The 115343-nt window shown below is 66.6% G+C and carries 110 protein-coding genes, 6 pseudogenes and 1 riboswitch; of the genes and pseudogenes, 65 read left to right on the top strand and 51 right to left on the bottom strand.

Annotated features, from left to right (window positions below):
* Window positions 1–1582: 1582 nt before the first annotated feature.
* Together OG225_RS11815 and OG225_RS11810 are read right to left on the bottom strand one after the other, a co-directional pair.
* Window positions 1583–2839 (bottom strand): cytochrome P450, encoded by a 1257-nt coding sequence (locus OG225_RS11815; RefSeq protein ID WP_405181710.1) that lies wholly within the window; start codon window positions 2837–2839, stop codon window positions 1583–1585.
* Window positions 2840–3110: 271 nt separating this feature from the next.
* On the bottom strand, window positions 3111–3254 hold the full coding sequence (locus OG225_RS11810) for a hypothetical protein (protein ID WP_405181709.1): 144 nt from the start codon (window positions 3252–3254) through the stop codon (window positions 3111–3113).
* Window positions 3255–3513: 259 nt separating this feature from the next.
* Here OG225_RS11810 and OG225_RS11805 point away from each other — a divergent pair, with 259 nt between their 5' ends.
* Entirely contained in the window at window positions 3514–3777 is a 264-nt protein-coding gene (locus OG225_RS11805; protein WP_405181708.1) for a hypothetical protein, read from the top strand.
* A gap of 687 nt (window positions 3778–4464) precedes the next feature.
* On the opposite strand, the gene OG225_RS11800 is transcribed toward OG225_RS11805, so the two are convergent.
* A complete protein-coding gene (locus tag OG225_RS11800; RefSeq protein ID WP_405181707.1) occupies window positions 4465–4710 on the bottom strand; it encodes a hypothetical protein in 246 nt (81 codons plus the stop codon).
* Here OG225_RS11800 and OG225_RS11795 point away from each other — a divergent pair.
* The 4 genes from OG225_RS11795 (at window position 4709) to OG225_RS11780 (ending at window position 9763) form a co-directional block, all read left to right on the top strand.
* Window positions 4709–5299, top strand: a complete 591-nt coding sequence (locus tag OG225_RS11795; protein ID WP_405181706.1) for a hypothetical protein — start codon at window positions 4709–4711, stop codon at window positions 5297–5299. The genes OG225_RS11800 and OG225_RS11795 overlap by 2 nt on opposite strands.
* Before the next feature lie 118 nt (window positions 5300–5417).
* The gene (locus OG225_RS11790) at window positions 5418–5708 is read left to right on the top strand and encodes a hypothetical protein (protein WP_405181705.1); all 291 of its coding nucleotides are present in this window, start codon (window positions 5418–5420) and stop codon (window positions 5706–5708) included.
* Between the two features lie 145 nt (window positions 5709–5853).
* A riboswitch (cobalamin riboswitch) is annotated at window positions 5854–6086 on the top strand.
* 137 nt (window positions 6087–6223) lie between these two features.
* Window positions 6224–8488 (top strand): 5-methyltetrahydropteroyltriglutamate--homocysteine S-methyltransferase, encoded by a 2265-nt coding sequence (metE, locus tag OG225_RS11785; protein WP_405181704.1) that lies wholly within the window; start codon window positions 6224–6226, stop codon window positions 8486–8488.
* Window positions 8489–9037: 549 nt separating this feature from the next.
* Window positions 9038–9763, top strand: coding sequence for a helix-turn-helix transcriptional regulator (locus OG225_RS11780; RefSeq protein ID WP_405181703.1), 726 nt, complete (start codon window positions 9038–9040; stop codon window positions 9761–9763).
* Between the two features lie 166 nt (window positions 9764–9929).
* On the opposite strand, the gene OG225_RS11775 is transcribed toward OG225_RS11780, so the two are convergent.
* Window positions 9930–10358, bottom strand: a complete 429-nt coding sequence (locus OG225_RS11775; protein ID WP_405181702.1) for a pyridoxamine 5'-phosphate oxidase family protein — start codon at window positions 10356–10358, stop codon at window positions 9930–9932.
* A 362-nt stretch (window positions 10359–10720) separates the two neighbouring features.
* On the opposite strand from OG225_RS11775, the gene OG225_RS11770 reads away from it, so the two are divergent.
* Window positions 10721–11395: a nitroreductase family protein gene (locus tag OG225_RS11770; protein ID WP_405183239.1), complete on the top strand. Its 675-nt coding sequence runs from the start codon at window positions 10721–10723 to the stop codon at window positions 11393–11395.
* A gap of 95 nt (window positions 11396–11490) precedes the next feature.
* Here OG225_RS11770 and OG225_RS11765 read toward each other — a convergent pair whose 3' ends face one another.
* The 4 genes from OG225_RS11765 to OG225_RS11750 form a co-directional block, all read right to left on the bottom strand.
* Window positions 11491–12750 (bottom strand): acyl-CoA dehydrogenase family protein, encoded by a 1260-nt coding sequence (locus OG225_RS11765; RefSeq protein WP_405181701.1) that lies wholly within the window; start codon window positions 12748–12750, stop codon window positions 11491–11493.
* On the bottom strand, window positions 12747–13874 hold the full coding sequence (locus OG225_RS11760; RefSeq protein WP_405181700.1) for an acyl-CoA dehydrogenase family protein: 1128 nt from the start codon (window positions 13872–13874) through the stop codon (window positions 12747–12749). Before OG225_RS11760 ends, OG225_RS11765 begins: the two co-directional genes overlap by 4 nt.
* A gap of 493 nt (window positions 13875–14367) precedes the next feature.
* A complete protein-coding gene (locus tag OG225_RS11755; RefSeq protein WP_405181699.1) occupies window positions 14368–14970 on the bottom strand; it encodes a hypothetical protein in 603 nt (200 codons plus the stop codon).
* Between the two features lie 243 nt (window positions 14971–15213).
* Entirely contained in the window at window positions 15214–15417 is a 204-nt protein-coding gene (locus OG225_RS11750; protein ID WP_405181698.1) for a zinc-ribbon domain-containing protein, read from the bottom strand.
* A gap of 777 nt (window positions 15418–16194) precedes the next feature.
* Here OG225_RS11750 and OG225_RS11745 point away from each other — a divergent pair.
* From OG225_RS11745 to OG225_RS11705, 9 genes and pseudogenes are all read left to right on the top strand, one after another.
* Complete coding sequence (locus OG225_RS11745) at window positions 16195–16404, top strand: hypothetical protein (RefSeq protein WP_405181697.1); 210 nt, start codon at window positions 16195–16197, stop codon at window positions 16402–16404.
* A 174-nt stretch (window positions 16405–16578) separates the two neighbouring features.
* Window positions 16579–16761, top strand: a pseudogene (locus tag OG225_RS11740) (carotenoid oxygenase family protein); the annotation flags it as partial.
* A gap of 466 nt (window positions 16762–17227) precedes the next feature.
* Window positions 17228–18091: a class I SAM-dependent methyltransferase gene (locus OG225_RS11735; RefSeq protein WP_405181696.1), complete on the top strand. Its 864-nt coding sequence runs from the start codon at window positions 17228–17230 to the stop codon at window positions 18089–18091.
* A 3-nt stretch (window positions 18092–18094) separates the two neighbouring features.
* A complete protein-coding gene (locus tag OG225_RS11730; protein WP_405181695.1) occupies window positions 18095–18439 on the top strand; it encodes a hypothetical protein in 345 nt (114 codons plus the stop codon).
* Window positions 18436–18876, top strand: coding sequence for a hypothetical protein (locus OG225_RS11725; RefSeq protein WP_405181694.1), 441 nt, complete (start codon window positions 18436–18438; stop codon window positions 18874–18876). Before OG225_RS11730 ends, OG225_RS11725 begins: the two co-directional genes overlap by 4 nt.
* Window positions 18877–18894: 18 nt before the next feature.
* Entirely contained in the window at window positions 18895–19812 is a 918-nt protein-coding gene (locus OG225_RS11720) for a transposase (protein ID WP_405181693.1), read from the top strand.
* Window positions 19813–19953: 141 nt separating this feature from the next.
* Window positions 19954–20082: a hypothetical protein gene (locus tag OG225_RS11715; protein WP_405181692.1), complete on the top strand. Its 129-nt coding sequence runs from the start codon at window positions 19954–19956 to the stop codon at window positions 20080–20082.
* 130 nt (window positions 20083–20212) lie between these two features.
* Window positions 20213–21352 carry a hypothetical protein gene (locus tag OG225_RS11710; protein ID WP_405181691.1) on the top strand — a complete coding sequence of 380 codons (1140 nt, stop codon included), beginning with the start codon at window positions 20213–20215 and terminating at the stop codon, window positions 21350–21352.
* Window positions 21353–21655: 303 nt separating this feature from the next.
* A pseudogene (locus OG225_RS11705) lies at window positions 21656–22122 on the top strand (IS701 family transposase); the annotation flags it as partial.
* A 154-nt stretch (window positions 22123–22276) separates the two neighbouring features.
* Here OG225_RS11705 and OG225_RS11700 read toward each other — a convergent pair.
* Entirely contained in the window at window positions 22277–23569 is a 1293-nt protein-coding gene (locus OG225_RS11700; protein ID WP_331758251.1) for an IS4 family transposase, read from the bottom strand.
* Window positions 23570–24529: 960 nt separating this feature from the next.
* Here OG225_RS11700 and OG225_RS11695 point away from each other — a divergent pair.
* Complete coding sequence (locus OG225_RS11695) at window positions 24530–25183, top strand: nitroreductase family protein (RefSeq protein ID WP_405181690.1); 654 nt, start codon at window positions 24530–24532, stop codon at window positions 25181–25183.
* Here OG225_RS11695 and OG225_RS11690 read toward each other — a convergent pair.
* Window positions 25108–26535 (bottom strand): cytochrome P450, encoded by a 1428-nt coding sequence (locus OG225_RS11690; protein WP_405181689.1) that lies wholly within the window; start codon window positions 26533–26535, stop codon window positions 25108–25110. The genes OG225_RS11695 and OG225_RS11690 overlap by 76 nt on opposite strands.
* A gap of 129 nt (window positions 26536–26664) precedes the next feature.
* Here OG225_RS11690 and OG225_RS11685 point away from each other — a divergent pair, with 129 nt between their 5' ends.
* The gene (locus OG225_RS11685) at window positions 26665–27027 is read left to right on the top strand and encodes a hypothetical protein (RefSeq protein WP_405181688.1); all 363 of its coding nucleotides are present in this window, start codon (window positions 26665–26667) and stop codon (window positions 27025–27027) included.
* Window positions 27028–27278: 251 nt separating this feature from the next.
* On the opposite strand, the gene OG225_RS11680 is transcribed toward OG225_RS11685, so the two are convergent.
* Window positions 27279–28460, bottom strand: a complete 1182-nt coding sequence (locus OG225_RS11680; RefSeq protein ID WP_405181687.1) for a PucR family transcriptional regulator — start codon at window positions 28458–28460, stop codon at window positions 27279–27281.
* Window positions 28461–28546: 86 nt separating this feature from the next.
* Here OG225_RS11680 and OG225_RS11675 point away from each other — a divergent pair, with 86 nt between their 5' ends.
* The 3 genes from OG225_RS11675 (at window position 28547) to OG225_RS11665 (ending at window position 31037) form a co-directional block, all read left to right on the top strand.
* Window positions 28547–29641: a ferredoxin reductase gene (locus OG225_RS11675; RefSeq protein ID WP_405181686.1), complete on the top strand. Its 1095-nt coding sequence runs from the start codon at window positions 28547–28549 to the stop codon at window positions 29639–29641.
* 27 nt (window positions 29642–29668) lie between these two features.
* Window positions 29669–30823, top strand: coding sequence for a fatty acid desaturase family protein (locus OG225_RS11670; protein WP_405181685.1), 1155 nt, complete (start codon window positions 29669–29671; stop codon window positions 30821–30823).
* Between the two features lie 67 nt (window positions 30824–30890).
* A complete protein-coding gene (locus OG225_RS11665) occupies window positions 30891–31037 on the top strand; it encodes a hypothetical protein (protein WP_405181684.1) in 147 nt (48 codons plus the stop codon).
* Here OG225_RS11665 and OG225_RS11660 read toward each other — a convergent pair.
* From OG225_RS11660 to OG225_RS11650, 3 genes are all read right to left on the bottom strand, one after another.
* Entirely contained in the window at window positions 31027–31575 is a 549-nt protein-coding gene (locus tag OG225_RS11660; protein WP_405181683.1) for a hypothetical protein, read from the bottom strand. The genes OG225_RS11665 and OG225_RS11660 overlap by 11 nt on opposite strands.
* 312 nt (window positions 31576–31887) lie before the next feature.
* On the bottom strand, window positions 31888–32922 hold the full coding sequence (locus OG225_RS11655; protein WP_405181682.1) for a PucR family transcriptional regulator: 1035 nt from the start codon (window positions 32920–32922) through the stop codon (window positions 31888–31890).
* Window positions 32862–33236, bottom strand: coding sequence for a hypothetical protein (locus OG225_RS11650; protein ID WP_405181681.1), 375 nt, complete (start codon window positions 33234–33236; stop codon window positions 32862–32864). The genes OG225_RS11655 and OG225_RS11650 overlap by 61 nt, the downstream gene beginning before the upstream one ends.
* Window positions 33237–33563: 327 nt before the next feature.
* Here OG225_RS11650 and OG225_RS11645 point away from each other — a divergent pair, with 327 nt between their 5' ends.
* The gene (locus OG225_RS11645; RefSeq protein ID WP_405181680.1) at window positions 33564–34172 is read left to right on the top strand and encodes a TetR/AcrR family transcriptional regulator; all 609 of its coding nucleotides are present in this window, start codon (window positions 33564–33566) and stop codon (window positions 34170–34172) included.
* A 59-nt stretch (window positions 34173–34231) separates the two neighbouring features.
* Here OG225_RS11645 and OG225_RS11640 read toward each other — a convergent pair whose 3' ends face one another.
* Window positions 34232–35653 (bottom strand): NF041680 family putative transposase, encoded by a 1422-nt coding sequence (locus tag OG225_RS11640; protein WP_331758060.1) that lies wholly within the window; start codon window positions 35651–35653, stop codon window positions 34232–34234.
* Window positions 35654–35781: 128 nt separating this feature from the next.
* Between OG225_RS11640 and OG225_RS11635 the strand changes: the two genes are divergently transcribed.
* Complete coding sequence (locus OG225_RS11635) at window positions 35782–36825, top strand: alpha/beta hydrolase family esterase (RefSeq protein ID WP_405181679.1); 1044 nt, start codon at window positions 35782–35784, stop codon at window positions 36823–36825.
* A 6-nt stretch (window positions 36826–36831) separates the two neighbouring features.
* On the opposite strand, the gene OG225_RS11630 is transcribed toward OG225_RS11635, so the two are convergent.
* From OG225_RS11630 to OG225_RS11620, 3 genes are all read right to left on the bottom strand, one after another.
* Entirely contained in the window at window positions 36832–37905 is a 1074-nt protein-coding gene (locus tag OG225_RS11630; RefSeq protein ID WP_405181678.1) for an LLM class flavin-dependent oxidoreductase, read from the bottom strand.
* Complete coding sequence (locus OG225_RS11625) at window positions 37902–38726, bottom strand: DUF1684 domain-containing protein (RefSeq protein WP_405181677.1); 825 nt, start codon at window positions 38724–38726, stop codon at window positions 37902–37904. The genes OG225_RS11630 and OG225_RS11625 overlap by 4 nt, the downstream gene beginning before the upstream one ends.
* A 211-nt stretch (window positions 38727–38937) precedes the next feature.
* The gene (locus OG225_RS11620) at window positions 38938–39360 is read right to left on the bottom strand and encodes a MarR family winged helix-turn-helix transcriptional regulator (RefSeq protein ID WP_405181676.1); all 423 of its coding nucleotides are present in this window, start codon (window positions 39358–39360) and stop codon (window positions 38938–38940) included.
* A gap of 89 nt (window positions 39361–39449) precedes the next feature.
* Here OG225_RS11620 and OG225_RS11615 point away from each other — a divergent pair, with 89 nt between their 5' ends.
* Entirely contained in the window at window positions 39450–40175 is a 726-nt protein-coding gene (locus OG225_RS11615; protein WP_405181675.1) for an SDR family oxidoreductase, read from the top strand.
* 15 nt (window positions 40176–40190) lie between these two features.
* Here OG225_RS11615 and OG225_RS11610 read toward each other — a convergent pair whose 3' ends face one another.
* Window positions 40191–40649: a nuclear transport factor 2 family protein gene (locus OG225_RS11610; RefSeq protein WP_405181674.1), complete on the bottom strand. Its 459-nt coding sequence runs from the start codon at window positions 40647–40649 to the stop codon at window positions 40191–40193.
* A 79-nt stretch (window positions 40650–40728) separates the two neighbouring features.
* Window positions 40729–41697: an NADP-dependent oxidoreductase gene (locus OG225_RS11605; RefSeq protein WP_405181673.1), complete on the bottom strand. Its 969-nt coding sequence runs from the start codon at window positions 41695–41697 to the stop codon at window positions 40729–40731.
* A gap of 93 nt (window positions 41698–41790) precedes the next feature.
* Between OG225_RS11605 and OG225_RS11600 the strand changes: the two genes are divergently transcribed.
* Both OG225_RS11600 and OG225_RS11595 read left to right on the top strand, forming a co-directional pair.
* Window positions 41791–42384, top strand: coding sequence for a TetR/AcrR family transcriptional regulator (locus tag OG225_RS11600; protein WP_405181672.1), 594 nt, complete (start codon window positions 41791–41793; stop codon window positions 42382–42384).
* Window positions 42385–42465: 81 nt separating this feature from the next.
* Window positions 42466–42600, top strand: a complete 135-nt coding sequence (locus tag OG225_RS11595) for a hypothetical protein (RefSeq protein ID WP_405181671.1) — start codon at window positions 42466–42468, stop codon at window positions 42598–42600.
* A 47-nt stretch (window positions 42601–42647) separates the two neighbouring features.
* Here OG225_RS11595 and OG225_RS11590 read toward each other — a convergent pair whose 3' ends face one another.
* A complete protein-coding gene (locus tag OG225_RS11590) occupies window positions 42648–43610 on the bottom strand; it encodes an aldo/keto reductase (RefSeq protein ID WP_405181670.1) in 963 nt (320 codons plus the stop codon).
* A gap of 198 nt (window positions 43611–43808) precedes the next feature.
* On the opposite strand from OG225_RS11590, the gene OG225_RS11585 reads away from it, so the two are divergent.
* The 9 genes from OG225_RS11585 to OG225_RS11545 all read left to right on the top strand — a co-directional run bounded on the left by OG225_RS11585 (window position 43809) and on the right by OG225_RS11545 (window position 52651).
* A complete protein-coding gene (locus OG225_RS11585; protein WP_405181669.1) occupies window positions 43809–44366 on the top strand; it encodes a hypothetical protein in 558 nt (185 codons plus the stop codon).
* A gap of 123 nt (window positions 44367–44489) precedes the next feature.
* Entirely contained in the window at window positions 44490–45335 is an 846-nt protein-coding gene (locus OG225_RS11580) for a transposase family protein (RefSeq protein ID WP_331758801.1), read from the top strand.
* 48 nt (window positions 45336–45383) lie between these two features.
* Window positions 45384–46424 carry an ABC transporter substrate-binding protein gene (locus OG225_RS11575; RefSeq protein ID WP_405181668.1) on the top strand — a complete coding sequence of 347 codons (1041 nt, stop codon included), beginning with the start codon at window positions 45384–45386 and terminating at the stop codon, window positions 46422–46424.
* A gap of 101 nt (window positions 46425–46525) precedes the next feature.
* A complete protein-coding gene (locus OG225_RS11570) occupies window positions 46526–47398 on the top strand; it encodes an ABC transporter ATP-binding protein (protein ID WP_405181667.1) in 873 nt (290 codons plus the stop codon).
* A complete protein-coding gene (locus OG225_RS11565; RefSeq protein WP_405181666.1) occupies window positions 47379–48236 on the top strand; it encodes an ABC transporter permease in 858 nt (285 codons plus the stop codon). The genes OG225_RS11570 and OG225_RS11565 overlap by 20 nt, the downstream gene beginning before the upstream one ends.
* A complete protein-coding gene (locus tag OG225_RS11560; RefSeq protein ID WP_405181665.1) occupies window positions 48233–49174 on the top strand; it encodes a MetQ/NlpA family ABC transporter substrate-binding protein in 942 nt (313 codons plus the stop codon). Before OG225_RS11565 ends, OG225_RS11560 begins: the two co-directional genes overlap by 4 nt.
* A 125-nt stretch (window positions 49175–49299) precedes the next feature.
* On the top strand, window positions 49300–49992 hold the full coding sequence (locus tag OG225_RS11555) for a DUF1775 domain-containing protein (protein ID WP_405181664.1): 693 nt from the start codon (window positions 49300–49302) through the stop codon (window positions 49990–49992).
* Window positions 49976–51556, top strand: coding sequence for a copper resistance CopC/CopD family protein (locus OG225_RS11550; protein WP_405181663.1), 1581 nt, complete (start codon window positions 49976–49978; stop codon window positions 51554–51556). Before OG225_RS11555 ends, OG225_RS11550 begins: the two co-directional genes overlap by 17 nt.
* A 150-nt stretch (window positions 51557–51706) precedes the next feature.
* Entirely contained in the window at window positions 51707–52651 is a 945-nt protein-coding gene (locus tag OG225_RS11545; protein WP_405183238.1) for an undecaprenyl-diphosphate phosphatase, read from the top strand.
* Here the strand turns inward: OG225_RS11545 and OG225_RS11540 are convergent.
* The 3 genes from OG225_RS11540 to OG225_RS11530 form a co-directional block, all read right to left on the bottom strand.
* The gene (locus OG225_RS11540; protein WP_405183237.1) at window positions 52635–52820 is read right to left on the bottom strand and encodes an FCD domain-containing protein; all 186 of its coding nucleotides are present in this window, start codon (window positions 52818–52820) and stop codon (window positions 52635–52637) included. The two genes, OG225_RS11545 and OG225_RS11540, sit on opposite strands and share 17 nt — an antisense overlap.
* A gap of 26 nt (window positions 52821–52846) precedes the next feature.
* Window positions 52847–53269, bottom strand: coding sequence for a GntR family transcriptional regulator (locus OG225_RS11535; RefSeq protein ID WP_405181662.1), 423 nt, complete (start codon window positions 53267–53269; stop codon window positions 52847–52849).
* 71 nt (window positions 53270–53340) lie between these two features.
* A complete protein-coding gene (locus tag OG225_RS11530; RefSeq protein ID WP_405181661.1) occupies window positions 53341–54252 on the bottom strand; it encodes an NADP-dependent oxidoreductase in 912 nt (303 codons plus the stop codon).
* 114 nt (window positions 54253–54366) lie between these two features.
* Between OG225_RS11530 and OG225_RS11525 the strand changes: the two genes are divergently transcribed.
* The gene (locus OG225_RS11525) at window positions 54367–54807 is read left to right on the top strand and encodes a helix-turn-helix domain-containing protein (protein WP_216905846.1); all 441 of its coding nucleotides are present in this window, start codon (window positions 54367–54369) and stop codon (window positions 54805–54807) included.
* Between the two features lie 81 nt (window positions 54808–54888).
* Complete coding sequence (locus OG225_RS11520; protein WP_405181660.1) at window positions 54889–55914, top strand: Acg family FMN-binding oxidoreductase; 1026 nt, start codon at window positions 54889–54891, stop codon at window positions 55912–55914.
* A 1-nt stretch (window position 55915) separates the two neighbouring features.
* Here OG225_RS11520 and OG225_RS11515 read toward each other — a convergent pair whose 3' ends face one another.
* The gene (locus tag OG225_RS11515; RefSeq protein ID WP_405181659.1) at window positions 55916–56347 is read right to left on the bottom strand and encodes a hypothetical protein; all 432 of its coding nucleotides are present in this window, start codon (window positions 56345–56347) and stop codon (window positions 55916–55918) included.
* Window positions 56348–56853: 506 nt separating this feature from the next.
* On the opposite strand from OG225_RS11515, the gene OG225_RS11510 reads away from it, so the two are divergent.
* Window positions 56854–57021 (top strand): hypothetical protein, encoded by a 168-nt coding sequence (locus tag OG225_RS11510; protein ID WP_405181658.1) that lies wholly within the window; start codon window positions 56854–56856, stop codon window positions 57019–57021.
* Window positions 57022–57038: 17 nt separating this feature from the next.
* Here OG225_RS11510 and OG225_RS11505 read toward each other — a convergent pair whose 3' ends face one another.
* The 5 genes from OG225_RS11505 to OG225_RS11485 form a co-directional block, all read right to left on the bottom strand.
* Window positions 57039–58022 carry an Acg family FMN-binding oxidoreductase gene (locus OG225_RS11505; protein WP_405181657.1) on the bottom strand — a complete coding sequence of 328 codons (984 nt, stop codon included), beginning with the start codon at window positions 58020–58022 and terminating at the stop codon, window positions 57039–57041.
* Window positions 58023–58179: 157 nt separating this feature from the next.
* A complete protein-coding gene (locus tag OG225_RS11500; RefSeq protein WP_405181656.1) occupies window positions 58180–59406 on the bottom strand; it encodes a cytochrome P450 in 1227 nt (408 codons plus the stop codon).
* A 59-nt stretch (window positions 59407–59465) separates the two neighbouring features.
* Complete coding sequence (locus OG225_RS11495) at window positions 59466–60119, bottom strand: TetR family transcriptional regulator (protein WP_405181655.1); 654 nt, start codon at window positions 60117–60119, stop codon at window positions 59466–59468.
* 87 nt (window positions 60120–60206) lie between these two features.
* Window positions 60207–61874: a leucine-rich repeat domain-containing protein gene (locus OG225_RS11490; protein WP_405181654.1), complete on the bottom strand. Its 1668-nt coding sequence runs from the start codon at window positions 61872–61874 to the stop codon at window positions 60207–60209.
* A 47-nt stretch (window positions 61875–61921) separates the two neighbouring features.
* A complete protein-coding gene (locus tag OG225_RS11485) occupies window positions 61922–62095 on the bottom strand; it encodes a hypothetical protein (protein WP_405181653.1) in 174 nt (57 codons plus the stop codon).
* 592 nt (window positions 62096–62687) lie between these two features.
* Between OG225_RS11485 and OG225_RS11480 the strand changes: the two genes are divergently transcribed.
* Window positions 62688–63908, top strand: a complete 1221-nt coding sequence (locus OG225_RS11480; protein WP_405181652.1) for a PucR family transcriptional regulator — start codon at window positions 62688–62690, stop codon at window positions 63906–63908.
* Between the two features lie 2 nt (window positions 63909–63910).
* On the opposite strand, the gene OG225_RS11475 is transcribed toward OG225_RS11480, so the two are convergent.
* From OG225_RS11475 to OG225_RS11465, 3 genes are all read right to left on the bottom strand, one after another.
* Window positions 63911–64297 (bottom strand): hypothetical protein, encoded by a 387-nt coding sequence (locus OG225_RS11475; protein WP_405181651.1) that lies wholly within the window; start codon window positions 64295–64297, stop codon window positions 63911–63913.
* Between the two features lie 134 nt (window positions 64298–64431).
* Window positions 64432–64770 carry an Lsr2 family protein gene (locus OG225_RS11470; RefSeq protein ID WP_405181650.1) on the bottom strand — a complete coding sequence of 113 codons (339 nt, stop codon included), beginning with the start codon at window positions 64768–64770 and terminating at the stop codon, window positions 64432–64434.
* Between the two features lie 214 nt (window positions 64771–64984).
* Window positions 64985–66349: a flavin monoamine oxidase family protein gene (locus tag OG225_RS11465; RefSeq protein ID WP_405181649.1), complete on the bottom strand. Its 1365-nt coding sequence runs from the start codon at window positions 66347–66349 to the stop codon at window positions 64985–64987.
* 146 nt (window positions 66350–66495) lie between these two features.
* On the opposite strand from OG225_RS11465, the gene OG225_RS11460 reads away from it, so the two are divergent.
* Entirely contained in the window at window positions 66496–67227 is a 732-nt protein-coding gene (locus OG225_RS11460) for a TetR/AcrR family transcriptional regulator (protein ID WP_405181648.1), read from the top strand.
* A 7-nt stretch (window positions 67228–67234) separates the two neighbouring features.
* Here OG225_RS11460 and OG225_RS11455 read toward each other — a convergent pair whose 3' ends face one another.
* The 3 genes from OG225_RS11455 to OG225_RS11445 form a co-directional block, all read right to left on the bottom strand.
* Window positions 67235–68233: a diiron oxygenase gene (locus OG225_RS11455; RefSeq protein ID WP_405181647.1), complete on the bottom strand. Its 999-nt coding sequence runs from the start codon at window positions 68231–68233 to the stop codon at window positions 67235–67237.
* A 113-nt stretch (window positions 68234–68346) separates the two neighbouring features.
* The gene (locus OG225_RS11450) at window positions 68347–70383 is read right to left on the bottom strand and encodes a CocE/NonD family hydrolase (protein WP_405181646.1); all 2037 of its coding nucleotides are present in this window, start codon (window positions 70381–70383) and stop codon (window positions 68347–68349) included.
* A gap of 107 nt (window positions 70384–70490) precedes the next feature.
* Entirely contained in the window at window positions 70491–71189 is a 699-nt protein-coding gene (locus OG225_RS11445) for a TetR/AcrR family transcriptional regulator (protein ID WP_405181645.1), read from the bottom strand.
* Window positions 71190–71347: 158 nt separating this feature from the next.
* Between OG225_RS11445 and OG225_RS11440 the strand changes: the two genes are divergently transcribed.
* Together OG225_RS11440 and OG225_RS11435 are read left to right on the top strand one after the other, a co-directional pair.
* A complete protein-coding gene (locus OG225_RS11440; protein ID WP_405181644.1) occupies window positions 71348–72277 on the top strand; it encodes an NAD-dependent epimerase/dehydratase family protein in 930 nt (309 codons plus the stop codon).
* A gap of 1056 nt (window positions 72278–73333) precedes the next feature.
* Window positions 73334–74281 carry an AraC family transcriptional regulator gene (locus OG225_RS11435; protein WP_405181643.1) on the top strand — a complete coding sequence of 316 codons (948 nt, stop codon included), beginning with the start codon at window positions 73334–73336 and terminating at the stop codon, window positions 74279–74281.
* A 12-nt stretch (window positions 74282–74293) separates the two neighbouring features.
* Here the strand turns inward: OG225_RS11435 and OG225_RS11430 are convergent, their stop codons facing one another.
* Entirely contained in the window at window positions 74294–74821 is a 528-nt protein-coding gene (locus OG225_RS11430; RefSeq protein WP_405181642.1) for a hypothetical protein, read from the bottom strand.
* A 92-nt stretch (window positions 74822–74913) separates the two neighbouring features.
* Between OG225_RS11430 and OG225_RS11425 the strand changes: the two genes are divergently transcribed.
* The 4 genes from OG225_RS11425 (at window position 74914) to helR (ending at window position 85245) form a co-directional block, all read left to right on the top strand.
* Window positions 74914–75618, top strand: a complete 705-nt coding sequence (locus tag OG225_RS11425) for a GTP pyrophosphokinase family protein (RefSeq protein WP_405183236.1) — start codon at window positions 74914–74916, stop codon at window positions 75616–75618.
* 405 nt (window positions 75619–76023) lie between these two features.
* On the top strand, window positions 76024–80571 hold the full coding sequence (locus tag OG225_RS11420; RefSeq protein WP_405181641.1) for a HAMP domain-containing protein: 4548 nt from the start codon (window positions 76024–76026) through the stop codon (window positions 80569–80571).
* Complete coding sequence (locus OG225_RS11415; RefSeq protein ID WP_405181640.1) at window positions 80568–82937, top strand: SpoIIE family protein phosphatase; 2370 nt, start codon at window positions 80568–80570, stop codon at window positions 82935–82937. Before OG225_RS11420 ends, OG225_RS11415 begins: the two co-directional genes overlap by 4 nt.
* 112 nt (window positions 82938–83049) lie before the next feature.
* Complete coding sequence (helR, locus tag OG225_RS11410) at window positions 83050–85245, top strand: RNA polymerase recycling motor ATPase HelR (RefSeq protein ID WP_405181639.1); 2196 nt, start codon at window positions 83050–83052, stop codon at window positions 85243–85245.
* Between the two features lie 44 nt (window positions 85246–85289).
* Here the strand turns inward: helR and OG225_RS11405 are convergent, their stop codons facing one another.
* The gene (locus OG225_RS11405; RefSeq protein ID WP_216905807.1) at window positions 85290–85961 is read right to left on the bottom strand and encodes a TetR family transcriptional regulator; all 672 of its coding nucleotides are present in this window, start codon (window positions 85959–85961) and stop codon (window positions 85290–85292) included.
* Window positions 85962–86115: 154 nt separating this feature from the next.
* On the opposite strand from OG225_RS11405, the gene OG225_RS11400 reads away from it, so the two are divergent.
* On the top strand, window positions 86116–88314 hold the full coding sequence (locus tag OG225_RS11400) for an MMPL family transporter (protein ID WP_405181638.1): 2199 nt from the start codon (window positions 86116–86118) through the stop codon (window positions 88312–88314).
* An 84-nt stretch (window positions 88315–88398) separates the two neighbouring features.
* Here OG225_RS11400 and OG225_RS11395 read toward each other — a convergent pair whose 3' ends face one another.
* Both OG225_RS11395 and OG225_RS11390 read right to left on the bottom strand, forming a co-directional pair.
* On the bottom strand, window positions 88399–89313 hold the full coding sequence (locus OG225_RS11395; protein WP_405181637.1) for a D-alanyl-D-alanine carboxypeptidase family protein: 915 nt from the start codon (window positions 89311–89313) through the stop codon (window positions 88399–88401).
* A 144-nt stretch (window positions 89314–89457) separates the two neighbouring features.
* Complete coding sequence (locus OG225_RS11390; protein WP_405181636.1) at window positions 89458–90057, bottom strand: TetR/AcrR family transcriptional regulator; 600 nt, start codon at window positions 90055–90057, stop codon at window positions 89458–89460.
* Between the two features lie 62 nt (window positions 90058–90119).
* On the opposite strand from OG225_RS11390, the gene OG225_RS11385 reads away from it, so the two are divergent.
* Both OG225_RS11385 and OG225_RS11380 read left to right on the top strand, forming a co-directional pair.
* Window positions 90120–92156, top strand: coding sequence for a molybdopterin-dependent oxidoreductase (locus OG225_RS11385; RefSeq protein ID WP_405181635.1), 2037 nt, complete (start codon window positions 90120–90122; stop codon window positions 92154–92156).
* Window positions 92153–93190: a dihydrodipicolinate reductase gene (locus OG225_RS11380; RefSeq protein ID WP_405181634.1), complete on the top strand. Its 1038-nt coding sequence runs from the start codon at window positions 92153–92155 to the stop codon at window positions 93188–93190. The genes OG225_RS11385 and OG225_RS11380 overlap by 4 nt, the downstream gene beginning before the upstream one ends.
* A 485-nt stretch (window positions 93191–93675) precedes the next feature.
* Here OG225_RS11380 and OG225_RS11375 read toward each other — a convergent pair whose 3' ends face one another.
* Window positions 93676–94275, bottom strand: coding sequence for a hypothetical protein (locus tag OG225_RS11375; protein ID WP_405181633.1), 600 nt, complete (start codon window positions 94273–94275; stop codon window positions 93676–93678).
* 330 nt (window positions 94276–94605) lie between these two features.
* Here OG225_RS11375 and OG225_RS11370 point away from each other — a divergent pair, with 330 nt between their 5' ends.
* From OG225_RS11370 to OG225_RS11345, 6 genes are all read left to right on the top strand, one after another.
* Window positions 94606–95466, top strand: coding sequence for a SigB/SigF/SigG family RNA polymerase sigma factor (locus tag OG225_RS11370; protein ID WP_405181632.1), 861 nt, complete (start codon window positions 94606–94608; stop codon window positions 95464–95466).
* 37 nt (window positions 95467–95503) lie between these two features.
* Window positions 95504–95776: a hypothetical protein gene (locus OG225_RS11365; protein WP_405181631.1), complete on the top strand. Its 273-nt coding sequence runs from the start codon at window positions 95504–95506 to the stop codon at window positions 95774–95776.
* A gap of 97 nt (window positions 95777–95873) precedes the next feature.
* Complete coding sequence (locus OG225_RS11360) at window positions 95874–96395, top strand: DUF6764 family protein (protein WP_405181630.1); 522 nt, start codon at window positions 95874–95876, stop codon at window positions 96393–96395.
* A 591-nt stretch (window positions 96396–96986) separates the two neighbouring features.
* Window positions 96987–98480, top strand: a complete 1494-nt coding sequence (locus OG225_RS11355; RefSeq protein ID WP_405181629.1) for a potassium transporter — start codon at window positions 96987–96989, stop codon at window positions 98478–98480.
* An 88-nt stretch (window positions 98481–98568) separates the two neighbouring features.
* On the top strand, window positions 98569–98835 hold the full coding sequence (locus tag OG225_RS11350; RefSeq protein WP_405181628.1) for a hypothetical protein: 267 nt from the start codon (window positions 98569–98571) through the stop codon (window positions 98833–98835).
* A 175-nt stretch (window positions 98836–99010) separates the two neighbouring features.
* Complete coding sequence (locus OG225_RS11345) at window positions 99011–99151, top strand: hypothetical protein (protein ID WP_405181627.1); 141 nt, start codon at window positions 99011–99013, stop codon at window positions 99149–99151.
* Window positions 99152–99266: 115 nt separating this feature from the next.
* Here the strand turns inward: OG225_RS11345 and OG225_RS11340 are convergent.
* Window positions 99267–99380 (bottom strand): annotated as a pseudogene (locus tag OG225_RS11340) (hypothetical protein); the annotation flags it as partial.
* Window positions 99381–99695: 315 nt separating this feature from the next.
* On the bottom strand, window positions 99696–100007 hold the full coding sequence (locus OG225_RS11335; protein WP_405181626.1) for a hypothetical protein: 312 nt from the start codon (window positions 100005–100007) through the stop codon (window positions 99696–99698).
* Window positions 100008–100250: 243 nt separating this feature from the next.
* Here OG225_RS11335 and OG225_RS11330 point away from each other — a divergent pair, with 243 nt between their 5' ends.
* On the top strand, window positions 100251–101114 hold the full coding sequence (locus OG225_RS11330; protein WP_405181625.1) for a helix-turn-helix domain-containing protein: 864 nt from the start codon (window positions 100251–100253) through the stop codon (window positions 101112–101114).
* Here OG225_RS11330 and OG225_RS11325 read toward each other — a convergent pair.
* Together OG225_RS11325 and OG225_RS11320 are read right to left on the bottom strand one after the other, a co-directional pair.
* On the bottom strand, window positions 101107–101271 hold the full coding sequence (locus OG225_RS11325) for a hypothetical protein (protein WP_405178874.1): 165 nt from the start codon (window positions 101269–101271) through the stop codon (window positions 101107–101109). The two genes, OG225_RS11330 and OG225_RS11325, sit on opposite strands and share 8 nt — an antisense overlap.
* Window positions 101268–102412 (bottom strand): annotated as a pseudogene (locus OG225_RS11320) (IS701 family transposase). Before OG225_RS11320 ends, OG225_RS11325 begins: the two are co-directional and overlap by 4 nt.
* Window positions 102413–102517: 105 nt before the next feature.
* Here OG225_RS11320 and OG225_RS11315 point away from each other — a divergent pair.
* The 3 genes and pseudogenes from OG225_RS11315 to OG225_RS11305 form a co-directional block, all read left to right on the top strand.
* The gene (locus tag OG225_RS11315) at window positions 102518–102919 is read left to right on the top strand and encodes a hypothetical protein (protein ID WP_405181624.1); all 402 of its coding nucleotides are present in this window, start codon (window positions 102518–102520) and stop codon (window positions 102917–102919) included.
* A complete protein-coding gene (locus OG225_RS11310; protein ID WP_405181623.1) occupies window positions 102916–103470 on the top strand; it encodes a GNAT family N-acetyltransferase in 555 nt (184 codons plus the stop codon). The genes OG225_RS11315 and OG225_RS11310 overlap by 4 nt, the downstream gene beginning before the upstream one ends.
* An 82-nt stretch (window positions 103471–103552) precedes the next feature.
* Window positions 103553–103663: pseudogene (locus tag OG225_RS11305) on the top strand (hypothetical protein); the annotation flags it as partial.
* A gap of 36 nt (window positions 103664–103699) precedes the next feature.
* On the opposite strand, the gene OG225_RS11300 reads toward OG225_RS11305, so the two are convergent.
* Window positions 103700–104311, bottom strand: coding sequence for a transposase (locus OG225_RS11300; protein WP_405181622.1), 612 nt, complete (start codon window positions 104309–104311; stop codon window positions 103700–103702).
* 326 nt (window positions 104312–104637) lie between these two features.
* Between OG225_RS11300 and OG225_RS11295 the strand changes: the two genes are divergently transcribed.
* From OG225_RS11295 to OG225_RS11280, 4 genes are all read left to right on the top strand, one after another.
* Complete coding sequence (locus OG225_RS11295; protein ID WP_331758169.1) at window positions 104638–105486, top strand: IS5 family transposase; 849 nt, start codon at window positions 104638–104640, stop codon at window positions 105484–105486.
* A gap of 125 nt (window positions 105487–105611) precedes the next feature.
* A complete protein-coding gene (locus OG225_RS11290; RefSeq protein WP_405181621.1) occupies window positions 105612–106148 on the top strand; it encodes a hypothetical protein in 537 nt (178 codons plus the stop codon).
* A gap of 95 nt (window positions 106149–106243) precedes the next feature.
* Entirely contained in the window at window positions 106244–107317 is a 1074-nt protein-coding gene (locus OG225_RS11285; protein WP_405181620.1) for an NADP-dependent oxidoreductase, read from the top strand.
* Window positions 107314–107937 (top strand): TetR/AcrR family transcriptional regulator, encoded by a 624-nt coding sequence (locus OG225_RS11280; protein WP_405181619.1) that lies wholly within the window; start codon window positions 107314–107316, stop codon window positions 107935–107937. Before OG225_RS11285 ends, OG225_RS11280 begins: the two co-directional genes overlap by 4 nt.
* 46 nt (window positions 107938–107983) lie before the next feature.
* Here OG225_RS11280 and OG225_RS11275 read toward each other — a convergent pair whose 3' ends face one another.
* Window positions 107984–108949 carry an Lrp/AsnC family transcriptional regulator gene (locus tag OG225_RS11275; protein ID WP_405181618.1) on the bottom strand — a complete coding sequence of 322 codons (966 nt, stop codon included), beginning with the start codon at window positions 108947–108949 and terminating at the stop codon, window positions 107984–107986.
* 121 nt (window positions 108950–109070) lie between these two features.
* Here OG225_RS11275 and OG225_RS11270 point away from each other — a divergent pair, with 121 nt between their 5' ends.
* Window positions 109071–110432: an FAD-dependent monooxygenase gene (locus tag OG225_RS11270; RefSeq protein WP_405181617.1), complete on the top strand. Its 1362-nt coding sequence runs from the start codon at window positions 109071–109073 to the stop codon at window positions 110430–110432.
* 96 nt (window positions 110433–110528) lie between these two features.
* On the opposite strand, the gene OG225_RS11265 is transcribed toward OG225_RS11270, so the two are convergent.
* Complete coding sequence (locus tag OG225_RS11265) at window positions 110529–111224, bottom strand: SGNH/GDSL hydrolase family protein (protein WP_405181616.1); 696 nt, start codon at window positions 111222–111224, stop codon at window positions 110529–110531.
* A gap of 112 nt (window positions 111225–111336) precedes the next feature.
* Between OG225_RS11265 and OG225_RS11260 the strand changes: the two genes are divergently transcribed.
* Entirely contained in the window at window positions 111337–113643 is a 2307-nt protein-coding gene (locus tag OG225_RS11260; RefSeq protein ID WP_405181615.1) for a helicase-associated domain-containing protein, read from the top strand.
* A gap of 25 nt (window positions 113644–113668) precedes the next feature.
* Here the strand turns inward: OG225_RS11260 and OG225_RS11255 are convergent, their stop codons facing one another.
* The 3 genes from OG225_RS11255 to OG225_RS11245 are packed head-to-tail and all read right to left on the bottom strand — an operon-like array spanning window position 113669 to window position 115051.
* The gene (locus OG225_RS11255; protein WP_405181614.1) at window positions 113669–114418 is read right to left on the bottom strand and encodes a transposase; all 750 of its coding nucleotides are present in this window, start codon (window positions 114416–114418) and stop codon (window positions 113669–113671) included.
* 7 nt (window positions 114419–114425) lie between these two features.
* Entirely contained in the window at window positions 114426–114692 is a 267-nt protein-coding gene (locus OG225_RS11250; protein WP_405181613.1) for an SDR family NAD(P)-dependent oxidoreductase, read from the bottom strand.
* On the bottom strand, window positions 114689–115051 hold the full coding sequence (locus tag OG225_RS11245) for a hypothetical protein (RefSeq protein ID WP_405181612.1): 363 nt from the start codon (window positions 115049–115051) through the stop codon (window positions 114689–114691). Before OG225_RS11245 ends, OG225_RS11250 begins: the two co-directional genes overlap by 4 nt.
* Before the next feature lie 100 nt (window positions 115052–115151).
* On the opposite strand from OG225_RS11245, the pseudogene OG225_RS11240 reads away from it, so the two are divergent.
* Window positions 115152–115295 (top strand): annotated as a pseudogene (locus OG225_RS11240) (transcriptional regulator); the annotation flags it as partial.
* Between the last annotated feature and the right edge of the window lie 48 nt (window positions 115296–115343).

Genomic DNA, 115343 nt, shown 5'->3' with positions numbered 1-115343 from the left:
ACACGAAAGGTCCGGATAGCGGACTGGAACACCTTGGGGCTCCAGTAGAACTCGCCGGATTTCGGTTCGAGCCCTATCCGGGGACCGAACTGACTCGGTTCTGGTCCACTACGACGTTGGCGACCCAGCGGCGATCTCCGACGACCCGGGCGGCTCCGTCCTGGATATCTGGACGGTCCGGTTGTGCCGGCGGTCTCCGCGTGTTACGTGTCGAACAACTGAATGTGGATGTAGCGACTCCCCTGATCTCGTTCATCCACGATAATTATTCGATACACCGATTTGCCGTCGGAGCCCCGGTATTGGTCCTCGGCTCGCAGGATCGACGGCGAAGTATCGAGCGGAGGTCCCGCAATGGTGGTTTCGGCGACCCTGAAGACAACTTTGACCAGCGGCGCGGAGAAGTTCGATGCCCGCAGCAGCTGCTGGACACCGTCCGGGCTTGTCGACAACGCGAGCTGATACAGAGTGTCCCGACCGAGGTAGCGTCGAATGTCAGGGGTGTCCGCCCGGGAGAATAATTCAGCGCGGACGAGATACTTTCGATGAGATCGGTCATACCATCCTGTCTGGATTTTGCCGCTGCCTTCAACAAATCGACAGCTGAGAGAATTTCGGACCTGTACGACTCCCGCATGGGATGGTCCGTCAGCAGAGCCCAAACTCCCACGGGGAGCGTCAGCCCGACAAACGTCATCGGCCGCGTGAGATCGTTGCTCAGCCCGACCGCCTGGTTGTACACCAAGCGCTCGAGGCAGGTGCCCGCATTCTGGACGGTTTTCGACACCGCATACAGGTCCCAGCTGCGCACGGCAATCGCGTCCCCGAGCAGGCCCGCCATGCCGCCGAAGGCTTGTGCGCCCGACCTGGTCCAACCTGTTTGCAGCCAGGTGGTTCCGCCGAGGATATTCTCCGACGTCGCATAGTCATTTACCCCCAGCTGAACCCTGCCAGGGTGGGCATATCGACCTCGAGTCTATCCACGACGCCCCTCGTCTCCCCGCCTCGTTGGCCTGATCACCACGCTGCATCGATTCCCTCGATAGACCCTGACACGGAAGACATGACTATGAAAGCCGACCGAATTGGGGGCAATCCTCGAGAATGGCGTAGCTCAATCGGTGCCCCGCGCCAGCACTCCGGCCCGCGGGCCGGGCGGAGAATCCGCGCAAGGTGTGTCCCTCATATATGGCAGCCGCACGGTCCGGCCGCCGATCGACGGGGAAGCTACCTGCTCGAGCCATGGATCGGTGGCCTCGACCACTACGACGAAGCGGGCATTCCGAAAGCGGTTGCGAGGAAGTATTTCTCGTGGACCCGGGTTGGCAGGCACACTGCTCGACTGCACCCTGGCCGAGCGGCCGCAGACCTCACTCTGCTTGTTGTCCGGCCGGGCGCCTACGTCGGGGTTGACATAGTCCTCGACCGCGACGCTGTTCCAGGGCAGGGGCAGGCCAGCGACGACTGCGTTCTCGTCGCGGCGCCGGCCGCGGACGAAGAAGCGCAATGCAGGCCGGCCGTCGCTCCCGCTGTCCGCCTGGTCTCTATCACACCACCCGGGCCGGACCAACCAGACTGCGCCTCAACAGATCTCACACCGCGATCGCACCGGCAATCGCGTCAGCCCTCTGACATGAGAGGTGTTTTCCCGCCGGTGCACGTCGCCACCGATCAGGGCCAGTTCGGGTAGGTGGCAGAACAGGTACTCGAGCGCGATCTCGGCCTGCGCGTTGGCCAGCAGCGCGCCCAAGCACCGGTGAATCCCGTGTCCGAACGCGAGCTGGCCCGCACCGGAGCGAGTCAGATCGAACTCGTCCGGCCGGGGGAAGACCGCGGGGTCGCGGTTGGCCGCGCCCAGGCACAGCAGCAACCGATCGCCCGCCGCGATCGCAGCGCCGCCGATCACGGTATCGGTGGTGGCCAGCCGTGTGGTCGATTGCAGCGGCGGGTCGTAGCGCAATGTCTCCCGCACGGCCGCTACGGCCAGGCTCGGGTCGCGACGCAGCCGCGCGGCCTGATCCGGATGCCGCAACAAGGCCAGCGCACCGTTGCCGATCAGCGAGGTGGTCGTCTCCAGCCCTCCGACGAAACACATGACGCAGACCGAGACCAGTTCGTCGTCGGTGAGCGACTCACCCCCCGCGGTGCGCGCCGCGAGCAGGCCGCTGATCAAATCCGGGCCGGGATCGCAACGGCGCTCGGCCAGCACGTCGCTCAACGCTTCGACGAACTGATCGGCGGCTTCGTCGGCGCGGTCGAAATCCGCCGCCGTCATCGTCCCCGGATCGAGCAGGCGCCAGATATCGCGGGTCCACGGGCCGACCCTGTCGTACAGCGTTCGCGGCAGCGCCATCCAGTCACACAACACCCGCACCGGCAAGCCTGCCGCGAAATCGGTGATCACATCGAATCCGTCGGCCGGATCGACAGCGCGCAGCAACTCGGCGACAACACCGGTGATCAGCGGATGAAGGCCCGCCACGGCCTGCGAGGTGAAGACGCGGTTCACCAGACCACGCAGACGCGCGTGATACGGATCGTCGGTGAACAGCAGCGACCGCTCGCCCAGTAGCTCCGTACGGGCGTTGCGCGCTCGCCCCAGCCGTTCGGCCCTCGCGGCGACCAGACGCGGGCCGTGTTCGGAACTGAACGAACTCGAGTGCAATACCTGGCGAATATCCGCGTGCGAGGTGAGCACCCACACACCCAGAAATGTGCGGTGCACCGGCTCGCTCTCGCGTAATCGGCGATACACCGGGTAGGGATCACGACGGAACTCCGCGCTGAACGGATCGAACCGAGGTCGCCGTCGAACCCGATCGCGCGTAGGGGTATGCACGACGACTGCTCCTGACGCTGCATGACAGATCGATCGACCGCTACGATACAACGTTCGACGCCCCGGTGCCGTTCTGGCGAACGGGCCACGCACGATTCCACCGCGCATTCCGTCTTCATCGACTGGCTGACCAACCTCGACGACCCGATCGCCGATACTCGAGTATCGACCTTCACGCGCCAGGCAGACCTGGGCTGGGTCGATCTCGCTGTCGGTTCCGGATATGCCCACCGCGAACCGGTGGGCATATCCGGTGTGGTTGCGGGCGGAGCTATGTCGTGGCGGTCCAACCGTTGTCGCCGCTCCACCACTCGGCGGTCCGATTGGAGCGGTCCTGCTCGATGGTACGACCGCGCAAGTATCCGGCGAAGTAGCGGTCGCCCTGATAGATACCGGTCTTCCGGTCGTGCAGCATCGGTGTCATCCCCTCGATCCGGTGTGGACGTTCAAACGATCACAGCGAAGACGTTTATGTGTCGGGCTACACCGGTGGATCGTCGCTCGATCCGCGCGGCCGCTGGGCCTGTCGATCGATGCCGGCTGCGTGGACGCCACGCCGGGGTCAGGCTTCGTGGCAGCGGACGCTGGCTGACCCATGTCCTCCACCCTCGAGTACAGCGACGCGACAGCCTCGGTGCGAGAGGTGCACCGGCAGCGCACCTCGAACTGGGGGCATGACCGCAACGACGGGCCTTTCTACCCTCACCGCTCATCGCATCAACGTGGAGGATCTCTTGTACCGTCCCATGCTGAATGTCATTGTCGGCGGCGCGCTTGCTGTCGCGCTCGCCCTGCAGCCCGCGCTCGCCGCTGCAGCGCCGAACGGAATCCCTGTGGCGCCATCGACCACCGCCTCGACCCAGATCACAGCACCATTCGACCCCGTGTGCCCCCTCTGCTTCATCCGCGAATTCATCGAAAGCGGTTCCGCGCGCTGATAACTCCGTCCGACCGGGCGAGCAGGACCTGCTCGCCCGGTTCGGGGATCAACTGGCGATCGGCTCGTCACTGACGGGTCGCGGCCGCCGCGCCAGATCGGAGACGAACACCCGTCCACATCGACGGCATCGCGCACCCGGCGCCACTCGTTCAGCCGCAGATACCTCGCTCAGACCATGACTCGCGATTTGCACTATGCACACCCGAGCACTTCCCCGCACGAAGCGAACAAATCCAGCACCCCCGCCACCATTCGAGGAACCGTTCGCGACCGAAGAGGGGCGCGCAGGTATCGGCGTGCCTCCGCAATCTTGGCCGCGCGAGGGGATCCCCGATCTGTGTACCCCGTTCGGCTCTAGCCCACTTCCGGTGGTAGTTCCGCAGAGATGACGGCGGGATGCATCGGTGAGTGTTGTGAATGTTCCTGTCGGGGCTACATTTCGGAACTAGGCATCCGTTCCCTCTACGAAGCGATGTGGGCTGATGGGAGTGCGAGATGAACGAGCCGCGAAAACGGTCGCTGCGGGTGGTGCGGTAGATATCAGGTTCTCCAACATGGCGGAGGAAGGAAAGGTCGCCTGGCGCAAGCCCACGAAACATTGGGCTCCTCGCGCGGCAATACCGGGGGTGAACAGGCGATATACAGGCGCCAGCAGGACACAACACCAGGGGGAAACGATGCGACTTCAGCGATTCGTAAACACCGCGTTCATTGTCTGCGCAGTGGCGGCGGTCGCCGCATGCGAGGGCGGCGCGACAAGTACGTCGCAGGCGGAGACGTCGCAGTCCGGCTCGACCGTCAGCTCGTCGGCGCCGCGCTCGAACACCACCGCACCGTCGGCTCCGGCATCGTCACCCCCGACAACGACCACCGGCGCCCCGGGGACACCAGCCACCGAGCCTGCGTCGACTGCCGGATCCGGCACGGTCATGCTGCGCACGGTCACCGTCGGGGGCGTCGCGGTCCCGAATGTGCCGGTGCGCCTGGCACGTTACGCACCGTGCGGTCCCGCCTCGCGGGATCTACCAGAGGGGACTCCGGAGGTCGAGCGCTGGACGGGCACCACCGACGCCGACGGGCGGAGCACGTTCACGGTGCCGGTGGGCTGCTACCACTTCGGCATGACCCCGCCGCCCGGCTCCGACCCCGTGCCGGAGGGAATGCACGCCCTCTTCGTGACGGCCGACGGCGAATCGGTCACCGGCTCGTTGCGTTTCAGGGATTCCGCGCAGGCGGCGCATTGCGATCCCCAGAGCATCGTCGGGCAGCTCGAACTCGCCGACTATCAGCGGAACGCGACCGCGACGGTGCGCGAATGCGACGGCACCTGGGCGGTCATCGCGTGGGACGTGCCCGGCGACAGCCAGCGCATCGTGTGGCGGGCGGCCTCGCGCTGGGCCACGTATGTGGTTTTCCCACACAACCGGTGCTGGACCCAGGCGAAGACCGACGGCGCGCCGGACACGCTGGAGCGCGTGGGTGCGACGATCGGCGATGTCGCCCTACGTCCCCCACACTGACCGCTACCGGACTCGACCGTGCGTCACTTCCTTTCCGGCGCGGGTGGTCAGCTGTTTGGTGGGTGGTGCGGATACTGTCTTCGCGCGGTGTGTTCTCGAGCTCGGCGGTCGACTCGAGGTGGTTCTGTCTGCCCGAAACTATCAGCGCGACAAGGTGATACCCGAGAACGGTGCGGAGTTCGAAGCGTTGCTGGAGCGTGCGGCTGGGGTGCAGGTCATGGATTTCGACGACGCCGACCGTAAGGCCCCCGCCGCCGCGAACGAAGTCATGCTCGCCGCGTGCGAGCGACTGATCGCGGTGTGGGGTGGTGACGCGGGTGAGAATTCGGGCACCGGCAGCGTGGTGGAGTCGGCTCGCGCCCGAGGAATTCCGGTCAGTGTGGTCTGGCCGGTGGGCGCCACACGCTGATGCGCACGTTCTCCTGGATCGGTGGTCCCAGGTCGCGGTCCTCGGTGTGAGATGTCCCCCCTTTCACGATCCGGTCGGTGTTGGCTATATTTGTCGACGCAGCTGGTTCGCCGGAGGCGGAGTCGAGGAGCCCCTGATCCGTCCGATGGCGTCGAAGCCCAGCGGTGTTCGCGCGCCGCGGGGTGTAGAGGGAACCCGGTGAGAATCCGGGACTGTCCCGCAGCGGTAAGTGGGAACGACAGCCGTCACCCGCACTGGGCGCATGCCTGGGAAGCGACGGTCGGTAGGACCAGCCCCGGGCACCGAACGCCGGGGTCGACCCCATTCTCGGGTCGATGCCCACGAGTCCGAAGACCTGCCCGTTGTACCGGATACGCCGTATCCGGTGGTCGTCGCCTCGTGGATTGGGCGTCACGCCCAGTGGGACCCGGGCACGGGAACGATGCTTCTCGGGCTCCATCGGCGTGCGTTCCATATTGGGTGGCGGTCCTTGCCGCTGACCATGGAGCTCATCAATGTCGAACCCGCACACGACTTTTACCGCCACCGTGCTGGGCCTTCCGCGCGTCGGCCCCAACCGGGAGCTCAAACGCGCCATCGAGTCCTACTGGGCCGGTCGCGTCGATGCCGAGGCCCTGCACGCCGTCGCGGCGAACCTGCGCGTCGCCCAGCTGACCGAAGCCCGCGAGGCCGGGCTGGATTCGGTACCGGTGGGCACCTTCTCCTACTACGACCAGGTGCTCGACACCGCCGTGCTGCTGGGCGCGCTGCCGCAGCGGGTGTCCGGGATCGCCGACGAGCTGGATCGCTATTTCGCGGCCGCCCGAGGTGATGCCGAGATCGCTCCGCTCGAGATGACCAAGTGGTTCGACACCAACTACCACTACCTGGTGCCCGAGCTGGCCGCGGATACGGCCTTCTCCCTGCATCCGGACAAGCCGCTGGCCGAATTGAAGGAGGCGCTGGCCCTCGGTGTCCCGGCCCGGCCGGTGGTCGTCGGTCCGATCACCTTCCTGAAGCTGGCCAAGTCGGTGGATGACAGCGATCTGCTGAACCGTCTGCCCGACCTGTTGCCGCTCTACGAGCGGTTGCTGGGCCTGCTCGCCGAGGCCGGTGCGCAGTGGGTTCAGATCGATGAGCCGTCGCTGGTGACCGATCTCACCGAGGCCGAACTCGCGGCGGTGCGCACCACATACCAGCGGTTGTCGGAGGTGTCGACTCGTCCGTCGATCCTGGTAGCCGCCTACTTCGGTCGGCTGGGCACGGCGCTGCCGGTGCTGGCCGAGACCGGCATCGAGGCCATCGCTCTCGACCTGGTCGCCGGTGAGGACGCGGATGTCGCTGTGGCTCGGTCGATCATGAACAAGTTGATCGTGGCGGGCGTGGTCGACGGTCACAACATCTGGCGGGTCGATCCCGACCTTGCACTGCCGCGGCTGATCGGGCTGCGCGACGCCGGTGTGTCGGTGGCGGTGTCGAGTTCGTGCTCGCTGCTGCACGTGCCCTACAGCCTCGAGCCCGAGACCGATCTGGACGAGCGGCTGCGCGGCCGGCTGGCGTTCGGGCAGGAGAAGATCGCCGAGGTCCGGGTGCTGGCCACCGCCCTCCGTGAGGGGGAGGGTGCGGTCGCGCAGGCCCTCGAGATCGCTCGCACCGCGGTGGCCGACCGCAAGGCGGATCCTCGTCTGCGCGTCGAGTCGGTACGCGAGCGGTTGGCGGGTCTGGATACCGGTGCCACGCGCCGCGCTCCGGCCGACGAGCGCCGGATCGTGCAGCAGGAGCGGTTGAAACTGCCGCTGTTGCCGACCACCACGATCGGCTCCTACCCGCAGACGAGCCGGATCCGGGTGGCCCGTGCCGAACTCCGCCGTGGCGAGATCGACCAGGCCGAGTACGACATGCGGATGCGTGCCGAGATCGCCGAAGTCATTGCGCTGCAAGAGGAAATCGGCCTCGACGTGCTGGTGCACGGTGAGCCCGAGCGCAACGACATGGTGCAGTACTTCGCCGAGCAGCTCGATGGCTTCGCCGCGACGATCAACGGCTGGGTTCAGTCCTACGGCACCCGGTGCGTGCGCCCGCCGATCGTGTACGGCGATGTGAAGCGTCCGGTGGTCATGACCGTCGAATGGATCACCTACGCGCAGTCGCTGACCCGCAAGCCGGTCAAGGGCATGCTGACCGGCCCGGTCACCATCCTGGCGTGGTCGTTCATCCGCGACGATCAGCCGCCGGCCGATACCGCCCGCCAGATCGCACTGGCCATCCGGGACGAGACGGTGGACCTGGAGGCGGCCGGAATCGGCATCATCCAGGTCGACGAGCCCGCGCTGCGCGAACTGCTGCCACTGCGCAAGGCCGACCAGGCCGCCTACCTGGACTGGGCGGTCGACGCGTTCCGCCTCTCGACCTCCGGTGTCGCCGATGCCACGCAGATCCACACCCACCTGTGCTACTCGGAGTTCGGCGAGGTCATCGGGGCTATCGCAGGATTGGACGCCGACGTCACCTCGATCGAGGCGGCCCGCTCGCACATGGAGGTGCTCGACGACCTCAACGCGGCAGGCTTCGATCTGGGCGTGGGCCCGGGTGTCTACGACATCCACTCCCCGCGGGTGCCGAGCTCCGAGGAGATCGAGAGGTCTCTCGCACTGGCATTGAAAGCCGTTCCGGCCGAACGCCTGTGGGCCAACCCGGACTGCGGTTTGAAAACCCGTCGCAACGACGAGGTGGTCGCCTCGCTGCGCAATCTCGTCGCGGCGGCCCAGGCGCTGCGCTGACGTGATACCGGGGCGCCCGAACGCGGGCACCCCGGTCATCCGGCGCATCCCTTCCAGCCCGAGGCCAACATGCACACATTTCCGCGCACGGTGACCGGCCATGCCGTCCGAACCGTCCACACCGCGTCCGCCGCTCGATCGGTCGTGGAGAATCTGCGTACCCACTCCACGACGCAGGTACCGTTCTCGGTGGAGTTGAACCCGCCACGTGACGCCGACGGCGAGGCCCGGTTGTGGCGCACCGTAAGGCAATTCGAGTAGCCGGTAGGTATCGAGGGTGAGAGTTTCCGACATGTCTCGCTCCTGTCATGGTGGCGTATACGGTCCGACAACAGTCTGGAAGGAGGGCGGGGCGGCGGTAAGGGAAGGAACTTCCTGGGAAAGCCGGTCCTACCCACCCGTAGGATCGATACCGATGACCGGCATCGTCGATGTGACACAGGAATTGGCTGCTTTCTCCTGGTAAGGCGCGAGCGCCTGGACCCGGGGGATCTCGGACTGCCCGCCCGCCGTCAGGCCAGGCGCACCCCCGGTCTGCGGCGCGAGGAAGTGGCGGAGTTGGCCGGTGTCAGCACCGACTACATCGTCCGGCTGGAACAGGGACGCGGCCTACTACCTTCCGAGGAGGTACTGGAAGCCCTGTCGCACGCGCTGCGCCTGGACGACGACGAACGCGCCTACCTGTTCGATCTGGCCCGTCGACGCCTGCCCAGCCCGGACAAACCGGTGACCGCTCCCGCACCCGAACTGGCTCGGCTCGTCGAGGATCTTTCGCCGCTGCCCGCGATGCTGGTCGACCACCGCTACGACATCCTGGTCCGGAACCGCGAAATGGCGTTGCTCGTCACCGATTTCGAACTGGTACCGCCGAGCAGGCGCGACACGATGTGGCTGTGCCTGATGGATCCGGCGATGCGGGATTTCTACGTCGAACGCGAACGCGTGATCAGCGAGGGCATCGCCGATCTGCGGGCGGCGTGGGCCGCGCATCCCGATGATCAGCGGCTCGCCGATATGCTCGCGGAACTGAGGGCCGGTAGCGAGGAATTCGCGCGGGCATGGGCCGGTCACGATGTGAAGGTGCGCGGGCGCGGCAGCAAACCCCTATGCCTCCCGATAGCAGGGCCCCTCACGGTCACCTTCGAAGTACTCGTGCCGCTACAGGACCCCGATCAGCGGGTCATCATCTACCGTGCGGCCGATCCGGATTCGCGGGCGGCGCTCGATCGGCTGGTGGCCGCCCCCGCAACCGTACGGGCGTCGCCGGGGGTGTGATCCCCTGCCGGAGTGGCGGCGTATTCGGTTGGCTCATCCGTCAGGCGAGTTCCCGAACGTCGAGGGGTGGAGCGAGCACTGACCGACTCCACCAGCACCCACCGATAGACACCCGAGCGCGGCAGGCGGATCCTCCGGACGCATCGCGATCACCTCGAATGGTGGGTCAGTCGTCGCTGTCGACGCGTTTGCGTGGCGCCATCGGCGTGTACGGGTCACCGTCGATGCCCCACGAGTTGACCCAGTTCGGGACCAACTCGATCCAGCGTGCGCCGAAGCCCGGACCGAGAACCTCGCCGCCCGACTCGTGGATACGCACCTTGCCTTTGACCGTCACCCCGCGTGGCGTCCAGGTCGGCTCCGTCACGAGGTCGTCGACGACGAACGCGGCGTTCGGGTTGATGCGCAGATGACGGATATACAGCCGCTCCTTGCCCTCGAACGAATGCCCACCGATCTTGAGCACCTGCCGCTCGGGATCCAAGTGATAACCGGTAGGGACGACGTGCGGGACGCCCGTCCTGCCGGACGTAGCCAACCGCCCCAACCGCTGCCGGAAGAGATACTCCTTCTCCCCATCGGTGAAAAGACTCATCGACCACATCCTTCCTTCGAATTCGGGTCGAGCCTCGGCTCGTGCCGAACGAACGGCGGGTTGCGTCCAGCCGAGTGGTCTACCAGCGACTCCGTAGCGACCACGCGAGCGTGCCGTAGCCGGACAGTGGACGATCGCCGTGTGATTCTCCTGGAACCGCGAAACTCAACGAAGGGACAGTTCACGCGATGACCGGGATCGAGCCTATCGAGACAGGCAAGCAGTTCGCCGAACAACTCGCCGCAACCGCCCCTGACCTGCTGTCGACGTTCGTGCAGTCGCTGAGGAGCGCCGAAGCGCACACCATTTCGCACGGCAACGTGGCTCTCGACATCTTCGGGCATGTCGAGTACACCAATGCAATGCCCTCTTCGAGTGACGATGTCTGGCAAGTGTTGTCCACCGCGCGTTCGATTCGCCGATTCACCGACGAGCCGGTCGACGACACGACGCTCGACCGTTGCCTACGAGCCGCGACCTGGGCGCCGAACGGCGCCAACGCGCAACTGTGGCGATTCGTCGTCCTCGACGCGCCCGAACAGCGGGCCGCGGTGGCACAGGCGGCCGGGATCGCCTTGCGGTCGATCGAATCGATCTACGGGATGAGCAGGCCCGACGACAGCGACCAGAGCCGCGCAGCGCGGAACAACCGCGCCACCTACGAACTACACGACCGCGCAGGTGAATACACCTCCGTGCTGTTCACCGCGTTCAAGAACGACTTCTCCTCGGAGTTCCTGCAAGGCGGTTCGATCTATCCCGCGGTGCAGAACTTCTATCTCGCCGCGCGTGCGCAGGGGCTGGGGGCCTGTTTGACGAGCTGGGCGTCCTACGACGGCGACCAGATCCTTCGCGAGTCGGTCGGCATTCCCGACGAATGGTTTCTGGCCGGGCACATCGTTGTCGGCTGGCCGCGCGGACAGCACGGTCCCGTGCGTCGGCGCCCCCTCACCGACGTGGTCTTCCGCAACCGCTGGGACGCCGAACACGCCGACATCACCTTCGGACGAGGTGCCCGACCCAGAGGCCAGTCGTAGTCGTGCCGCTCGCCGGACCAACGGCCGTCCAAGTGCTCCACCTGACGGAGACCGGCTGCGACCTCGATGTCGGCGCGGAAGTCCGGCCGGGGTTGTCACCCCGGCCCGGAACTGCGGACCTTTCCGCGTGGTATCTCACGGAAGGTGAGATTGCCGTCGGGGCCCGGCTCGCGCGGCATGCCGAGGACGCGTTCGCTGATAGCGTTACGCGCCATCTCGGTGGTGCCGCCGCCGATGCAGGCGACCTGACGCATCAGGAAGGCCTCGCCCGCGCCGACGAGCGCATCGTCGTCTTCGGGCCACGCCGCCGCCGCGGAACCCGCGATATCGGCTCTGATAGTGGCTTGGCGCACATCCGCGACACCGTGGAAAAGCCTGCCGATGGCGGCGGATTGGTCCGGCAGCACGCCGGAGGCCAAACCGACGGTGAGCCGATCCTGCAGGGCCGAACCGACGAGGTCGAGCATATGCGCTTCGCCGAGCAGTTCACGTACGCCCGGATCGTCGACGTTCCCCGCCGCTCGCGCGACATCCACCATGGGGGTGTCCACGATCGCGGGCCGGTCCGCCCGGGTGACGTGGGGCGAGTTCGCGGCCATCCTCTCGTGGAACATCCACCGCCGCCCGACCGTCCAGCCGTCGTCCACCGCGCCGACCCGATCGCTGTCGGGAACGCGGACATCGGTGAGGAATTCCTGACAGAAATCCTTGGCGCCGTTCAGCATTTCGATCTGATGCACCTCGATCCCCGGTTGATGGATCGGCAGGATGAACACCGTCAGTCCGCGATGTTTCGGTACATCCCAATTGGTTCGCGCCAGGCACAGCGCCCAATCCGACCACCAAGCGCCGGTGGTCCAGATCTTGGCGCCGTTGAGGATCCAGTCGTCGCCGTCGCGGACGGCCGTCGTGACAGCACCTGCCACATCGGAGCCGCCGCCGGGTTCGGACAGGAACTGCATCCAGATCTCCTCCCCGCGCAGGATGGCCGGGATATGGCGCGACTTCTGTTCCTCGGTTCCGAAATCCAACAGCACCGCCGCGCACGGCGACATGGTCGGCACCTGGAAACGGGTCGGATATTCGTAGCCGAGCAGTTCCTCGTTGAACGCCTTCTGGTGCGCGCCGGTCAGTCCCTGTCCCCCGTACCGGGTCGGGACGGCGATGCCTGCGAAACCGGCCTCGTAGAACTTGCTCTGCAAGCGACGGTCGTAGGCCACGGCCGCCAGTTCCACGTCCCTGTCCACGCTGCGCAGTCCGGCCGAAATCTCGCCGCGGTACTTTCCGAGTTCGGCCCGGATCCATTTCCGCGCGCGTGCGCGGAAGTCCTCGACGGACTCGATCTGGTCGCTCATGCCGAAATCCTTTCTTCCACGACACGGTTCGCGATCCGCCGACGATGTTCGGACGGGGTGCCGTGCAGCATCCGATTCATGGTGGCCCGGCGCAGGAACAGGTGCAGATCGTGCTCGAAGGTCAACCCGATGCCGCCGTGCAACTGGACGCAGTCCTGGAGCACTTCGACACTGTGCTGACCGATATAGGCCTGGGCCGCACTCGCGAGCGAATCCGCGTCCGGGCGGCGATCGGCGACAGCGGCGGCGGCGGTGTCGGCGATGGCGTGCGACGCTTCCAGCCACGACTTCATATCCGCGAAACGGTGTTTCAGCGCCTGGTAGGAATCCAGCGGACGCCCGAACGCGTAACGATCGGCGGCCCACCCGACCGTCATGTCGAAACCGATCTGCATGGCTCCCACGGTTTCGGCGCACTGCACGACCAACGCCACCTGAAGTTGGCGTTCGATCTGCTCGGCCGCGCCGCCGATATCGCCGACCGCCGCGCCGCCGGGCACGCGCACGTTGTCGAACACCACCGTGCCGAAACGGCGGACCAGATCGATCGAGCGCAACGGCGTGACCGAAATCCCCGGCGTGTGCGCGGGCACCAAGACCTGGGTGAGCCCGTCTTCGCTCTGCCCGCTCACCAGGAAGTACCGCGCCGACTGCGCCGATTCGACCGGACGTTTCACTCCGTCGATCACCAGATCCGAACCGTCGACCCGAATGCGCAGGCCGTATGCGCCGAGCGTGTGATGGGGCGGCGGTTCCGCGCAACACCAGGTCGCGATCGCCGATCCCGATCGCAACTCCTCGAGCACATCCGGATGCGAAGCGGTCTCGTGCAAGGCGTCCGCGACGACGTTGACCGGGACCAGCGGACCCGGCGCGCTGTGACGGCCGAACTCGTAGGCGAGCAGGGTGAGGTCGACCAGCGGGCGTCCGCTGACACCCTGGCCGTCGTCCTCGGCCAGCAGCGACGTCCAGCCCAGGTCGGCGCCGCGGCGCCAGTAGTCCCGGTCGTATCCATCCGGATGCTCACGCAACGCGCGGATCACGGTGACGGGGACGTGGGTGGTGAGGTATTGCGCGGTGGTCGACCGGAAGAAGTTCTGGTCGGACGTCGCATCCAATAGCATCGGTCAACTCGTTCCTGTATGGATCCGGCATCTGAAACTTCGAACTCGACACCTCACGGCGTCGATTCGGACCGCGATCCCGACAGACCGGCCGGTAGCGGTACCGGACCTGCCGTGCACGTCGGCCGCGAGACCGCTCGCATCGAGCCGTCCGGGTGTCACGGACCCCCGGAATGGCGGTCTGATCTGGACATGTCGGTACCAGGGTTCCCATCGACGGTGGAGGCAGAATGAATGGAGTTGCGCCGGCACACGACGCACCAGCATCTCCACGCGGTTGATCACCCTTGATTAATCGAACGCTCAACATTTACGGCAGATCGTCCGAATTTGTCAATAGGCATGGATCCGGCCCGGTTTTCCACCCGGCCTGCTCGGCGCGCGAACATCGGAGCGTTTTCGGCGCGGCCGCCGCGGCACCGACGGGCCTTCCTCGCGCCACAAGCGTGGGATCTTCGCCGCACGGCTTCACACGGCGGCGGTAGACGGTTGATCAGGGCTGACCTGTGACGAACGCCTGTACAGCGTTGTAGAACTCCGGGCCGCCCATGATCGAACCGCCGACGGTTCCGCCGACCAGCACACCCAGGGGGATGCTGACGCCCCAGATCAGGACCAGGCATGCTCCGAGGAGGCCACCCACGATGGCGCCGCCGACGACGCCGGGCATGTTCTTGTTGATCTGCTCCACGAGCCGGTCGTAGGAGCTGATGTCCTCCACCCGCGCAACACCTTCCACGGGTGGCGTCAGCGTCAGGGTACGGCCGTCGGCGGCGACGTGGTGTGTCATCGTGATCGAGCGGCCGTCGGAGGCGTACGACCGCGGCACTTCCAGGACCGCCGCTCCGTCGCTCGTCTCGAGCATCACCGCGCCGTTGCCCGCGAGTTCGAAGCTGCCGTTCTCCACGGTGGCGGTGACGGCCTCGTCCACCGGCGAAATGGCGATCCGGTAGCCGATCCCGCTATCGACGCCCGAAGTTGTTGCTTCCCGGCCTGTTTCGGTCGGCGTGGCGGGTCCCGCGTAGGCGGTTGCCGTCGTGACGGCCATGGCCGAGGCTGTCACGAGAACAGCAGCGGTCGTCTTTCCGAACTTCATTCTTCGAACCCCTCTACTCAGGAAACTCTGATAGGCGGATCGAGTCGGACCGCGAGCGGTCGTCGGCGTAGTGCTGGAGTGTAGCCAGAAGGTACGGGGTTCCGGATCGGCGGCATGGTCGAGTCACGAAGCAGCACGATGTCCCACTCGCCGACGTCGAGGTCGTGCCGCTGCCGGCGGGTACCCGGGTCGATCGTATGCGCGCTCGAACGTTCCGTCGCTGCCGCCGTCGATCCAGGTGCTTCAGATGACGATGGCGGCACCACAGATCCCGCAGGACTCGAACTGCTTGCGACCCCAGCGCAGCACCGGGATGAAGAAGATCGTGAGCTGCGTGTACTCGCGCAGCCGGGTCCACTGCGTGGTGTTGTGGCAGCGTGGGCAGGTCCGGGTCCCGCCCGGGCCGACGGGTTTCTGCTTACGGCCGTATCCGAAGAGGAGGAACACCCCTCTCAGCGTAGCCGGCGCTCGCGGCCCGCGGGTTTGTGCGCTCGATCCGCACCGAGAGGTGGTGCCGCTCGTATCGGTGCGCGGTCGGAAGTCGTCCCTCGACCACGAATCCGGCGATCCTGTCGCCCGGACCCGGCAAGGTGGTCGACACCCGTTCGAGGCGAATCGCCAGGGTGAAGGAGTTGTACTCACGGCCGTCCGGGCTGGATCGAACGCCGCTCCCTCATCCGTGATTTCGCCGATGCGCTGACCGATCAGAACCCCGACACCGGCGAGATCGTGCCGTGGTCGGCGACCAGGTAGCAGATCGGTCTTGGCCTGTGTCCGGCAACGCGCCATGCGTCAGATAAGTGTGTTCGGCAGAGCGAGCGATGCCGGAGTGTGGCGGAAACCAGAGACCGACGCAAACCCATTGTCCCGCAGTCACTCTCGAACCGAAACCAGGATGCCGTTTGTCGTGGCAGGTAACGACGAGGGGAAGCCGGCAGATAGTTGTCGGTCCGGGCAACCGGACGTCGCAGGCTGGAGTGGGGATGAAACACCAGCGCATGGAACTGATCGGTCGGTCGATGGTGCCGGTCCTGCCGCGATAATTCGGTCGAGTTCTGGGGCGTGGTGTAAGTAGTGGGTCGCCGGCTACGAGCCGGGCCGAACATCGTGCCAGTGTCCACGTCAGGTCGGCGACAGGTCGGTGTCAGTCGATCCGGCGACAGTATCCCTGTGAACAGCACAGCAATTGCCGCTACACCGTGGCAGAAGTCCCAAGGCGACAGCATGATTACCGACCTGGTCGGCGGCTCGAGCAACATCGTCTACGTCGCGGCGTTCACGTCCATGAACGAGAGCGGCCCACTCGTCGCCAATATCGTCGGCTCGATCCTCAGCACGGTGATCGCGAACGAACTGCACCGGCGGCTCACTTCCGCGCGACCGGTCGGGTCGGCTGGTTCAACGCGCAGTGGGAGGGCGGCGCACTGGCCCTGATCGGCCTTCTGATCAGCACGGCGGCTGTGGCAGGAAGCCGGAGTTCGATACGTCCGGCCTGAGCGCGGTGCCGCGAAGGTCGAGGCACTCGCCCCGATCGTAGACGGAAGGGTCTGCAACACCCGGGTCAACGCGATTGGCTTGGTATTGGAGGCCTGACCGTCGCGTTCGTGCATCCACCGCTACGACCTCACCGACGACCCCGCCCGATACACCCACCGACTGGCTGACGGCCACACCTGCGGCGAAGCGGTCTTCGTCCCCCGCCACGGAGCCACAGGTGATAACGACGGATACCCGCTCACCTTCGCCCATAGCGGCGCCCGCGGGACCGGATACTTGCTGATCCTCGACGCCACCGACCTGGGGCGATCAGTAGAGGGCCTCCAGCGGACCAACCGCCGTTGCCGATCATGCCGTCGATACCGGTGCCCGAGAGGTCCCGGGCGGCGAACGCCTTGGCTTCGTCTTGCCACTGTCCGGTCAACCGGGTGATCGAGGCCGCCGACAATCCGGCGCCGGAGCCGAGGAACTGTTCCAGCGCCGGACAGTCGCCAAGGACTTCGGGATCTCGCAGAGTTGCGTGAAGAAACGGGTCGGACAAGCCGATATCGAAGACGGGCATCCCCCGACGCCACCCGTCACGAGTCGGGCGAGCTGCGCGAAGCCCGCAAACGGATCGGGCAACTCGAACAGGAAGCAGAGGTCATGCGCCGCGCGGTCGCCTATTTCTCGCGTGACGTCAACCCGAATGACCCCTTCTATTGGAATGTGCGTGTGAGTTCACAGAGCACGCGACGCATTGGCAAGTAGGTTCGTGAACATGGAGAACGAGGGACCCAGCCGGACAGCGCTCCTCACCGCGTATGCCCGCGCCTACCACCAGATCGCTGACCGACCACCGATCTTCACCGACCCCCTGGCGGCACGTCTGCTCGGCATCACCGCAGAGGAACTGGCCCAATTGGGCACGCTCACAACCGATAACCTCGGTGACGTGGTCAGCGATCGACCCCGCCGCCTGTTCTTCGCCGCCCGCGCCCGCTTCGCCGAGGACGCCGTGGCCGCGGCCATCACCGCTGGTGTGCGGCAGGTCGTGATCCTCGGCGCGGGTCTGGACACCTTCGCCTATCGCAATACGCGCCCGGACTTGCGTGTCTTCGAGGTCGACCACCCCGCCACCCAAGCATGGAAACGCGAACGCCTCACCACCGCCGGAATCGACCGCCCTGAAAGCTTGACCTTCGTGCCGGTCGATTTCGAAACCCAGACGCTGGCAGCGGGATTGGAATCCACCGGATTCACACGGACGGACCCCGCCGTCTTCGTGTGGCTGGGCGTCGTCTTCTATCTGACTCCGAACGCCGCCCACGCCACCCTCGAATACATCGCCGCTCAGGCCCAGCCGGTCGAGGTGGTCTTCGACTACCTCCAGCCCGCGACCACCGATGAGGACCGTGCGTACCAACAGGCACGTGCCGATCGGCTGGCCGGCGTCGGCGAACCCCTGTTCAGCTACTTCACACCCGACGACATAGCAGCACAGCTGCGCGCGCTCGGCTTCACCGCCATCGAAGACCACTCCGCTCCCGACCTCATCGCCGGCTACCTCGACGGATCCGCAACATTCAGGGACGAACCGCCCCGCGCGCTGCGCGCGATCCGCATACTGCGCGCGAGCCGCTGAGGATTGCCCGCCGCGTCGGCTCGCACCATATCTGTCGCAACGGCCTGCCTGGCCGACATCTTCCACCCCGACCAGATCGAGCACTCGCTGACCACGCTCGAAACCGCCCAACCCGACAACACCCCGGCACTGGACTCGGCACGGCGCGAACTCGCCCAACTCGATCAGAAAATGGCCGGATACCGCAAAGCACTCGAAGCGGTGCCCAGTGCGCGGCACCGCGCGTCGTTACGAGGCGTCGGCCTCGGGGGAGCTGTGAGCCGGTGGCGGGTAACCGGCAAGATCGGAGCGTGGGGATCACGTGATCCGGACACGATGCACACTCATCCGAAGTGGAGGACTCGGTGACATACGACGATTCGGGCTGGCATACGGACTCGACCTCCGAGTTGGGATTGGCGCCCGCGGCGGCGGCCACCCACATCGGCATGTTCTACGCCTGGGCCGTGGCCCGCGACCTGCATTCGCCGACCGTGCTCGTCTGGGGCGCACCGGAACCGAAACCGCGGCCCGAACTGGAACTGCTGCGCACGCGGGCGAAGACACCGGGACGCTACCTGCTCGACCACTGTTGCGGTGAACTGAACATCGGTGATCTCAACGCACGTGGACAGGCGTTCGCGGCGGCCGCCTACAAGCCGTATCTGCGGGCCTACGGCTTCGTTCCCGAGGTCGCCCGATACGAGACGATCTATCACGCCCCCGACACCTGGGAAACCTATGACGCCGTGGCCGGGTTGCTCGACGAGGCATGGGCCGAATGGCGGCAATCCGACAGGGGCTGAGCATCGGACCGATAGGTAGTGGGCTACCGCGCGCGATCACGGTGGCGGGGCCATCTGCGCTCGGGACCTCAGTGCCGCCCCGGCGGTCCCCACCCGAGGTCCGGCGCCTCGAAACAAGGCCCAGCTCTACCGGGCGCTGGAGTTGGAAGTGCGCTACGACCCCGACAAGCAGAGCGCGTTCGTTGGCGTCACCCCCTGTGGCGTTGGACCAGTGATCGGGATCGCTGCGCGGACGCGGGAATTCCCGGCGACGTCGAGTTCGCGACGAAGCCGCAGCAGGTGATCGCCATGCTCGGGCGGGTGCTGGCCGCGGAGGTCCCGTTCACCTGGTTCACCGCCGACGAGGCCTACGGCCAGAACCGCGAGCTGCGGCGATGGCTCGAGGACCATGACGTGAACTATGTGATGGCCACCCGACGTGACGACCCGGTAGCCACCCGCGCCGACCGGGTCGAACGCGCGGACGTGCTGATCGCCGAGTTGCCGGCCGGGTCGTGGCAGCGGCTGTCGGTCGGCGCCGGCGCACACGGTCCCCGCGAATACGACTGGGCCTACCGGCAGATCGACGGCACCTGGGCCCGCGGACGCGGGCACTGGCTTGTGGCCCGGCGCTCGCCGACCCCCAACACCAAAGGCGAACTCGAGATCGCCTACTACCTCTGTTACGGGCCCGCTTCTTCCCGGCTGGTGGATCTGGCCTGGACCGCCGGGGCGCGCTGGCACGTGGAGGAAGCGTTGTGCGCCACGAGGCGCTCCGTCATATCCCCGGTTCAGCCGGGAGGAACTGGAAGGAGGATTCCTGGGTCTGATGGCTTACCCCGCGCCGAAAGGATAAGGGGGACAAGAGCATGCCATGTGAAACCAGTGACCGGGTCCAGACGTCAGGGACGGTGTGCTGGGAGACCCGCGCGACATGGTGAAAGCTGGATTGCTTGAAGCCCAATCTCCAGCGATGGAACTTCGCATCCTCCGGAAACGACGTCTGGAACCGGTGCCCGCGTCCTGCCCTGGTGATGAAGCACAACCGGGGCAACCTTCCGGATGCTGGGGCGATGCCCAGTGAGGGCATTGAAGGAGATGAGTGGGCCGCCTACCTCGCGCTGTCACGTATGGCGGGGGCACCTGTCCTATCGCCAGGCCGCCGACCTACTCGAACACGCCGCGCGCATCATCCTCGCCAGCCCCGCCGCGACCGCGCCGCGCTGAATCGCGCAGCGGAATCGGAAGCCCGTGAGACCGCCAGGAGCAGAACAGATCAGGACCTGCTTGACGGGAAGGTTAGCCTCGTTCAGTATCTGGGTGACATTGCCACTTATATATTTTCGAGGTTGTCACTATGAATTTGCTCCGCGCGCCGCACCGTGAACCGGGGAGGTCGGCTGTTGTCTCCGGGGGGTTGCTGGTCGGCCTGCGGTCGGTCGTGTCGCTGATAGTTCTGGTACTGCTCACGACGGGGAACGCTCAGGCGGCGCCTGAAATCGGCGTGAATGCGCAAGGCGAGGCGAGAACAATCACGCAGCCGTCGCAGCCGCACTCGGGCCCCGGAAGCGATGACTACCCCTATGCCGATATGCGGGTGAGCTCAGGGGGTTCCGGCGACAGCGCCTGGTACGTCTTCGAACCTGCCGATCCGCATCCTCGCAGCGCCCCCCTCGCGGTGATCACACACGGTTACGGGGTATTCTCGGGCTACGATTCGACGAGCGCGCTTATTCGCCACACGGTCCGCAAAGGCAATGTCGTGATCTACCCACGGTGGCAGACGGACATATTGGTGCCGTGTCCAGGGCCTTTGCACATCGAGCCCTGTATGAGGTCTGCGGTGGAAGGCATTCACGGAGCGCTGGATTATTTGAAGTCCGACCCTTCCCGTGTCCAGCCGGAACTGGATCGCGTGAGCTATTTCGGTTTTTCCTTCGGCGGTATTCTGACGGCGAACATGCTCAACCGCTGGGAATCCCTCGACCTGCCGCGGCCCCGCGCGATGTTTCTCGACGACCCGCACGACGGCGGCTTCGCGGGCGATGGGGAACCCGCCCTCGACGACGAGCTGACCGGAATTCCGTCCGACATCCTGGTGCAATGTCACAGCGGTGCGAACGGAGTGATGTCCGAACAGGACAAGCAGGACTCGAGCTGCAATGCGTTGTTCCCGAAGCTTTCCCGTATTCCGACCGCTAACAAGAGCCTCGTGATGAGCCATACAGACACTCACGGACAGCCGGAGTTGTCCTCGATGCATGGCGTTTCGGACGGATCGTCCACCCCCACGGCAGACAGCTGGGGAGTGGTCGACGCCTACGACTACTACTTCGTCTGGAAGGTCTGGGACGCGCTGCGCGATGCCGCCTACCACGAGACGAACCGCGAATACGCCTTCGGTGACACCCCCGAGCATCGCTACATGGGTACGTGGAGTGACGGGACACCGGTTATCCCGCTGAAGATTCAGGACAGCGCTCCCATTCGCCCCTGACAGTCGAGAGAGAATCCGGCGGCGATGTTGGTGTGACCGGCCGTGCGCCGGCGCATGGCCCAGGCTGGTGGCCGTCACTACAGTTGTCGAGGAAGGCACAAGGGCGCTGATAGGGTGCTCCCCGCGTTACCTTGTTCGTGGGCCTGAGACCAGGCCCACGGTCGCCGGACCCGGTATGACTACTTCCCCCAGTCGAACGCATGATCCGGGTCGTGGTGTCGACGGGCACCGGTGGCGTCGACGGACCGCCAATGGGGACAGGGCCGCAACAGAGGTCTCTTCGTAACGTGGGTGCCGGGCGTTGCTGGTGAGGTGAGTCCGGACGGGATGCAGCGACTGCTGCGCAAAGCCGATTGGGACGTCGACGGGGTCCGTGACGACGTGCGGGCATACGCGGTCGAGCATCTCGGTGATCCGGCCGCGGTAGTGGTCGCGCCGACGACACGGGTTTCCTGAAGAAGGGCGTGAAATCCGCCGGGGTGCAACGCCAGTACTCGGGCACGGCGGGCCGGATCGAGAACTGCCAGATCGGGGTGTTCCTGGCCTACGCATCGGTGCACGGGCATGCTATGATCGACCGTGAGCTGTATGTTCCCGAATCGTGGACCAGTGATCGGGATCGCTGCGCGGACGCGGGAATTCCCGGCGACGTCGAGTTCGCGACGAAGCCGCAGCAGGTGATCGCCATGCTCGGGCAGGTGCTGGCCGCGGAGGTCCCGTTCACCTGGTTCACCGCCGACGAGGCCTACGGCCAGAACCGCGAGCTGCGGCGATCACATCTGGGCCTGGTCCCACTGGCGACGCCGCCGCCAACACCAGGCCCGCTTATCGCACTACCGCCGCCGCGGCCACCCACTCGACTGACCACGAGTGCCGTTGCAGTATTAGCACCAAGGCCGCGCAGTTTAGGTTCCTGTCCGGTTGTCAACCGGGCAGGATATGGACGCTGATCTGGGTTTTATAGATGTTGCGGTCGATGTCGCCTTTGGCGCGGTGTTTGGAGATGGCGCGTTTGACGACTCGGGGGCTGGAGCGTTGGCGTCGTGGTGGCAGCGGGCTGGACAGGACCGCGCGGCCGATGGCGCCGATCAGGTCGATCGTGGTGGTGGCGAGGACTCCGGCGGCCAGGATGAGCTGATCACGGGCGGTGTGTACGGCGATGGTGAAACTGCCGCGGTCGGGGCGCAAGCCCGGGGCGGCCAGCGCGGTGTCGGCGATGGCGGTGCGCAGTGCTTGGTAGGTGATCAGCAGGGCGTAGACCTCTTGCGTGACCCCGGCCGGGGTGCGGGCGCGCAGCACCCGCCCACCGAGAATGGTCGATTTCAGTTCGAAATAACTGGTTTCGATCTCCCAACGCTGATGATAGAGATCCACCAATTCTCGTGCGGGATAACGCTTGTCGTCGGTCAGAGTAGTGATCAACCGGTACCGCTCGACCCGGCGTGGCCCGCCGGCGCAGCTGACGGCGATCTCGGCGTCGATCACCCGCACCGTCACCGCGCCGGCGCGGGTCAGCCACGACCCGTCACCCAACCGCGCGATCGCGGGGACACACCGGTTGAGTTTCGCGCGGATCAGCAGCTCCGCTCCGGTGTCGGAGATCCGCTCGATCAACGCCGTGACCGCGAAGTTCCTGTCGGCCAATAACAGCATGCCGGGGCGCAGGCATCCCAGAAACCGCGGCGCGTACGCCGTTTCCGCGATCCGCAACGGCCCGAACACGACATCCACGACGGTGCGGGAGCCACACGCCACCACCGCCAACATCCGCAACATCGGGTATCCGGCTCGGGCGTGACCACCGCCGTGGCGACCGTAGGCGGCCACATTGGCAGGACTGTCGGGCACGAACACGCTGGTGCCGTCGATCGCGCACACCAGCAGCCCCCGCCACCGCACCGCCCCGGCGTCAGGACCGGCGACCAGGTCGAACAACGCGGCCAATGGTTTGACCCCGACTCGGCGCAACGCTTGGGACAACGCCGAGGAACCCGGGCACGCGAGCGATCCACTGGGCAGTCCCGCGCACAACCGCGCCCACACCTGCCGATACCCGATACCGGAGAACAACGCCCCAGCCAGCAACAGATACACCACCACCCGCGACGGCAACAACCGCACGCGCAACCCCACCGCACCGGAGGTCTCCAGCGCCGCGTCGACAAGGTCGAACGACACGATCCGGGTCAGTTCCCCCAGATGCCCCGGCGCGAACACCCCCTCCGCTACCAGCGAACAACGATCAATGACACACTGAACCGACAGCGGGACTCCTCGGACGAGCGGATTGTCTTGGCGGACAACACCTCTCTACCAGCAGTTCCGCTGTCCTCGTTCACCACCCCACCCCGCTTGACACACCGAGCCCAACCCTTAACTGCGCGGCCTTGGTATTAGCACCGGTGTCCGAAGGGGGACTCGGCCATTACGCGCACGCCGTCCGGCGACAGAAACTGCTGGTGTTGGACTGAATTCGTATGTCGCGCGTCAGACTTTTTGGCAGGACCCGTTTGTTGCGGGTGTGACCTCTGAAGAGGAGTCTGATCGTTCATGGCGAGACCGCCGGTGGTGCCGGCCGAGGAGAAGGTTCGGATCGTGTTGTCGGCGCGGAACGGGTCCGCCCTCGGTCACGGTGCGCACCGGCACCGTGTTGTGGGCTCGACGCCTCCGCCGGAGCGCCACGGACCAGGGTATTCGGGCGTCGTTCAGGGTCCTGGATGGTGATTTGTGCAGACGATAGAATGACAGCACTCCGGTATGGCTCTCCGCAACCGTGATGCCTCCCCCTGATGGAGACACAAGCCGACACCGTGTGCCTTCCGGATCTTCCTTCGATGCCCATCTCGGGATGCGCAGGAAGCGCGCAGTGCGGCCTGGCTGCTCCGGATTTCCGGGCAGGGCGAGTTTCCGCGCTTCGGAGGTGAGCGAACCGGCACAATGGCCCTGCGACACCCCGGCCGATGATGCAGTCGCGGTCGCGCAGATCGAGGTCGGCGTTGAACGTGCTGGTCAGGGCAGTGATGGGAGGCGCGGTCCGCGCCGATGAGGACGTGTCGTGTCGAACGCTCATCCGGTTGTCGAAATATCGTGCGCCGGGTCGGTGTTGAGCAGATCTGGAGTGCCGTACTCGGAAACTGGGATCTCGCCCGATGGCGGAGGCCCGAGAGAGGATCACGAATGACATTCGGGAATGCGCTGAACTTGTCCGCGGACGAGGTCCTGTCCACCACGCGTTCGGTGCGCAAGCGGCTCGACCTCGAACGTCCGGTGCCGCGTGAGGTACTGCTGGAATGCCTCGAGCTGGCGTTGCAGGCACCGACTGGTTCGAATTCCCAGGGCTGGCAGTGGGTGTTCGTCGAGGACGCCGCGCAGAAGAAGGCGCTGGCCGACATCTATCGGACCTCCGCGACCCCGTACCTCGCCGCACCGAAACCCGAGTTCGGCGACGAACGCGACGAGCGTCGGCCCCGCGTGCACGACTCGGCCAAATACCTCGTCGACCACCTGCACGAGGTCCCGGTCATGCTGATCCCGTGCCTCGCGGGCCGCGCGGAGAACACCCCGGGCGGGTCGAGCGCGGGTTTCTGGGGTTCGCTGCTGCCCGCGGTGTGGAGTTTCATGCTGGCATTGCGTTCACGTGGACTGGGCTCGGCCTGGACGACACTGCACCTCGTCGGTGACGGCGAAAAACAGGCCGCCGACCTTCTCGGCATCCCGTTCGACAAGTACAGCCAGGGCGGACTGTTCCCGATCGCCTACACGCGTGGCACAGACTTCCGGCCGGCGAAACGCCTGCCTGCCGAACAGCTCACCCACTGGAACAGCTGGTAGGCCCGCAGCGGGTGTCGTCTGCCCTCTGGCGCACCGCCACTGTCGCGAGCACGACACAGGACGGGAAAAGTTTCACCTTCGCACTGCTGTACGCGAACGAGAAGTACGGGGGTCCACCCGTGAACGACAGAGCCCGCCGGATCGGTTCCCGCGTCGCCCGCCGAATCCAGAGTCAGGCGCTGTGCCAGCACGGCCAGCGACAGCACCAGTTCCATGACGGCGAAATTCTGGGCGATACACACCCGCCTGCCCGCGCTGAACGCCAGCGATCCGTGCCTGCGTTCGGTAGTCATGTTCTCCGACAGGTGGCGGGTCGGATCGAATCGCTCCGGGGCGTGCCACACCGTCGCGTTGTGGTGCACCCCGTGCAGGCTGATCACCACGGTCGTGCCCGCCGTGATCCGATACCCCGCGAGCACGTCGGGCCCGGTCGCGACCCTGGTCAGGCCGATGATCGGCGGATAGAGCCGCATCGACTCGGCGAGCACCGCCCTGGTCCACACCAGCGCGTCGACGTCGGCGGCCCCCGGTGTGCGTCCGCCGAGCACCTCCTCGAGTTCGGCGTGCAATCTGTCGCGCGCCTCGGGGTGCTGGGCGAGCAGGGTCCACGTCCAGATCAGCGCGGCCGCCGAGGTTTCCATCCCCGCACCGATGGATGTCATGAGTTCGTCGCGGATTTCGGTATCGGTGTAGGCGTGGCCGGTCTCGGGATCGCGGGCGGCCATGAGCAATCCGAGCAGATTGTCCGAGCCGCCGATGCGCCCGGCGCGATGATCGGCGATGAGGGTGTCGACGGCGCGTTCGATGCGGCGCAGCTCGATCATGATGTGCGGCGCGGTGAGCCAGGTGAGCCATCGCATGGCGCGGATCGGTAGGCGCGAGCCCGCCCGCAGCGGCCTGCTGACGTTCGTGGCGAAGCCGACGCCGAAGAATTTCAGCAGATTCGTCAGTCTGATGTGGGATATCGGGCCGGACAGGTCAGTGCCGAACATGGTGCGCGCCACGATGTCCAGGGTGAGTCGATTCATCTCGGGGCCGATGTCGAGCGGTGCGCCGTCCGTCCCGACCGACAGGATGCGCGTCGCGGCCGCCGCGGTGATGGGCCCGGCGAACCGTTCGATGGTGCCGCGCGCGAAGAGCGGCTGCACCACGCGGCGGTTGCGCTGATAGCGCTTCTCGTCGGTATCGGTGACGAGGCCTTGGCCGAAGGGTACCGCCATCATGTCGTATTCGGCGCTCTTGCAATAGTTCTCTTGATTCGAGACCAGGATCTGCCGCGCCAGTTCGGGATTGCGCGCCACGACGTAGCGCAGCATCGGTATGCGGGCTACGAACGCCGCGCCGACATCCATCAAGCACTACTCAGCCTCGCCTGCGCGGTCACCTGCCTCCGCAAACTCATTCTGAACTGATCTGTAAGTGGCACAGGGTGGCATCGAAAAGGACCAGGCGCGGCGGTACTGCATTCTTCCGGTCCTGGCGTGGACGAATGGGAAGCCAAGCTCTTGCAGTACGGCACCGACTACATGTCTCAGGGCGCGGCCGATATCCAACGCCGGTTGGCCGCCGACTTGGTCGTGTTACGACAGCAGTTGGATTCCCCCCGCATGTGGGCTGTGGCGGCACGGCTGATGACGCTGTTCGCCAAGACCTATCCCGGCTCCGATGGAAACAAGGCGATCTGCTGGTATTCGATGGCCGCCGAGGCAGCGGACCGCTCGGAAGACGCCGAGATTCGGGTGTGGGTGCGAGGCAGGGCCGCGATCGCCCTCAGCTACGAGGGCGCTTCGCTGCCGGTGGCGCATGAATATCTTCTTGTCGTTGCCGGCCGCACGTCTCGGTGATGGACAACTTGCGGTCCGCGCGCAACAGGACGCGCGTCGAGACCTGCCGTCGCGACTACCTCGCTTCGCGCCCCATCTGGACATGCACCAGGGGTTGATGCTCGCCCGTGCCGGTGACCGCACGGGTGGGATAGCCACGACTCGGAGCGCTCTGGACGCGCTTCCCCCGGAAAACACTCGCTGACGCCGCGAATGCTCATGTCCGAGGTCGAGTCGCAAACCAGCGTTCGCGCCTGACCGGCGATCCGCTGCTAACGGCTACTCGCCGACCCCAGGGCGACGGTGAGCTCCAGGATCGTGCACGGGTCGGTAAGACGCTCGCCGTATTGTTCGCGGAGTTGGCCGATCCGGTAGCGGACCGTCTGGGGGTGGACGTGGAGTGACGCGGCGATCTCGTCACGTCGTCCGTGGTGGAGTAGCCACGCGCGCAATGTCTCGATCAGCTTGTCCCTTGTCGCCGGCCGCAGATCATCCAGTGGGGCAAGCACTTTGGTCCGCAGGTCGGACAATGCGACCGGGTCGGCCCGCAGGACGATCTCGGTCAGGTAGTCGTCGGTGTCGACGACCGGGCCGGAGCCGAGATCCATGTCGATACTTCGCATCACGCGGTGCACCGAGGCCGCGGCGTTCTCCCACGGTCTGACCGGGCCGAGGACGGCGCGGTGATCCGCCGAGGCTCGGACCAGTCTCGTTCGGGTCCTCCGGTTCACATCGGGAAGCAACAGCACGAGCCACTGCTCGCCGGTCCGGTCGGCGACGTTGTCGGGTAGCCGCAGTGTCCGCGGATCGAGTTGTGCGGCGACGACGCGTTCGGCGCCCTCCGACAGGGCCAACGCGGTCAGGGTGCGGGGTGGCCGCCACTCCGCGCGTTCGGCCGCCGCCGCGAGTTCGTCGACCGAGGCGCCCGCCAGAATCTGCTGGACGAGACGCTCACGGTTGCGCTGACGTGACAGCCCGCTGATCGCGAGTTCCTCGGCGTGTCCGGCCACGCTGTAGGCCGAGAGGCGGTCGATGTAGCCGAACATCAGTTCCGCGAGCAGTGCCAGTATGTCCCCCGGCAGTCCGTGGGACACGGCGATACCGCTCAACTCACGCCACGCCACGGTCGCCCCGGTCCGGTAGGCGGCGAGCAGGACGTCGGTCGAGCGTCCCTGACGGGCCTCACCGCGTCCCAGCGAATACGCGCCGTCGAGACTCGGTCCGGCGGCGACGTCGGTGTCGTCCGCTGGGGGCTCGGTGGACTCCTTGATGAAACCTTGAAGTGCCTGCTGGACAGCGCCTTCGATGATGCGGCCCATCCTGCCGCTGAAAGCGTCGGCGTAGCTGGGCACTTCCGCGATGACCGTGGCTACCGTTCGCTCGGCCACCGTCGGCAGTGCCGACCACATGGCATCGATCACGACCTTCGGCAGATCCACCTGCGATGACACCATGGATTTATCCTCTGCGAACAAACTTGGCCAGTCTTTTCACGCATTCAGGTCAAGATTTTACACTTCCGAGCGCCCAGTATGGAGTAATGACACATTCGTTGGCAGAGCAGACCGCCGTTGTGGCCCGAGTCGCCCGACGTCGGGTGCGTCGGCTGGCCGAACTCGTCACCACCCCGCTGGTCCCCCAGGACTTCGTCGATCTCGTACGGCCGCTGCACAGTCGCACCGACCCGAGGGGGCGAATCGAGTCGGTCGTGGCGGAAACGGCCGATGCGGCCACGATCAGGATCCGTCCCGGCCGAGGGTGGCACCGCCCCGTCGCCGGACAGTATGTGCGCATCGGTGTCGACGTCGACGGCGTCCGGCAGTGGCGCGCCTATTCGATCTCCTCCCGACACGACGACGGCACGTTCACCATCACCGTCAAGGCGGTTCCCGACGGGCTCGTCTCGTCCCACCTGGTCGACCGGGCCCGGGCCGGAACGATCGTGCACCTCGATCAACCGTCGGGCGAGTTCGTCCTGCCCACCCCTCGGCCCGCCAAATCGCTGTTCATCACGGCCGGGAGCGGCATCACCCCGGTGATGAGCATGCTGCGCGAATCCTTGCGCGAACTCGACGACGTCGTACTCGTGCACTCCTGCCCCACTGCCGAGGACGCCATCTTCGGCGCCGAACTGCGCGCGCTGGCCGCCGAGCGCCGTATTCGCCTGGTCGAACGGTTCACCACCGGCCGGGGACGTCTCACCGTCGACGACCTCCTCACGGCGGTGCCGGATCTGGCGGAACGTTCCGCCTGGGCCTGCGGACCGGCGCCGCTACTCGACGCGCTCGAACAGCACTACCGGGAATCCGGTATGGCGGATCTCCTTCGCACCGAACGCTTTCGGGCCGCCCCCGTCGTCGCCGGAGTCGGCGGCAGCGTCACCTTCACCCGCTCGCGGACGTCGGTACAGACCGACGGGGCGACGAGCGTGCTCGACGCGGGCGAAGCGGCCGGAGTGCTCATGCCGTCGGGATGCCGGATGGGCGTGTGCTTCGGATGCGTGGTTCCCCTGCACCGCGGCGCGGTTCGAGACCTCCGCAACGGTGACCTCACCACCGCCGCCGATTCCGGAGACGGCGTACTCGTCCAGACCTGCGTTTCCGCAGCCGCGGGTGCCTGCGAAATCGCTCTCTGACCACCGGACAACAGACTGGGAAAACTCATGACCGCGATACAGAAGAACCCGAACAGCCCCGTGGCTCACCTGAGCGCCGAGGACATCGAGACACTCGGCCGCGAACTCGACACCATTCGCGACCAGGTCCTCGCCGACCGTGGCTCGCAGGACGCCGCCTACATCCGTGAGGTGATCACCACCCAGCGCTCGCTGGAGGCGATCAGCCGAATCGTGCTGTTGGGCTCAATATTTCCGCCCGCCTGGCTGCTCGGCACCGCGGGGCTGTCGATCGCGAAGATCCTCGAGAACATGGAGATCGGACACAACGTCATGCACGGCCAGTGGGACTGGATGCGCGATCCGAAGATCCATTCCACGACGTGGGAGTGGGACAACGCTTCCCCGTCCGATCAGTGGAAGCACTCCCACAACGAGTTGCACCACACCTATACCAACGTGCTGGGCAAGGACAACGACCTCGGGTACGGCATCATGCGCGTCGATGAGGACCAGCGCTGGTCACCCCTGCATCTCGGCCAGCCCCTGTGGAATCTGCTCAATGCCTGCTTCTTCCAATACGGCATCGCCGCATACGACCTCGAACTCGGGAAGAATCTGAGCGGCGAGCGCCGACGCGATCCGGGGTTCCGCGCCCGGGTCGGCGCCACACTGCGCAAGATCGGCCGCCACGCCACCCGCGACTACCTGCTCCACCCGCTCCTGTCGGGGGTATCGGCCCCGACCACCTTCACGGCCAACCTGACCGCGAACCTCATCCGCAATCTGTGGACCCACTCGGTCATCATGTGCGGTCACTTCCCCGAAGGCGTGCAGACATTCGAGAAGACATCGATCGACGGCGAGACGCGGGGTGAGTGGTACCTGCGGCAGATGCTGGGATCGGCCAATATCGAAGGGAGCGCCCTGCTGCACCTGATGACCGGGAACCTCTCCTTCCAGATCGAACACCACCTGTTTCCCGACCTGCCCAGCAACCGCTACCAGGAGATCGCGCCGCGGGTCGAGGAACTCTTCCAGCGCTACGGCCTCACCTACGCCTCGGGTCCGATCCACCGCCAGGTCGCCTCGGCGTGGCACAAGGTGATTCGCCTGTCCCTGCCCAACGACTTCCTTCGGACGGAGCAAGTCGAGACCGTGGCGGCGGAGGTCGCCTCGGAACGTATCGAGGTGACCGTATGAGTCCACTCGGGCGCGCCGCGTCGAATCACGAGCCGCCCTACCGCTGACCGCCTGCGGCATCGCCGCTGTGACGGGGCTGACCATCGTGCCGGGCTCGACGGCACTGGCTCGGGACGGACTGATCGCGATCACCGCGACAGCGCTCGGCCTGCTCAACAGATTCGGAATACTCGGTAGAGCCGAATCGCACGCCGAACCTCTCATCAGCAGGTGAGATTCGCTGCCCCGGATCGGGCGAATGAGACATGCACATGGTCGTAGTGATTCTGGGTCGGGTCGCCGCGGTCCTCCATGAACGACCAGCCGCCGCCATCGTTGTAGCGCTGCTGCCAGATCACGTAGGTGACGCCGAACCGCGCTTTGTTGGCAAGCACAAACGCAGCGATCGCATTACCCTGGGCCGGGTTCGAAGTCATGATATCGAGCGCGAGACCAGCAGCGTGATCATCGTCGCCGTAGCGCCCCTGCGCGCCACCGATATCGGAAATCCCGAACATCTGCTGCACCATGTGACTGACCTGCGCGACATGCGGGCGGGTGCCCTTCCACTCCGTCCCGCACGGAAATTTCGCCTTCCGAGCCGAGGGGGCCGCCTCTTCGTCGTCTGCGGCAACCGGGCGTAACCTCGGCACCGGCGCGTCATGCGCCAGGACGGGCAACGAATCGAGCTCGATAGCCGACGGCCCCGGCGCCGAGACCGCGCTGATCTGCTGCACTTCAGACCCGCTCGGCCGCAACGCCGTCCAGAGCATCGCGGGCACGGTCGCGGCGAGACTGCAAACAATCAGGGAAGTGCGGCCTGTAGGCGCCGCGGGGCCGCGATGTCGACCGGACGTTTCAATCACCAGCTAGTGTCGAGAAGGGAACTCGCGCAATAATACGAAACGGTCGCAAGAAAGTCACGCGAAGGCGCCGAGCGGTGTTGGTCAATGGATCCCGTGACGTCGCCGTGATGGAGAAGAGTCCAGCCGGGGTCGGCTTCCAGCGTTCGCCATCGGTCTCGGAAGGACCGGTCGGCGACGGGTTCACCGTCTTGGCCGGACCCGTCGGGACGTCCTCGTTCATCAATTTTCCTCGTCGACGGTCGAACTCTCCGATCGTGGCGGGAATGTCCGCGCGATCAGCGCCGCGCGGAGGGCCCATTGGCCGTCGGCGCGCGCCGGATCGAGTCCGGTGATCACGGCGATCCGTTTGAGTCGGTGGTCGATGGTGTTGGGGTGGATGTACATTCGTCGCGCGGCGTGCTGGCGGTTCTGATCGTTGAGCAGGTAGACGGTGAGCGTCTCCAGCAGTACGGGGTGGGCCATCAGCGGGTCCAGTCGGCGCGCGAGGGAGTCCCTGACCGCTCCCGGGCGGGTCAGTTGGTACTCGGCGGCCAATTGGTCGAACCGGTACAGCCTCGTCTCCGCCTTCGCCGACAGGGCACGTTGCAGTCGGTCGGCGAGGTCGACCATGTGATGCAGTGTTTGCGAGTGCTCCGCGATGGCGTCGACGGGCACTTCGAGGTGTACCGCCGTCACGACGGCCTCGGCCGCGTCAGCGACGGCTTCGACCAGGGACTTCAGCCGATCGACGGGCAGTGTCGTGCCGGGAATCAGGATCGTCCCACCGCCGAGACTCAGCGAGGAAATGACGTCTTTGCCACCCTCGGCGGCGAGTTCTGATCGGATTCGCTGAACGACTTGCCGTGATGCGGCCCGGCGGTCGACGGTGCCGCCGAACGCGGCGGCGGGAAAGTTCAGCGACAGCGCCACGATGTGGTAGCGATCGGCGATGGTCACGCCGCATTCGCGCGCCATCGCCGCCGTGGCCCTGCCGTTCATCATCGCTACGGTGAGCGCGCGTATCGGATCAGGGCTCTGCCCCGCGGCAGCACGATATTCGCGCAGATAGGCCATCGTCACGGTCGTGGTCATCAGGTCGAGCAGTTCGACGGTGCGCGCGCCGATGTCCACGCATTGGGCGACCGAGACGATCCCGGACCTGGTCGCCACCAGTTCGTGGGCCATCCGCGAACCCTCGTGCAGCGCGTGCAGGATCACATCCACCGGCACACCGTCGCGGGCCCATCGCCCGGCGGCGGATTCCAGTTGTGCCACTTCGTGTTCGGTGGGAGTACCCGTCCGTCGAGAATAGTGGTGGCGATCCGCAGGCAGTTCACGGTGACCGCGGTGATGTCGCCGCGGAGCGCGTCATCGGGCAGCGTGAGGCATTGGGCGACGGTCTGACGGAAATGCCGCACCATCTCCTCGGCGAGCGACTCGGTGTCACGCAGGGATATCGCGGCAGGCCCGAGTGCCCGAGCGGCACCGGTATGGCGGGATCTCTCGGTCGGCGTCACTGCCGCAGCCGACACCGCGACCCGTGGACCCCGTCTGCGCCCGTGCATACCGCTGCGGTTGCGCTCGTCCATCGACAACTCCTCTTCGAGTCGTGTGGTCTCGCAGGGCCACACCGGCAACCGGACAGTAGAATCCGGTTACCCGTCAGTAGTGTTCCCTACATCACTTCGTCGGTCAAGATGTGACGCTCGACGCCCCGGTTCGAAGTGACGAGGACGGCACGCCACGCGCGCGAGCGCCGAACCGAACCCGCAGCTCGAAACTGCCGCTGGCGTCAAATATTTCGCGCGGCGGCCCGCATGCGTCTTGACACATTCGACGACGGAACACGACTCGAGGGGCCTCACACCGCACCGCGTGACCACCGACTCGATGACCCGCCGAGTAGAGTCGAAACCGTGAGTACCGCGAGTCGCGTCAACCGAGGGCGCGCCGCCGCGGCCGAGAACCGCGCCGCGATCCTCGTCGCCGCCCGCGACATCTTCGCCGAACACGGCAGATCCGCGCCCATGACGCTGATCGCCCAGACCGCAGGTGTCGGGCAGGGCAGTCTCTATCGCCATTTCCCCACCCGCGGTCAGTTGATCCACGCCGTCTACGAGAGCAATCTCGTGGCGCTCGAATCCCTGGCCCAGCAGGACGAGTCAACCATCGACGACGTCCTCGAAGCCCTCTACCGGCAACTCACCGACGCCGCCGCCTTCATCGCGGTACTCGACTCCGCCGAAAGCCACAACCCGCATCTCGCCTCGATCCGAGCCAGACTTCGGAAGCTGTTGTCGGACAAGTTCTCCGACATCCGCAGGCGCGGCAGCCTGCGCGACGAGATCACGGCCAACGACATCTACCTCACGTTCGGCATGCTCGCGGCACTGCTGCATCAGACGCCACCGAGCGACCGTCGTGGCGCCGCGCGCCACGCCTGGAGCCTGTTACGGCACGCCCTCTACCGCGCCGATCACCCGATGCCTGTGATCGCTGGAGACGGGAGCGGCGATCGGACATGAGGATTTCCAACAGATATCGCGAGGCCTTCGGAATCAGGTACTCGGCCTGAGCTTGAGATTTAAGGTTGTGGCCCCGGCGTAGCCGGGGCCACACGGGTTTTGCCGACCTCTGGATGTGGCGCGATGTGCCGGTTCTTGCTGCCTTTCGGGCGGCCGGGGCCGGGGCGTGAGGGTTTCGGCGCGCTGGCCGGATTGGGGGTTTTCCGGCGGAGGTGGCGAAACCCGCGACGGACGCGGGCGGGGGTGAGCCGGTGCGGGTCGGTGACGGGTTTCTCCCAGGGGCGGCGCAGGTCGGTGGTGAGGCCGCGTGCGAGCCGCAGCTGGGTGTGGGCGGTGAGGATCAGCCAGGTCCAGCGGTCGCCCTGGGCGGCGGTACGGACCCGGGGCCGGGTCCAGCCGAGGGTTTGTTTCAGGAACCGGAAGGTGTGCTCGATGTCGAAGCGGCGCAGGAACGCCTGCCAGTAGCGGTCCACGTCCGCTGCGGCGCTTTCGGCACGGGATGTCCACAGCCACACCGGTTTCGGGTTTCGGTCGCCGGGTAGCCGATCCACGGTCAACCGGATCAGGGCGCCCTCGATGATCGGTGGCGGACCGTCGAGGTCGGCCCAGGGGCCGCGGTGGGTGAGCCGGGGATGCAACCGGTGCCAGGCAGTGGTGCGGGCGGTGCCGTAGCGAAGGGTGTCGGTGCTGGTCGTGACCGCGGGCTCGGGATGGGTCGCCGGGTCGGCGAGGGTGAACACCGGGCCGTGGCGCGGCGGGCGGCCCGTGCGGGCCCGCGCGGCGGCGGGGAAGCAGAACACCCGATCCGACCGCACCCTACCTACCAGCTCAACCGGCAGATCCGCCAACAGCCACGCCAAGCGGCAGATATCGTAGCCGGCGTCGAACACGATCACGATGTCGCGATCCCCGGGCCGATGATGCCCGGCCGCGCGCAGCCGGGCAACCACGTCGCGGACCTGGGCGGCGGTCACCGCGGTGAGGTCCTCGTCACGGCCGATACGCTGCGCGTCCAGCAGCGCGCACCAACTCGACGCCCCGGACTCGAGCGCGGCGACGAACGAGTACGGCCAGCCCGGGATCAGCTGCGCGTTGCCCTTGCCGCGCCCATAGGTATGACAGAAACAACGGTCGGCACTGGTCATAGCGTCGGGCCGCAGCCACGGTGACACATCCACCGCCAGCCTGATCCGGCCGCCGCGCTCACACGGGACCGGCAATCCGGTCACCGCCCGCCGCAGCCTGGTGACATCGAGCCGGCCCGCCGCCAGCGCGTCGTACATACCGCCATGACCACGGCGATGCTCGGCCACCAGAGACAACCCGACCAGCGTGGTCACCGGCCCGTCCGCGCACAACACCGCCTCACACAGCTCGAACAACGCATCCGCTCGCGCGCTCGCACACCGGTACAACTCCTGCCGAAACGCCGACAACTCCCCGGCCGCACCCTCGCGACCAGGATCGTGCACACTGTTCATCGAAGCCCTTGGTTCATGAGATTCGTTCTGTAGCAAGATGAATCATCAACCAAGGGCTTCACCCATGATCAACCGGGGCGACCTACCCCAGCTCAGAGGTTAAATCTCAAGCTGAGACTCTGCCTCTCATGTTCGAGAACAATATCGCGATAGTCGATGATCCGATCGCCGGACGCCGTCGAAGCGTCGGGCACGGACTGCGGGTGCTCACCACGGTGGCGATGAAGGTGGTGTGCGTCACCTCGTTCGTCGTCGCCGCCGGAGGCGTCGCCTACGCCGACACCCCCGAGCCCGCCCCCGTGCCTTCCGCGGGGTGTGGCCGACCGGTTCCCGTTCAGGGGGCGACGACGGTGAAATTCCAGGGCACCGACAAGTCGGGCCAGTATCGACAGAATGTCCCGGCAGGCGCGAATCGACCGCTACCGCTGGTCCTCGCCCTGCACGGCCTGCTGGAGAATATCGACATCGCCGAATTGGGCAGCGGCCTGGGCGAATACGGCTACCGAAACGGGTTCGTCACCATCACCCCGCAACTGGACCGGCTCGGCCCGGCGCAGTGGGAGTTCGGCCCCGACTCGGCAGACATCACATGGCTGTCCCAGGTGCTGACACACGTGGAGTCCACCCTGTGCGTCGATCTACGGCGCGTCTTCGTCACCGGCCTGTCCATGGGCGCGTTCGCCACCAGTTCACTCGGTTGCCGGTTCGCCGATCGGATCGCGGCCATCGCTCCGGTCTCCGGGTTGAGGGATTTCAGCTGGTGCCGTCCGGCGCGGCCGGTGCCGGTGATCGCGTTCCACGGCACCGACGACGCGATCGTTCCGTATGCCGGACAATCGAATTCGGGTTCGGCGTCCGGCTCCGGGGCGAGTGACGAGAACACCTCCGCGAGTCCGCGAGCCGTCACCGACAACGCCGCGGCCTGGGCGCGCCGCGACGGATGCACCGGGGCACCTGTCCGGACGACGATCGCGGCCGACGTGGTCGTCGACCGCTACTCGTGCCCGACCGGTATCGACGTGCACCTGTACTCGATCGTCGGAGGCGGCCATATCTGGCCCGGCACCGACTCACCGCTGTACCCGTCGTTCATCGTCGGCCAGAACACGAATTCGATCAGTGCCACGGCATTGATCTGGGACTTCTTCCGTTCCCATCCGATGAAGGACTGACCGCTCTCACGCCGAGAGTGTGATGTCCTCGGCCGCGGTCGATCCGGCGGGTTTCCAGCCCAGTCTCGGTGCGATCAGTTCGACGGTGTCGTGCAGGATCTGCTCGTATTCGCCGCGATGGAATTCGTAGGGAAGTTCCAGTCGCAATTCGGAGACCTGCGCGAGAACCGGATCGGCGCGCAGGCGATCCACGATCTCGTCGGCGGTGCCGACCACGTCCGGGGCGAACAGCACCCTCCGCTCACCCTGGGGCGCGAGGGTGCGTTCGTGCCGGGAGGCCGCGTAGGCGCGGTAGCGTTCGCGGGTCGCCCGGTCGGCGCTGTCGAGCGGCACGATCACTCGCCCGACCGCGATCCTGCCCGGACGCGCCGGATCGACGCGCTGACGGTAGTCGTCGATCAGACCCAGCTGGGTGGTGGCGAAATCGTCGCTGCGATCGCCGATGACGATATTGCCGGTGAGCAGATTCAACCCGTTCTCACCAGCCCAGCGGACCGAACGGGTGCTGGAGCCGCCGTACCAGACCCGGTCGACCAGGCCGGGGCTGTACGGCTGGAGACGTGGGCGCTGGGTATTGCCCGGCGAGTGGATCACCGCGTCCTCGCCACCGAGGTAGGTGCCGCGCAGATTCCCGATCAGCCGCTCGATGCGGCCGTAGGACAGATCGTAGGTTCGCCAGTCCCCGTCGAAGACGAGATGGCCCATGAGATCGGCGTGCGGTGGAGTGCCCGCGCTGAAACCCGGTTGCAGCCGCCCCTTGGACAGGGCGTCGGCCACCGAGAGATCCTCGGCGAGCCGGAAGGGGCTCTCGTAGCCGATGGGGATCACGGCCGTTCCCAGTTCGACACGGCTGGTGCGCTGGGCGGCCGCGGCGAGGAACACCGCCGCGGATCCGACGCCGTGCTCAAGGTGACGCTGCCGGATCCAGGCCCCGTCGAAACCGAGACGCTCGCCGTATTCGAACAGTTCGAGCGTGTCCTCGAGTCCGGTGGCCGGGTCGGCGTCAGGGAAGTTGCCGGGGGTCAGGAAGGCGAGTGTCGCGATCCGGGGTTCGTCCGCGATCGTCGGTTCCGCGCTCATCGGTTCCGCTCGTGGGGAATCTTCTCGCCCGCTTCGATCGCGACCGGAAGACGGTTCTCGGCGGGCGGCAGCGGGCAGGTCGCCAGATCCGTGTAGGCGCACGGCAGATTGACCGCCCGATTGAAATCGAGTGTGACCGCGCCACCGGAATCCGGGGGCGGCAGTTGCAGAACACGATTCGCGGCGTAGGTGGTGACTCCGGAGGTGGTGTCGGTGAACAGCACCGTCAGACTGCCCGGCGTCTTGCCGGGGAAGGCGGTCAGTCCGAGCGTGTGCCCGTCGAGTTCGAATTCCACGCGCCCGGGCGCCTCGTAGACGTGTTCCAGCCCTTCCACGGACGCGCCGACCGTGGTCGGTCGCGGCTGCTCGAAGGGCACGTACCGTCCCTCGACCACCCATTTCGGGTCGGGCGCGTAGGCCGGGGTGCCGCGGAATCCGGTCCGTAGCGGATTACCGGGATGGCGGGGGCGAACGATGTCGTAGCCGCCCCGCTTGGCCACCTCGATCACCGCGTCGCCCCAGATCGCGTCGATGCCACCGCGTTCGGGGATGATCCCGAATCGGTGCTCACCGTGGACGGTCGCGCCGTCGATCACCAGTTCCTCACCGTCGTCGAGCGAGACGAGGACACCGTCCGGTCCCGCGGACCAGACGCCGGGAGCGTCGGGGAAACGCTGCGGGTTGTCGGTCAGCCAGTGCAGGGCGGTGATCGCCAGGAATCCGTGCGGTGCGGATAGTCGAGCTTCCTGGGCGCTGTGCCAGTTCTCCCAGTCGACGCCGAACGCGTCGGTGCGGGGGCCCACGGCAGCCGATGTCGTCATACGGTGCTCCTCTCGACCAGCGCCATCGACGGTGTCGTGTCATGGCGAAAGACGCGGTGGACAGTGGCGCGTCCACCGCGTCACTCGATCCCACCGTGCCCGAGGCGGGGGCGACAGGTTTGCGATCAGCGGGAATGCAACCCCCACTTCGCACTTGCCGGACCTGATCGGAACGCGGTCACGGATCCGGTCGCACCGCAAGCGAAGCCGTTCAGCGTGTTTCGGCGAGGGCCGCGGCGGCCGCCGTGACGAGGGCGAGGAGTTCGGCCCGATCCGCGGTCGGTAGCCGACCGGCGAGTTCCTGTTCGAGCACGGCTCGGATCTCGGCGCGCAGCGCGATGCCGTGCGGAGTGAGGGCGGCGCGGGTGACGCGGCGGTCGGCGGGATCGGCTTGCCTGGTCAGGAATCCCCTGCGCTCCAGGCGATCCACCATGCCGGTGACGTTGGTCTTGTCGCAACCGAGCAGGGTGGCCAGTTCGCCGAAGGTGGGAGTGTGACCGTTGAGCTGGCACAGCAGTTCGATCTGCTGGGTGGTCAAGCCGAAACTGCGCGCGATGAGGCTGTAGAGCGCGCCGAGTTCACGATGTAGCGCGGAGAAGGCGGTCGCGAGGGCGGGGTCGGTGGTCGTCGCCATGTCAAAAGTCTAGATGATGGATAGTTGATACTATCGACCTAATAGTCCATAGTATCGACAATCGTTGACATCGATCATGGGAGGCGGATATGCCGGTTGCGATCGTCACCGGGGGCTCGCGGGGAATCGGCAGGGCCATCGCACAGCGGCTCGGCTCGAACGGCGTCTCGGTGGTGGTGAACTATCACACCGACCGAGACGCGGCCGAGCAGGTCGTTTCCCATATCGAAGCCGCGGGCGGCCGGGCCGTCGCGGAGCAGGCCGATGTCGCGGATCCGCCCTCGTTACGCGGACTCTTCGACGTCGCCGAACAGCGCTTCGGCGGACTGGACATACTCGTCAACAATGTCGGCACAGCACGTTTCGGCCCGATCGCCGAGACCACCGACGAAGATTTCGACCGCACCTTCGCGGTGAACACCCGGGCGACCTTCGTCGCGTTGCGCGAAGCCGCGAACCGACTGCGCGACAACGGGCGCATCGTGCTCGTGTCATCCGGGGTGACCGCGACCCACCGCCCCGCTTCCGGGATCTACGGTGCCAGCAAGGCCGCGGGAGAAGAACTGGTCCGGGTGATCGCCCGCGAACTCGGATCCCGGGGTATCACCGCGAATTCGGTACTGCCGGGCGTCACAAGGACCGAGGCGCTGGTCGCCGCCACGACCGCGAGCGCCACCGACAGCGTCGTGCGGCAGACCCCGCTCGGGCGTATGGGCGAACCCGACGATATCGCCGATATCGTCGCCTTCCTCGCCTCCGACGCGGCCCGGTGGATCACGGGTGCGACGGTGCACGCCGGAGGCGGACTGTTCTGAGGCCGGAAGGTGCGCTCAGGAGCGAAGTCCGAGGACGGCGGGGTTGCCTTCCGCCCAGACACCTCGGATACTGCGGGATACGAAGCGCCAACCGTCGGGCGTGCGGCGTAGTCGGTCGTGGTAGGTCCCGCCCGCCAGGAAATTGTCGCCGCCCTCCGCACCGCGACGAATGTGCTGGGCGTGGTAGTAGCAGCTGTGCTCGGCGTCTTCTCCGCGCACGGTGACGACATGGTTGCCGTTCAAATGCTGTGTGGCATCGAGGTTTTCGATCGCGCTGCCGATGTAGGCGACGATGGCCGCCGGGCCCTCGTGGCGCTGTCTGCCCGCGGGGTACTCCCTGTGGGCATCGTCGGCGAACAATGTCGCCAATCTGTCCCAGTCCCGGTTGTCCACCGCCGCGGCGTAGGCGACGGCGAGATCGATGATCGCCGCTCGATCGGTGAGTTCGCGCAGTTGCGCGGTTAGGTCGGTCATCGAGTCCTCTTCCGTATTCCTGGTTCACGAGCGGTCGCCCGGACCATCCTGGCGACGGTCTGTCGCCGCGACTGATCCGTCAGGCGCCGTCGACCGTCAGGACGATCTTGCCCCGGATATGCCCCTCTTCGGCGCGACGGTGCGCGGCGGCGGCTTCGGCGAGGGGGAACACGCTGTCGACACCGACACGAAGCGTGCCACTGTCGAACAGTTCCGCCATCTCGGCCAATTGGGCGCCGTGTGAGCGGACCTGGCCCGTGCGCACCGTGATGCCGCGTTCCGCGCCGTAGTCCCCGTAGAACACCGGCATGATCGTTCCACCGTCCCGCACGACGGCGGTCAGCCGGGACGATCTCGGTCCGCCGACCGAATCGAAGAGGTAGTCGACATCTCGGGGCCAGTCCTCGACGGGAGTGATCGTGTAGTCGAGGAAGGTCTCGACGCCCAGTTCGGTCAGGAACGCGCGGTGGCGGCCCGAGGCAACGGCGATGACCGAGGCGCCCGCACGCGCGGCGAGCTGCACGAGAATGTGGCCGACTCCCCCTGCCGCGCCGTTGACCAGGACCGTGTCGCCCGCGCCGACTCCGGTGCGCTCGGTCAGGAACTGGTGCGCGGTCAGCACCACCAGCGGGACCGCGGCCGCCTGGATGTGGTTCAGGCGAGACGGTTTGCGGGCCAGATGATCTTCCGGCGCGGTGGCGTATTCGGCGTACGCGCGGCCGCCGTCGTCGCGCGAGGGGAACCGGACCAGCCCGAAGACCTCGTCGCCCGCCGCCCATCGGGTGACCTGCTCCCCCACCGCGACGACCGTGCCCGAGACGTCGACGCCGGGGATGAACGGCAACGTCGGCGGAGTCGGGCGCAACGATTCCGGGATGGCGGCGTACCCGGCTCGCCGGTACAGGTCCAGCGGATTCAGGCCCGCTGCGTGGAGTCGGACCAGGACATCGCGGGGTCCGGGGTCCGGTCGCGCGACGGTCTGCTCGACGAGAACTTCGGGACCGCCGTACCGCTGGACGAGAACGGCGCGCATGGTGGATACGTTCACCGGTGATCCTGTTCATCGGGAGTGTGCGGTCGAACGGCCGCCCGTATCAGTTAACGGAGCACTGCTCCGTTTGTCAATGGAAGGGCCGTGCCGATGGATTCGCCTGTCCCGCAACCGGGTCGAACAGCGCGCAGCGATGCCAGGCGCAATCGCGAACACTTGCTCGAGGTCGCCGGCGAAGTGCTGGCCGAACAGGGGACGCAGGCATCGCTACGCGAGATCGCACGGCGTGCCGGAGTCGGATTGGGCACGCTGTACCGGCACTTCCCGAACCGGGAGGCGCTGCTCGACGCATTGCTCCGACAGCGCTTCGACGAGCTCACCGCGCTGGCAGAGACCCTGGCGGATACGCACGAACCCCGGACAGCGCTCGTCGAATGGCTGCGCACCTTCCTCGCCGGAAGTACCACCTACCGCGGACTCGTCACCGACATGATCGCCACCATCGACGACGAGTCGTCCGCGCTGCACGCCTCGTGCGCGGCCATGCGAGCGGCCACCTCCGAACTGCTGACACGCGCGCAACGCAGCGGTGAAATACGAGGCGATGTCGACCATCTCGACGTCATCGCACTCGTCAGCGCGGTCGGTTGGATCGTGGAACAATCACCCCGGCTCGTCGACCGGAGCGATCACCTGTACGCGCTGATCATGGACGCGCTCAACACTTCTCGTCGCGAACCCTAGACCGACCGGAGGATCGTCGGCGACCTGCACGCCGACGATGTCGTCGGATACGCCGACCACCACCTGTCGCTCTTCGGCGCGATGCGCTGTGGCACCTACGTCGACGACGAGGACCACGGCAGAGACGCTGTCATCGAGGTGCTGGCGAGGTGGGGTGTGCCCGACGAAGGCTACGTCGATCTCGCCCGGGCGCGCGCGGTGTTCAGCGCACGATGAGGTTCGCCGTCGCCGGACCACCGTTCGTCCGGCAACGGCGACAACACTCAGCTCTCGCGTGCGGTGATGCGGTCGATCTCCGCGAGATCCGCCACGGTGGGCTGCCACTGTCCCGCCCGGACATTGGCCTCGACCTGTTCGGGCGAGGTGGCGCCCGCGATGACCGAACTCACGGCAGGCTGAGCGGCGAGACCGCCGATGGCGACCTCGAGCAGCGTGATCGACCGCTGCGCCGCGAAATCCTCCAGCTTCTCCAGGACGTCGAAAGCCGCGTCGGTGAGCACCGATTCGCGATTCCACGCGGCGATGCGGCTGCCCGCGGGCGCGGGCACGCCGCGCTTGTACTTGCCGGTGAGAAGTCCGCTGGCCAGCGGGAAGAACGGGAGCAGGCCGATCCGGTAGTGCTGCAACGCCGGGACGAGATCGGCCTCGATACCCCGCTGCAACAGGCTGTACTCGTTCTGTGCGCTGATGAAGCGCTCGAGATTCCTGGTCCTGGCGATCCATTCGGCGTCGGCGGTCTGCCAGCCACTGAAATTCGAATGCCCGAGGTAACGGATCTTGCCCTCGTGCACGAGATCGTCGAGCGCGGAAAGGGTTTCCTCGATCGGGGTCTCGGGATCGGGACGGTGGAATTGGTAGAGGTCGATCCAGTCCGTGCGCAGCCTGCGCAGCGACTGTTCGACCGCGCGCCGGATGTAGCGGCGCGATCCACGCGCACCCCAGTCCTGGCCGTTGTCCTCGCCGAGCCTGCGCACGTCGTTGCCGAATTTGGTCGCGATCACGACATCGTCGCGCTTGCCCTGGAGGATCTCGCCGATGCGCCGTTCGGACTCGCCGTAGGAATCCGCGGTGTCGATCAGGTTGATGCCGTGATCGAGGGCCGCGTGCACCACCGCCCTGCTCTGCTCGAGATCGAGCTTCATCCCGAAATTGTTGGTCCCGAGACCGACGACCGAGACGGCCAGGCCGGAACTCCCGATACGACGCAGTGAAGACGAGTCACCCATGGTTCTCCTTTGATCTGCGGGACGGATCGCACGCGGGCACCCGGCAGGGAGCCCCGCTAGACCCTACGGCCTCCCGCAAGCCCGAAGCAGGGTTCGACGCAGCTCGAGCCGTTCCACCGCGGCAGAGATCCCGCAGCGGGTTCGGGCAGCGCGGCGGCCTGTGCGGCCGCGCTGTCGAGCGCGGGATTCGGCGACGTCGTGATCCGTTCCGGCACGGTCCGCATGGGCCGGGCCGATCTCGAGCAGTCGTGGACCGTGCACGCGCGTCTCTACCGGGAACATCTCGAGGCTCGTCTCGACTCGAACCTGCTGCGCCACTTCGAGTTCACGTACCGCGCTGCCCTCGAATCGCGGCACCGCGACATGGCGGCGGTCGAGGTGCTATACGCCACCGCCGTCAGGCCCCGACAGGGTCCGTGCGCGGTCGATCCGGCACCGAGGTTCGACGCGAAAACAATTCCCACCTACAAGGTTTCGCATCTCATCATCAAGAGATTCTTCACATGCGACGCGCCCAGACCTCCATTCACCATGAATTTATCGGTAGGTAAACCCCGTTGTGCGGCTTACCTTCTGAATCAAAACCATTCCTCGGTAGTGATCGGCCGGGCAGAACCGGCGATCGGACCACCGCGAGAGAGGAAACGCCGTGAGCGGCAGAACAACGCATCCGGGAGCGCGAGCATGAGTGTCTTCGGAAGATTGCGCCTGATAAAGAAATTGTCGGCATTATCGGCACTGAACGTTTCCGAGTAGTGGTCTGACGGATCGGTTGCTGCGGCGGTGCTGAAAGATGTTGGGGTGGAACGCGAAACGCGGAACCTCTGGCGTATGAAGGAGGTCCGACTAAAGATCAACTTCACAGAGGTTCCGCGCGTCATGAGTGTCGCATACATCGCCATCCTGCCGTTGCCCGAGTCCACCGTCGCCCACGTCGCGGGCTTGCTGGCCGCGCGCCGCCAGGCCTTGGGGACCCGCTGGAGGGCGTTGACCTGCCTCGAACAGGCAGTGCTGGGGTTGCGGTGGTTCACCGACGGCACCCGTGTCGAGCAGCTCGCCCTGGACAACGCGATCGGCCGCACCACCGCCTACGACAGCCTCCACGAGGTGATCGATACTCTCGCCGCCCAGGCCCCGGCCTTGCACAACGTGCTGCTGGCCGCGAAAGTCGCTGGGCACCAGCACATCAGCGTGGACGGTACGCTCATCCACACCGACCGGGTCGGCCAAGCCGGCCCCACCACCGCCAAAGCCACCTCGGTGCCACGCCGGGTCAAAGTCGACCTCTGGTGGTCGGGAAAACACGGCCGCCACGGCGGGAACATCCAGGTCGTTACCGCCCCGGACGGGTGGCCGATGTGGACCTCCGAGGTTCGTCCGGGACGTGAGCACGATGTCACCGCGCTGCGCGCCCACCCCGAGATGCTGCCCGCGCTCACGGACTGGACCGGTGAAAACCTGCCCGTGCTGGGCGATCTCGGATACTTGGGCGAGGCCACAACGATCACGGTCGCGGTCAAGAAGCCCAAGGGCGGGCAGCTGACCGACGAACAGAAAACGGCGAACAAGGCCCACAACCAGGTTCGCGCGGTCGGTGAGCGCGGTAACGCACTGCTCAAATGGTTCAAGGCATTGCGTCGAGTCAGCTTGTGCCCGTGCCGGATCGGTGCCATCGCCGCAGCCGCGCTGGTGTTGCTGCATCTTCAACACGGCCGCAGCGTCTGACCGTGACACGCCGCTACTCGGAAAGGCTCACTGCTCATCGCGGCGCCGGTGCTGCTGGCGGGATGCGGTAGCGGCAAAGAGGAAGGGGTGGTGTACTTCCGCTTCGCGAACTCGCCCACCGCTCTGTCACTCGTCAGGATCGCGGAAGAATTGGGCTACTGGGACAACGCCGGTGTCCGGCCGGAATACGTCGGACCGGCCACCGCGGTGCCCGCGGTGCAATTGCTGGACCAAGGCAAGATCGATATCGCGACCGGCATGTTCAACAACGACATCGACGGCAAGGTGAAGGGTTTCAAATTCACCGCCATCGCGTCCAGCATGCTCGACCTGCCGAAGGAGCCGCATATGGCCTACTTCACCAAGGCCGGCTCGAACATCACCAAGGACAACTTGAAGGCCCTCGAGGGTAAAACGGTGGGCGTCAACGGCTTCAACAGCTGCGTCGACCTGGTGATCAAGCGGTATCTGAAGAACAACGGCGTCGACGTGACCCGGGTCAACTTCCTCGAACTCAAGGCCGAACTCATCGCCCCCGCGATCGAACGGGGCGAGGTCGACCTCGGCGTCTTCCACCCGCCGCTGGTCGGGGTGTTGCTCAGCAAGCCGGACAAATTCACCCAGGCCTTCACCTCCTACGACGACTGGGGTCCGCTCGGCGGTCAGGCGCCGTATGTCGCGAGCAACGCCTGGTTGCAGAAGAATCCGCAGGCCGCGCGTGAATTCGTCGGCATCATCGCGAAGACGGCGAATTGGGCCAACGCCCATCCGCGGGAATCGGCCGAGATCGCGGGCAAGACCACCGGCTACCCGGTCGAGCAGACCACCAACTGGCACTACGCGCCCAACGCGCTGCTCGACAAGGCGAGCCTGCAACTCTGGTGGGATCTCGTGGAAGAGGTGGGCAGCCCACTGCCGGGCTCGGAGCACCTGAAGCCGGAGGACATCGCGACCAACGCCTTCAATCCCTACGCCAAATCGGCCGATCTCCTGGAAAGCCAGGATCACAACACGGTGATCCTCGATCAGGAGCAGAACGACCGGGTGCTGAAGACCAAATTGGTCGACATCCAGGGCGTCGAAGAGTGATTCGACGCGCTCGGCACTGAACGCGACGACACCTGTTTCCGCCGGGCCCGGCTCGATTCCGGGCCCGGCGCCATCATCCACCCAGAGAAAAGTCGGTTGACATGAGTCAGCAAGTGCTCGTCGAGCAACGAGAAAGGGACGCGGGGGCCGGCCTCCGACGCCCAGCACGCACGGACTGGAAGATCGAAGCCAAACGCGTCACCAAACTCTTTCCGAAGACCGGCTGGAGGTCGGGCGGGGAAGCCACCGCGGTGCTCGACGGATTCGACCTCGGGATCGGCGCGGGCGAGTTCGTCTCCCTGCTCGGCCCGAGCGGTTGCGGCAAGTCCACGTTCCTCAATATCCTCGCCGGTCTCGAGTCCTACAACGGAGGGGCCGTCCTCGTCGACGGTAGGCGGGTCGATGGCGTCAACAAGAACGTCGGCGTCGTGTTCCAGGGGTACGCCCTGTTCCCGTGGCTGACAGCACAGCGAAATGTCGAGGTGGGCCTGAAGATTCGCGGCGTTCCGAAGGCGGAGCGCAGAGAACGGGCGGCGAAGGTGCTCAAGACGGTGGGGCTGGAGTCCGCCGCCGATCGACTGCCGCACCAACTCTCCGGCGGCATGCGCCAGCGGGTCGCGATCGCACGAGTCCTCGCCTACGAGCCCGAGGTGCTGGTCTTCGACGAGCCGTTCGCCGCACTGGACGCGCAGACCCGCGAATTCCTCCAGGGTGAATTGCTGCGCATCTGGGAAGCCGGTGAAACCAAGAAGACGGTCCTGTTCGTCACCCACTCGATCGACGAGGCCATCTTCCTCTCCGATCGCATCGCGGTCATGACGCGGGCACCGGGCACGGTCAAGGCACTCATCGATGTGGACCTGCCGCGCCCCCGCGACCTCGAGACCCGTAGTTCCGAGGATTTCGTCCATATCCGCTCCCGAGTCGCGCGGATCCTCGAAGAGGAGGTGCGCCTTGGCAACGACGATCACTGAGCCCCCGCGCGGCGAAGACCACCGGCACGACGAGGATCTCATCGCACCCAAGGCGCCCAACCCGTGGCTCGCGAAGTACGGCAGGGTGATCTACGGGGCCCTCGGCCTCGCCTTTTTCCTGACCCTGTGGTGGTGGGTGGTCGATTCCGGCTCCGTCAGCGACCTCTACCTCTCGACACCACAGGACACCGTCCGAGCGTTCATCGACGGCCTCGCCGACGGAACATTGCGGTCCGAGGTCCTGCCCAGTGTGCAGCGGGCGTTGCTCGGATTCGTGATCGCCCTGGTGACCGGTATCTCCCTCGGCATCTTCGTGGGTTCGTTCCAGATCTTCCAGCGGCTCGCCGAACCCGTCCTGCTGTTCTTCCGCAATCTCTCGCTACTCGCACTGCTGCCCGTCTTCGTCGTCTTCCTCGGAATCGGCGAGGAATCGAAGGTCGCGATCGTGGTGTGGGCGTGCTTCTGGCCCATCTTCATCAACGCGGTCGGCGCGGTCGGCGGGGTCGAGCGCCTGCTGATCAACGCGGCGCGGACCCTCGGTGCGGGGCGCGGGTACATCTTCACCCGTGTCGTCCTTCCCGCGGCGATCCCGGCGATCTTCCCTGGCATTCGGCTGGCGGCGGCCAACGCGTTCACCGCGCTCGTCGCGGCCGAGCTGGTCGGTGGCGCGCACGGGATCGGCATCTACATCAACAATGCCGCGCTGCGGTATCAGACCCCGCAGATGTACGCGGGGATCCTCGCGCTCGGCCTGATCGGCATCCTGGTCAACGGGGTGATGACGGTCGCCGAATGGCGTCTGACGTCCTGGCAACGCGGTCTGACGAACAAGTCATGAATCCGCGAGGGCGAGAGAGGATTCGCGGCCGTCGCGGCTTCCTCGCGGCGGCGTTCACCCTCGCGATGTCGACGGGCGTGCTGGGTTGCGGATCGGAGACGACGGTCGCCTACGATTCCGCGGCCGACGGGGACGCACTCGTCGTCTACGTGGGGGCGGGAGACGATCGGGAGATCCTGGAATACGCCGTGGAGAATATTCTTCCGGATTCGGTGAAGGTGAAACTGGTCGACGCGTCCGAGGATTCGAATTCGAAGGTCACGGCGGGCGATGGCGACCTTTCCTATTACCAGCACATCCCCGCGTTCGAAGCCGACAAGGAAAAGAACTCCTTCGACAACCTGAGTGTCGTCTCCAAAGTGAATGTGGTGCCCTATGCGCTGTATTCATCCAAATGGAAAGATATCGCGTCGACCGAGGACTGGGTGAACGTGGGACTGGTGGCGGATCAGGTCACCGGGAATAGTCTCCCGCACGGTTCGCAGGTCGTTCTGCCCTCCACTCCGACGGGTTTCGCGCGCGGACTCTATCTGTTGCAGAGTTCGGGACTGGTGAAACTCGATCGCCCGTTCGGCGGCACATCCGCGGCGGATCTCACGATCACCCAGGCGAACGTGCTGGATTCGCTGCGACATCTCACCCTGCTCGGGCTCGATTACGGGGAATACCTCGAGTCCATCTACCGCAATTACGACGCGGTCGTGCTCAGCCCGAAGCACGCGGCATCCATCGGTCTCGATCCGGCCGAGGACGCGCTCGCCATCGAACCCGGCCGGGACAACCCTTACACCCACGTGCTCGTCGCGCCGTCCCGGCTGGCAGGCGATCAACGCGTTCTCGAACTGACGCACGCCCTGGAAACCCCTGAGCTGGCGCAGTTCCTGGAGACGAAATACCACGGCGCGAATATCCCCGCGACCGCGGGAACCAACAGGTGACCCTCTCTTCGGCCGCACATGTCGGCCGATATCCATCGAACGATTTCAGAAGGACGACCATGGTCGACAGCGACTCCCGCGGACGAGCACCCGCGCGGAAGAATTTCCCCCGGCGGTCGGTTGCCGTGGCTCTCGCGTCGGCGCTGGCGCTCGTGGCTCTCGCCGCTCCCGCCGCCGCCCATGTCCGTTCCGACGGCACGCCGGTCACGCAGGGCGGCTACGGAATCGTGCGGTTGATCGTGCCCGGCGAGTCCGGGCGCGCCGCCACGGTCGCCCTCACCGTGACGATTCCGGAGGGTGTCGACCTGAAATCCGCCAGGACACTGCCGATTCCGGGCTGGAGCGCGACCGTCGAACGCCAGAATGTGGGCAGTGCCGAGCGAGTGTCGCGGATCGTGTGGACCGCGACCGACCCTGCGAGCGGGTTCGGCAACACCGAATACCGGGAGTTCTCCTTCTCCGGTGGACCGTGGCCCAAGGGCAAGGATTCGGTGGCGCTGCCCTCGGATCAGCGCTACAGCGACGGCGCGGTGGTGTCGTGGAACGAGGTCGCGGTCGACAAGGCCAGCGAGCCCGAGCATCCGGCCCCGATCGTGACGCTGAACGCGGCCGCCGATGGACACGGCCACGACGGCGGGCACGGCGAGTCCGCCACGGCGGCCGGGGCGAATCATCACGACGACGCGGCGGCCCCCGACGCGAACGAGTCGTCGGATGGGCTGTGGCATTCGATTTCGGTGATCGGCCTCCTTCTCGCTCTCGCCGCCTCGGTCGCAGTCACGTGGGTGTCGCGGCGGGACCGTGTCACGGGTTCGTAGCGTCCTGCCGTGGGTGTTCGTATTCCTTGTTGTCACAGCGAGTTCGGTGTGGGCGGCCGGTGCCGCGTCGGCGCATGCCGGACTCGAATCGACGTCGCCCGCCGATGGCGCCCATGCCGACAAGTCGCCCGGTGAGCTCCTGCTCCGGCTCAACGAGCCGGTCACCCTGGTCGAGGGTTCGGCGCAGCTGATCGACAGCGGCGGAAAGCGATTCGCTCTCTCGGACGTGCGGCTCGACGACGGCCAGCGCAGCGTCGTGCTGGTTCCGGCCGATGTCGTGCCGGACGGGGCCTACCTGGCCACCGCGCGCGTCGTCTCGGCGGATACCCACGTGGTCTCGCTGTCGATCCAGTTCACCGTGGGATCGGTCACCGAACAGGGGAGGTTCTCCGACGACACCGCCGCCGGGTTCGAGCAGTATCTGAACTATCCGAGCAAGGGGGTCACATACCTCGGACTCGTCCTGTCGGCCGGGCTGTTCGCCTCGGCGCGGTGGGTATGGCCGACAACGATGGGTCTGCGCCGATTCCGGGTGACCTACCGCGTCGGCGCCGGAATATTCATCGTCGGCCTCGTGTCCCGTTTCGCGGTACTCGCGGCACAGCAGTCCGGCGGACTCTCGCAGGTGTCGGCGGCGAGCGCGCGGACCCTGCTCGCCACACCGCACGGGCTCGCGGCGGCCGTCGCGGTGGCGCTCTCGGCCGCCGCGCTCGCACCGCCGCGCCGTCGCCACACGCCGCTCCTCGTACTGCAAGCGATCGCGGCGGTACTCGCGGTGACGCTGGGAGGCCATGGCGGCTCGGTGCGGGGATGGCCCTGGTCGTTCCTCGGCACGCTGGTTCACGTGTACGGGATCACCGTCTGGCTGGGCGGTGTGGCCGTGATCTTCCTGGTGCACCGCGGCGTGCCCGAACTTCGACGATGGCACGCGATCGCCGTCGGGCACGTCGCGGTCGCGACCGTCGGCGGACTACTTCTGGCCTTCCTACAGGTGCGGCCCCTGGCCGCCCTCCTCGACACGACATACGGTCTCGTCCTGGTCGGCAAGGTCCTCGGCGCGACGGTCGTCGCCGGGCTCGGATACGGGGCCTACCGACGCCTCCACCGCGTCGGCGCGGACACCGGAGCACCGCGCCTCATCGCCCTGGAAACCGGGCTGACGGTCGCCGTGCTGGCGGCGACCTCGATACTGACGACGTTGCCTCCGGCCAAGGACACCTACACCACCGACCTCGCGACCACGCTCGACTTCGGATCCGCCGAAATCCTCTATGTCGACATCGATTCCGTTCGCCGCGGCCCGCAGCGGCTCACCATCGAGCACCCGAGGGCGAACAGCCCCGCACCCCGTGACTCCCCCACCGTCAGCGTCGACCTGTCCTCCACGTCCGCCAATGTCGCCCGCCTGCCGGTGAAGATGACCGACGCCGTCGAGGAGAACGGAACCCTGGTGTGGCGCAGCGACCAACTCATCATCCCCGCCCCGGGCGAATGGAAAGTCACCGTCCGATTCGACGGTGAACACGGCCCGAAGTTGGCCTCGTTCTACTACCGGGCGTTGTAGGCCGAGCAGTCGTGTCCGGCTCGTAGGGGAGCCACATCGCCCCTACGGCAATGGCGCAAATCAGACGAAAGTCACTGCGGTATAGACGATTCGGTCATATCGGACCTGCACGGGCCCGCTCCGGGAATCCCTTGCGCGCATGCGAGACTCATCGCGATGCTCACCTACTTCCAAGCGATTGTCATCGGTGCGGTGCAGGGTGTCACCGAACTGTTTCCCATCTCCAGTCTCGGACATTCGGTACTCGTCGCGGCGTGGCTCGGCGGCGATTGGCAGGAGTTGGTCACCGAGGGCGAGTCGACTACGCGCACACCGTATCTGGCGTTCGTGGTGGCCTTGCACGTGGGAACGGCGGTGGCCCTGCTCGGACACTACCGGCGGGATTGGCTCGCCATCGTGACCGGACTGCTCACCACCATACGAACCGGGCGACTCGACACCGTGTCACAACGGCTGGCGATATTGATCCTCATCGCCACCGTTCCCGTCGCCGTACTCGGTCCGCCACTGCAACATCCGCTGCACGCGCTCTTCGCCGCACCGGTATGCGCCGCGACCTTCCTGGTCTGCAACGGTGTCGTGCTCGTCATCGGCGAGGGCCTGCGCCGACGCAACGAACCCTCACTGGCCGAATACGGGCGACGGTTCGCCCGGCGGCAGAACCACACCGGCGCCCGCACGGCGACAGCGCCACCGCGACGCCAAGCCGACCGGCCGTTGGCCGCCCTCGGATTCGGCGACGCCTTCGGTATCGGCGCGGCACAGGTCGGCGCACTGCTGACCGGGTTCAGCCGCGCCGGTCTGACCATGGTCGGCGGACTGTGGCGCGGTCTCGAACACGAACACGCGGCCAAATTCGCCTTCCTGCTCGCGACCCCCGCGATCCTGGGCGCGGGCATATTGCAGATTCCGGAACTGATCGGCCCCGAGACCGCCTGTATCAGGGGTCCGGTGCTGGTCGGGGCCATCGTCTCCGGACTCTCCTCGTGGCTGGCCGTGCGGTTCCTGGAGCGATACTTCCAGACCCGCACGCTGCTGCCCTTCGCCGCGTATTGCGTGGTCGTCGGGGCTTTCTCGATCATCCGATTCGCCTGAGACACCGGCATCTCATCGCGGCTTCCGCGCGATCGGGATCGGCGCCGCGCAGCGCGTCCAGGATCAGCCCGTGCTCGTGGAAGACTTCGACGTGATCGGAACGCCCTGCGACACCCATCAATTGGAATCGGCGAGAATGTCCGGTGATCGTGCCGTGCGCGTTGGACAGGAACCGGTTTCCCGACTGTGTGGCGATCAGATTGTGGAATCTTCGCTCTGCTCGAGTACCTGGTTCGAGGATTGCGACAACTCCCCCGCGATATGCGCCTCCAGGCTGCGCACCGACCGATCGAGTTCATCCAGGAACGATGCCGTGGTCCGGCTCGCGGCCAGCCGCGCCAGGGTCGGTTCAACGGCCAGACGGGCGTCGAGGATCTCGCTCATCTGCTCGTCCGAAACGAGTTCGGCCGCCCGGTATCCCATATGCGCGACCCGAACGACCAAACCTGTCGCGGCCAATCGCGCGAGCGCCTCCCGGATCGGCGTTTGCGACACTTCCGATTCCCGAGCCAACGCATCGATGTTCAAGCTCGAACCGGGCGCGATATCGCCGGAGAAAAGACGCGACGTGAGAATCTCGTGCACGCCGTCGACCAGCGAGTGCCGCAGTGGTTTCACGTCTCATCCCGATACGTCCGCGATCCCGACGCAGAGAGGGCCCGGGAATTCACGTCACCGGAACTCCGAATTCAGGGCTGGATCACGTATTTCCCGCGCACGCCACCCTTCGCGACCGCGCGGTGGGCCTCGGCGGCCTGTTCGAGCGGGACGACCGCGTGCACGCGCGCCGTCAATCGGCCGCTCGCGGTATCGGCCAGCAGCCGCGCGAGCCGCGCGCCGTCGGGCTGGACGGATACCGCGCTGATGGTGATGCCGCGTTCGGCCTGCGGTTCCGCGCCCGGTCGCACCCCCACGAAGACTCCGTTGTCGCGAACGAGGGCCAAGCCCTGCTCCTGGAGGGCGGCGCCGTCCACGACCGCGTCCCACGAGCGCACGTCGGTCCGCGTGGTGAAATCCGCGCCGAGACCGCGGAGGAACCGCTCGTCGTCGGTGCGGGCGAGACCGGTCACCAGCCAGCCGCGTTCCCGCGCGAACGTGACGGCGTAGGCGCCGACGGTGCCCGCCGCGCCGGTCACGAGCAGAGTTCTGCCCGCACCGTCGCCGAGCAGGTCGACCGCCTGGGCGGCGGCCAGGCCATTCATCGGGACCGTGGCCGCGGTGGTCAGGTCGAGTCCGTCCGGTACGACGGCGATATCGCCGGCCGCCACGATCAGTTGCTCCGCGTAGGTGCCGTAATCGCGATCGAAGCCGGTGACGAGGCCCGCCACGCGGGCGCCGACCGGTACGTCGACATCGGGGCCGACGGCGGTGACGGTTCCGGCGAAATCCCACCCGATGCCGGTGTGGTCGGGTTGATCGACGAATCCGAGTTCGTGGAACATCCCGTCCGCCAGCGCCAGGTCGACGGGGTTGACCGACGCCCCGGCGATCTCGACGCGAACCTGGCCCGGCCCCGGATCGACCACGGGAACCTCGATGATCTCGATGGAATCCGGGCCGCCCGGGGTACGGATGACCGCTGTGCGGAAAGTACTGGACATATTCGCCTCCTGTGGACATTTCGGTCGTGCTACTCCACGATGGATGGGTAACTCTCCAATGGGAAGTACGCACTCCGAAGTGCGTAAGCCACCGCGTGGTGACAAGGAGGACCGATGCCGACCAAGACCGTGGCCCAGCAGCGAGCCGAGGCGAAAATGGATTACGACGCCTTCCTGGCGCGTTGCCCGAGCCGCCAACTCCTGGACCGGATCTCCGACAAATGGGTCGCCCTCGTGCTCGCCGCGCTGGGCAGCGACGGTCCGCACCCCGATTCGACGTGCGCCGGTGAGCCGAGGGCCATGCGCTATTCGGAGTTGGGAGCCCGCCTGGCGGGCGTCAGCCAGAAGATGCTCACCCAGACGTTGCGCGCCCTCGAACGCGACGGCCTGCTCACCCGCACCGTCACACCGACGGTGCCCGTCACGGTCACCTACGAACTCACCGACCTCGGCCTCTCCCTGCACCACGTCGTCCGCGGCATCAAGGTCTGGGCCGAGGCGCACATGGACGACGTGCTCGCCAACCGCGAGGCCTACGACAGCCGCGACGCCTGACGGTCACGGTGACCATCGACCCCCGAATTCGGGAAGAAGTCCCATATCGGTGGCACACCTCCGGGGACGACTCTCGATGGTATGACCGACAGCAGAGTTACCTCACTTCTGTCCGCGCCGGGCAATTCGGCACCGTCCGTACCGGACCTCTCGACGGTGTCGGCGGCGTTGCGGCTCGCGAGCCGGGCTCCGTCGGTCCACAACACCCAGCCGTGGCGGTGGGTGTACGACGGCACCAGGCTGCACCTGTATCGCGATACCGACCGGCAGCTGACGACGACGGATCCGCGCGGTAGGCAGCAGGTCATCAGCTGCGGTGCGATGCTGCACCACGTGCGCACGGCGCTGGCCGCCGAGGGTTGGCACACCGATACGGTGCGGCTGCCCGATCCGATACGTCCGGATCTGCTAGCGACCGTCACCTTCCGCCGGTGGCCCGACCCGCCGGACGGGGTCACCGAGCGGGCCGGTGTCATCGAACGTCGCCGGACCGACCGTCTACCGCTGCGAGCGCCGGAGGGTCTGCCCGATCTGCTGCACGCGGCGCGCATGCTCGTGCACCCCCACGATCTCGAACTCGACGTCCTCGACGAATCCGCGCGCCCCCGTGTCGCGGCCGCCTCGGATCAGGCCGCGGCGCTGCGCCGATACGACATGGAGTACCAGACCGAATTGCACTGGTGGTCAGGGCATTCCAGTACGCCGGAAGGCGTGCCCGCGGACGCGCTCGCCTCGGCCGCCGAATCCGCCCGCGTCGACGTCGGACGTAGCTTCCCGCCCGGGTCGCCCTCCGCGCGACGCGGCGATCTCGACGACCACGCCCGGTTGCTCGTCCTCAGCACCGCCGCCGACTCGACCGCCGAATGGTTGCATACCGGCGAGGCGCTGTCGGTGCTGCTGCTCGAGTGCACCGCGGGCGGGCTCGCCACCTGCGCCCTCACCCATATCACCGAATTGCCTTCCGGCCGCACAACACTGGCCGGGCTGCTGCCGAAATCCGGTGTTCCGCAGGTCGTCGTCAGGGTCGGCACCGCCCCGGACGGCGGGGACGCGATCACACCGACGCCGCGCAGGCCGCTCGCCGAATTCCTCACCGTGCGGCGGTGAGCTACTCCCCCGACGCACCGTCGGATCCGGCGACCCGGCCCGAGGCCGAGGGAGTCACCAGCGTCAGATCGCCGTCGTAGCGCCGGTACAGCAGCCTGCCCCTGGCGTCTCCGGGGTCGGTGAAGAAGACGAAAGGCAGACCGTCGCGGCACAGCCGCTCGGCGGCCTCGGAGTCGGTGAGCACGGGTGCGGGATCCGGATTCATGGTCAGCGGCAGGGCATTCGGAGTCCGTGGCGGATCGACGCGATGCTGCCGGGCCAGGTGCACGCCGATCGGCCCCGCGCGGTAGACGGTGGCGTCTTCGCCGGTCTCGCCGTCGATGTAGAGGTGAGCGTCGTAGTCCATCGCGTCCAGCACACCGACGGCAGCCGTGAGACCGCCCCTGCGTAGCTCGCGGAATTTGCGGCGGGTGATCGGTCGCGGACCGGTCACCGACGCCAGTGTCGGGCGCCGGATCGGGCCAGAGCCGTGGCGCCTCGCCCGTGGACATCCGCGCGATCTGTCGATCCAGTCGTTCGGCGACGAACGGGGCGATGAATCCCGCGGGACCGTCGACCTGAACGCGAATCGGTTGTTCGGCGAAACGGGTGTTCACCTGGGCCAGCACCGGAACTTCCGCGTCCGGCGCGGCGGTGAGCCGCACCCGGGCGGTCGCCTCGATTCGATGATATCGCAGCACCCGATCGACCGATCGCAGTGTGCGCTCGGCCTCCCGATCCCCGACATCGCCGCAGGTGATCAACTCACACGACATACCGTCCCGATCAACCGCGTTTCAGACAGTTCCACCGACGACAACCCCGCTTCCGACGAGTGAGATGAGACCGACCCACGCCACCACGTGCGGCCTGCCGACAACAGGGTCCAAGGTCCCCGAAACCGGCGCGCAACCTCGTTCCACCCGAAGAATCGCCCCGGGCCGCGACACCGCCGGACGGATGTCGCAAACGGGACCGCTGGGCCGCCACTGTCCCGCGGGTATCCCGCACGACGAGGTAACCGAATTGGTCGTCGCCGCCGCGGCCGGCGGCGGCGGCGGAAGGACCGTGACCGTCAACCGGTCGAGATCACCACCGACACTGCACTGGTCGGTGCCGCTGCCCTGAACCGGTGGACCGCGCGGTCACCTGACCGACTCGCACGGATCCAGCACCTCGGTCGGTGCCCGGCGCGGTGTCTGCGGCAGCGGCGGCGCACCCGTGGGTGCCCAGCCGACCCGCAGAATCGCCTGTGGGGCGGCTGATCCGCCGAGCGCTCCCCCGCGCACCCGATCCCGCGATCGCGGGATTTCGAGTGGTTCGGTGAGCGTGCAACTCGCCAGGCCGATATTTGTCGCCGTCAGCAGAACCGCGCTCAACGCCTCCCCCGCACGCAGCCGGGACACCCGATCATCCCCGGCCGTGGCGAGTACCAACAGCCGGGCGGCATCCGGTTCCGACGCCGGGTCGTGGAGCCGCGCGCCGGCGAAGTGCCGTGCGGGCAGGGCGTCTCGCGAGCGCGGTATCGGAGCGTTGCGCGCGGGCACACCGTCCGGACTGCTGTGCCTGCCACTCCAGATCGTCAACTCGTACAGGTAGTCCGGATCCTGCTCGTGCTCGGCGGCGGCCGCCCTGGCGGTGTCGAGCAGGCGCTCGCGTTCGAGATCGGCGACCGGGCGCAGGGTCGCCCCGAGTTTGTGCGCGCGTTCGACCAGCAGTCCGAGATATCCGGGCGGGATCGGTTCCGGGGCGTAGTGCCGCCGGTCGGTGCGGCGCATCGTGATGGCCGAGCACAGGGCGATGTCCTGCGGCGTCGCCCGATGCGGCACCAGTTCGACGGCGGCCAGATGGTTCGGATCGGCCGGATTCGGCATGCGGCGCACCACGGCCGACCAGCCCGACGCGGCCGAGGCGATCGTGAAATGGTGCAGGGCCGCACCACAACTCAGCAGCATCTCGCGCTGATCCGGGTCGGTGGCGGGCAGTGCCCGGGTCGGGTCGAGCCACAGATGGACCGAGCGGTCACCGATGCGCCACCGCCAGGGCTGTGTGTTGTGCACCGACGGTGCCCGCACGGCGAGCGCGATGGCCGCCTCGACGGTCGCGTCGTCGGGCATTCCGTGTTCCATGTCGCCGTCCTCTGTTCGATGTCGTTTCACGGTCGCACCGTGGACATCGGCGAAGTAAGGGCACGATGGCCCTCGTGGCGGGGACTTCGGTGAGCTGTCAGCCGGGCACCCCCGTAGCCGTAGGGGCCGCAACGGCTACGGGGGTAGGCGGCCCCGCTCAGCCCACGGCGATCGGCAGGGTTTCCCAGCCGCGCACCGTCGAGGTCGACGACAGTGCGATCCGGTCCCAGTCGACATCCCAGCTCGGGAAACGGGCGAGGAATTCCTCCAGCGCCACTTTGGCTTCCAGCCGGGCCAAGGCCGCGCCGAGGCAGAAGTGGGTGCCGAAACCGAAGGTGCGCAGGTTGTTCATCTTGCGATGGATATCGAACCGGTCGGGGTCCGACCAGCGGTCCGCGTCGCGGTTCGACGAGGCGATCAGCAGCATCATCGCGCTGCCCGCGGGCACGGTGGTGCCGCAGAGCTCGACGTCGGTGGTGACATAGCGGGCGATCGCGTGCCCGGTCGGTTCGAAGCGCAGCGCCTCGTCGATCGCGTTCGGGATCAGCCGTGGGTCGGCGACGAGTTCGGCACGCTGGTCGGGGTGGCGGGCCAGCAGCGAACCCAGCCAGCCGAGCAGCCTGGCCGTCGTCTCGTTGCCCGCACCGGCGACGACCGAGACGTAGGTGAGGATCTCCTGTTTGGTCAGCGTGCGCGTCACGCCCTCGGTGTCGACGAATTCGGCGCGCAGCAGTTCTGTCATCAGGTCGTCGGAGGGGTGTTCGGCGCGCCAGTCGATGTACTGCGCGAAGTGGTCCGCGTGCGGAATCGCCTTGTCCGACACCCGCATCTGCTGGCCGGGTTCGGTGCGCAGATTCTCGTCGGCGCGGTCGCGGACCGCCTGCTGATCCTCCTCCGGAATCCCCAGCAGCATCCCGATCACGCGCATCGGCACCTCGTTCGCGAATTCGGTCATGAGGTCGAAGTGATCGAGTCCGGCGAGCCGGTCCAGTGAGCGCGTACACATCTCGCGGATCTGCGGTTCCAGCGACAGCACCCGGCGCGGAGTGAACACACTGCGCAGCAACGCCCGGTGGATGTCGTGGGCGGGCGGATCTTCCATCAGCAGGGTGCCGGGTGGAATCTCGATGCCCGCCTTGATGATTTCCAGGATCGGACCGCGCGAGGAGGAAAAGGTCTTCCAGTCCAGCAGCGCGCGATCGATGTCCTCGTAGCGGCTCAACGCGTAGAAGTCGTGTTTCTCGTTGTAGTAGAGGGGGGCTTCCGCGCGTAACCGGGCATAGACGGGGTAGGGGTCTCCGGCGATGTCGCGGTCGAAGGGATCCCAGTACACCGGCGCCGGGTCGGTCACCACGGTCGAGGGCTGTGCGTGTGTTTCGGTCATGCTGTCGGGCTTTCTCGTGACGTCGATGTCGGGCTGTGGCTGTGGTGGGAAGGACGCGGTCATGGTCGCGCGCGGACGGTGTCGTAGCCGGCGGTGAGCCAGAACATGGTGCGGTCGATCGCCGGGACGATATCGGTGACCGCGATCTCCCCGGCCGCGAAACGACCCATGAGCCCGTACACGAGGCTGGTGAGTATCGCGTCGAGATCGCGGATGAATCCGAGGTCGACGTCCTCCAGGGCGGCCATCGCGGCGGGGAAGACGGCCTCGATGCCGTGACTCATCAAGGTTTCCCCGCTCGCTGAGGCGCGGGCCCGGAAGTAGGCGACCAGCAGTCCTGGATGACGCTCCCACGGTTCGAAGATCGGTCGCAGTACCCGCATGAGCGCGGCGTGCAGGGATTCGCCGGGAGCGGCCGAGTATTCGGCAAGTCCGGCGTAGCAGTTCCGCGCCATCCACCAGTCCAGCGCCGCGAGGATGAGGTCGTCGCGGGTGCCGTACAGCTTGTAGATCTTGGTCAGCGATACCCGCGCGTGCCGGGCGACCTCGCGCACCTGGATCGCGTCGTACCCCTGGACCTCGAGCAGTTCGACGACGGTCTCGCGAATGCGGTGCTCACCCTGCCCGAGGGCCGACTCCATGACGACATCGTGGCCTTCGGCCAATGCGACCCGCCCCTTTCCGCCATCGGCGGAGCCGACACTCTCACTCACTGGTAATTAGATTACCACTAGTAGATAGGCATATTCGATGCTTTCGAGATCCCGATTCCGGAGGCAGCGGCGCGGGCGGCGGCGGTCCTAGCCGTCCCCCGGTCGCGCGCGCAGGTCGGGAAAGTCCGCGCGGAGCCGCTCGAGCGTCGGCTCGTCCAGTTCGACGTAGCGCAGGTCCACCGATTCCAGATGGCGCAGTCCGAAGAACGACTCGGGCAGCGTCGTCAGGTCGTTGAAGGCCAGATCCAGCCTGCGCAGGCCCGGCATCCGGGCGAACGCGTCGTCGGGCAGTTCGGTGAGCCCGGGACGCCGCACCCGGCCCGCCGCGGACTTCTCGCCCCAGCGGTCGATCTCCAGGTGTTCCAGCGTGGTGATCGCCCAGATGTGGTCGAGTAGTTCGCGGGGCGGTTCGGGCTGGAACGACCACGGGGTGCTGCCGTTGACCCGGAGCACTTTCAGACGCGGTAGCCGGTCCAAGCGCGGCAGACCCGGCAGGATCGCCGAGAGCGAGCCGCCCAGGTCGAGTTCCTCCAGTTCGGTCAGGGCGAGCAGGTCGTCTGGCACCGTCGTCAGCCATACGTGCGAGAGGTCGAGCCTTCGCAGGCCGGTCAGCCGGGTGACGGCCATCGGGAATTCGACCCTGCTCTTGTAGTCCCCCGGCTGTAGCGACGACAGATCCAGTTCGCGCAGTCCGGTCAGCCGACCGAGCCCTTCGGGAACCGGGCACGAAAGCCGCGCCGCCCGCAGCACTTCCAGCGTGGACAACTCGCCGATCCGCTCGGGCAGCGACTCGAAAGCGTTGCCGGAGATGTCGAGTACCCGCAGGGAGCGCAGGGCGCCGATGGCGTCGGGCAGACCGGTCAGCCCCGTCGATGCCAGATTCAATTCCTCCAGGTTCGCCAGCGCCGACAGCGCTTCGAGGCGTTCGCCGGTGGTGGCGGCACCACCGAGGCTGTCGTTACCCGCGAGGGACAGCACCCGAAGGTTCGAGTACTCCAGCAACTCGACGGGCAGTTCACGCAACTTCCGGCCGGACAGGTCCAGCTCGGTCACCTCCCGCGCCCGCGGCAGCGATTCCCGCAGTTCGTCCAGCACCGCCAGATGACTCGGCCGCAGGCCCGCGGGCAGTACGGGATGACCGGCCCGCATCGCGGTATGGATCAGGCGTTCGTCGGGCGTGCCATCCTTTCCCATCACTTCCGGCAGGGCGATGTCGATCAGTTCGTCGTCCTCGAAATCGACCGGGCAGTTGACGCGATAGGGGTCGGCGACCAACAGCGCCTCGGGCTGACCGGAGAAGGACATGCAGAAGTAGGAGGTGCTGATGACGAATTCGGCTCGGACGTGGCCTTTTACGGCGAGCACACCGCCGTTGTCGCCGTAACTGCCGTGGATTCCGCCCGTGAGGGTCAGATCGCCGCGCACCGCGACTTCGGGACAACCGAGGAGGACCATGTTGCGCGCCCGCGCGTTTCCGGTGACGAGCAGGAAGTTGCCGCTGCCGTGATCCCACCAGTCGATATCGCCGGTGACCGTCAGATCACCGGCGACGATGACGTTGTAGGGCACCCAGTCGCCGTCCGACTCCGGCCTGATCGCCCCCTCGACACGCAGCCCGCTCTCGTAGAGGCGGATCTCCTGTTCGTCGTCGAAATCCTGGAACGGGTGCTGGATGTGTGCCGAGACCGAGAAACGCTGTTCTGCTTCCTCGGCCGTGATGACGCGATAGTCCATCAGAGACGTGGCGGGAGTCATCGGCGAATGGTAAACCGATGAGCGACCTCGTCAGGATTTGTCGAATATCAACCGACGCCGCGTATTCCACGTTTGCGATCGGTGCCGGTGGCATCCCGCGAGAACAGCGCGTCGAAGTCGTCCCAGTGGTAGTCGTCGGTGATCGCCCACACCGTGAACGCGTTCGCCGCACGAACCACCAGATCGTCGGGAACCTCGAGCCGCACGGGCGGCTGCGTCATCACCGATACTCGGCGGGGCAGCACCGGGCGGTTCCCGAATTCACCGGTTCCGTCACGCTTCGGGCAGGGAATGTGGCGCAAGGTCGACCTCGGTACGTGTGTGAGCCGTCCCCGATGACGACTGCTGTTCGGACAAACCGGCAACCCGGCCGACATCGTCCACGCACCAACCATTGTGCGCATTACGGCTAGGACCGACGCCGACGATAAACCAATCCGCGGACCCGCAGGGCTGCCCGCTTCGACGGCGAACCGCCCGCCTCCGGTCACCGGCGACGAGCCCACGGGGCGATCGCGCGGCGCCGGGACGCCAGAAGTTCGCCGACGTGGGAGAACACGATTTCCGGGTCGGGCCAACAACGTGTTCACCGACGGAACGAACGACCATCGCAGTGATCAAGATCTCATAATCGAGTGTCCAATATGTGAAACGTTTTCCCGTTCCAGGACGATTCGAGGCGGCCTCGTGACCCGATACCCCACCGCCCCACCGCCTCGCGACGCGGACGGTAGGGTGTGAGCCCATGACCGCGTGGACAGGGTGTGCGTCCGCACCCCGAATCGCGTGTCGGAAGCGGTATAAGGAGTCACCATGGCCATCGACAACGTGAGTCGCAGTGGTCTCACCCTCGCCGGACAGCCCATGTCGGCCCCGCTGCAAGATGTTCGGGCGCTCTCGCGACGTATGGTCGGTCACTTCGTCGCCAACGTGGCGCCGTGCGGGACCTTGCCCGGCGAGGCGATCGACGGTGACGTCACCACCATCACGCGCGTCTGTCTCCAGTTGGCCGTCGGCATGCTCGACGGCGACGACATCCCGGAAAAGACCGAGCAGCTCGAACACGCCGCGGCCGGATGGGCACGCGAGGGCGTGCCGATCGACACCATCCTGCACGCGGTCCACGAGGGGTTCAAACTCGGTCTCGACCTCGTGGTCGGAAAAGCCACGACCACCGATTTCGGCGATCTCGTCGACGGGACCAAACTCGTCCTCGAAATCCTCGACACGATGACCACCGCCATCTCGGTCGCCTACGTGCGCGAACTGCGGTCGGTGGTCAGCGAACACCACACCGCTGTGCACACCCTGACCTCCGCGCTGCTCGGTGGTCACAGCACCTCGACCATGGCCAGGGAATGCGGCATCGAGATCGCGGATTCGTATTCGGTACTGGCACTGTCGATTCCCGCCCACCCCGACGAGCACGATCCGAGGCTCGACGCGAAGGTGGTGGCACGGCGCAAGCTGCGCCGGGTGCAAGCGCGACTGGCGACCGCGTGCCGGGACCGGCCACTGTCGCTGCTCAGCGTCGACGGCGGGACCGTGCTGATCCCGCGGACCGCGCTCTCCCACGAACAGCTCGAATCGCTCGTCGGCGAACTGTCCGAAGCCGCGCGCGTGCCGATCACGGTCGCCGTGGTCCACGCGGCGGCCGAGCGGATTCCGGAAGCCGCCGACCAGGCCCACGAATTGCTCGATATGGTGCAGCGATTGGGATGTGAGAACGGGTTGTACCGCTTCGACGATATGGCGCTGGAATACCAGCTCACCAGGCCGGGGCCCGGTCGCGAATATCTCGGCGCGCTGCTCGATCCGCTCGACCATCATCCCGAACTGCTCGAGACGCTGCGACTGCACATCGGAAATAATCTGAATCGCCAGCGCACCGCGCGCGTCATGCACGTGCATACCAATACCGTCGACTACCGGCTGAAGAGAATCGGCAGTCTGATCGGAGTCGATCCCACCCAACCATCCGGTTTGTGGTACTTGCGGTCCGCATTGGTTGCCCGGACCTATCGCGTGCCGTGACACTACGAACCGTCTCCGCGCCGCATTCCATAGGCGCGGTCGACAGCCGCGGTCAACAAATCCAACACTTCCACCATGCGGACACCATCGACTTTCATGCCCGCGACAGAATGCGCCGCGGTCGGCTCGATGAGCCCGAAACACATTCGAACGCTGTCGCTGACGGCACTTCGCACCGCCTCGATCGGGACACCTTCGCGCGCGCGCTGAGCCGCGGCCAATTCCAGCCGAGCCAGCACGACACCCGATTCATCCAGGTCGTCGAGCATCGCGATCGCGCGATCGAGCCCGTCGCGGAATGCCGCGAAGAACTCCGCACCCGCCTGACCTGCGCACCCGCGCGGCGCGGACGGACTCGACCTGGGCTCGCACGTTCCGTCCACGTCCATCGCACTCCTTCACCCGCACCGAACTCGCCACCGACGTTAGTGGCGACAACGCCCCACATCGGCGTCGACGGGCCTGTCTCGAGCAAAAGCCTGAAACGAGTGAATCCAGGTTGTGAAGTGTCCCATCACGGAACTCAGGCGGTCGCCCGTTCGTATGCCTCTACCACGCCGGACGCGACGCGACCACGCGAGGAAACGGGGTGACCGTTCTGTCGCGCCCAATCACGGATGACCGCGCTGCGCTCACGGTCCGATGCCGACGGCACCTTCGTGATGAGCGAACGTTTCGTCCGGCCACCGGTCCTGCGCGCATTCTCGACCCAGGGGCCGAGCAATTCGCGCAGTTCGGTGGCGTTCGCGGTAGACAGATCTATTTCGTAATGCACGCCGTCCAGAGAGAATTGAACGGTCTCGTCGGCGATCGAAGTTCCGTCGAAGTCGTCGACCAGGGTGACAGTCACCTTCTCGGCCATAGCAAGCCCCCTCGTGTCGTATTCGGTACTGCCTTCGGTGTTTTCCGTAACGCTGTGTGCAGAATAGCGCGCGAACGTCGACCGTTCACGTTCAGCTCGGGATCAGAAGTATCGCATCAACCAAGTTCCCGACTTCCGCCGGGTCGAATCCCTTGTCCCCGCCCAGTTCCGCACGCACGACCGCGCGCGGACCACCGGGGCGGCGGCGCGGCGCTCAGGCGGGCGATTCCACCGCGTCGGGAGCGATCTCGCGCGCCACGCGCAGGCCGGATTCGACCGCCCCGTCCATGTAACCGGCCCAACGCGTGGCGGTTTCGGTGCCCGCCCAGTGCAGCGGCCCGACCGGGGCGCGCAGCGCGGGACCGAATCGGGTCAGCGTCCCCGGAGTGGCGAACGCGCCGTAGCAACCGCGACTGAATTCCTCTTCCGCCCAGTCTCTTTCGATGAAATCAATCGGGTCGCCCGCCTTCGGACCGAAGTAGCCGACGAGATCGGCCAGCACCCGCGCGCGCCTGCCGCCATGGCCGAGGCGGGCGCCGATATCGGCGTGGCGGCCCTCGAGGAACCCGACGAGTACGCCCGGGGCGCCGTCGAGCGGCGTGTTGTCGAAAACCGTACCGAGCGCCCTGGTATCGCTGTTGGCCTGGCCGCTGAAACCGTCACGCCGCCAGAACGGTTCGTCGTAGACGACGTTCACCTTGATCACCCGCCCCATCGGAAGACGTTGGACGAGTTGATCACGATCACCGGGCAGGCCGGGAGCGTAGCGAATGCGGGCGCTCAACGGCGGCGGGATCGCCAGCACCGCACGGCGGGCATGAACGGCGATGCCCGCCGCCCGCACCCGGACACCCGCCGGATCCCAGTCGATCCCGTCCACCGGCGCTCCGAGTATCACCCGTTCACCGAGCTCCTCGGCCAGCGTGAGGACGATCCGCTGCGATCCGCCCACCACGCGATCCTGCTGCGCCCCGCCCCCGGTATCGATCAACGCGTCGAGCCCACCCGCCGCGCCGATGTAGAAACCGGCCCACAGGGCCGACAGATCCTCCGGGCCCGCCGAGAACACCGCCTCGGTGATCAACCGGAGGAAGGCCCGCCCGTCGCGGGTGCGCGCGGTCCGGCGCAGCCAGGTAGCGAAGGTCTGGGAGTCCAGACGTTCGGCGTCGGCGGCCAGCCACGGTTCCGCGGCGGGGATCCGGCGCGCCATCCGATCCAGCCGCCACTGCGTCTGCGCGATATCGGCCAGCGCCACCGGATTCAGCCTCGGGATCCGTCCGCTGTATTCCGAACGCGCCGTTCCGAGTTCGGCGATGCGCAACCCGTCATCGAAGGTCGGGAAGGTTTTCAGTCCGAGTTCGCGGATCAGCGCGAGCACCCGGTTCTGGCCGGGGCCGACCCACTGGCCGCCGACCTCGATCGGCAGACCGCCCGGTAATCGCGCGTTGAGCAGGCGTCCGCCCACGCGGTCGCGCGCCTCGAGCACCAGCACGTCCAGGCCGCGCCGGATCAACTCCCTGGCGGCGACCAGCCCGGCCAGGCCCGCGCCGACCACGACGACCTCCGTCGACATCTCCATGACGATCCACCTTCAACCGACGAATCCGACATACACACCGTATGCGTCCGCGGTCGCTCCTTCGGCCGAATGCGAAGCCCGCACCGAAGGGCCGAGGTGTTCCGACGGTCTCCGACGGCCCCGGCCCGGTGTTCTAGACTCGACCGGTGCCGGTCCCCTCGTCACCCGCGTCGACCCCCGTCGGGGGCGGCAGGCAGGCGCGTTGGCAGCCGCACAACGACCAGCGGCGCGAACGCATCGTGGCGACGCTCATCGAGTTGCTCGAGGAAGGCCCGGCCGGGGCCGAGGTGGCGATGCAGTCGATCACCGAACGGGCCGGATTGTCGAAATCGGTGGTGTACCGCCAGTTCTCCGGCCGCGACGAACTCGATCGCCGAACCAGGACCACGATCTGCGAACAGTTCACCGATACGCTCGACACCGCCCTCGACGTCACCGACGGCTCCATCCATCACATCCTGCACCGCAGCATCGGCGCGGTGGTCGACTGGATCGATCGGCATCCCCGGCTGCACGAATTCCTGCGCCGCGGGCCCGCCGTCGGCGATCCGGACGAGACGAACGCGATGAGCAGCTTGCAGACCTCGATCGCGGCGAGGACGCGGCGGCTGGTCTCCGGGCTGGCCGGGGTGATCGGCGTCGTGGACGAACCGGTCGTCGACACCATGACCTTCGCGATCGTCTCGATGACCGAGGCCACCGTCACCCGCTGGGCGCACGATCCCACACCGGCCCTCGATCGCGATCGGCTCGTCGCCGAACTCGCGAACTACGCGTGGAGCGTGCTCGACGGCGTCGCTCGCGCACACCGGCTGGCACTCGATCCGGACCAGCCGCTGCTGGCCCTGCTCGAGCGGCTGGCCGTCCCCGATCCGTGACGCGTGCTCAGGCGACCTCGCGCATGCGGCGTTCCGGTTCGCTGCGATAGCGCGACGGCGCACCGCCGATACGCAACGCCGACCACAGTCGCTCGGTCACCGGATTCATCAGCCCCAGTTCGCGGGCGAGTTTGCGCATATCGCCGAAATAGCCGGCCAGGATGCGGCGCTGCTCCGGGCCGTCCCAGAACGCCTCGCGCATCACCTCGTCGGGAATGTCGAAACGCTCGGCGAACGATTTCGGCGGCGCCATGATCTCCCCGGCCAGCCAGCGCATGGCCAGCGGAAAGGCGAGCGCGGCGGCCATTCTTCCCGGCCCACTCATCCGCTTCAGGTGCGCAGCGAGGAATTCGCCCGCGAAGGAAATGTGCCTGGCCTCCTCGGCGATGTGGATCTCCATCGTGCGCAGCACCGCGGGAGGGATATTGCCGCCGTCGCGGATGACCGCCTTCTGGTAGTGGTCGATCGGCTCCTCGCCGCCCAGGACCCCGATCAGCAGGATGACGTGCGCGTATCCACCCGCGACACCGATGAACGGCGAGAGCGCTCGAAACAGTGGACGCATACCGGGAACGTCGACGCCGATGCGGTTCACCAATTCCTGGAACATCTGGATGTGGTTGCACTCTTCGGTCATCTCGTGCATGCAGTACCGGAATTCCGGCGCGCCGTTGGGCAACTTCATGACGTACTGCATCATGCCGCGGATCAATACGCTCTCGAAGGCCGCGCCGACCTTGATCACATTCGCGACGCGCCATTTGCCGATGTCGATCTGCCGACGCACCGACAGATTCCGGTACCAACTCGTCGCACCGAGCGGATCGTATTCCGGTGACAGGATCCAGCGCGGATCATCCGGATCGATAGCGAATTCGGGCCCATCCCAATCGATATCCAGATAGGGGTCGAACTTGCGGTGCACCGAACCCGCGGACAGGGTCGCCAGCGCGTCCCGATAGCTCTGGTCGAACAGTTCGACGCCCACCGATTCGGACAGCGTCATCGATGCCTCCTCGTTCCGGCCGCTGGCGTGCGGCGTCGGCGATGCGCGGTAGTGCGCGTGGCATCAGAATATATGGGACTCACGGTCCCAGACAATACCCGGCGGTGATCCGCTCACCATCCGGGATCGCCGAGGACCGGGATGTTGACCCAGCTCGGCCGACTCGGATCGAGTTCCAGATGCTGCGGTTTCAGCTCGCTCTCGTTGAGCAGCGGCCGCAGCGGCAGGCCACGCGGCAGGTTCAGCGCGTAGATATCGACGCGCAGGCGATGCCCCGGCGCGAGCACGCCGTCGGTCGCGGCCAGACCGATATCGACCACGGTCGGCTCGCCGGGCACGATCGGCCGACGCGAGTCGAGGGTGAGCACCGGATAGGGATCGGTGTAGTCACCGCTCGGCGACCGGGTGGCCTTCGCGTCGTCCACCGCGCGCAGCGACGCCTGGAGCTGACCGCTGGTCCACACGGTCGACCGACCGTCCGGCGCGACATCGTTGACCGTCACCGCCCAATACCCGTCGGTGCTGTCGAGCACCGTATTCAGGTGGGCCGCAACGGGTCCGGAGATTACTGTCGGCTCGGCGACGGGCGCGCTGGTGAATGTCAGCGCGGCCGCCTCGCTGATGCGGGAATCCTTGGCGCACACGTCGAGTACCGCGGTCACGCCCGCGGTTCCGGTAGCCGAATCCCGCGAACACAGGGTGAGCAGTTCGGGAGCGACGGTCAGCCGTGCCGCGCCGCCGGGAGCCGTGGCGAGCGTGCCGTCGTACGCGCTGCGCGCGGTGCCCGAGACGGCCGGATCGAGATACATGCGTCGGTATTCGGCTCCGGCGCGGGGGAATTCGGTGCCGCCGACCCAGCCGCCGCCCTGCTGCCACAGCGTGACCGGATCGTAGGTTTCGATGCCGTTGTCGATGCCCTTGAGCCAGTGGTCGAACCACGCCCGTTGCAGCACGTCCAGCCGGGGCGGTCCGCCCGGCTGGCCGAGGCCGCTGCCGGTGGTCAGATGGTAGGTGTCGCCCATGATCAGTTTCTTCTGGTCGGCGGGCACGTTCACCGCGTCGTAGACCCGAGGGGAGGAGTAGGCGAAGATGTCGTGCCAGCCGCCGTAGACGAAGGTCGGGATCTCGATCCGGTCGGGATGACCGAGCCACGCCTGACGCACCGGAGTGCTGTCCTGGAGCAGCCCCATCAGGTTCTGCGGAATCTCGTCGACACTCGGCACCGTCAGCGCGGCGAACAGGTAGTCGAAGAACGTCATCGGATCCTGCACACGATCGGCGAGCCATCGCCAGTCGAAAGTGCCAGTCACGATGGACCGCACGTCGGGCACCCATTTGGTGCTGTTGACCGCGAACAGCCACAGCGGCAGGAAACCGATGCCGACACCGCCACCGGTCGCGGCGATATCGCGCATGAGATCGCTGCCGGGCACCACCGGGAAGATCGCCCGCAGCGCCTCGGGACCGCGTTCGGCGGTCTGCAACTGGTTGATGGCCGAATACGAGATGCCGCTCATCCCGACCTTGCCGTCCGACCACGGTTGCGCGGCGGCCCAATTCACCACCTCGACGCCGTCGGCCTGCTCGCGCTCACCGAAGACCTGCCAGACCCCCTGGGAGAAACCGGTTCCGCGCACATCGATGACGACCTGGGTGTACCCGCTCTGGACGAGTTTGCGATCGACGGCGAACGTGCGCGCCGCACCGGCGGGCAGCGCCTTGGCGATCTCCGTGAGCCCGCCGAGTCCGAGTCCGGACAGGTCGAAGCGGTTGAGCACATCCATCAGCGCGTCACCGAGCACCGGAACGCTCAGCGCCGAATCTGCCACATTGGACACGAGTTTCGAATACGGCGTCAGGTTGACGATGGTGGGCGTGCGCTCCTGGATCGGCTGCCCCGAGGCGTCGGCGGGCCGATACACATTGCCCTTCAGCACGGTGCCGTCACTCATCGTGATCGGGACGTCCCATTCGATGAAGACATTCGGATAGGCGCGCGGCCCGTCGTGCGTGGCGGTCCACTGCGCGCCGAGCACTCCCCCGTCCGGCACCGCCCGCCCGGATTGCGCCGATATCACACCGGTGCTGATCGCGATCGCCGCCACCACGAAGGTGACCGCGACCCGGACGAGACGACGCCGTCTGTTCATGAGTCCCCACTCGTTCCGATGTCACCGACGACATCGCCTACCTACCGGCGGGTAACTGTAACGGCGCGTACACCTCCGGGCAACAGGCAATCACCGAGTGTCGCGATTCAGCGACCGAAACCGAGCATGTCCAGGAATCCGTCGAGTTGCAGCTCGAACAGTTCGTCGCGATCGGCGAAGGTCTCGGCGCCGTACTGATCGAAGACGTCGAAGGTGACCGCGCCGAACAGGGCGGGCCACACCGTGACCCCCCTGGCCATCAGCCAATCCGGTACGTCGAGACCGAATTCCGACCGGATCGCGGCGAAGCTCGCCGCCAGCGGACCCGACAGCCGCGGCAGCGGATCGGGCGGAGTCAGCAAACCCCGCGCGCAGGCGTCGGCGAAGAGTGCCTGCATGGCGACGATCACACGGGTACCGGGTTCGACCGTCTGCTCGGCGGGCGCGGCGTAGCCGGGCACCGGTGTGCCGAAAAGTAATCCGTACCTTGCTGTTTCGGCGCGCGCCCAGTGCAATACCGCGCGGCCGAGCACCCGTAGCCGCAGCGCCGGATCGTCCGGGGCATCGGCGAGCGCGGCGTCGACCGCGTCACCGAGGGCGTTGTATCCGTCGATGACGAGCAGGGTCAGCAATTCGTCACGGCTGCTGACGTAGCGGTACACCGCCGAGGACACCACACCCAGGTCGCGTGCCACCGCGCGCAGCGAGAGCGCCGCCGCGCCGTCACTGGCCAGGTGTTCGCGGCCGATCCTGACGATGTCCTCCATGGTCTGGGCGCGAGCGCGGGAGCGGGGTGTCGTCGGCATACCACCACCATGCTCGCACTAGAGAGCGTTGTCAACTAATGAGAGCACTGCTCTTGACAATGTCGGCGGACATCGGCCATGCTCGAAGTCGTCAGAGAGCGTCGCTCTCGAAAGAGATCACCGCCCCCGAACGGGGCGACGAACGAAAAGGATCGACCATGTCGTCACTGCATATCGTCACCGGAGCCGGACCCGTCGGACTCTCCGTCGCCGAACAACTCGCGACCTCCGGCCACACGGTCCGCGTCCTGACCCGGTCCGGCGGCGGCCCCGACCACCCCCTCGTCGAGCGTCAGCGTGTCGACATCAGCGACCCCCGGCAACTGGCCGGACGCTTCGACGGCGCCGCGGCCGTCTATCACTGCGTGCACGCCTCGAAATACGAGGCAACCACCTGGTGGAAGGAACTGCCCGGCATGGAACAACTCGTCATGGACGAGGCCGGACGGGCGGGAACAGTGGTCGCCTTCCCCGAAAGCGTCTACTCCTACGGCAGGGTCACCGGCCGCATCACCGAAAACCTCCCCCGCAACGCCGATTTCGGCAAACCCGCGGTCCGCGTCGCCCTACTGCGCGCCCGCGAAGCCCACACCACACCGACCGTGAGCGTCGCCGCCGCCGACTTCCTCGGCCCCCACGTACGCTCCTCGGTGGCCGGCGAAACCCTCTTCGCACCCCTGCTCGCGGGCAAACGCGCCAAAGCACTCGGCAGGATCGACCTCCCCCACTCCTTCACCTACGTACCCGATCTGGCCGCCGCCATGATCCGGGCCGCCACCGACCGCGAACTCTGGAACTCTTTCCTGCACGCTCCCACCGCACCCGCGATCACCCAACGTCAACTGATCGGACTCATCGGACAGGTCGCCGGAATCGACGACCCGAAAGTCACCGCCCTCGCCCCCTGGATGATCCGCGCGATCGGCTCGGTCAACGGCCTCATGCGGGAAATGGCCGAGATGAGCTACCACCTCGCCGGACCGATCGAATTCGATTCCACCCTCAGCGAGACTCGACTCGGCCTGGAAGCCACACCCCTGGACGAGGCCGTCGCCGCCACCGTCGCCTGGTGGAAAACCCAAGGATGAGTTCACCTCATCCAGTGCGCCCCGACGCGTTCGCCGACACATGAGCGGGAGATCTTTTGTTTCAAGATTCGACCCAGGTTATGAGCACCGCGCGTCGATCGTGCGAGTCTTGCTGAGCGAACTCATACTCGACGTCAACAAGGTCCCCGATATTGATTGCGTCGAAATTTCTTCCTCGAAGAGAATCCAAGCCGAACCAAATTTCATCACCGGCTGTCGTTTCTACGACCCCGGTTGCACGCTTCCTGTTCCAGCGCCAAATCATGCCGCGCGCAGCGTGAACCCCCTCGGTCCGCATGCGAGGGAGGCTACAGGGCTCACGCCTCCTCCCTCCCGATCCTCTCCGACACCGGAAAGCAGACCCGGGTATCAGCCTGCGAGAAGAACACATCGACCGAGTGGCCATGGACCGCGACCGGGGGTGTGGTCCATGGCCTCACGGCACACGGCAACAGCAGACCCCGCCGATCAGAAGGCCTTTCGTGTCGGATCGTCGGGGCGACTCGTGGTCGCCGGCCCCGGTGGCGGTGTTCGCGGGTCGGGTGCGCTCACCGCGAACTCCCCTCCGGCCACCGGGGCCGGGACCGTCGGGCGGCGCGTCACAGCTGCGCCGCCTGTCCTGTCGGGACACGATCGACCTACCGGGTGATCGAGACCATTGCCCACGCCGGATGCCGGAGGCCGGGGTACTCGGCCCGCTCGCCAACTCGGTGGCTCCCGACTCCGGGGGTCGTGTTGCCTTTCGGTGTGTTGTGCATCGGGGTGCCGGTCACGCTGTGAGATCTCCGACGCCACCTCGTCGTGGACGGAGCCGACCGGTCTCGTGAAAGGCCTTCTCGCACAATAATTCGCGCGGCTCCCGGGTCTCGACCGATTTCCTGTCGGATCACGGTCATTTCCTGTCGACACGGTGCCCGACGAGCGAGCGACGGTCGAGTCCATGTAGCTGCCGACGCACCGCCGCTCCCCCGCCACTGTCGCCGAGGCACATCGACCCTCGAGTTGTAATCTTGTGCCAAGTTTTGCTGCTTGCGGGTGCGTGGAAGGGCGGTCCCTGTGACCGATGCGGAGTATCGGAGAGAGGAATTCACGACCGACGACGAAGATCCGACGGCGTCCTGGGATTGGTATCTCAGCAACCGGCAGGGCTCGGTCGGGTTGGCTTTTCGTGCCGAGGAATTCCGATCGGACGCGTACGCCCAGAACGTCGGCCGTTTCCAGATAGTCCGATTCTCCTCGGCCGCAGTGGATTACCGGCGCTCTCGACGGAATATTCGAGCCGACGAAGGCGACAACAGTTACCGACTCCTGATCCCGTTGCGCGGGCGTTTCGAGTTCGAACAGGGGGATTCCAGGGAGATCTTCCAGCCGGGCAAGATCGGCTTCTTCCATTGGAACCGTCCGCTGTTCATGACGCACGACGACACCATCAGCGCATTGATCATGACGGTCCCCGAAGGATCGATCGATCCCCGACGCGCCGAGGACGCCCCGCTCGCGCTGGACGAGAAGCGTCCCCTGGTACGCGCCCTGGACGCGCAGGTCCGATTGCTCGTCGAGGCCGAGGGGTGGACGGCAGCGGATTTCAGCGTCGCGTTCTCCGGGGCGCTCATGCTGCTCGACGGGGTGCTCAACCCGTTCCCCGCCGTCGGGTCGGGCACGCGCGCCGCGGACGCGGAACGCGCACGGCGTCTCATCGAAGAGCACGCGAACGACCGCGCTGTGACGCCGCGAGCCATCGCCGCGATATTGGGTATCAGCGAGCCGACGTTGTACAGGGCGCTGAAAAGAGCCGGATATCCTTCGCCGGGTGCGATGCTGCGCGCGGTCCGTGTCGAACGGGCGCATCGGCGATTGTCCGCCGCGCTGCCGGTCGACATGGACCGAATCGCCTTCGAGGAAGGATTCCCCAGCACGCGCAGATTCCGGGAGTCCTATCGCGAGCATTACGGGCGGACACCCGCCGAGACGCGCGAAGACCTGTTCGGCGACGGCGGCGGGTAGTCCGCTTCCGGCTCAGCTCGCGGCGCCGCAGACGCGATTGGGTTCGTCGGTGGCGGGGTCCAGATCGGTGATGTTGTCGTCGACCAAGGCATTGGCGTAACCGACGATGGCGGCCTGTTCCTCACCACCGGCCAGCACCGCCAGGCCCGACAGTCGGTCGGACAGACTATGCGCGGTCGCATCGTCCAAGTTGCCGCCGCTGATATCGACGGCGGCGTTGATCAGGTCGACCGCCTTGGCGCAGATCGGGGACTGCGCGTACGCCGGTGCGGCGGGCGCGACCTGTAGGGCGGCGGCCGCGGCCGCGGTCAGCCCATGCCCGTTGTCGCGACATCGGTGAGTGCGGACCGCACCGATATGTAGATGCGGCGATCCTGCGAAAACTCGGGATCGCGTCGCGTGAGCACATCGTCGAGCACATTCCCGAGGACTCGACGACATGTGCGCGGTGAGCACACCTCGTCCGATCGGCGCGTGAGCGGCGCTGGAGATTTGCCGCGTACTGTCGATGGCATCGGGACGGACCGCCCTCGTGGGCACCGTTCCGATTGGACAGTGCAGCGAGACGGAGAGGTCAGGTCGTGACGGAAGAGGTCAGCGACTGTCGCGATCGGCCGACGCAGGGCGAGGCGATGATCGGCTTCATGAGCCGGATGCGCGACGAGATGACGCGCTTCGTGATGGAGTACGAGTTCGCGGTGAAAGAGCTGCTCACGAAGGTGACGATCCTGCGTGAGGAATTCCTGCATCTGCACCACTACAACCCCATCGAACACGTCACGTCCCGGGTGAAATCTCCCACGAGCATTCTGCAGAAGGCGATCCGCAAGGACATCCCGCCCGAGCTGCCCGCTCTGCGCGAGCACATCACCGATATCGCGGGCGTGCGGGTCACCTGTAGCTTCATCGGCGATACCTACCGCGTGCTCGAGGCGCTGACCTCGCAGGACGACGTCCGGGTGATCGCGGTCAAGGACTACATCGCCCACCCGAAGCCGAACGGCTACAAGAGCCTGCACGCCTTGGTGGAGATCCCGGTGTTCCTGTCGACCGGGCCGGTGAACGTGACGGTCGAACTCCAGGTTCGCACGGTCGCCATGGACTTCTGGGCGACGACCGAGCACAAGATCTTCTACAAATACGACGGCGATGTCCCGCAGCGGCTCATCGATGATCTGACCAGCGCCGCCGCGACCGCGGCGGAACTCGACCGCCGGATGGAGCAGTTGCATACCGAGGTACACGGCGTGGACGGCAGGAACCTGGGCCCGCAGCGCGAGATCGATGACGAGGTGCTCCGGTACCTCAGCGAGCACGCGCGCAGCCCAAGGACCTGACGCCGCCGGACAACCCCGGTAGCCGTCCCGCCCGCGGGCGGGGCGTCGTAGGCGATGAGATCGTGCTCACATACGGATCCTTCCGCTGAGAACGCCCCACTCGGACTGTTCGGCGTACTCCTGGAGTGTCAGAACGGGATTCGTGTCGCTTCGAACGGGGTCGGCGAAGTCACGTGACGGTGAGATCGTGCCCACAGCCTGCTCGTGCGAGATTGGTTTCGGCGATTCGGGGTACACATGTCGGCTCGAGTCAGGACTGGCCGCAGCCAGGGACGTAAGGTTTTCCCGGGAACAAGTAGTACATAACCGTTTCACGGGTCGACATGGTCGGCCGAGACGGAGCCGGTGTTCCCTGCGAGGACCAGATGGATTCCGGTTCAAGCCTTTTCGATGCGAGGTTGGGTTATGACGGACACAGTGACGCCCGACGCGGGGACGGCACCGACGCAGGTCGAGACGGCCCCCGGTCAGGTAGAGCTGCATCAACTCCTGGCCGGGCTGACCGCGGTGCGCGACGGCGACTTCGGCACCCGGCTGCCGACCGACGCCGATGGATTACTCGGTGAGATCGCGACCGTGTTCAACGGCATGGTGGACCAGCTGTCGCTGTTCACTTCCGAGGTCACCCGCGTCGCGCGCGAGGTCGGCACCGACGGGCGTCTGGGCGGACAGGCCGAGGTGCCGGGGGTGTCGGGTACCTGGAAGGACCTCACCGACTCGGTGAACGCGATGGCGGGCAATCTGACCAGTCAGGTCCGCGATATCGCCCAGGTCGCGACCGCGGTGGCCCGCGGTGATCTGTCGCAGAAGATCGACGTGGACGCCCGCGGTGAGATCCTGGAGTTGAAGAACACCGTCAACACGATGGTCGACCAGCTGTCGGCCTTCGCCGACGAGGTCACCCGCGTGGCCCGCGAGGTCGGCTCCGAAGGTCGGCTCGGCGGCCAAGCCGAGGTGCCCGGCGTCGGCGGGGTGTGGCGTGATCTCACCGACTCGGTGAACTTCATGGCGGGCAACCTCACCGACCAGGTCCGCAACATCGCCCAGGTGACGACCGCCGTCGCGCGCGGCGACCTGAGCCAGAAGATCACGGTCGGCGCGCGCGGCGAGATCCTCGAGCTGAAGAACACCATCAACACCATGGTCGACCAGCTCTCCTCGTTCGCCGACGAGGTCACCCGGGTGTCGCGCGAGGTCGGCACCGAAGGCATTCTGGGCGGCCAAGCCGACGTCAAGGGCGTGTCGGGAACCTGGCGCGACCTGACCGACTCGGTGAACTTCATGGCGGGCAACCTCACCGCGCAGGTGCGCTCGATCGCCCAGGTCGCCACCGCCGTCGCCCGCGGCGATCTGACCCAGAACATCACCGTGGACGCCCGCGGGGAGATTCTGGAACTCAAGAACACCATCAACACGATGGTCGACCAGCTGTCGGCCTTCGCCGACGAGGTCACCCGCGTCGCCCGCGAAGTCGGCACCGAAGGCAGACTCGGCGGCCAGGCCGATGTGAAGGGTGTCTCGGGGACGTGGAAGGACCTCACCGAGTCGGTCAACGTCATGGGCGACAACCTGACCGCGCAGGTGCGCTCGATCGCGCAGGTGACCACCGCTGTCGCGCGCGGTGACCTGACCCAGAAGATCCGGGTCGACGCCCGTGGCGAGATCCTGGAACTCAAGGAGACCATCAACACGATGGTCGACCAACTGTCCTCCTTCGCCGACGAGGTCACCCGCGTCGCCCGCGAAGTCGGCACCGAGGGCAACCTCGGCGGTCAGGCCACCGTGCGCGGCGTCTCGGGCACCTGGAAAGACCTCACCGACAACGTCAACGTGATGGCCTCCAACCTGACCAGTCAGGTGCGCTCGATCGCCCAGGTCGCCACCGCGGTGGCCCGCGGAGATCTGAGCCAGAAGATCACCGTGGAGGCCAAGGGCGAGGTCGCGGCGCTGGCCGGGGTGATCAACACCATGGTCGACACCCTGTCCGCGTTCGCCGACGAAGTCACCCGTGTGGCGCGCGAAGTGGGCACCGAGGGCATGCTCGGCGGTCAGGCCCGGGTGCCCAATGTCGCGGGCACGTGGAAAGACCTGACCGACAACGTCAACTCCATGGCGAACAATCTCACCAATCAGGTGCGCAATATCGCCCAGGTCACCACGGCCGTCGCCCAGGGCGATCTGACCCGCAAGATCGACGTCGACGCGCGCGGGGAGATCCTCGCGCTCAAGACCACGATCAACACGATGGTCGATCAGCTCTCCGCGTTCGCGGCCGAGGTCACCCGCGTCGCGCGCGAGGTGGGATCGGAGGGTCGCCTCGGCGGACAGGCCGAGGTCGAGGGTGTCTCGGGCACGTGGAAACGGTTGACCGAGAACGTCAACGAACTGGCGGGCAACCTGACCCGTCAGGTCCGCGCCATCGCCGAGGTCACCAGCGCGGTCGCCGAGGGCGACCTCACCCGGTCCATCACCGTCGAGGCCTCCGGCGAGGTCGCCGAACTCAAGGACAACATCAACTCGATGGTGGGGTCGTTGCGCGAGACCACCACCGCCAACCAGGACCAGGACTGGCTCAAGACCAATCTGGCCCGCATCTCCGGACTCATGCAGGGCCAGCGCGATCTGCACGTGGTCGCCGAGCTGATCATGGATGAGCTGGCACCGTTGGTTTCGGCGCAGTTCGGCGCCTTCTACCTGGCCGACGAGACCACCGAACGACCGGAACTGATCCTGATCAGCTCCTACGGCAGCCCGACGGAACCGGGCTCGCAGGTGCGGTTCACCTTCGGTCAGTCGCTGGTCGGGCAGGCGGCACGCAGCCGCCGCACCATCGCGGTGGACGAGGTACCCGGCGACTACGTCGCCATTTCCTCCGGACTGGGCCGGACCGCGCCGGTCAACCTGCTCGTGCTGCCGATCGTGGTGGAGGAGCAGGTACTCGGTGTGATCGAGCTGGCCTCGCTGCACCGCTTCACCCACATCCACCGCGACTTCCTGGACCAGCTGATGGAAACGGTGGGCGTGAATGTCAACACCATCATCGCCAACGCACGCACCGATGAGCTGTTGGTCGAGTCGCAGCGCCTGACCAGCGAGTTGCAGGCCCGCTCCGAGGAATTGCAGGTGCAGCAGGACGAGTTGCAGCGCTCCAACGCCGAACTCGAGGAGAAGGCGGCGCTGCTGGCCACCCAGAATCGCGATATCGAGGCGAAGAATCTCGAGATCGAACAGGCCCGCCAAGAGCTGGAGACCCGTGCCCAGCAGCTCGCGCTCGCCTCGAAGTACAAGTCGGAGTTCCTGGCCAATATGAGCCACGAACTGCGCACGCCGCTCAACAGCCTGCTGATCCTGGCTCAGTTGCTGGCGCAGAACCCGGCCCGCAACCTCACCGCCAAGCAGGTCGAATACGCGGGCATCATCCACTCGGCGGGTTCGGACCTGCTGCAACTGATCAACGACATCCTCGATCTGTCCAAGGTCGAGGCGGGCAAGATGGACATCACGCCCGAGGCTGTGCCGTTGCGCAAGCTGCTGGACTACGTCGAAGCCACCTTCCGGCCGATGACCACGCAGAAGAGTCTCGGCTTCCGGGTCAGCGCGGCCCCGGGTCTGTCGCTGGACCTGCTCACCGACAATTCGCGGTTGCGCCAGGTGCTGGGCAACCTGCTGTCCAACGCGGTGAAATTCACCGAGACCGGGTCGGTGGAGTTGCGTATGGAATCGGCGACGATCGAGGAGCTGCCCGCCGCCGCCCGCAGGCACGGCCCGGCCATCGCCTTCCGGGTGATCGACACCGGTATCGGCATCGCCGAACATCAACTCGAGTCGATCTTCGGTGCGTTCCAGCAAGCCGACGGCACCACCAGCCGCAAATACGGCGGCACCGGTCTCGGCCTGTCGATCAGCCGTGAGATCGCCTACCTGCTCGGCGGCGCGATCACCGCGGAGAGCACACCGGGCAAGGGCAGTACCTTCACCCTCTACCTGCCGGTCGCCCGTCCCGACTTCCGCGAGGCGCAGCATCCCGAACGCGAGGACGATCGGCAGCCCGACCGTCAGCCCGAACACGTGCCTGCCCCGACCACGCCGCAGCAGCAGCACCGCAGGCTGCTCGTCGTGGAGGAACGCCCGCAGGGGCTGTTGACGCTCGTCGCGCAGAGTGCCGTGGCCGATCTCGCCGACACCCACGATCCGCGTGGCCCCGTCCAGGTCGTCACCGCGATCGGCGTCGGGGAGGCGGCCGCGACCATGGCCTCCGAGGTTTTCCACTGCGTGGTGCTCGAACTGGACATGCCGGAGGGCGCCGCGCTGCGATTGCTGGAGACGATGGACGAGGACGTCGCACTGACCGATGTCCCGGTGCTCGCTCACAACAACCGGCGACTCGGCCTCGAAGAGGAACACCTACTGCAGGAACGCACGATGCGCAGGCCGCTGGAGTTGCTGTCGAGTCTGGACGAATTGCGTGAGCGCATCGCCCTGCACATCACCGCCGAGGCGCCCGGCGATGTGCTGCCGCTGGTCCGTGCCGACGAGACTCCGGCCGCCGTACCGCAGCAGCGTCGCCACGGTCGGCTGGCCGGGCGCACCGTGCTGATCGTCGACGACGACGCCCGTAATCTGTTCGCGCTCAGCAGCATTCTCGAATTGCACGCCGTCACGGTGTTGCACGCCGAGAACGGGCGCGAGGGTATCGACGCCCTGCTCGCCCACCCGGAAACCGACCTGGTCCTGATGGACGTGATGATGCCCGAGATGGACGGCTACACCGCGACCGCGAAGATCCGCGAGATGCCGCACTACCAGAATCTGCCGATCATCGCCGTGACGGCCAAGGCCATGCTGGGTGATCGGGAGAAGAGCCTGGCCTCGGGCGCCAACGACTACGTGACCAAGCCGGTCGATGCCGATGCGTTGCTGGTCTGCATCCAGCACTGGCTCGGTACGAGATGACCGATCTCGATATACCCGGCGCGGCCGAGGGGACGGCACCGGACGCGGCCGTCACCCGCCTCGCGGCCACCGTCGCCCGGTTGCGTGCGCAGATCCAGCACGCTCAGGCCGGCGCCGAAGGACGGGCGCTGATCGAGATGGCCAAGGGCATCATGGTCGAACGGTTGCGATGCGGACCCGCGCAGGCGGCGCGCCAGCTGGAGAGTTTGGCCGAGCGGGCCGGTGTCACGTCGCTGGAATTGGCCGTCGATCTGATCAACCAGGCCGCGGACGACACGCTGAGCGCCGTGATCGACGAATTCCCGCTGCGCACCGGCACTTCCGAGGAACCCTCGACGGCGTCGCGCCTGCGTACCGCCGAAAGCGCGGTGCTCGCGACCGGCGACCCGCAGCGCGTGGCCCAGTCGATACTCGACCACGCGCTGGTGCCTCTGGGGGCGTCGGCGGTGGCGATCTGGTCCGTCGGCGCGGATTCCTCGCTGTCGCTGGTGGGTTTCGCGGGGATCGACCGGCACGAGGCCGAGCGGTGGCGTTATGTGCCGCCCGGTGTCGCCACTCCCGCCCGTCAGGCGCTGATGCGACGGGAAGCGCAGTGGATCGAGGATCTGCGGGCGGCCGGGTTGCCGTCGATCGGCGATCACGCGGGCGGTCGGGTCGCGATCCCGGCGGGCACCGGTGGCAAGCTGACCGGGGTGCTGGAAATGTGCTGGCCGACACCGCTGGCACCGCAACCACCCCGGGTGCGGCGGCAACTGGAGGCGTTGGCGGAGTTGTGTGCCCACACCCTCGAATCCGGTCCGTCCGCCGTGGGCGAACCGGATCGACCCGACGTCGCCGACCTGGTCCGCTTGACCGACAGCCTGTTCGACCCGGCGCTGGTGCTGCTGCCGCATCTCGGCGCGGACGGCGCACTCGCCGATTTCCGCATCCATCACGTCAACTCGTGTTTCGTCGATCCGGTCGGGCGTGCGCGCGGCGCGGTCAGCGGCGCCCTGCTGTTGGAGGCCTACCCGCTGGCCACGATCGAGGGGCGACTGTTCGAACGGATCGAGCACGTCTTCGCCACCGGCGAGACCTACCGCGCCGACCGGGTCGTGCTGACCGAACTCGTCGATCAGGTACCGCTGACGGTCTCGGCCGCGCTCAGCGTCAGTCGCCACGGCGACTGCGTGCTGGTGCTGTGGCGGGTGGAGGACGAGACGGCTCGGCTGGCCGCGCTGCTGCAACACGCCCAGCGCCTCGGACGCGTCGGCGGTTTCGAGGAGGACACCGCCACCGGCCGAATCACCTGGAGCACACAGCTCTACGACCTGCACGGACTCGGCCCCGCGGCGAATCCCGTTCCCCTCGAACAGCTTCCGGACCACGTCCACGGCGACGACGCGGAATCGGTGCGGCGGCTGGTGCGGACGCTGGTGCGCTATCACCGTCCGGCCTCGGCGGCGTTCCGGCTGATCCGGCCCGGCGGCGACACCCGCCACATCCGGATCGTCGCCGAACCGGTTCTCGACCACGACGGGAACCTGCTCGCCCTGCGTGGCGCCTACCAGGACATCTCCGCACAGCACTGGACCGAGGTCGCGCTGTCGGCGACCCAGGATCGTCTCGCGCACACCGAGCAACACGCGGCGGAGCAGAGCCGGTTGGCGCGGCAACTCCAGCAGGCGATCATGCCCGACAAACAACCGTCCATCGAGGCGTTCGGCCTGCATATCGCGGTGCGCTACCGCCCCGCCGAACAGAGCCATATGGTCGGTGGCGACTGGTACGACGCGATCGTGCTGCCCTCCAAGCAGATCCTGGTCTCCGTCGGCGACATCACCGGTCACGGCATCAAGGCCGCGACCGGAATGGTCGTGCTGCGCAACGCGCTTCGCGGCCTCGCCACCACCGGCGCGGGGCCGGGGCAGATGCTGACCTGGCTCAACCTCGTCACCCATCACCTGACCGAGGATCTCTACGCCACCGCCGTCTGCGGGCTCTACGATCCGCAGACACGGGTATTGCGGTGGGCGCGGGCGGGGCACCTGCCGCCGGTGCTCGTGCGTGACGGTGTGGCCACGTCACTACCCGAACTTCGCGGAATGCTGCTGGGCGCCGTCGCGGAGATGACCTACGAGGAAGCCGAACTCCAACTCGACTCCGACGATATCCTGCTGCTCTACACCGACGGTCTGATCGAGCGCCGTGACCTGCCCTTGGACGACTGCGTGGAGCGGCTGCTGACGCAGGCAGCGCGGTTCACCGGAGCGCTGGACGATCTCGTCGACCACGTGCTCCAGGACAGTGACGCCAACACCGACGACGACACCTGCGTGGTGGGGATCCAGGTGGGACACGGCACCGGCGCGTCGACAACACGGTGACGGAGGAGCGGAAAACGTCTCCTTCCACTTCCAACTTATAGCGCACCCCGGGGCTTGCGGCAAGACCCCGGTGATGCCGCACAATGGCCCACCGAAGCCATTACCTGCGGAAATGGAGTGCGAATTGCGTGTGTTGTCGTCGACCGACGGGTCGAACGGAACAGATAACGCGAGCCCATCGACCACCAGTGTGTTCGACCTTCCCGACCACCTGTCCCACAAAGCAGACCCGACGCTCGTCGCCACCGACGAGCGGCATTTCGCTGCCATCGCGGAAAGTCTCGAACGGTCGATCGCCGAGCTGACCCGACGCCTCGACGTCACCCGCAAAGCGCCTGTGGGCGCGGGACAGGAGGCGGTGGAGCGGGATGCGGAGATCTACCGGCTGACCTGGCGTCTGCGCTCACTGCGTCGTTTCGGCGTCGACCTGTGCCTGGGGCACATGGTTCTCGCGGACAACCAGGAGCCGGTGTACGTGGGACGACAGGGGCTGCTCGACGCCGCGGGGAATCAACTGCTGATCGATTGGCGCTCCCCCGACGCCGAGCCGTTCTTCGGCGCGACCCACGCAAACCCCATGGGGCTCGTGCGTCGCCGCAGGTATCGCTGGTCCCGCGAAAAGATCAGCGACTACTGGGACGAGGTGTTCACCCCGGACGGATTCGAGAGCAATGCCGCGCTCGACGATCAGTCCGCGTTCATCGCCAGTCTGGGCGGCAACCGGTCGGCCCGGATGCGGGACGTACTCGGCACCATCCAGGCAGATCAGGACGCGATCATCCGCGCCGGGTCGCGCGGCGCGCTGGTGGTCGACGGTGGACCGGGAACGGGCAAGACCGTCGTCGCCCTGCATCGCACCGCCTACCTGCTCTACTCCGACCCCGCGCTACGTCACCGCGTGCTGTTCGTCGGCCCGCACGAGCCCTACCTGTCCTATGTCGCCGATGTGCTGCCCAGTCTCGGCGAGGAGAACGTGCAACTGTGCACGCTGCGCGATCTCGTCACCGAGGGCGCGGCGGCCACGATCGAGACCGACCCGGAGGTCGCGCGACTGAAATCGTCCGCCGACATGATGAAGGCGATCGAAGCGGCCGTGAAGTTCTACGAGCAGCCGCCCACCAAGGGCATGACGGTCGCCACCGACTGGACCGATATTCCGCTGAGCCCCGAGGACTGGACCGAAGCGTTCGACGCGCCCGAACCCGGCACCCCGCACAACGAAGCGCGCGAGCGGATCTGGGAACTGCTCATCACGATCCTGATGGACAAGTACGACGGTGACACCTCGGCGGCGCAACTGCGGAACTCGTTGCGGCAGAACGAGGAATTGCGGGCGACCCTGGACAACGCGTGGACGATGATCGAAGCGGCCGACCTGATCGCCGACCTGTGGTCGGTACCCGCCTATCTGCGTAAATGCGCCCCCTGGCTCGCCCCCGACGAGGTCGCGAAACTCCAGCGCACCGATCCCGGACGGTGGACCGTGTCGGATCTGCCGCTGTTGGACGCGGCCCGCAGGCGGCTCGGTGACCCGACGGCGTCGCGACGCGCGCGCCGACACCATGCCGCGGTCGCCGCCGAACGCGAGCGCATGTCCAGCGTCATCGACGACCTGATCGCCTCCGACACCTACGCCGACGGCGAGGGCCTGATGACCCAGTTACGTCAGCAGGACCTGCGGGAGGTACTCGTCGACGAGACCGCGCTGCCCGGCGCCGAGCCCGATCAGCTCGCCGGTCCCTTCGCACACATCATCGTGGACGAAGCCCAGGAGTTGACCGACGCGGAATGGCGGATGCTGTTGCAGCGCTGCCCGTCACGGAGCTTCACCATCGTCGGTGATCGCGCCCAGGCGCGGCACGGATTCACCGAGTCGTGGCGCGAACGCCTGGAGCGGATCGGGCTGGACCGGATCGACGTGGCCTCGTTGAGCATCAACTACCGGACGCCGCAGGAGGTGATGACCGAGGCCGAGCCGGTCATCAGGGCGGTACTTCCCGACGCCAACGTGCCGACCTCGATCCGTAGCAGCGCCGTCCCGGTCGCCCACGGCTCCACCTCGGAACTCGGTTCGATCCTGGAAACCTGGCTCGCCGAACATGCCGACGGAATCGCCTGCGTCATAGGCGATCCGACGTTCCGGGCGACATCGCGGGTGCGGTCGCTGTCCCCGACACTGTCGAAGGGACTCGAATTCGACCTCGTCGTTCTCGTCGAGCCGGAAGCGTTCGGCGAGGGCGTCGAAGGGGCGGTCGACCGCTATGTGGCGATGACCCGGGCGACGCAGCAACTGGTCATCCTCACCTGACAGCGTCGTGGGCGGTCTCCCTGGGGGCCGCCCACGACCCTACTTCACGCGCGCGGGGTATCGCCGCGTAAACCGGCACCGAGCAGGTCGAACAGTTCCTCGACGACCTCTTCGAGGGTGTCGTCGCTGCGGTCGGTGTGCCACACGGTCAGCCCCGTGCGGACCACCGCGAGCAGGCAGGCCGCCAACAGGCGGGAGTGACTGTCGGGCACGAGAGGGTGGCCGCCGCGGCGGGCGATGACGGCGGCGAATCCTTCCTCGAGTCCGGCGAAACGTTCGGCGAGGCTGCCGACCAGAATGCGGTCGTCGTGGAGCAGTCGCGCGGCAAGTCGCATCTGCTCGATCGGTGTCTCGCGGTTGATCAGTCCGTTCAGGGCGGTGCGCCGTACGGCGGTGAACGCGTCGACTTCGGGTGGCTGCTCGGCCAGTGCCGCCTCGAAGTGGGCGACCGCGGAGGCTCGGTCGCCGAACAATACGTCCTCCTTGGCGGCGAAATGGGAGAAGAAGGTGCGCGGGGACACATCGGCGGCTTCGGTGATATCGGTGACGGTGGTGCCCGCGAACCCGCGCTCGGCGAACAGGCGCACGGCGGCGTCGTGAATCGCCTGGCGGGTCTGCAACTTCTTGCGCTCGCGGCGCGACAGGGCGACCGGATCCGACGCCGGGTCGATTTCTCCGGTATCGGGTGCGTGGACAGTTGTCGGTGCCGAGTCCATGGGGTGATGTCCTCCGAACGCTCATGTAAGTGCCGTCACTATCCTACTACATTCATTGCCTGTTTGCAGTGACTGCATTTATCGTGTGAGTACCGCTGAACTGGTCGACGTGGACCGACCCGATCCGGAATGTTCGTTCGGAAGGACTTCTTCGATGGCCACCTCTCTGTATCGCCTGGGGCGAGCGGCGTTCACGCACCGCAAGCGCGTCCTCGCCGCCTGGCTGCTCCTCCTCGTCGCCTTCGGCGGTCTCGCCATGGGCTTCGGCAAATCGACCGAGACCGCGTTCACCATTCCCGGCGTGGAAGCGATCGAAGCCGCCGACCTGCTCGCCCAGCGCCTGCCCGAAAGCGGCGCGGGCGGCGCCAGTGCCCGGATCGTCTTCGCCGCGCCACAGGGCCGCACCGTCACCGATCCCGCGTATCGGGACGGCATCGAATCCACGATCGCCGCCGCCGCTACCGGCGGCGCGGTGGCGCAGGTCTCGGACCCCTACCGCACCGGCGCGATCTCCCCCGACGGTCGCATCGCCTACGCCACCGTGACCTACCGCGGCGACGCCAACGCCGTCACCGACGCCGACCGGACCGCCCTGCACGCGGCGGGCGACCGAGCCGCTTCGGCCGGAGTGCAGGTCGAATACGGCGGTGAGGCGATGAACACCCCGCCGGGCAACTCCGCGGCGGAACTGATCGGTGTCGCCGTCGCGCTCGTCGTCCTCTCCGTCACACTCGGCTCACTGCTGGCCGCCGGACTGCCGCTGCTGACAGCACTGTTCGGTGTCGGCACCGCCATGGCCGCGGTCACAGCGCTCACCGCCGTCATCGATCTGTCCAGCATCGCGCCCACCCTCGGCCTGATGATCGGCCTGGCCGTCGGCATCGACTACGCGCTGTTCATCGTCACCCGCCACAAGGAGAACCTCGCCGCCGGACTCGACCCGCGTGAGGCCACCGCCCGCGCGGTCGCCACCGCGGGCAGCGCGGTCGTCTTCGCCGGAGCCACGGTGATGATCGCCCTCACCGCGCTGTCGGTGGTCGGAATCCCGTTCCTGACCTCGATGGGCCTGGTAGCCGCCGGAGTGGTCGCGATCGCGGTGCTGATCGCGCTGACCCTGGTCCCCGCGCTGTTCGGCTTCGCCGGTGAACGCTTCGACCGGTGGCCGGTGCCCGGAATGGGCAAACGACAGCGACGCCTGAGCACCGGCGACTCCTTCGGCACCCGCTGGGCTCGCGCCATCACCCGCCGTCCGCTGCCGGTACTGCTTGTCGCGATCATCGGCACCGGAGTGCTCGCACTGCCCGCGCTCGGGTTGCAACTCGGACTGCCCGATGACGGCACCAAAGCCGCCGACACCACCCAACGTCACGCCTACGATCTGCTCGCCGAAGGTTTCGGCCCCGGCTTCAACGGTCCACTGACCCTCGTCATCGACGCCGCCGACGGCGGCAATCTCGACGCCGCGAGTTCCGCGATCACCTCCGCGATCCGGAACACCTCCGATGTGGCCGCGGTCGTGCCGGTGCCCGCGAGCAGCGACACCGGACTGGTCACGGTCATCCCCCGCAGCGGGCCCTCCACCGAGGAGACCAAGGACCTCGTCGGTCAGATCCGCGGCCTGCGCGGTGAGATCGAGGACACCACGGGCACCCGCATCCTCGTCACCGGCAATACCGCCACCGGAATCGACATCTCCCAGAAACTCGCCTCCGCACTGCCGATCTTCCTCGCGGTCGTGGTCGGGCTGTCGTTCGTGCTCCTGATGATCGCGTTCCGCTCGATCCTGGTGCCCCTCAAGGCCACCCTCGGCTTCCTGCTCAGCCTCGCCGTCACCTTCGGCGCGTTGGTCGCGGTATTCCAATGGGGTTGGGGCGCCGAACTTCTCGGCATCGACACCACCGGACCGATCATCAGCTTCCTTCCGGTGCTGCTGATCGGATTGCTGTTCGGTCTCGCCATGGACTACGAGGTCTTCCTCGTCAGCCGCATGCGCGAGGACTACACCCACGGCGCCACCCCCGACGAGGCCGTCATCGGCGGATTCCGCCACGGCGCCCGCGTCGTCACCGCCGCCGCGCTCATCATGGGCTCGGTATTCGCGGGTTTCATCCTCGGCCACGACACCACCATCAAGAGCATCGGTTTCGCTCTGGCCATCGGTGTGCTGGTGGACGCCTTCGTCGTCCGCATGACCATCGTCCCCGCGGTGATGGCGCTGCTCGGACACCGGGCATGGCAGCTGCCCGCCTGGCTGGATCGGATTCTGCCGAACGTCGATATCGAAGGCGCGGGACTCGACACCGAGGCGCGGGCCGACACCGTGGACCGGCCCGAACTGGCCCACAGCAGGTAGCGCGTCACCTGTCGCGCACGAACAGCGGAGTCCCGCACGGCATGCCGTGCGGGACTCCGCGCGTTCGGCCTCGTCCGCTGGACGCTAACCGATCGGCAGTACGCTCGCGATCGGGTGGTAGGCCCAGTTCAGCATGCGCTCGGCGTCGTTCTTCGCGACGAGCTCACTGTGGGGCGAGCTGTGCAGGACCACGCCGATCATCGGGATGCCCGCGCGGACCGTCTCGAACAGCAGGCAGGTTCCCGCGGCGTCGGTGTATCCGGTTTTGATGCCGATGGCGCCCGGATAGTCACGCAGCAGCAGGTTCGTGGTCTGCCAGAGGTGAGCGCGGTTGCCGGGGCCCTCGGGAAGGTGATAGGTCCGCGCCCCGGCGATATCGCGGAACGCGGGCAGGCTCATCACACGCAGTCCGAGGGTGAGCAGGTCCGCTGGTGTGGAATAGGTGGAGTAGTCGGTGGGCGCGGGCAATCCGCTGGGATCGGTGAAATGCGTTCCCGCCAAGCTCATTCGACGCGCGGTGTCGTTCATCTTGGCGATGAACGCGTCCTGGCCCGGCCCGTAGGCCTCGGCGAGGGCGTAGGCGGCGTCGCAGCCGGACGGCAGCATCATCGCGTACAGGAGTTGCCGGGCGGTGAGCACCTCGCCGGGGACCAGGCCCGCGGTGCTTCCGTCGTATTCGGCGGCGTAGCTGATGGCCTCGCGCGGCACGGTGACGGCTCGGTCGAGATCGCCCGCATCGATCACGACCAGCGCCGTCATCACCTTGGTGATACTGGCTATCGGGACCGAGGTGTTCGACTGTCGCGACCACAGCATCGTGCCGGTGAATCCGTCCGCCAGCGCCGCCTCCGTCGCCTGCACTCCCTCGGGCCCGGGGCTCAGCCAGGGCAGACCGACATGGGTGTCGCTCGCGGCGGGCGCGGCCGTCGCGCCATGACCGGCCCCCACGAGCACGAACCCGACGACAACAGCCTGCAACAATCTAGCAAATATCCGCATGGCCGCATTCTGCCGTGCGAATCGGTCCGTCAGCGGGATTTCGCCGGTCGAATCACCACAGTTCGGGAGGCATCAGCCGGACATGGCACCGGCACCGGCCTCGCCGCCGCCCACAACGACGGATCTTGGTCACACCCTTCCCAGCTACCGGGACTCGGTGTTGGATATCCCCGCCAGCAAGGACTGGATCGCGTCGGCGATCAATCGATCGTCGAGCGGATCGATCATCCCGTTGTTGGCCAGTGTCGCCAGGCCGTGCAGGGTCGCGAAGATCAGCGTCCCGATCCGTCGCACGTCGCCCGGCACCAGTTCACCACTGGCCTGGCCTCGTTCGACCAGATCGCGGACCGGCGCGAAACTCGCGTCACGCGCCTCGACCAGCGCGGCGGGGGCCTGCGAGAGATACCGGCTCCTCGACATCAGATCCACCATCGCCGGACTCTCGGTGGCGAAGCGGATGTAGCTGATCGCGACCGCGGTCAGCACCTCGGCGAAATCGCGCCCGTCGGGTTCGACCGCCTTGGCCAACTCGGCGCCCAGGCGCTGCAAACCCACCTCGACGAGAGCGTCGAGCAGGGCCGCCTTGTCCTCGAAATGCCGTCGCGGAGAGCCGTAGCTGACCCCGACCTCGCGGGCGAGTTCGCGGAGCGACAACCCGTCGACCCCCGAGGTCCGCAGTGTCGTCTCGGCTTGCGTGAGCAGTGCGACGCGAAGGTTGCCGTGGTGGTAGCGACGCTCGGACATGCTTGGCGATCCTACAATGTTGTCATTGACAGCATTGGGCGGTGCTGCCTATATTTCCCCGTGTGATCCGAGTCATAGGGCATGGGCGATCCCCCGCCGGGGATGCTGAGCCGTTCGAAGCCGCGCGCACGGTGCGCAGCTTCTGCCGGATCTGCACGTCGGTGTGCGGCATCGTCGTCGAGGTCGAGGGCGATGTGGTGACGCGGGTGCGCGGCGACCGTGAACATCCCCTGTCGAAGGGCTACACGTGCCCGAAGGGCCGTGCGCTGCCGCAGATGCATCACCACCCCGAACGGATCGAGCGTCCGCGGCTCTGTATCGACGGTGGCCTGCGCGACGCTTCGTGGGAAGCCTGTCTGGACGATCTCGGCACTCGGCTGAAGGACATTATCGACCGGCACGGCCCCGAGTCGGTCGGCATCTTCTTCGGCACCGGCGTCGGCATGGACGCCACCGGAACCCGGGTGGCCGAGGCATTGCGGGCGGCGATAGGCACACCGGCCAAGTTCAGCCCGCTGACCATCGACGGCACGGCCAAACCGTTCATCGCCGATCTGGTGGGCGGATTCGTCGGCCTGTCGGGTCGGCCCGACTACGACAACGTCGACTTCCTGCTCCTCATCGGCACCAACCCGATGATCTCCCACGGTCACGCGATCGCCGTGCCCAATCCCACCGGCACCATCCGTGACATCGCCGCGCGCGGCCAGGTGTGGGTCGTCGACCCGCGACGAACCGAAACGGCCCGATCCGCCACCGGCCACCTCGCGCCGCTCCCGGGCACCGAACACGCCCTACTGGCCTATCTGGTGCGCGAAACACTGTGCGAAGGCATCGATCCCAGCGTTCCGGTGCAGGGTCTCGACGAGCTCGCCGCCGCGGTCGAACCGTTCACACTCGAACACACGGCGAAGTCGACCGACCTCGCGCCCGAGGATCTGACGCGTCTGCGTGACGCGGTCCGCGCGGCGGGCCACCTCGCCGTCGAGACCGGCACCGGCGTGACCATGACCGCCGACAAAGGCAATGTGACCCAGTGGCTGGCCTGGGTCCTGATGATTCTGACCGGATCGATGAACCGTCGCGGCGGTCTCTGGTTCCACCCGGGTTTCGCCTACCAGCTCGAATCCTTCGAGTTGCCCATCTCCGCACCGGACGGCTCGTTCGGCCCCGGTCCACGCAGCCGCCCCGAAACTCGCGCGTTCATGGGCGAATGGCCCTGCGCCACACTGGCCGACGAGATCGAGGCGGGCAATATCCGGGCGGTACTCAACCTCGGCGGAAGCCTGCTGACCTCCTTCCCTGATACCGCGGCCATGCGGTCCGCGCTGGGCAGACTCGAGGTACTCGCGACGACCGAGATCATCGCCAACGACACGACGGCGCTGTCCACGCATGTGCTGCCCACGAAGGATCAGCTCGAACGATCCGACGTCACAATCTGGGACGCCCTCAGCTCGCGGGTCTCGGCCCAGCACACACCGGCCGTGGTCGCCCCCGTCGGTGGCCGGCGATCGATGTGGTGGTTTCTGGCCGAACTCGGTCGACGGCTCGGTCACGACGTGGCCGATCCCGATCAGTCCGACGACACCGTGCCGGCGGGCGTGACGGTCGGCGGGCGTTTCTCGTTCGACGAACTGACGCGCACCGGCTGGGTCGACGCCGGTCACGAATTACCCGCCCCCTGGGTGGCGCGCCACATCGAACGGATGGGCGGCTGGCGCTTGGCGCCGTCCCTCCTGGTAGACCAGTTGGCCACGCTGCGGCAGACCGCGTCGATGGTGCTGATCCCGCGACGCCAGATGCGACGGCTCAACGCCCAACTCGACTTCCTCGGCGACCGCCCGGACGTGCTGATCAATCCCGCCGACGCCGCCGAGGTCGGCGTCACCGACGGTGCCGCGGTCACGGTTCGTGGCGCCCACGGCGCGCTGACCGGCGTCGCGAAACTCGATCCGGCGATCCGCTCCGGCGCGGTATCGGTGCCGCACGGCTACCCCGAATGCAACGTCAACATGCTGACCGACAAGGAGGACATCGACGTGATGACAGGTATGGTGCGCTATTCCGGCGTTCCGGTGAGTGTGGATCCGGCATGACGAACACGAATCACCGCGTGGCGCAGTGGGCCACCGGCAATATCGGACTCAAAGCGCTGCGCGGAATCATCGAACACCCCTCGATGACGTTGGCGGGCGTGCACGTCTACGACCCGAACAAGGTCGGACGCGACGCCGGTGAACTCTGCGGACTCGACACCGTCGGTGTCGCCGCCACCGGGAAACTGGAAGACGTGCTGGCGACGAACGCCGACTGCGTGCTCTACATGCCGCGGGTGTTCGATCTCGACGACGTGTGCCGACTGCTCGAGTCCGGCTCGAACGTCGTGGCGACCTGCGGCGTGTTCCACCATCCCCCGAGCATGGATCCGGCGGTGCGCGACCGCGTCGAGGCGGCCTGCCGGACCGGCGGCACATCGGTGCACAGCACCGGAAGCAGCCCCGGCTTCATCTCCGAAGCCGTCCCCCTGGTGCTGACCTCCATCCAGCGCCGGTTGGACAAGATCATCATCGACGAGTACGCGGACCTGTCGCGACGGAATTCACCCGAGATGCTGTTCGACCTCATGGGTTTCGGTCGCGACCTCGCCCCGTTCGAGCAATTCCGGGCCGACTATCTCGGCGCCAGTTTCGGCCCCTCGCTCCGCTTGATCGCCGACGCCGTCGGCCTGCCGTTGGACGAGGTGGTCGCCAGCGGCGAACTCGCGACCACACCGAACGAACTCACGATCGCCGCGGGCACCCAGAAGGCCGGATCCGTCGCCGGACAACGGATCACCATCACCGGCCTGCGTGAAGGCCGCGAGCTGATCACCTTCCGCGCTACCTGGTACACCACCACCGATCTCGACGCGACGTGGGAACTCGGAGACACCGGCTGGCATATCGACGTCCAGGGCGACGCCCCCCTCGACGTCACGCTGCGGATGCCGATATCACTGGAACAGATGGCCGAAACCACACCCGCCTACACCGCCAACCGCGCGGTGAACCTCGTCGAAGCCGTCTGCGCCGCGCCACCCGGTATCCGCTCGGTGCTCGAACTGCCCCTGTCCACCCCGACCTTCGGCTGACGGCGAGAGCGGAAGCGCTTCGCGATCGAAACAGGCGGAAGAGGTCTGCGCACCGCGCCGGCCTCTGTCGCGTTCGCGTAATAGATGCCTGCCGACCCGTTGCCCTCGATCGGGTCGATTCCCGCTCTGCTGTGGGGTAACCTCGCTCGGCTCCGGATTCGACCTCGTCCTACACCCGAGAATGTTCGGTCGTCGCGAGACCGATCCGCCTCGTCCCGACCTCCGAGGCCCACAAATCCGAGCGCGCCGAGCCCCTGCCTGTTCGGAGTCGGCCGTGCCGTGGCATGACCGACACATCATGGTCACGTTCCATCACTCCCACCTCGCTCGCCTCCGGCACCCCTGGCGCGGGGCGAAACATCGGTCCACGCTCGCCACACGGTGTTCATAACCTTCCGCCAACTCGGATTGGCTCTGAATCGCTTACGTACCAGCAGGATACGGAACGGGCGACTACGGCCCAGGATGCCCGAAGGTTGTCGCCGTCAGCTCAGCGCGAAGGTCAGCAGCAGTGTCGGCGGGGCGGTGTCGCGCCGCCAGGAATAACCGAACCACAGCCCCGGCGTGATCTCCCTGATCTCGTCGTAGATCTGTGGGATCAGCGACGAGTCGTAGTTCAACACCCACGTCGGCCTGCCGTCGGTGATCGCGGGGCCGGTGTAGACATCCGCGCGGAAGCCTTCGAAACCGGCCGAGGTCACCTGGTTCATCAGGTACCCGCCGTCGCTTCCGGTGTAGAAGGTCTTGCCGGTCCAGAAGGCAGGCGCGATCGGATGTATCGCGGCGGGGCTCACGACCCACCCGTTCGTCACTCCCCTCGGCACCGATCCGGCGCTCGCGTCGGCGAAGATGGCGGTCTGTTGTTCGAGCGAGCACCACGACCGCAGGGAATCGATGGTGACCGACCTGTCGGCCGGATCGACGACGCAGCCGTCGCCGTAGTCCGTCGCGGGTGAGACTCCGGAATCTGCTGACGCCAACTGTGCTTCGACGGCGAAGGTCGCGGTGAACGCCGATGTGAGGGCGATGAGGAAACGTGCTCGGTTCGTGCTCATATCTCGCATGTCGTGGTCGAGGTCGGTCATCGTTGACATCTCCGGGTATGCCGGGGATCGACCGCCGCACGCAGGGATAGCCTGCGAAGTTGATCTTAAACGCGTATTCGCGCCGACAGTGTTCTCCGAATGTGGGCCGGGGGATGGCTTCACACCGAGCCGTGATCCGGGGCACTGCCGCGTCGCGCGTGACCATCCGCCGGAGTCGGGCAGGGATCACGGATGCGGCAGGGTTTCACAACGGCCTACGGGCACGTCGATAGGAAGAATTCCTACGATCGGCGGCGTTTGAGATCGTTTTCGCAGGATAACCGGGCGTGAAACGGAAGTCGTTCCCGGCAGCAGGCGGAGTTGATCTCGATGACCGAATACCCGAACACGACGTCCTCATCGCCCCGCGGCAGTGGCGATTCCTACGACGACATCGAGCCCCGGTTCGACGAACTCGGTGCCCTCGACGAATCGGACCCCCGACGCCGGGTGATCCGCGAAGAGATCATGCGGCGGTGTCTGCCCTTGGCGCAGAATATCGCCCGCAAGTTCCGGGGTCGCGGAATCGATGACGACGACCTGCGCCAGGTCGCCTACCTCGGGTTGGTCGGGGCGGTCGACCGTTTCGACCCCTCGCACGGTTCGAGTTTCCTGTCGTTCGCGGTCCCGACGATCATGGGTGAGGTTCGTCGTCATTTCCGCGACCAGTCCTGGTCGGTGCGAGTGCCGCGCGGCACCAAGGAAGTCCACGCCAAGATCGGGCCCGCGACCGAGATGCCGGCGCAGCGACTGGGCCGGATGCCGCGTCCGTCGGGGATCGCCGCCGAACTCGACCTCGACCGCGGCGAGGTCACCCACGCGCTGGTCGCGGCCAACGCCTACCGCGCCGATTCCCTCGACACGCCCTTCCACGACGAGAACGGCGAAGGTGACAACCCCGTCGTGGCCCGCATGGGAGCCGAGGACACCTCCTACCGGCAACTCGAAGACGCGATGACCGTCCGGCCACTGCTGGAAGCCCTTCCCGCCGAACAACGCCAACTACTGGTGTGGCGGTTCTCGGAGAATCTGTCCCGATCCGAGATCGCCGAACGGCTCGATGTCTCCCAGATGCAGGTCTCGCGAAAGCTGACGCGCCTGTTCACGCAGCTGCGCGAGCAAGCCCTCGCCGATCCCGACATCGAGCAGAAACCGGCCACAGTCACCCATATCCGCCGCCGTGTGGCCTGACATCGCGGTCTCGGATCGTGCCGCGCGAGGAGTTCAGATGATCGACAGCACCGAAATCAACGAGATCGCCGCCAAGGCAGCCGTTCTCACCGAGGAAGAGGGCACGATATCGGGCGATCTCGATGTCACCGTCGACGACACCGGCAAAGGGCTGGTCCGCTATCGCGAGACCGAATCCTGGTACACCATCGGGAATTTCGAGGCAGAACCGCCACGCACCTGGAAGACCGTCGCCGACCTCGCCGCCGCCGTCGAAGCCGAGGCGAACACGCGCGACGCCGCCGGAAATACCGTGCCCTTCCAGGCATGAAGCGCGCGTGTTTGCCGGACCGACCTCCGGGTAGCCACCTGAACAGGACCGCGTGCAGTCGGCGCGCCGGTTGCACGCGGCGGAAACGAGGCTGTCCATGAGGTTCATCGGTGCGATTCTCTGCTCGACCGCCGCGGTGGGCGCGTCTCTGACCGTCCCCGCCGCGGTCGCCACCTCCGCGGTGCACTGCACCGCCGAATTCGGTGCCGACGACACCATCGTCGACGGTGACACCGGATGCCGCGCCGTCGGTGACGAAGCAGGACAGGCCCATGCGGCCGGATACGGCGGAGTCGGCTACGCCCGCGCCACGCTGGGCGCGTCGTCCCTCGGGGTCGGCATAGCAGGGGGTGTCGGAGCCAGCGAGGGATCGGGCGGTGTTCCGCTCGCGTTGGGCTTCGGTCCCGACGCGATGGCCTCGAGTTCGGTAACCGACGACGACCCGGCCGACGGAGCGGCGAGAGCGGTGGCGATCGCGTTCTTCGGTTCCCGCGCTCAGGTCGGCGCGGTCGAGGGCTCGGTGCAGTGCTTGGGTGCGGGAGCGATCGCCTGGGATGAGGGCACCGGGGCCACGTGCGTGGGGACACCGTTCGGAACCTGGGCGTCACTGCCGCGATAACGTTCGCCGCGCGATGCTCGCGCTTCGGAGAGCGGCGCCGATCGTGGTTGCCACGAAATCCGACGTACAGGCGGATGTGCGAAATTGCCTGAAGGTCCGACCGAATGAGGTCTCGAAACATCGGCGGGGCAAGAAATTCGAATAGTTGGAATCTCCGTTTCAGCATCCGACCCAACCCCGCGATCATTTGACCAGAATCTTCGCGGCGGTGCTCGAACAGCTCGGTTTCGGCCAGACCACAGCAAATGATATTCGACCGTGGATATGATTCAATTCTGTACCGTTATTCATGTAGCGACGAAATTTTCAGGCCATCCCTTTTCGGGCACAACCACTCGAGTAGCTCAGATATGTTCTTCAGCAACATGATTCACTGCGATTCGCGCTCGACCGCCAGGCGACACATCGAAGGATTGGCACTGGACAGAATATTTCTTCCGCAGGCAGGAATTTAGCGCAGCAAATCATCAGTGACATTCATCGCCACAACGAGGAAGATCGACTGATAGCCACTTGTCCGCAATAAATAGCGGATCAGACGGCACAACAGCCCAGAACGGCTGTTGCCCCGAATTCTCCCAGGAGGTTGCGGTGACAAATGGTGCCGCGTCGGCCGAGACGTCCGTTCGGGTGGAGTGCTGCGACCTCTGCATCGTCGGAGCCGGGATCACCGGGATCAATGCCCTGTTCGTCGCCAGTCGGTACATGTCTCACTCGCAGAAGGTCATCCTCATCGATCGCCGCGATCGTTCCGGCGGTATGTGGGTCGACACCTACGACTATGTGCGGCTCCACCAACCGCACGGCCTGTTCACCGCGGGCAACATCGAATGGACTCTCGGCCGAGATCGCTCGTACCTGGCAACAAAGGACGAGGTGCTCGCCCACTTCGACCACTGCCTCGAGGTTGCGAAGCAGCGAGTGCGGGTGGATCCGTACTTCGGCTGGGCGCTGGAGTCACATCACGAGACCGCCGGGCTCGTGCGGATGCACTGCACGTCGTCGGACGGCCGACTCATGGTCGTAGAAGCGAAGCGACTGATCAAAGCCGGCGGATTCGGGGTTGTGCCCAACGACCCGCTCGAGATCTCCAGCTCACGTGTCGTGTCGGTCTCACCCGACTTCTGTGACATGCGAGGGGACGAGATGCGGTCGAGCGATACTCCCGTGTGGATCGTCGGCGGCGGAAAGACCGCGATGGATACCGCCCACGCGCTGATCACGGAATACCCCGGCCGGGAAGTGAATCTCGTCGCGGGTTCGGGCACGTTCTTTTCGAGCCGCGACCGTCTGTTCCCCACCGGCGGCCGACGATGGTGGAGCGGCACAATGACTTCCGGAATTTTCACGGAACTGGGTCGGCGCTTCGACGGAACAAACGAGGCCGATATCGCGACCTGGCTGCGCACCACCTACGGCACCTGGCTGACCCCCACCACGGGCAACTTCCTGCTGGGCATACTGTCCGAATCGGAGAACGAGACCATCGCCGCGGGCCTGAACGACGTGATCACGGATCACGTCGTCGACGCCGTCGACCGCAACGGCGATACCAACCTGGTGTTCCGTAGCGGATCGACGAAGACGATTCAGCCGGGCAGCTGGATAGTGAACTGCACCGGATACATCCTGCGTCACGATCTCCCCTACGAACCCTACGTTTCCGACAGCGGCGCGGTCGTCTCGGTGCAGCCGCGCTCTGCCACACACCACCTGACGTCGTACATGGGCTATTTCCTGACCCACCTGCTGTTCCTGGACAAACTCGGGGAGATCCCCCTGTACGAACTCGACGCTGCGGCCCTGAAGAAGAAATCGAACGCGGCATTGCCGTACGCACTCGGGTCGCTGACCATGCACAACCTCAGCCTGATCGCCGACAGCGTCCCGAACAAGGTGCTGCTCGACTGCGGACTCGACCTCGATCACTGGTATCCCCTGCCGCGCCGGATAATCGGCACAACGCGGTTCCTGCTCACCCACCGTCGCGGACGCGAGCACCTCCGCCAGACCCTGGACACCATGCGTGAACGATTCGATATTCGCTGCGGCCCACTGAGCCACGGGGTAGCCGTCGGCTCCTGAATCCGGGTCGATGCGCCGGGTTCCGGTCCGTAGTGCAGGATTACCCGCGAGCCGGTTGCTGTGTCCGGCAGCCGATCCGGGGAGTGCGATGACCGTGCCGACAGTCGAGAGCCTGCGTCAGCGACTGTCCGAAGTCCTGGCCGAATATCTGGTAGAGAGTCGTGAAGATTCGTCGGAAACCGTGCTCGTCTTTCACGACGGCGACGAGATCCGTCTGTGGTCCGAGGACGACACCGTCCGGGCGGAAATCGACACCTCTCAGGGCGGTCCGGAGATATGGGTTTTCGGACCGGGTCGTGACGACGTGGAAGACTTCGTCGAAACCGCCCTGTGGGTTGTAGCCCCGGAGGAATGATCAGCCTCGCCCCCGTGGACGCGCCTGCTTCCACGGGGGCACCGTGCGATACAGGTACCGCTCCGAGGCTCCGAAATGCCACGACCACGACCACAACCAGAAAGTACTCGACTGGGAGGCAGGACAAGCCGGGCGAAGGTGGCCGAAGTCCAACGGAGACATCCGAGCTCGACAGATGCTCCATGAGAAATGGCGCGACACGATGCTCTCCCCCGACCGCGACGTCCACTTCTATGTCGGCAACCAGAACCAACACCGTCGCTCCTTCTCCGTCCTCGGCGTCTGGTACCCGAAGACGGAGCTGGCCTTGTTCTAGACGTGCACCACCGCGGCGTTGGGGCGGACTTCCAGAAGTCGATGCACGACGAGTCGCGGTGGCACTCGGCGTGGTCGTGCTCGAAGCACAACAGCGCCACAACGCCACCGTCGAGAAGCTCGGACACGGGCGCGAGGGCATCGGTCGCAGCGGCGCTGTCGAGAACCTCGCGGTACCGGGCACGGGACTCCGGCTCACCGGCGGTGTCGGAGGTCCCATGGGGCCCAATGGTGCATCAACAGCCGTGGGCCGGGGCGACAACCTCTCGATACGCTGGGCACAGGGATCGAACGGCCAGGACATCCCCAACCCGATCGCCGAGATCTCTCGATCTCGGCGGATATCGAACAATCCGTCACTGGCGACCATCCCGGGGCCGCGTGCCTCGACGCCGCGGCTCTGGCTGCCGATCCTCCCGCGCGATCCGGTCGGTGATGTCATCGACACTCGGCCCGCTGCGCTTCGACGGCCAGAACACCACCCACTGCAGCACGAACAGCGGCACCCCGATCGCGACCGTGTACCCCAGCCCACTCCATGACGCTCACAGCCCGGTCCCCTCGCCCGCAGCCGACGGCCGGGTGTGCCCCGCCCCGTAGCCGGCGTAGCGCACCGACCCGAACAGGCTGTGCAGATCGGCCACACCCGTCACCGCACGCTCGAGACCGTGCACATGCTCGAAACTCTCGACGACAACAGCGTGAGCACCGAGAACATTCACCCGTTCGAGCAATCGGAACACCCACCCCTGTTCGCCGGGGTCGATCGTCAGGACGTCGGCGATCGACACGCCGTGCTGGGCCGCGATCCGGTCGAGTATCGGAAGTTTCGCTCCGATGTCTTCGGTCAGATCCACACTGACCACTCCCACAGCATCCACAAGCCCACGCCTCCAGTCCGATTCGAACGGCATCCGCCGCCGGAGCACTCGCCCGCGCGGGCCCGGTGGTGTGCACCGGATGAGTAAGCGGCGCGGTGTCGATCCGGCAGCGGGCTCGAATCCAGCCTCTCGGTCGCAGGTACTCGAGACCAGCGCGCGAAACACGCGCTGCCGATACGATTCCGATACAGGCGATTTCGGGCGAGCGCAGGGGGCTGGATGATCGTCAACACGTGGACGGCCGTCGAAGTTCGGGCACTGCGCGAAGCGGCGCTGCGCATGACTCGCGAGCAGTTCGCCGAACGCCTCGGCTGGGCGACGTCGACCGTGCAGAAGTGGGAACACGGCGGCTCGCGCGCTGTCCTCGGCGACCGGGCCGCCACTCTCGATACGACACTCGCCGAGCTGTCCTCGGAACAACTCGCGCGCTTCACAGCCGCGTTGACCGAAGCAGAGTCGGACCGAAGCAGGCACCCTGGAACTGCGGCCGCGACCTCCGCGGCCGATGAGGAGCACGACATGCGACGGCGCACTCTCGGCACACTCGCACTCGCTGCCGCCGCGACGAGCCTCGCCCCGGCCCGCGTCGGCGGAAGCGACGCCATCCGTTTGGAGGGGATCGCCGCCGAGCTGAGCGCGGCCGCCCAACGATCGGGGGGTGTGGGCCTGGTCGGCGACGCACAAGGCGCACTCGACAGAGGGCTCGCGCTACTGGACAGTGGCACCTTCGATGGTGATACCGGCCGGATGCTCATGTCCGCTGTCGGTCATCTCGCCACGACCACCGGTTGGTTGGCCTACGACAGCCACCAACATGCCCTCGCCCGCCGATGCTTCACAGAAGCCTTGTCCTTGGCGGCTACCGCGGACGATGACGGACTGATCGCACGCGCGTGCCTCACCGCCTCGTCGCAGCCGATCTCGTCGGCCCGCAACGGGCAATGCTCCGCCTCTCGCGCACTGCCGCTGATCAGCCGTGCCGCCGACGCCATGCACCGAAAGCCGCCGTCGCGCATCCATGCATTGATCGCCGTCAGGGAAGCGTCCGCACTAGTACTGCAACGGCACTCGGCGCTCAGGTAAGTGGATGTCCGCGTCGCCGGTAGTGGCTGAGGCGGGCTTGGTGCTGGCGTCGTCGTCGCCAGGTCGACCATGACCAGATGTGATCGGCGGCATGGCGTGGGGTGAGGACGAACGCGATGAGCAGGCGGCGGATCTCCGGTAGCGTGAGAGCGATCATGCCCTCGTCGAGGTCACTGGTTCCCCTTTTGCAGCAAGGGTTTTCGACGCGGCGAGCCATGCCAGGGCGAGCATCGACAGGGTGATGTGGGCGTGCCAGGCCCGCCAGCTGCGGACTTGGTAGTGATCGAGTCCGGCTTCCCCTTGGCCTGCTGGAACGCCTCTTCCACATGCCAGCGTGACCCGGCCGTCCAGGCCAGATCGACCAGCCGGGCGGTGGCGGGGCCGTAACAGATGTAGTAGGCGATCTCGAGTTCGCCTCTGCTGTTGGGTGTGAGCGAACGTCGCGCCAGCAGCCAGTGTCCTCGCCCGGCGGCCCAGGTGCCCTCGATTTGGCGGCGCGCCCAGTCGTATTCGCGCGGTCCGTGCGCGCCGGCGCCGACCGAGAGCCGCTGCCAGGTGCGGCCGCCGAACTCGGCGACCAGATCATCGGCGCGCGCGACACGGTCGGCGCGGGTGGCCATCTGGTGGTCGCAGCGGGTGGCCATCACGTAGAACACGTCGTGGTCTTCGCACCAGTCCCGTAGGTAACCGGCCTGCCCGTAGGCCTCATCGGCGGTGAACCACCCGAACGGCACCTTCGCGGCCAACGCGCGTTCGAGCATGGCGATCATCAGCCGGGGTTTGGTGGCGAACTCGACCTCGTCGGGAATCCCAGCGTCGCGGCAACGCTCGCGATCGCTGGTCCACGACTCGGGAACATAGAGTTCCCGATCGATCAGCGCGTGCCCCTGCTTCGACGCGTACGCCAGGAACACCCCGATCTGACAGTTCTCCGTACGCCCGGCTGTGCCCGAGTATTGGCGTTGCACCCCAGCAGATTTGGTGCCCTTCTTCAAGAACCCGGTCTCGTCACCGGCCAGCACAGCGTCAGGGTCGCCGAGGTGTTCGACCACGTAGTCCCGCACATCGTCACGCACCCCCTCGACATCCCAATCGGCTTTGCGCAGCAGCCGCTGCATCCCGTCCGGGCACCCCTCACCAGCGCGTTCGGCCAGAGTCCACCCGTTCTTGCGTTCCAAACCGGCCAGCAGGCCCGACACGTACTCCCGCGCCCGCTGCCGCGGCTCGGACCGCGCGAACCGGGAACCTATCCGAGACATCAACGAATCCAACTCGGCCACAACACGATCCAACACCACATGCCAGATCTACCAGCACACACTCAACCGAGTGCCGTTGCAGTACTAGGCGTCCTGGGAGACCGTGACGGTTTCAGTCGAGCCATCGCTACGGCGTGGCGAGAGTTGGAGCGCGCCGAACAGTTCGAACCGATCGGTGACTGCCCAGCGTGGCTGAGGTTCGTCACCCCCCAAGAGGTCCGCGGGCACGAAGCCCGAGGCTGCGCCGATGTCGGCAAACATCGCGCGGCCCTCGCCCTCTTCGAAGTCGCGGTGACCGAGCACGCCAGCCCCGGCAACACCGCGAACACATGGGCGTGGGCTGCGTCGGGCCGCGCCCGAGTCGGCGATTTGGACGGCGCGCTGGAGGGAGGTACACCAGTGCTCGAGCAGTTGGAATCCGCGGTGACTTCTCCCCGAACCCTGACGGCGCTGAGGCCGGTGCGACAAGCAGTGCGGAAACTTCCCGCCGCATCCGAATTCTGCGCGCGATTCGACGCACTCGAGGCCGAGAAGGTGACCACGTGATCGAGTTCCGCCGCTACAACTCGGTCGAGGCGCGCGAAATCCGAGACACGGTGCTGGACATCTTCACTCGGTCATACGTCGATGCGATTGCGTCGGGGGATCCGTTCGAGTCGGCGGACGCGTTCGGGAAGCGATTCGACGCCTACACCCGGGGTGCCGGTTTCGATCTGGTGATCGCCCACATTTCCGATATCGCTGTCGGACAGTCGTGGGGCTGGCCGTTGGGGACGGAATCGGCATGGTGGGGCGGGCTCGAACTCGATGACGCCACCATCGATCGAGCTGAATTCGTTGCCGAAGACGGGAAACGTACCTTCGCACTCAGCGAGATCATGGTCGACGCCGATCACGCCGGGAAGGGGCTCGCTCACAGCTTGCACGACGAATTGCTTCGTCCGCGTGGTGAACAGCGAGGAACATTGCTCGTTCGGCCGGACAACGAGCGCGCATATGCCGCCTATCGGCGTTGGGGCTGGTCGCGAGTCGGGACGCTGACCCCGAGGTGGGACGACGCGCCGACCTTCGATGCGTTGGTACGCGCACTGTCCTGATCTCCCAGCTTGGGAGAAGCTCTCCGCGGTGCATCGGTCGCCCAGTTTCACCGCCTCGGCGAAATCGTGGGTGACGAACACGATGGTCTTGCCCAATTCGGTTTGCAGCCGCAGTAATTCATCCTGCAACGACGGCGGAGCACACGCGTTCCTGCTCGACACCGCCGTCGCCACCGACATGCGCCGTCAACGCATCGGGACCGGTCTGGTCACCGCGCTGATCGACGACCTACGCGATCTCGGTGTCGACCCAACGTCGGGGCAATACCTTGAATCCGCTGGTGTTCTCGGTGCGTTTGACGACCTGAACAGAAAGTGCGAGTACATATTTCGACCATTCGACAAGCCGCCCGGCATAGCCGCCGTCGCCCCAGACCAGCAACACGGTCGCGAACTTCGCGCGCATCGCGGCGAGCAGCCGGATCGCGCCGTCACGGTCCTGGATCGAGGCGACGGTGACCACGACGACCAGTAACAGCCCGAGGCTGTCGACCGCGATGTGTCGTTTGCGGCCGTTGGTCCTCTTCCCGGCGTCGTAGCCGCGGCTGCGAACAGGCACCGTGTCGGCGCCTTGTACCGATTGACAGTCGATGATCGCCGCCGTCGGCTGTGGTGCCCGCCCAGCGTAGGCGATAGCGACGATGTCGGCCTGGCCCAGATCCTCGGTGCGTAGCGTCGCTTGGATCGCGGCGGCCTTGGCGGGCACGTCACGGCGTCGTGCCCGCTTGAGCGCGGCGGTGATCTGGCTGATTGTCAGCCGTGCTGCGGCGGCCGGATCGGGTGCCTTGGCCAGCAGTTCCAGAGTGCCGGCGCCCGCGAGCCCAAGTGGTTTATCGGCCAAGACCTGTTGGGTCAGTCCCCGACGCCCCCGGATGAGGCGCACTTGCTGACCGACATACCGGTCAGCTTCCGGTTGTGGCGTACCCTCCCGTCCTCACCACGGTCAAAACAAGGCACCTGGCCGCTGTCACATCGGTCCATCGGCCACCGCGAAGAGCGGTTTCCCGTGCCCGCAGATTCTCGAGGGTCTGAGAGCGCGTCTGAGATCTCGGTCACCGGCTGGCGTGTGACGCCGGATATGTAGAGGGACTCCCGGTACGACTGAGGTTTCCACACCAAGACGTCACACCGAGAGTCCCTGTGCCAGTGTCGCTTACCTGCTTGTGCTTGTCGTGCCCAGCCCACGGCGAGTCGCCGAAGTGCCCGTTCTATCCGTCTTCGTCGCTGACCGACCCGCAGTGGGCGATCCTGGAGCCGCTGCTTCCGCCACCAGGCAACACCGCCGGTAAGGGCGGCCGACACGAAAAGTGGTCGCGGCGGCTGGTGTGCGACGCGATCTTCTACCTGTCGCGCGGCGGGATCGCGTGGGCGCAGCTGCCGCACGATTTCCCACCTGCGAAAACCGTGTACGACATCTACCGGCGATGGACGAAAGCCGGTGCATGGCAACGTATCCACGATGCACTGCGTGATCGTGCCCGAGTCGCCGCCGGTCGGGCGCCGCAGCCGACCGCGGCGGTGATCGACTCGCAGACCGTGCGCGGCGCCGACACCGTCGCAGCGGGTACGGCCGGATACGACGCGGGCAAGAAGATCAAAGGCCGCAAACGCCACATCGCCACCGATACCAGCGGGCTACTGCTGGCCGTCGTGGTCACCGCCGCCTCGATCCAGGACCGCGACGCCGCGCACCGACTGCTGGCCGCTGTCGCGGCCCGCTTCGCCACCATCACGCACGTATTCGCCGACGGCGGCTACGCCGGGCGACTGGTCATCTGGACGAAATCTGTTCTCGCCCAAACTATTCAGATCGTCAAACGCAGCGACACCGCCACCGGGTTCGAAGTCCTGCCACGCCGCTGGGTAGTCGAACGCACATTCGGCTGGCTCGTCAAACACCGCCGATGCGTCCGCGACTACGAAACCCGCCCCGACCACCACGAAGCCATGGTCTACATCGCTGCCATCCACACCCTCACCCGACGACTGGCTCACGCCAGCACACCAGCCACATGAGATCCCAGACGCCCTCTGAGGTACATCAGGCAGGACGTGCGGTACGAACGGACACCGCGTAGCTGCGATATGACGATGTCGAGCGGGCCCGTTAACGGATGCGCACGCCGCGAGGAAGACAGTGCGTGAAGATCAACAAATTCCTCGTCCTTGCCGCATGTATTGTCGCCGCGGGCTGCGCGTCGAACGACGACCAGGCGACCGACAATCCCAGCAGCGCTGCCGCCGCGACCACCACATCCTCGAGCGCCGACTGCCCGTATCGGGCCAAGAGCGGCTTCTGCTTCTCTGCCCCGACGGGCACGACCGCACAGGAATCGACCGACAAGGTCATCTTCGCGCGCGCGGCCGAACCGAAGGCGGCACAGGATCTGGTGATCCGAACCGAATCGTTCCCCGCGACACCCGAGTTCGTCGCGAGCCGTCGCGAATTCGCGCGAGGTGGCACCGGCGCGGCCGACACCACCGTTGTCGAAGACATCGAAATCGCGGGCGGCAAAGGGTTTTACGTGGCGACGCAGTCCACGTCGAATGTGCTCGTGACCGCACTCGTTCCCGATGGCGACAAGTTCCACCAATGCACGGTCAATGTGTATGTGACCGACAAGGACGCGCTCGTGAACGAGATCCAGGCCTGCAAGTCGCTGAAGTTGGCCCGTTGACCCCACCTACAGGCGCACGCGACTGTTGATGCCCGTGAGCCTCGGCCTCTATCTTATCTAGACAGATCGGTCTCGATATCGAACAGGGAAGGCGAGTGATCGCGAGTGGACAGGTGTTGGAGGCGAGGAAAGCCATCGACATCATCGGGCGACCGAGATGGCGGCGCCGCTTCCCACCTGTTTCGGGCGACATGATCGTCGGCGCCCGCCGACGCGGCGACACCACGATGCGGGCTGCCCTGCACGAGCAATGGAACGCGCCGTTGCACGTCGTCGACATCACACGGCCTGAACCCGCTGCGGGCGAAGTCCGTATCGCGGTGCGGGCCACCAGCGTGAACCCGATCGACATATACACCGGGCTCAACGCGGGTTACGAGCAGTCGATGCGCCTGCCGTTCGTCCCCGGATGGGATGTCGCGGGCGTGGTGGACGCCCTCGGGTACGGGGTCACCCGCCACGCGGTCGGCGACCGACTGTTCGGCCTTGCGTCGTTCCCCTACCCCGCGGGCGCCTATGCCGAATACCTGACCGCACCGGCTTTCCACTTGGCCTCGATGCCGGTGTCGAGTTCGTTCGCCGAAGGCGCCTGTCTGCCGATGGCCGCGCTGACCGCGTGGCAGATGCTCGACGCGTGCGAGGTGTCGGCCGGTCGGCGCGTACTGGTCAGCGGCGCCTCGGGCGGAGTGGGCCACCTGGCGGTGCAGTTGGCCGTTGCCCGGGGCGCCATCGTGATCGCCCTCGCCCGTCCCCGATACCACCGACTTCTGTCCGACCTGGGTGCCACATCATGCGTGGACTACGCCGATCCCTCGGCGGTGCGCGCTATCGAAGAGGTCGACGCGGTGATCGACCTCGTAGGACACGATTTCGGCAGGTCGCTGTTCGATCTGACGGCAGCAGGCGGCACTGTCGCGCTCGCCTGCGCTTGGTCGATACCGAACTATCGGGCCGCCGCCGACGCACTGGGGATACGAGCGGTCTCGTGCCTGGTCGAACCGGATTCCGCCACTCTCGACGCGGTCGCGGCACTGACCGACGCGGGGCGGCTCCGCGTCGTCGTCGGTGCGAGGTTCGCACTCGCCCATGCCGTCGAGGCACAGCAATGGGTGCGACGACGCGAAGGATTCGGCAAAGCCGCCATCGAGGTCACCCCCGAATCGATATGAGCGAGAAGGCCAAACAACTGCGCGGGCCTGCCGTCCGCGAGAAATTCATCGACGTCGCCACCGACCTCTTCTATGCCAATGGCGTTCATGCCGTCGGCATCGACGAAGTGATCAGCCGGACCGGTATGGCCAAAGCCAGCCTCTATCGCCGGTTTCCCAGCAAGGACGATCTCGTCCTCGCGGTACTACAACGCCGCGACGACCAATTCTGGGCGGCCTGGGACGAGACCGCGACACGCCACCCCGACCCGAGGGCACAGCTCGATGCCCAACTCGCCCGGATGCAACGACTCGCGACCGGAAAAGGCTACCGGGGCTGCGCGTTCGTCAATACAGCCGCCGAATTCGACAGCGAGGCAAACGAATCGATCCGGCGTCGCTGCCTCGCGCATCAGGAAGAACTGCGCCGCAGACTCGGTACGCTGACCACCGAACTCGGCACCGAGGCACACGACCGCGCCGAACGCCTCGCCGACCAACTGACCATCGCGATCGTCGGCGCGTTCGCCGTCGGCGGGCTGTACCCGACCGGCGGCCCCGCCGCGCAGCTCCGGGCGCTCGCCGACGACCTCATCGCCGCGACCGTCGGCGCCGCACCACCCGCCGATCCCATCCGCTGAGCCGACGGGCGAGGTCGGCGGACGTTTCCATTTGATGCGTCGCGGCTCACCCGGTGGTCAGTTGTTTGACCTGCCGAACGACGGGCGCGGTCTCGATCCGTTGGATTCCGTCGAGGGTGGCGATTCGGTGGGTGAGGTAGGTGTAGAGGGCTTCGGCGCTCGGACAGATCACCGCGGCCACTAGGTTGCTCGGCCCGGTGGTGGCGGCGGCGAAGGCGACTTCAGGATGCACGGCGAGCTCGGCGCCGACCGATTCGAGCGCGGCCGGTGTGGTGCTGAGCCACAGCAGCGCGATCATGTGATAGCCGAGTAGACCCGGATCGAGTTGTATATCGAAGTACAGCGTGCCCGTGTCGCACAGCCGGGTGAGCCTGCGCCGGACGCTGGGTTCCGACAGTCGGGTTACCGCTCCCAACCTGGGATGGCCCGCGCGTCCGTCTCTGCTCAACTCGGCCACCAGGGCACGATCGATGGAATCGGGTTTCGGGGCGGACACGCGGGTCCGCGCGATTGGTCGCAGTGCCGAAATCTGTTCGGCGGTCATGGCATCGATCTTGGCGAACCATCCGTCCGGTCCGCCGTAGAAGGTGTGCAGCAGCCGGTGAGCGTCGACGGCGACGATCGATGACGTGCGCGGCAACTGTCGCAGCAGTAGCGATTCAGCGGTCTTGTCATCCTCGGAGTCGATGAAGCAGACCAGTTCCGCGCCGCCCTGCACGAGCACGATGAATGAGGTATCGGCTCGGCGGGCGAGGGCGCCCGCGACCTCTTGGGCGGTGTCGGGCGCGCAGCGCAACCGGACCGTCCACCGTGGCCTTTCGCCCTCACCGGCACCGAACCTCCCGAGAATCCGCAGACCAGCCGATGAACGCAGGCGCCGGAACCGACGCGCGACGGTGTGCGGCGAAACATCGAGTACCTCCGCGATCGAGCTGAAACTCGCGCGACCGTCGAGTTGGAGCGCCTGTACCAGTCGCACATCGAGGGGATCGACTATGAGCGATTTCGTCATCTCGGCCGCTACTCCTGCTCGAAAACGTCGGATACACCGGCACGCATCGCCCGGACATCGATAGTCGCACGACACTGGCATCCACAGTCGAACCGATGAACGAGGGTGCACTATGTGGGATGTGGCGATTGTCGGCGGTGGGCCCGTCGGCTTGTTCCTGGCGGCGGAACTACGACGCGGCGGGGTATCGGTTGTCGTCTACGAACGGAAATCGCGGGGTGCGGGCGGGCCCGAGGACGGTGGTGATCGCGGGCTGCAAGCCAGAACACTGCAATTGCTCGGCTGGCGCGGGTTGCTCGACAGGGTGCGAGCCCGCGCGGCAGCCGAGAACGGCCCCGGCATCGCGGATTTCACCGGCGCACCGGGCGAGCAGGCGCCACCGGAAATCGCCGAGCTCGTCGAAAGCTGGGGCACAACGCGTTTGAAAGGGCACTTCGCGATGCTCCCGTTGATCGACCGGGACGACGTCCTCGCCGATGTGCCAGGACAACTGGAGGTTTGGCAGGATCGGCTGGTCGAGGTCCTCACCGAGCACGCTCACGACAGCGGCGCGGTATCGCGCGACGGCTACGAAGTCACCGACGTCACCGATCGTGGGAACCATGTCCACATCGGCTTCTCGGACGGCTCGACGGAGCAGGCACGATGGCTGGTCGGCTGCGACGGCGGTTCGGGCATCGTGCGCACCGGGTTCGCTTTCGACAGCACCGATCCCGCCATGCACGTGCTGATGGCGCACGCCACGCTCGAACCAGCCGATCTGGTACAGCCCGGTATTCACCGGACCGCTACCGGTCTGATGTTCGTGAACCCGCCGCCGGGCGAGATCGTCGTCGTCGAGTTCGACCGTCCGGCACCCGACCGGCGCGGTCCTGTCGGTCGAGCCGAATTCACGGACGCGATCAGGCGGGTCAGCGGCGCTGACATCACTGTCACCGCGTTCGAACGAGCGACTCGCGTCACCGACTACGCCCGTCTGGCACGGAACTATCGGCGCGGCCGGATACTGCTGGCCGGTGATGCCGCGCACCTGCACTCCCCCATGGGCGGTCAGGGACTCAATGTCGGACTCCAGGACGCGGCCAACCTCGGATGGAAACTCGCCGCTGTCGTCGCGGGCGGTGACGTCGATCTTCTCGACAGCTACGAGCGCGAACGCCGACCGGCGGCCCAGCGCGTCCTGCGTAATACCCTCGCCCAGAGCGCCCTGCTGCGCACCGACCCGCACAGCGAGGCACTGCGCGCGGTGGTCGCCGAACTCATCGAGCTGCCCCAGGCCAAACGTCACCTCGCCGAAATGGTGTCGGGAACCGCGAACCGACTTCCCACACCAGCGGGTCGCCATCCGCTGGAGGGAACTTTCGCCCCGGCCTCGGTACTCGCGGCGATACCGTCCGACGCCGTGGGCCCGGTCCGCGTACAGCCCGATGGACTACCCGTCATGGTTGTCCGCCCCGATGGATACATCGAGTCGGTGCCCTGAGCACGCAGTTCGAGGTGCCGATGACCGACAGCAGCAGCCGGGGGTGCGGCAACCGGCTGGACCGGGTAGGGGCCGAACCGCCACACCGAACGACACCTACGCGTCGGCGTGTTCGGTAGCCGGGCCGGGATCGGCTGCCTCGAGGATGTGCCGCACCCGCCGCGCCAAAGCGATCCCGAGGTCGAGATTGTTCTTTTCGGTGAAGTGGATACCGTCGATGCCCTCGGTCCGTATCACCGAACCCGCGTCGAGGAATTCGACACCCATGAACGTCGCGAGCGCTTCGTATACCCGGGCCAGCTCGATCGTCTTCTCTCTTCCGCCCGCGAAGGTCATCTCGAACCACGCGTCGTCGATCCGCGCGAGGGGCGGTGGTGCCACGATCAGCACTTTCGGTGCGGGATAAAGGGTGCCGATGCCTCCCGCGGCGGCCAGCACCTGCCCTACCAGCACCGACATACCGATGCCGATGTCGAAGGCGGAGCGGCCCAGATAGCTTTTCGTGTCGTTGGTGCCGAGCATGATGATCGCGAGATCGAGGGGCAGGTGAGTCGCCAATGCGGCGGGGAGGTACGTCGAGGCATTCAGGCGCGGGTCGGTGGGATCATCCGCTGTCGTCGTCCTGGCGCTGAGTCCTTCTTCGATGATCGAGTAGTCACTGCCGAGTTGATCGGCCATGACTCCGGTCCAGCGGATATCGCGCACGTATCGCTCGGTCGGAACAGGAGGGGACCTGGGAACCCATCCCCATGTCAACGAATCCCCGAAACACAACACTCGCCTGTCAGCCATAGGTGACCCTTCGTCCTCGGAACACGCCCATGGTCGCACAGCGCTCACGTCCGCTGGAGCGGCGTAGTACCCGACCTGTCGGGTTACCGGCTCGGCGGGCAGAATGCCTGGCATGCAATCGGTGGTGGTGACGGGATCGTTCGCGACGCATCTGGCAGGCATGGACGAGGCGGCACTGACAGCGCTGCTGCACGCTCGCCCCGACGTACGGACCGTACCGGCGCCGCGCGATTTCGACCAGCTCGCCGAGCGATTGAGCGGACCGGCGTCGCTCACTGCCGCGATGCAACTGCTGAACGAAGATCTGATGGCCGTCGGGCGCGCGATCGCGGCACTGGGAACGTCGGCGACGGTCGTGTCGGTGGCGCGGCTGCTGGACGCGGACGAACACCAGGTGCACGCCGCCGTCACCGAGTTGAGTGCCTGCGGGCTGGCCTGGATCGAGGTAGACCGACCGTGTCTGCCGGAGCCGTTGGCGCAGCACTGGGCAGCCGAGATCGGGCGCGGCAAGCCTGCCGCGACCATCGCGCGGACGGTGTACGTCGATGAGCTGCGTGCCACCGCCGACGCCCTCGGCATCGCCTCGACCGGGCTGCGCAAAGCGGAGTTGGTCACCCGGGTGGTCGAGACGATGACCGACGTCCGGGGGATGGCCGCGCGGGTATCGGCGTTGCCGAAGAAGTCACGCGATCAACTCCGTCAGCTTCGCTTCGGTGTCACCGAACCCTATTACGCCTTCCGGCAAACACAGTCGCGCCCGGACCAGAGTCGGCCACTCGCCGAGGCGGGTCTACTGCTGCGGGTCAACCACCGCTGGGAGGTGCCGTGGGAGGTGGCCGTGGCGTCGTGGCTCGCCGAGACCGCACCCACGCTGAGCGGACCTCCCGACCTCGCGCCCACCTCGGTACCCCAGACGAGCGGGCGCGCGGCGGCCGAGGAGTCGCTGCGCACGATGACCGGGCTGCTGGACGAGGCGTCGGCGACCCCGATCCCGGCGTTGAAGAAGGGTGGCATCGGGACCAGGGAACGCACCCGATGGGCAAGCAGGCTCGCGGTCTCCGACGACGCCTTCGTGCTGTCGGTCGACTTGGCCTTCGCGGCGGGACTGTTGGGCCCCAGCGAGACCGGGTATGCCCCCACCACCGCCTACCGGTTGTGGCGCGACGAGCCGCCCGCACGGCAATGGGCAGCGCTGATCGCCGCCTGGTTCGAACTCGAGCACGCGCCGACCAGTCGAGAAGGCGCCGACGACAAAGATGTTCCGCCACCGCTGCCACTCGGCTCGACGGCGGGAGTGCTGCGGCGCGCACTGCTGCGCGCCGCGGCGGGCGGACGGTCGGTGGCCGCCGCCGGGGAGCGGATCGACTGGTTCTGCCCGTTCCACGGTTACCCGCCGCAACTGCGCGCGACCAAGATCGCCGCCGCGATGTGGGAAGCGGAGTTCGTGGGAGTCCTCGCCGGGGACGCGTTGACCGAATACGGCGAAACACTCGTTGTTGTCGCCGACGCCGCCGAGCCGGAAACCCTCGTCGAGGATCTGGCGCACCAGGTGCGACTTCCCGACATCCCGTGCTCGGTGACTCTGCAGTCCGACCTGACCGCCGTGGTCGCCGGTCGTCCCAGCCCCGATCTCGCGGACCTGCTGGCGGTCGCGGCGGCACCGGAAACCAAGGGGGCGGCGGGTGTGTGGCGCTTCACCCCCGAGACGGTGCGAGCGGCGTTGGACGCGGGAACGACAGCCGAGAGCCTGCTCGCCCAGCTCGCCGGACTGTCCGATCGCCCGCTGCCGCAGCCACTGGAATTCCTGGTCAACGACGTCGCGCGGCGACACGGCCGCATCCGAGTACGCGACATGCTGTGCTGTGTGGTCGCCGACGAGGTGACGATCACCGAACTCCTGCACACCCGTTCACTCGCCGGACTGGATTTCGCGCGGCTCGCGCCCACGGTGCTGTCGAGTCCACACGACCGCGACACCGTGCTGACCCGTCTGCGAGCCTCGGGCCACGCCCCGACAGCGGAGGATTCCTCGGGGGCGGTGATCGTGCGATCACGACAACGCCACGTCGCACCCGAGCCTCGATCTGTACGTCGGCGCGTTCGATCGAGCGCGGCCGAGCTGTGCGTCGCGCTGGTGAGCGGAGTACCGGCGGCCGAACCCGAGGACAACGAATTCACCACAGCCCTGCGTCGGCTGAACCCTCGCCTCGGCGAAACCGAGATCGCGCTGCTCGCCGACGCGGTCGCCAACGACTACGAGGTGATCATCAGCTACCTCGACAAGAACCGGAAACACACCGTCCGCCCCATCACCCCACACGGTGTCCGCCACAAATGGCTGGAGGCGTGGTGCCACCTGGCCGAGGCCCACCGGGACTTCACCGTCGCCAACATCCTCGCCGTCGAGCCGATCGACTAGCTGGTACTCCAGCCGGACTTCCGGTTCACGGTGTGAGTTGGGATCGTCGCTGGTAGTGGCTGCGGCGGGCGCGGTATTGGTGTCGGCGTCGCCAGTGCGACCAGCGCATCCGGTAGCCGGGGTTGTGGATCGGCGTGAGAACCGGGGTGGTGAGCAGATGCCGGATTTCGTTGCGGGTCAATGTGATCAGGTCGGTGGAAGCTGGTTCGGTGGGGTGGGTGATGGCCGCGACGGTGAGGAAGGCGTGGGCGAGCATCGCGAGCAGGGTCCAGCGGTGCCAGGAGCGCCAACCCCGGACTCGGTGCTGGTCCAGGCCGGTCAGGGTCTTGGCGGATTGGAAATTCTCCTCCGTCGACCAGCGTCGACCGGCCACTTTCACCAGCCGGGCCAGTGACACCGGTTGCCTGTTCCAGCAGCGGTAGTACGCGAGTTCCCCGGTGTGCTGGATGCGGCGGATCACCGGCCAACAATGTCCGGGGCCGGGATTGTCGCCGTCGGCGCCGATCTCGATCCAGGCCCAGTCGTAGACGCGGGGGCCTTTGGCCCCATCACCGGCCGAGAGTAGCTGCCACGCCCGTTTCGGCAAGCTTTTCGCGAGGATATCGGCGCGGACGCGGCCGGTCGGTGCCTCGAAGCGATGATCGCAAGCGACAGCGAGAACGTAACCGGTGCCGCGGGCTCGGAGAGCGGCAGCCAGTTTCGGGTCACTGCCGTAGACCTCGTCGCCGGTCACCCACGATGCGGGGACATCGGCATCGAGCGCATCGATTCGCAACCCATGCTCATCGACTACCGCCGACGCGAGCAGATGAGTTCCGCGCGCACCCGCTCGGCGGCCGCGGACAGGGAATCGCGGTCGGTGACATCGGAGGGAACGGCGAGCACCCCGTCACCGAGTTCTGCGGCGAGAGCGTCGATCCGTCGGTCCGACGAGCCAGCAGCGCGACCCGATAGCCCGCACTGTGCAGGGCACGGGCGGCCGCCTCACCGATGCCCGAGGAAGCACCCGTGACAACGGCGGTGCGAGGGGCGTTCGATGGGGTGGTCATGGCGTCCTCCTGGTGTGATGCCGACTTCGATACTCGGTTCTCGGCGTCCCGAGCGCGCTGGCGCGAGCACCTGGGACGACCCGCGTGTTCGGCGTCGGGGTCGGTGACCGCGTGTGTCCGGGATAGTGGTCTCCCCGGCCCCAGGCTTTCTGGTCCGCCTCGGTGATCTCGGCGAGTTCGCGCAACTCGTCGGTGATGGAGGTGACCTCTCCGGCGCGGATGTGCTCCAGGAGATGGGAGACGCGCGTCGTGCCGGAGACGGGCAAGTGGCTGACCAGCACGATCGCCAGGACCGCACGCCCGTGCCGGGGGTCGGTGGCGCCCGTGCGGGGCGGTGCGATGGCGCAGTCCGTACTCACGCCACCATTCGACGTCCTACCGACGGTCTCTGAAGTGACCGTTGTTCCGTGTACCGATAGGTCCTCCTTCCCGAGACCGGAAGGACCTACCGTGGAGGGCATGGACAACCGGACCGAGGTGAGCGAGTTCCTGCGGACCCGACGCGCACGGATCAGCCCCGAACAGGTGGGCATCATCACCGGAGCCGGTCATCGGCGAGTGCCGGGCCTGCGCCGTGAGGAGGTGGCGCTGATGGCCGGGGTGAGATGCCGGTTACACCTCCCGAATAGCTCTCGGCAGCTTTCGGTTCCG

Origin of the sequence: Nocardia sp. NBC_01377 (genome assembly GCF_045040005.1) — a bacterium.
In the GTDB taxonomy this organism is placed as follows: domain Bacteria; phylum Actinomycetota; class Actinomycetes; order Mycobacteriales; family Mycobacteriaceae; genus Nocardia; species Nocardia noduli.
The sequence above is the reverse complement of the archived record's forward strand: the minus strand, read 5'-3'. Positions and strand labels throughout refer to the sequence as shown.

What these genes read in the sequence shown, in the direction of transcription:
- OG225_RS11810 (WP_405181709.1), bottom strand. Translation starts at nt 3,254, where the DNA reads ATGCTGCACGACCGGAAGACCGGTATCTATCAGGGCGACCGCTACTTC.
- OG225_RS11805 (WP_405181708.1), top strand. Translation starts at nt 3,514, where the DNA reads ATGACCGCAACGACGGGCCTTTCTACCCTCACCGCTCATCGCATCAAC.
- OG225_RS11795 (WP_405181706.1), top strand. Translation starts at nt 4,709, where the DNA reads ATGCTGCGCACGGTCACCGTCGGGGGCGTCGCGGTCCCGAATGTGCCG.
- OG225_RS11800 (WP_405181707.1), bottom strand. Translation starts at nt 4,710, where the DNA reads ATGACCGTGCCGGATCCGGCAGTCGACGCAGGCTCGGTGGCTGGTGTC.
- metE (WP_405181704.1), top strand. Translation starts at nt 6,224, where the DNA reads ATGTCGAACCCGCACACGACTTTTACCGCCACCGTGCTGGGCCTTCCG.
- OG225_RS11775 (WP_405181702.1), bottom strand. Translation starts at nt 10,358, where the DNA reads ATGAGTCTTTTCACCGATGGGGAGAAGGAGTATCTCTTCCGGCAGCGG.
- OG225_RS11770 (WP_405183239.1), top strand. Translation starts at nt 10,721, where the DNA reads ATGCCCTCTTCGAGTGACGATGTCTGGCAAGTGTTGTCCACCGCGCGT.
- OG225_RS11765 (WP_405181701.1), bottom strand. Translation starts at nt 12,750, where the DNA reads ATGAGCGACCAGATCGAGTCCGTCGAGGACTTCCGCGCACGCGCGCGG.
- OG225_RS11760 (WP_405181700.1), bottom strand. Translation starts at nt 13,874, where the DNA reads ATGCTATTGGATGCGACGTCCGACCAGAACTTCTTCCGGTCGACCACC.
- OG225_RS11755 (WP_405181699.1), bottom strand. Translation starts at nt 14,970, where the DNA reads ATGAAGTTCGGAAAGACGACCGCTGCTGTTCTCGTGACAGCCTCGGCC.
- OG225_RS11745 (WP_405181697.1), top strand. Translation starts at nt 16,195, where the DNA reads ATGATTACCGACCTGGTCGGCGGCTCGAGCAACATCGTCTACGTCGCG.
- OG225_RS11735 (WP_405181696.1), top strand. Translation starts at nt 17,228, where the DNA reads ATGGAGAACGAGGGACCCAGCCGGACAGCGCTCCTCACCGCGTATGCC.
- OG225_RS11715 (WP_405181692.1), top strand. Translation starts at nt 19,954, where the DNA reads ATGAGTGGGCCGCCTACCTCGCGCTGTCACGTATGGCGGGGGCACCTG.
- OG225_RS11710 (WP_405181691.1), top strand. Translation starts at nt 20,213, where the DNA reads ATGAATTTGCTCCGCGCGCCGCACCGTGAACCGGGGAGGTCGGCTGTT.
- OG225_RS11695 (WP_405181690.1), top strand. Translation starts at nt 24,530, where the DNA reads ATGACATTCGGGAATGCGCTGAACTTGTCCGCGGACGAGGTCCTGTCC.
- OG225_RS11690 (WP_405181689.1), bottom strand. Translation starts at nt 26,535, where the DNA reads ATGGATGTCGGCGCGGCGTTCGTAGCCCGCATACCGATGCTGCGCTAC.
- OG225_RS11680 (WP_405181687.1), bottom strand. Translation starts at nt 28,460, where the DNA reads ATGGTGTCATCGCAGGTGGATCTGCCGAAGGTCGTGATCGATGCCATG.
- OG225_RS11675 (WP_405181686.1), top strand. Translation starts at nt 28,547, where the DNA reads ATGACACATTCGTTGGCAGAGCAGACCGCCGTTGTGGCCCGAGTCGCC.
- OG225_RS11670 (WP_405181685.1), top strand. Translation starts at nt 29,669, where the DNA reads ATGACCGCGATACAGAAGAACCCGAACAGCCCCGTGGCTCACCTGAGC.
- OG225_RS11660 (WP_405181683.1), bottom strand. Translation starts at nt 31,575, where the DNA reads ATGCTCTGGACGGCGTTGCGGCCGAGCGGGTCTGAAGTGCAGCAGATC.
- OG225_RS11650 (WP_405181681.1), bottom strand. Translation starts at nt 33,236, where the DNA reads ATGGACGAGCGCAACCGCAGCGGTATGCACGGGCGCAGACGGGGTCCA.
- OG225_RS11640 (WP_331758060.1), bottom strand. Translation starts at nt 35,653, where the DNA reads ATGAACAGTGTGCACGATCCTGGTCGCGAGGGTGCGGCCGGGGAGTTG.
- OG225_RS11635 (WP_405181679.1), top strand. Translation starts at nt 35,782, where the DNA reads ATGTTCGAGAACAATATCGCGATAGTCGATGATCCGATCGCCGGACGC.
- OG225_RS11630 (WP_405181678.1), bottom strand. Translation starts at nt 37,905, where the DNA reads ATGAGCGCGGAACCGACGATCGCGGACGAACCCCGGATCGCGACACTC.
- OG225_RS11625 (WP_405181677.1), bottom strand. Translation starts at nt 38,726, where the DNA reads ATGACGACATCGGCTGCCGTGGGCCCCCGCACCGACGCGTTCGGCGTC.
- OG225_RS11620 (WP_405181676.1), bottom strand. Translation starts at nt 39,360, where the DNA reads ATGGCGACGACCACCGACCCCGCCCTCGCGACCGCCTTCTCCGCGCTA.
- OG225_RS11615 (WP_405181675.1), top strand. Translation starts at nt 39,450, where the DNA reads ATGCCGGTTGCGATCGTCACCGGGGGCTCGCGGGGAATCGGCAGGGCC.
- OG225_RS11610 (WP_405181674.1), bottom strand. Translation starts at nt 40,649, where the DNA reads ATGACCGACCTAACCGCGCAACTGCGCGAACTCACCGATCGAGCGGCG.
- OG225_RS11600 (WP_405181672.1), top strand. Translation starts at nt 41,791, where the DNA reads ATGGATTCGCCTGTCCCGCAACCGGGTCGAACAGCGCGCAGCGATGCC.
- OG225_RS11595 (WP_405181671.1), top strand. Translation starts at nt 42,466, where the DNA reads ATGCGCTGTGGCACCTACGTCGACGACGAGGACCACGGCAGAGACGCT.
- OG225_RS11590 (WP_405181670.1), bottom strand. Translation starts at nt 43,610, where the DNA reads ATGGGTGACTCGTCTTCACTGCGTCGTATCGGGAGTTCCGGCCTGGCC.
- OG225_RS11580 (WP_331758801.1), top strand. Translation starts at nt 44,490, where the DNA reads ATGAGTGTCGCATACATCGCCATCCTGCCGTTGCCCGAGTCCACCGTC.
- OG225_RS11570 (WP_405181667.1), top strand. Translation starts at nt 46,526, where the DNA reads ATGAGTCAGCAAGTGCTCGTCGAGCAACGAGAAAGGGACGCGGGGGCC.
- OG225_RS11560 (WP_405181665.1), top strand. Translation starts at nt 48,233, where the DNA reads ATGAATCCGCGAGGGCGAGAGAGGATTCGCGGCCGTCGCGGCTTCCTC.
- OG225_RS11530 (WP_405181661.1), bottom strand. Translation starts at nt 54,252, where the DNA reads ATGTCCAGTACTTTCCGCACAGCGGTCATCCGTACCCCGGGCGGCCCG.
- OG225_RS11525 (WP_216905846.1), top strand. Translation starts at nt 54,367, where the DNA reads ATGCCGACCAAGACCGTGGCCCAGCAGCGAGCCGAGGCGAAAATGGAT.
- OG225_RS11520 (WP_405181660.1), top strand. Translation starts at nt 54,889, where the DNA reads ATGACCGACAGCAGAGTTACCTCACTTCTGTCCGCGCCGGGCAATTCG.
- OG225_RS11510 (WP_405181658.1), top strand. Translation starts at nt 56,854, where the DNA reads ATGTCGCAAACGGGACCGCTGGGCCGCCACTGTCCCGCGGGTATCCCG.
- OG225_RS11505 (WP_405181657.1), bottom strand. Translation starts at nt 58,022, where the DNA reads ATGGAACACGGAATGCCCGACGACGCGACCGTCGAGGCGGCCATCGCG.
- OG225_RS11500 (WP_405181656.1), bottom strand. Translation starts at nt 59,406, where the DNA reads ATGACCGAAACACACGCACAGCCCTCGACCGTGGTGACCGACCCGGCG.
- OG225_RS11490 (WP_405181654.1), bottom strand. Translation starts at nt 61,874, where the DNA reads ATGACTCCCGCCACGTCTCTGATGGACTATCGCGTCATCACGGCCGAG.
- OG225_RS11485 (WP_405181653.1), bottom strand. Translation starts at nt 62,095, where the DNA reads ATGACGCAGCCGCCCGTGCGGCTCGAGGTTCCCGACGATCTGGTGGTT.
- OG225_RS11480 (WP_405181652.1), top strand. Translation starts at nt 62,688, where the DNA reads ATGGCCATCGACAACGTGAGTCGCAGTGGTCTCACCCTCGCCGGACAG.
- OG225_RS11475 (WP_405181651.1), bottom strand. Translation starts at nt 64,297, where the DNA reads ATGGACGTGGACGGAACGTGCGAGCCCAGGTCGAGTCCGTCCGCGCCG.
- OG225_RS11470 (WP_405181650.1), bottom strand. Translation starts at nt 64,770, where the DNA reads ATGGCCGAGAAGGTGACTGTCACCCTGGTCGACGACTTCGACGGAACT.
- OG225_RS11465 (WP_405181649.1), bottom strand. Translation starts at nt 66,349, where the DNA reads ATGGAGATGTCGACGGAGGTCGTCGTGGTCGGCGCGGGCCTGGCCGGG.
- OG225_RS11455 (WP_405181647.1), bottom strand. Translation starts at nt 68,233, where the DNA reads ATGACGCTGTCCGAATCGGTGGGCGTCGAACTGTTCGACCAGAGCTAT.
- OG225_RS11450 (WP_405181646.1), bottom strand. Translation starts at nt 70,383, where the DNA reads ATGAACAGACGGCGTCGTCTCGTCCGGGTCGCGGTCACCTTCGTGGTG.
- OG225_RS11445 (WP_405181645.1), bottom strand. Translation starts at nt 71,189, where the DNA reads ATGCCGACGACACCCCGCTCCCGCGCTCGCGCCCAGACCATGGAGGAC.
- OG225_RS11440 (WP_405181644.1), top strand. Translation starts at nt 71,348, where the DNA reads ATGTCGTCACTGCATATCGTCACCGGAGCCGGACCCGTCGGACTCTCC.
- OG225_RS11425 (WP_405183236.1), top strand. Translation starts at nt 74,914, where the DNA reads ATGATCGGCTTCATGAGCCGGATGCGCGACGAGATGACGCGCTTCGTG.
- OG225_RS11420 (WP_405181641.1), top strand. Translation starts at nt 76,024, where the DNA reads ATGACGGACACAGTGACGCCCGACGCGGGGACGGCACCGACGCAGGTC.
- OG225_RS11415 (WP_405181640.1), top strand. Translation starts at nt 80,568, where the DNA reads ATGACCGATCTCGATATACCCGGCGCGGCCGAGGGGACGGCACCGGAC.
- helR (WP_405181639.1), top strand. Translation starts at nt 83,050, where the DNA reads ATGGAGTGCGAATTGCGTGTGTTGTCGTCGACCGACGGGTCGAACGGA.
- OG225_RS11405 (WP_216905807.1), bottom strand. Translation starts at nt 85,961, where the DNA reads ATGGACTCGGCACCGACAACTGTCCACGCACCCGATACCGGAGAAATC.
- OG225_RS11400 (WP_405181638.1), top strand. Translation starts at nt 86,116, where the DNA reads ATGGCCACCTCTCTGTATCGCCTGGGGCGAGCGGCGTTCACGCACCGC.
- OG225_RS11395 (WP_405181637.1), bottom strand. Translation starts at nt 89,313, where the DNA reads ATGCGGATATTTGCTAGATTGTTGCAGGCTGTTGTCGTCGGGTTCGTG.
- OG225_RS11390 (WP_405181636.1), bottom strand. Translation starts at nt 90,057, where the DNA reads ATGTCCGAGCGTCGCTACCACCACGGCAACCTTCGCGTCGCACTGCTC.
- OG225_RS11380 (WP_405181634.1), top strand. Translation starts at nt 92,153, where the DNA reads ATGACGAACACGAATCACCGCGTGGCGCAGTGGGCCACCGGCAATATC.
- OG225_RS11375 (WP_405181633.1), bottom strand. Translation starts at nt 94,275, where the DNA reads ATGACCGACCTCGACCACGACATGCGAGATATGAGCACGAACCGAGCA.
- OG225_RS11370 (WP_405181632.1), top strand. Translation starts at nt 94,606, where the DNA reads ATGACCGAATACCCGAACACGACGTCCTCATCGCCCCGCGGCAGTGGC.
- OG225_RS11365 (WP_405181631.1), top strand. Translation starts at nt 95,504, where the DNA reads ATGATCGACAGCACCGAAATCAACGAGATCGCCGCCAAGGCAGCCGTT.
- OG225_RS11360 (WP_405181630.1), top strand. Translation starts at nt 95,874, where the DNA reads ATGAGGTTCATCGGTGCGATTCTCTGCTCGACCGCCGCGGTGGGCGCG.
- OG225_RS11350 (WP_405181628.1), top strand. Translation starts at nt 98,569, where the DNA reads ATGACCGTGCCGACAGTCGAGAGCCTGCGTCAGCGACTGTCCGAAGTC.
- OG225_RS11345 (WP_405181627.1), top strand. Translation starts at nt 99,011, where the DNA reads ATGCTCCATGAGAAATGGCGCGACACGATGCTCTCCCCCGACCGCGAC.
- OG225_RS11330 (WP_405181625.1), top strand. Translation starts at nt 100,251, where the DNA reads ATGATCGTCAACACGTGGACGGCCGTCGAAGTTCGGGCACTGCGCGAA.
- OG225_RS11325 (WP_405178874.1), bottom strand. Translation starts at nt 101,271, where the DNA reads ATGATCGCTCTCACGCTACCGGAGATCCGCCGCCTGCTCATCGCGTTC.
- OG225_RS11280 (WP_405181619.1), top strand. Translation starts at nt 107,314, where the DNA reads ATGAGCGAGAAGGCCAAACAACTGCGCGGGCCTGCCGTCCGCGAGAAA.
- OG225_RS11275 (WP_405181618.1), bottom strand. Translation starts at nt 108,949, where the DNA reads ATGACGAAATCGCTCATAGTCGATCCCCTCGATGTGCGACTGGTACAG.
- OG225_RS11265 (WP_405181616.1), bottom strand. Translation starts at nt 111,224, where the DNA reads ATGGCTGACAGGCGAGTGTTGTGTTTCGGGGATTCGTTGACATGGGGA.
- OG225_RS11260 (WP_405181615.1), top strand. Translation starts at nt 111,337, where the DNA reads ATGCAATCGGTGGTGGTGACGGGATCGTTCGCGACGCATCTGGCAGGC.
- OG225_RS11250 (WP_405181613.1), bottom strand. Translation starts at nt 114,692, where the DNA reads ATGACCACCCCATCGAACGCCCCTCGCACCGCCGTTGTCACGGGTGCT.